103 protein-coding genes (1 of these 103 cut by a window edge) are annotated in these 110,959 nt (G+C 67.8%); 47 read left to right on the top strand and 56 right to left on the bottom strand.

What is annotated here, in order from left to right:
* From ABIB58_RS12940 to ffh, 4 genes are all read right to left on the bottom strand, one after another.
* Positions 1 to 621, bottom strand: the 5' portion of a protein-coding gene (locus ABIB58_RS12940; protein ID WP_354041328.1) for a glutathione S-transferase N-terminal domain-containing protein. Its footprint begins 96 nt before the window's first position; 621 of the gene's 717 nt are visible here — the first part of the coding sequence; the start codon lies at positions 619 to 621; its stop codon lies off the left edge, out of view.
* Positions 622 to 704: 83 nt separating this feature from the next.
* Positions 705 to 1,232, bottom strand: coding sequence for a ribosome maturation factor RimM (gene rimM / locus ABIB58_RS12935; RefSeq protein WP_045809533.1), 528 nt, complete (start codon positions 1,230 to 1,232; stop codon positions 705 to 707).
* Positions 1,233 to 1,301: 69 nt separating this feature from the next.
* Entirely contained in the window at positions 1,302 to 1,823 is a 522-nt protein-coding gene (rpsP, locus tag ABIB58_RS12930; RefSeq protein WP_017506628.1) for a 30S ribosomal protein S16, read from the bottom strand.
* 24 nt (positions 1,824 to 1,847) lie between these two features.
* On the bottom strand, positions 1,848 to 3,383 hold the full coding sequence (gene ffh, locus ABIB58_RS12925; protein WP_295209055.1) for a signal recognition particle protein: 1,536 nt from the start codon (positions 3,381 to 3,383) through the stop codon (positions 1,848 to 1,850).
* A gap of 314 nt (positions 3,384 to 3,697) precedes the next feature.
* On the opposite strand from ffh, the gene ABIB58_RS12920 reads away from it, so the two are divergent.
* Both ABIB58_RS12920 and ABIB58_RS12915 read left to right on the top strand, forming a co-directional pair.
* On the top strand, positions 3,698 to 4,903 hold the full coding sequence (locus ABIB58_RS12920) for a saccharopine dehydrogenase family protein (RefSeq protein WP_137720283.1): 1,206 nt from the start codon (positions 3,698 to 3,700) through the stop codon (positions 4,901 to 4,903).
* A gap of 13 nt (positions 4,904 to 4,916) precedes the next feature.
* The gene (locus ABIB58_RS12915) at positions 4,917 to 6,089 is read left to right on the top strand and encodes a carboxynorspermidine decarboxylase (protein WP_354041324.1); all 1,173 of its coding nucleotides are present in this window, start codon (positions 4,917 to 4,919) and stop codon (positions 6,087 to 6,089) included.
* A gap of 39 nt (positions 6,090 to 6,128) precedes the next feature.
* On the opposite strand, the gene ABIB58_RS12910 is transcribed toward ABIB58_RS12915, so the two are convergent.
* The 7 genes from ABIB58_RS12910 to ABIB58_RS12880 form a co-directional block, all read right to left on the bottom strand.
* Entirely contained in the window at positions 6,129 to 7,505 is a 1,377-nt protein-coding gene (locus ABIB58_RS12910; RefSeq protein WP_354041322.1) for a S41 family peptidase, read from the bottom strand.
* A gap of 139 nt (positions 7,506 to 7,644) precedes the next feature.
* A complete protein-coding gene (locus tag ABIB58_RS12905) occupies positions 7,645 to 8,724 on the bottom strand; it encodes a murein hydrolase activator EnvC family protein (protein ID WP_354041320.1) in 1,080 nt (359 codons plus the stop codon).
* Position 8,725: 1 nt separating this feature from the next.
* Positions 8,726 to 9,190: a 23S rRNA (pseudouridine(1915)-N(3))-methyltransferase RlmH gene (rlmH, locus tag ABIB58_RS12900; protein ID WP_039245830.1), complete on the bottom strand. Its 465-nt coding sequence runs from the start codon at positions 9,188 to 9,190 to the stop codon at positions 8,726 to 8,728.
* 4 nt (positions 9,191 to 9,194) lie between these two features.
* Entirely contained in the window at positions 9,195 to 9,629 is a 435-nt protein-coding gene (gene rsfS / locus ABIB58_RS12895; RefSeq protein ID WP_082064315.1) for a ribosome silencing factor, read from the bottom strand.
* Between the two features lie 144 nt (positions 9,630 to 9,773).
* Positions 9,774 to 10,439 carry a nicotinate-nucleotide adenylyltransferase gene (locus tag ABIB58_RS12890; protein WP_269220049.1) on the bottom strand — a complete coding sequence of 222 codons (666 nt, stop codon included), beginning with the start codon at positions 10,437 to 10,439 and terminating at the stop codon, positions 9,774 to 9,776.
* Between the two features lie 79 nt (positions 10,440 to 10,518).
* Complete coding sequence (locus tag ABIB58_RS12885; RefSeq protein ID WP_354041389.1) at positions 10,519 to 11,409, bottom strand: alpha/beta fold hydrolase; 891 nt, start codon at positions 11,407 to 11,409, stop codon at positions 10,519 to 10,521.
* Positions 11,410 to 11,411: 2 nt separating this feature from the next.
* Complete coding sequence (locus ABIB58_RS12880) at positions 11,412 to 11,900, bottom strand: Fur family transcriptional regulator (RefSeq protein ID WP_017505514.1); 489 nt, start codon at positions 11,898 to 11,900, stop codon at positions 11,412 to 11,414.
* 117 nt (positions 11,901 to 12,017) lie between these two features.
* Between ABIB58_RS12880 and ABIB58_RS12875 the strand changes: the two genes are divergently transcribed.
* Positions 12,018 to 12,800: a SapC family protein gene (locus ABIB58_RS12875; RefSeq protein WP_045809526.1), complete on the top strand. Its 783-nt coding sequence runs from the start codon at positions 12,018 to 12,020 to the stop codon at positions 12,798 to 12,800.
* Positions 12,801 to 12,861: 61 nt separating this feature from the next.
* Here ABIB58_RS12875 and ABIB58_RS12870 read toward each other — a convergent pair whose 3' ends face one another.
* The 3 genes from ABIB58_RS12870 to phyR all read right to left on the bottom strand — a co-directional run bounded on the left by ABIB58_RS12870 (position 12,862) and on the right by phyR (position 15,448).
* The gene (locus ABIB58_RS12870; RefSeq protein ID WP_017505512.1) at positions 12,862 to 13,269 is read right to left on the bottom strand and encodes a hotdog family protein; all 408 of its coding nucleotides are present in this window, start codon (positions 13,267 to 13,269) and stop codon (positions 12,862 to 12,864) included.
* Between the two features lie 15 nt (positions 13,270 to 13,284).
* A complete protein-coding gene (locus ABIB58_RS12865) occupies positions 13,285 to 14,316 on the bottom strand; it encodes an NADP-dependent oxidoreductase (protein ID WP_354041315.1) in 1,032 nt (343 codons plus the stop codon).
* 337 nt (positions 14,317 to 14,653) lie between these two features.
* Entirely contained in the window at positions 14,654 to 15,448 is a 795-nt protein-coding gene (gene phyR / locus ABIB58_RS12860; protein WP_026108480.1) for an anti-anti sigma factor/receiver protein PhyR, read from the bottom strand.
* A gap of 200 nt (positions 15,449 to 15,648) precedes the next feature.
* Here phyR and nepR point away from each other — a divergent pair, with 200 nt between their 5' ends.
* The 6 genes from nepR (at position 15,649) to obgE (ending at position 21,088) form a co-directional block, all read left to right on the top strand.
* The gene (gene nepR / locus ABIB58_RS12855; RefSeq protein ID WP_045809524.1) at positions 15,649 to 15,849 is read left to right on the top strand and encodes an anti-sigma T factor NepR; all 201 of its coding nucleotides are present in this window, start codon (positions 15,649 to 15,651) and stop codon (positions 15,847 to 15,849) included.
* Positions 15,846 to 16,457 (top strand): sigma-70 family RNA polymerase sigma factor, encoded by a 612-nt coding sequence (locus ABIB58_RS12850; RefSeq protein WP_017505508.1) that lies wholly within the window; start codon positions 15,846 to 15,848, stop codon positions 16,455 to 16,457. The genes nepR and ABIB58_RS12850 overlap by 4 nt, the downstream gene beginning before the upstream one ends.
* A gap of 102 nt (positions 16,458 to 16,559) precedes the next feature.
* On the top strand, positions 16,560 to 18,254 hold the full coding sequence (gene phyK / locus ABIB58_RS12845) for a sensor histidine kinase PhyK (RefSeq protein ID WP_045809523.1): 1,695 nt from the start codon (positions 16,560 to 16,562) through the stop codon (positions 18,252 to 18,254).
* Positions 18,255 to 18,303: 49 nt separating this feature from the next.
* Positions 18,304 to 18,441, top strand: a complete 138-nt coding sequence (locus ABIB58_RS12840) for an entericidin A/B family lipoprotein (RefSeq protein WP_017505506.1) — start codon at positions 18,304 to 18,306, stop codon at positions 18,439 to 18,441.
* Between the two features lie 93 nt (positions 18,442 to 18,534).
* On the top strand, positions 18,535 to 19,989 hold the full coding sequence (locus tag ABIB58_RS12835; protein ID WP_354041311.1) for an NAD-dependent succinate-semialdehyde dehydrogenase: 1,455 nt from the start codon (positions 18,535 to 18,537) through the stop codon (positions 19,987 to 19,989).
* 52 nt (positions 19,990 to 20,041) lie between these two features.
* Complete coding sequence (obgE, locus tag ABIB58_RS12830; protein ID WP_055808874.1) at positions 20,042 to 21,088, top strand: GTPase ObgE; 1,047 nt, start codon at positions 20,042 to 20,044, stop codon at positions 21,086 to 21,088.
* On the opposite strand, the gene ABIB58_RS12825 is transcribed toward obgE, so the two are convergent.
* Complete coding sequence (locus tag ABIB58_RS12825; protein WP_185224384.1) at positions 21,089 to 22,222, bottom strand: AI-2E family transporter; 1,134 nt, start codon at positions 22,220 to 22,222, stop codon at positions 21,089 to 21,091.
* A 98-nt stretch (positions 22,223 to 22,320) separates the two neighbouring features.
* Here ABIB58_RS12825 and ABIB58_RS12820 point away from each other — a divergent pair, with 98 nt between their 5' ends.
* Genes ABIB58_RS12820 through ABIB58_RS12775 form a run of 10 tightly spaced genes read left to right on the top strand, consistent with a single transcriptional unit; the run spans position 22,321 to position 31,160 of the window.
* The gene (locus ABIB58_RS12820; RefSeq protein WP_185224383.1) at positions 22,321 to 23,895 is read left to right on the top strand and encodes a helicase HerA-like domain-containing protein; all 1,575 of its coding nucleotides are present in this window, start codon (positions 22,321 to 22,323) and stop codon (positions 23,893 to 23,895) included.
* Positions 23,896 to 23,944: 49 nt separating this feature from the next.
* Positions 23,945 to 24,505, top strand: coding sequence for a NifU family protein (locus tag ABIB58_RS12815; RefSeq protein ID WP_354041308.1), 561 nt, complete (start codon positions 23,945 to 23,947; stop codon positions 24,503 to 24,505).
* A 46-nt stretch (positions 24,506 to 24,551) separates the two neighbouring features.
* On the top strand, positions 24,552 to 25,232 hold the full coding sequence (tsaB, locus tag ABIB58_RS12810; protein WP_354041306.1) for a tRNA (adenosine(37)-N6)-threonylcarbamoyltransferase complex dimerization subunit type 1 TsaB: 681 nt from the start codon (positions 24,552 to 24,554) through the stop codon (positions 25,230 to 25,232).
* Positions 25,229 to 25,672: a GNAT family N-acetyltransferase gene (locus tag ABIB58_RS12805; protein WP_354041304.1), complete on the top strand. Its 444-nt coding sequence runs from the start codon at positions 25,229 to 25,231 to the stop codon at positions 25,670 to 25,672. The genes tsaB and ABIB58_RS12805 overlap by 4 nt, the downstream gene beginning before the upstream one ends.
* A 27-nt stretch (positions 25,673 to 25,699) precedes the next feature.
* Positions 25,700 to 26,185: a Fur family transcriptional regulator gene (locus ABIB58_RS12800; RefSeq protein WP_017505496.1), complete on the top strand. Its 486-nt coding sequence runs from the start codon at positions 25,700 to 25,702 to the stop codon at positions 26,183 to 26,185.
* A gap of 43 nt (positions 26,186 to 26,228) precedes the next feature.
* The gene (gene miaB / locus ABIB58_RS12795; RefSeq protein WP_354041302.1) at positions 26,229 to 27,665 is read left to right on the top strand and encodes a tRNA (N6-isopentenyl adenosine(37)-C2)-methylthiotransferase MiaB; all 1,437 of its coding nucleotides are present in this window, start codon (positions 26,229 to 26,231) and stop codon (positions 27,663 to 27,665) included.
* The gene (locus ABIB58_RS12790) at positions 27,665 to 28,651 is read left to right on the top strand and encodes a PhoH family protein (protein ID WP_354041300.1); all 987 of its coding nucleotides are present in this window, start codon (positions 27,665 to 27,667) and stop codon (positions 28,649 to 28,651) included. Before miaB ends, ABIB58_RS12790 begins: the two co-directional genes overlap by 1 nt.
* Positions 28,648 to 29,094, top strand: a complete 447-nt coding sequence (gene ybeY, locus ABIB58_RS12785) for an rRNA maturation RNase YbeY (protein WP_354041298.1) — start codon at positions 28,648 to 28,650, stop codon at positions 29,092 to 29,094. Before ABIB58_RS12790 ends, ybeY begins: the two co-directional genes overlap by 4 nt.
* A gap of 4 nt (positions 29,095 to 29,098) precedes the next feature.
* Positions 29,099 to 30,736, top strand: coding sequence for an apolipoprotein N-acyltransferase (gene lnt, locus ABIB58_RS12780; protein ID WP_354041296.1), 1,638 nt, complete (start codon positions 29,099 to 29,101; stop codon positions 30,734 to 30,736).
* Positions 30,737 to 30,752: 16 nt separating this feature from the next.
* Positions 30,753 to 31,160, top strand: a complete 408-nt coding sequence (locus tag ABIB58_RS12775; protein ID WP_017505491.1) for a helix-turn-helix domain-containing protein — start codon at positions 30,753 to 30,755, stop codon at positions 31,158 to 31,160.
* Between the two features lie 3 nt (positions 31,161 to 31,163).
* Here ABIB58_RS12775 and greA read toward each other — a convergent pair whose 3' ends face one another.
* A complete protein-coding gene (gene greA, locus ABIB58_RS12770; protein WP_295215526.1) occupies positions 31,164 to 31,643 on the bottom strand; it encodes a transcription elongation factor GreA in 480 nt (159 codons plus the stop codon).
* Positions 31,644 to 31,707: 64 nt separating this feature from the next.
* Here greA and ABIB58_RS12765 point away from each other — a divergent pair, with 64 nt between their 5' ends.
* Positions 31,708 to 32,922: a TIGR03862 family flavoprotein gene (locus ABIB58_RS12765; protein ID WP_354041293.1), complete on the top strand. Its 1,215-nt coding sequence runs from the start codon at positions 31,708 to 31,710 to the stop codon at positions 32,920 to 32,922.
* A 37-nt stretch (positions 32,923 to 32,959) separates the two neighbouring features.
* Positions 32,960 to 34,606 carry a M28 family metallopeptidase gene (locus ABIB58_RS12760; RefSeq protein WP_045809511.1) on the top strand — a complete coding sequence of 549 codons (1,647 nt, stop codon included), beginning with the start codon at positions 32,960 to 32,962 and terminating at the stop codon, positions 34,604 to 34,606.
* Here the strand turns inward: ABIB58_RS12760 and ABIB58_RS12755 are convergent.
* A complete protein-coding gene (locus tag ABIB58_RS12755) occupies positions 34,603 to 36,924 on the bottom strand; it encodes a sensor histidine kinase (RefSeq protein WP_354041291.1) in 2,322 nt (773 codons plus the stop codon). The genes ABIB58_RS12760 and ABIB58_RS12755 overlap by 4 nt on opposite strands.
* A 130-nt stretch (positions 36,925 to 37,054) precedes the next feature.
* Here ABIB58_RS12755 and ABIB58_RS12750 point away from each other — a divergent pair, with 130 nt between their 5' ends.
* Positions 37,055 to 37,453, top strand: a complete 399-nt coding sequence (locus ABIB58_RS12750; RefSeq protein WP_292076215.1) for a metallopeptidase family protein — start codon at positions 37,055 to 37,057, stop codon at positions 37,451 to 37,453.
* Between the two features lie 4 nt (positions 37,454 to 37,457).
* Here ABIB58_RS12750 and ABIB58_RS12745 read toward each other — a convergent pair whose 3' ends face one another.
* Entirely contained in the window at positions 37,458 to 38,153 is a 696-nt protein-coding gene (locus ABIB58_RS12745; RefSeq protein WP_017505485.1) for a MarC family protein, read from the bottom strand.
* 83 nt (positions 38,154 to 38,236) lie between these two features.
* Between ABIB58_RS12745 and pyrF the strand changes: the two genes are divergently transcribed.
* The gene (gene pyrF / locus ABIB58_RS12740) at positions 38,237 to 38,965 is read left to right on the top strand and encodes an orotidine-5'-phosphate decarboxylase (RefSeq protein WP_185224375.1); all 729 of its coding nucleotides are present in this window, start codon (positions 38,237 to 38,239) and stop codon (positions 38,963 to 38,965) included.
* Between the two features lie 48 nt (positions 38,966 to 39,013).
* Here the strand turns inward: pyrF and ABIB58_RS12735 are convergent, their stop codons facing one another.
* Together ABIB58_RS12735 and ABIB58_RS12730 are read right to left on the bottom strand one after the other, a co-directional pair.
* Positions 39,014 to 40,189, bottom strand: coding sequence for a ribosomal eL19 family protein (locus ABIB58_RS12735; protein WP_354041287.1), 1,176 nt, complete (start codon positions 40,187 to 40,189; stop codon positions 39,014 to 39,016).
* Positions 40,190 to 40,287: 98 nt separating this feature from the next.
* The gene (locus tag ABIB58_RS12730; RefSeq protein WP_185224373.1) at positions 40,288 to 40,545 is read right to left on the bottom strand and encodes a DUF1674 domain-containing protein; all 258 of its coding nucleotides are present in this window, start codon (positions 40,543 to 40,545) and stop codon (positions 40,288 to 40,290) included.
* A gap of 86 nt (positions 40,546 to 40,631) precedes the next feature.
* On the opposite strand from ABIB58_RS12730, the gene htpX reads away from it, so the two are divergent.
* Both htpX and ABIB58_RS12720 read left to right on the top strand, forming a co-directional pair.
* The gene (gene htpX / locus ABIB58_RS12725; RefSeq protein WP_185224372.1) at positions 40,632 to 41,597 is read left to right on the top strand and encodes a zinc metalloprotease HtpX; all 966 of its coding nucleotides are present in this window, start codon (positions 40,632 to 40,634) and stop codon (positions 41,595 to 41,597) included.
* Positions 41,598 to 41,717: 120 nt separating this feature from the next.
* On the top strand, positions 41,718 to 43,322 hold the full coding sequence (locus ABIB58_RS12720; protein WP_185224371.1) for a M20/M25/M40 family metallo-hydrolase: 1,605 nt from the start codon (positions 41,718 to 41,720) through the stop codon (positions 43,320 to 43,322).
* Positions 43,323 to 43,490: 168 nt separating this feature from the next.
* On the opposite strand, the gene ABIB58_RS12715 is transcribed toward ABIB58_RS12720, so the two are convergent.
* Positions 43,491 to 44,666, bottom strand: a complete 1,176-nt coding sequence (locus ABIB58_RS12715; RefSeq protein WP_185224370.1) for an acetyl-CoA C-acetyltransferase — start codon at positions 44,664 to 44,666, stop codon at positions 43,491 to 43,493.
* 160 nt (positions 44,667 to 44,826) lie between these two features.
* Between ABIB58_RS12715 and trhA the strand changes: the two genes are divergently transcribed.
* The 3 genes from trhA (at position 44,827) to ABIB58_RS12700 (ending at position 46,611) form a co-directional block, all read left to right on the top strand.
* A complete protein-coding gene (gene trhA, locus ABIB58_RS12710) occupies positions 44,827 to 45,540 on the top strand; it encodes a PAQR family membrane homeostasis protein TrhA (protein ID WP_066625308.1) in 714 nt (237 codons plus the stop codon).
* 91 nt (positions 45,541 to 45,631) lie between these two features.
* Positions 45,632 to 46,261 carry a polyhydroxyalkanoate synthesis repressor PhaR gene (phaR, locus tag ABIB58_RS12705; protein WP_185224369.1) on the top strand — a complete coding sequence of 210 codons (630 nt, stop codon included), beginning with the start codon at positions 45,632 to 45,634 and terminating at the stop codon, positions 46,259 to 46,261.
* Complete coding sequence (locus ABIB58_RS12700) at positions 46,258 to 46,611, top strand: hypothetical protein (protein WP_185224368.1); 354 nt, start codon at positions 46,258 to 46,260, stop codon at positions 46,609 to 46,611. The genes phaR and ABIB58_RS12700 overlap by 4 nt, the downstream gene beginning before the upstream one ends.
* Positions 46,612 to 46,851: 240 nt before the next feature.
* Here the strand turns inward: ABIB58_RS12700 and ABIB58_RS12695 are convergent, their stop codons facing one another.
* The 3 genes from ABIB58_RS12695 to ABIB58_RS12685 form a co-directional block, all read right to left on the bottom strand.
* Positions 46,852 to 47,277 carry a hypothetical protein gene (locus ABIB58_RS12695; RefSeq protein WP_066553946.1) on the bottom strand — a complete coding sequence of 142 codons (426 nt, stop codon included), beginning with the start codon at positions 47,275 to 47,277 and terminating at the stop codon, positions 46,852 to 46,854.
* A gap of 84 nt (positions 47,278 to 47,361) precedes the next feature.
* On the bottom strand, positions 47,362 to 48,276 hold the full coding sequence (locus tag ABIB58_RS12690) for a hydroxymethylglutaryl-CoA lyase (protein ID WP_354041282.1): 915 nt from the start codon (positions 48,274 to 48,276) through the stop codon (positions 47,362 to 47,364).
* Positions 48,276 to 49,964: an ArnT family glycosyltransferase gene (locus ABIB58_RS12685; protein ID WP_354041280.1), complete on the bottom strand. Its 1,689-nt coding sequence runs from the start codon at positions 49,962 to 49,964 to the stop codon at positions 48,276 to 48,278. Before ABIB58_RS12685 ends, ABIB58_RS12690 begins: the two co-directional genes overlap by 1 nt.
* A 76-nt stretch (positions 49,965 to 50,040) precedes the next feature.
* Between ABIB58_RS12685 and ABIB58_RS12680 the strand changes: the two genes are divergently transcribed.
* The gene (locus ABIB58_RS12680) at positions 50,041 to 50,769 is read left to right on the top strand and encodes a glycosyltransferase family 2 protein (RefSeq protein ID WP_039245802.1); all 729 of its coding nucleotides are present in this window, start codon (positions 50,041 to 50,043) and stop codon (positions 50,767 to 50,769) included.
* 268 nt (positions 50,770 to 51,037) lie between these two features.
* On the opposite strand, the gene groL is transcribed toward ABIB58_RS12680, so the two are convergent.
* Positions 51,038 to 52,684 carry a chaperonin GroEL gene (gene groL, locus ABIB58_RS12675; protein ID WP_354041278.1) on the bottom strand — a complete coding sequence of 549 codons (1,647 nt, stop codon included), beginning with the start codon at positions 52,682 to 52,684 and terminating at the stop codon, positions 51,038 to 51,040.
* Positions 52,685 to 52,737: 53 nt separating this feature from the next.
* Positions 52,738 to 53,025: a co-chaperone GroES gene (groES, locus tag ABIB58_RS12670; RefSeq protein ID WP_017505470.1), complete on the bottom strand. Its 288-nt coding sequence runs from the start codon at positions 53,023 to 53,025 to the stop codon at positions 52,738 to 52,740.
* 298 nt (positions 53,026 to 53,323) lie between these two features.
* Between groES and ABIB58_RS12665 the strand changes: the two genes are divergently transcribed.
* Entirely contained in the window at positions 53,324 to 53,746 is a 423-nt protein-coding gene (locus ABIB58_RS12665; RefSeq protein ID WP_039245800.1) for a YMGG-like glycine zipper-containing protein, read from the top strand.
* 58 nt (positions 53,747 to 53,804) lie between these two features.
* On the opposite strand, the gene pgi is transcribed toward ABIB58_RS12665, so the two are convergent.
* Positions 53,805 to 55,412 carry a glucose-6-phosphate isomerase gene (gene pgi, locus ABIB58_RS12660; RefSeq protein ID WP_354041275.1) on the bottom strand — a complete coding sequence of 536 codons (1,608 nt, stop codon included), beginning with the start codon at positions 55,410 to 55,412 and terminating at the stop codon, positions 53,805 to 53,807.
* A gap of 99 nt (positions 55,413 to 55,511) precedes the next feature.
* On the opposite strand from pgi, the gene ABIB58_RS12655 reads away from it, so the two are divergent.
* Positions 55,512 to 55,988: a hypothetical protein gene (locus ABIB58_RS12655; RefSeq protein WP_039245799.1), complete on the top strand. Its 477-nt coding sequence runs from the start codon at positions 55,512 to 55,514 to the stop codon at positions 55,986 to 55,988.
* A 6-nt stretch (positions 55,989 to 55,994) separates the two neighbouring features.
* On the opposite strand, the gene recQ is transcribed toward ABIB58_RS12655, so the two are convergent.
* Together recQ and ABIB58_RS12645 are read right to left on the bottom strand one after the other, a co-directional pair.
* Complete coding sequence (gene recQ / locus ABIB58_RS12650) at positions 55,995 to 57,872, bottom strand: DNA helicase RecQ (protein WP_045809497.1); 1,878 nt, start codon at positions 57,870 to 57,872, stop codon at positions 55,995 to 55,997.
* A gap of 85 nt (positions 57,873 to 57,957) precedes the next feature.
* Positions 57,958 to 58,935, bottom strand: a complete 978-nt coding sequence (locus ABIB58_RS12645; protein WP_045809496.1) for a complex I NDUFA9 subunit family protein — start codon at positions 58,933 to 58,935, stop codon at positions 57,958 to 57,960.
* 115 nt (positions 58,936 to 59,050) lie between these two features.
* Here ABIB58_RS12645 and ABIB58_RS12640 point away from each other — a divergent pair, with 115 nt between their 5' ends.
* Complete coding sequence (locus ABIB58_RS12640; protein WP_295173707.1) at positions 59,051 to 59,482, top strand: DUF488 domain-containing protein; 432 nt, start codon at positions 59,051 to 59,053, stop codon at positions 59,480 to 59,482.
* A 2-nt stretch (positions 59,483 to 59,484) separates the two neighbouring features.
* Here ABIB58_RS12640 and ABIB58_RS12635 read toward each other — a convergent pair whose 3' ends face one another.
* Positions 59,485 to 61,437 carry a M1 family metallopeptidase gene (locus ABIB58_RS12635; RefSeq protein WP_354041271.1) on the bottom strand — a complete coding sequence of 651 codons (1,953 nt, stop codon included), beginning with the start codon at positions 61,435 to 61,437 and terminating at the stop codon, positions 59,485 to 59,487.
* A 62-nt stretch (positions 61,438 to 61,499) separates the two neighbouring features.
* On the bottom strand, positions 61,500 to 62,750 hold the full coding sequence (locus ABIB58_RS12630; RefSeq protein ID WP_354041269.1) for a multidrug effflux MFS transporter: 1,251 nt from the start codon (positions 62,748 to 62,750) through the stop codon (positions 61,500 to 61,502).
* 128 nt (positions 62,751 to 62,878) lie between these two features.
* Here ABIB58_RS12630 and ABIB58_RS12625 point away from each other — a divergent pair, with 128 nt between their 5' ends.
* The gene (locus ABIB58_RS12625; RefSeq protein WP_017505461.1) at positions 62,879 to 64,324 is read left to right on the top strand and encodes an AMP nucleosidase; all 1,446 of its coding nucleotides are present in this window, start codon (positions 62,879 to 62,881) and stop codon (positions 64,322 to 64,324) included.
* Between the two features lie 164 nt (positions 64,325 to 64,488).
* Here ABIB58_RS12625 and ABIB58_RS12620 read toward each other — a convergent pair whose 3' ends face one another.
* Both ABIB58_RS12620 and ABIB58_RS12615 read right to left on the bottom strand, forming a co-directional pair.
* Positions 64,489 to 65,340, bottom strand: coding sequence for a metallophosphoesterase family protein (locus ABIB58_RS12620; protein ID WP_185224356.1), 852 nt, complete (start codon positions 65,338 to 65,340; stop codon positions 64,489 to 64,491).
* Positions 65,340 to 66,275, bottom strand: coding sequence for a diacylglycerol/lipid kinase family protein (locus ABIB58_RS12615; RefSeq protein WP_265149984.1), 936 nt, complete (start codon positions 66,273 to 66,275; stop codon positions 65,340 to 65,342). The genes ABIB58_RS12620 and ABIB58_RS12615 overlap by 1 nt, the downstream gene beginning before the upstream one ends.
* Positions 66,276 to 66,417: 142 nt before the next feature.
* Here ABIB58_RS12615 and ABIB58_RS12610 point away from each other — a divergent pair, with 142 nt between their 5' ends.
* The 3 genes from ABIB58_RS12610 (at position 66,418) to ABIB58_RS12600 (ending at position 69,576) form a co-directional block, all read left to right on the top strand.
* Positions 66,418 to 66,768 (top strand): YMGG-like glycine zipper-containing protein, encoded by a 351-nt coding sequence (locus tag ABIB58_RS12610; RefSeq protein WP_265149985.1) that lies wholly within the window; start codon positions 66,418 to 66,420, stop codon positions 66,766 to 66,768.
* Between the two features lie 119 nt (positions 66,769 to 66,887).
* Positions 66,888 to 67,328, top strand: a complete 441-nt coding sequence (locus ABIB58_RS12605; RefSeq protein ID WP_205196069.1) for an OmpA family protein — start codon at positions 66,888 to 66,890, stop codon at positions 67,326 to 67,328.
* A gap of 85 nt (positions 67,329 to 67,413) precedes the next feature.
* Entirely contained in the window at positions 67,414 to 69,576 is a 2,163-nt protein-coding gene (locus ABIB58_RS12600) for a protein-disulfide reductase DsbD family protein (protein WP_354041265.1), read from the top strand.
* A 3-nt stretch (positions 69,577 to 69,579) separates the two neighbouring features.
* Here ABIB58_RS12600 and ABIB58_RS12595 read toward each other — a convergent pair whose 3' ends face one another.
* Genes ABIB58_RS12595 through mutM form a run of 5 tightly spaced genes read right to left on the bottom strand, consistent with a single transcriptional unit; the run spans position 69,580 to position 73,230 of the window.
* A complete protein-coding gene (locus ABIB58_RS12595) occupies positions 69,580 to 70,476 on the bottom strand; it encodes an alpha/beta fold hydrolase (RefSeq protein ID WP_354041263.1) in 897 nt (298 codons plus the stop codon).
* Positions 70,477 to 70,527: 51 nt separating this feature from the next.
* Positions 70,528 to 71,316 carry an enoyl-CoA hydratase-related protein gene (locus ABIB58_RS12590; RefSeq protein ID WP_045809489.1) on the bottom strand — a complete coding sequence of 263 codons (789 nt, stop codon included), beginning with the start codon at positions 71,314 to 71,316 and terminating at the stop codon, positions 70,528 to 70,530.
* A gap of 59 nt (positions 71,317 to 71,375) precedes the next feature.
* Positions 71,376 to 71,819, bottom strand: a complete 444-nt coding sequence (locus ABIB58_RS12585) for a hypothetical protein (protein WP_045809488.1) — start codon at positions 71,817 to 71,819, stop codon at positions 71,376 to 71,378.
* A 3-nt stretch (positions 71,820 to 71,822) separates the two neighbouring features.
* Positions 71,823 to 72,362, bottom strand: a complete 540-nt coding sequence (locus ABIB58_RS12580; RefSeq protein WP_045809487.1) for a DUF1697 domain-containing protein — start codon at positions 72,360 to 72,362, stop codon at positions 71,823 to 71,825.
* Positions 72,363 to 72,366: 4 nt separating this feature from the next.
* A complete protein-coding gene (gene mutM, locus ABIB58_RS12575; protein ID WP_045809486.1) occupies positions 72,367 to 73,230 on the bottom strand; it encodes a bifunctional DNA-formamidopyrimidine glycosylase/DNA-(apurinic or apyrimidinic site) lyase in 864 nt (287 codons plus the stop codon).
* A 121-nt stretch (positions 73,231 to 73,351) separates the two neighbouring features.
* Between mutM and ABIB58_RS12570 the strand changes: the two genes are divergently transcribed.
* Positions 73,352 to 75,403, top strand: coding sequence for an OPT family oligopeptide transporter (locus tag ABIB58_RS12570; protein ID WP_354041259.1), 2,052 nt, complete (start codon positions 73,352 to 73,354; stop codon positions 75,401 to 75,403).
* A gap of 57 nt (positions 75,404 to 75,460) precedes the next feature.
* On the opposite strand, the gene ubiG is transcribed toward ABIB58_RS12570, so the two are convergent.
* Positions 75,461 to 76,282 (bottom strand): bifunctional 2-polyprenyl-6-hydroxyphenol methylase/3-demethylubiquinol 3-O-methyltransferase UbiG, encoded by an 822-nt coding sequence (ubiG, locus tag ABIB58_RS12565; protein ID WP_354041257.1) that lies wholly within the window; start codon positions 76,280 to 76,282, stop codon positions 75,461 to 75,463.
* 56 nt (positions 76,283 to 76,338) lie between these two features.
* On the opposite strand from ubiG, the gene ABIB58_RS12560 reads away from it, so the two are divergent.
* The 4 genes from ABIB58_RS12560 (at position 76,339) to ispG (ending at position 82,329) form a co-directional block, all read left to right on the top strand.
* Positions 76,339 to 77,613 carry an aspartate kinase gene (locus ABIB58_RS12560; RefSeq protein WP_354041255.1) on the top strand — a complete coding sequence of 425 codons (1,275 nt, stop codon included), beginning with the start codon at positions 76,339 to 76,341 and terminating at the stop codon, positions 77,611 to 77,613.
* A 62-nt stretch (positions 77,614 to 77,675) separates the two neighbouring features.
* Entirely contained in the window at positions 77,676 to 79,934 is a 2,259-nt protein-coding gene (gene ptsP, locus ABIB58_RS12555) for a phosphoenolpyruvate--protein phosphotransferase (RefSeq protein WP_371275846.1), read from the top strand.
* Between the two features lie 112 nt (positions 79,935 to 80,046).
* Entirely contained in the window at positions 80,047 to 81,144 is a 1,098-nt protein-coding gene (locus ABIB58_RS12550) for a helix-turn-helix domain-containing protein (protein ID WP_197070947.1), read from the top strand.
* 48 nt (positions 81,145 to 81,192) lie between these two features.
* Positions 81,193 to 82,329, top strand: a complete 1,137-nt coding sequence (gene ispG / locus ABIB58_RS12545; RefSeq protein ID WP_354041253.1) for a flavodoxin-dependent (E)-4-hydroxy-3-methylbut-2-enyl-diphosphate synthase — start codon at positions 81,193 to 81,195, stop codon at positions 82,327 to 82,329.
* 102 nt (positions 82,330 to 82,431) lie between these two features.
* On the opposite strand, the gene ABIB58_RS12540 is transcribed toward ispG, so the two are convergent.
* From ABIB58_RS12540 to ABIB58_RS12530, 3 genes are read right to left on the bottom strand one after another with little or no spacing between them, the layout of a single operon-like run.
* Positions 82,432 to 83,208 carry a sulfite exporter TauE/SafE family protein gene (locus ABIB58_RS12540; protein WP_137720337.1) on the bottom strand — a complete coding sequence of 259 codons (777 nt, stop codon included), beginning with the start codon at positions 83,206 to 83,208 and terminating at the stop codon, positions 82,432 to 82,434.
* Positions 83,209 to 83,242: 34 nt separating this feature from the next.
* Positions 83,243 to 83,683: an RrF2 family transcriptional regulator gene (locus tag ABIB58_RS12535; RefSeq protein ID WP_055808795.1), complete on the bottom strand. Its 441-nt coding sequence runs from the start codon at positions 83,681 to 83,683 to the stop codon at positions 83,243 to 83,245.
* 57 nt (positions 83,684 to 83,740) lie between these two features.
* The gene (locus ABIB58_RS12530) at positions 83,741 to 84,346 is read right to left on the bottom strand and encodes a response regulator (RefSeq protein ID WP_354041250.1); all 606 of its coding nucleotides are present in this window, start codon (positions 84,344 to 84,346) and stop codon (positions 83,741 to 83,743) included.
* Between the two features lie 204 nt (positions 84,347 to 84,550).
* On the opposite strand from ABIB58_RS12530, the gene prfA reads away from it, so the two are divergent.
* Positions 84,551 to 85,618 carry a peptide chain release factor 1 gene (prfA, locus tag ABIB58_RS12525; RefSeq protein ID WP_017505440.1) on the top strand — a complete coding sequence of 356 codons (1,068 nt, stop codon included), beginning with the start codon at positions 84,551 to 84,553 and terminating at the stop codon, positions 85,616 to 85,618.
* On the opposite strand, the gene ABIB58_RS12520 is transcribed toward prfA, so the two are convergent.
* The 8 genes from ABIB58_RS12520 to ABIB58_RS12485 all read right to left on the bottom strand — a co-directional run bounded on the left by ABIB58_RS12520 (position 85,619) and on the right by ABIB58_RS12485 (position 97,825).
* Positions 85,619 to 85,981, bottom strand: coding sequence for a hypothetical protein (locus tag ABIB58_RS12520; RefSeq protein ID WP_295215620.1), 363 nt, complete (start codon positions 85,979 to 85,981; stop codon positions 85,619 to 85,621). It abuts the gene before it with no gap.
* Positions 85,982 to 86,122: 141 nt separating this feature from the next.
* A complete protein-coding gene (locus ABIB58_RS12515) occupies positions 86,123 to 86,734 on the bottom strand; it encodes a glutathione S-transferase family protein (RefSeq protein ID WP_354041248.1) in 612 nt (203 codons plus the stop codon).
* A 56-nt stretch (positions 86,735 to 86,790) separates the two neighbouring features.
* Positions 86,791 to 88,329 carry a 2-oxoglutarate dehydrogenase complex dihydrolipoyllysine-residue succinyltransferase gene (gene odhB / locus ABIB58_RS12510; protein WP_354041246.1) on the bottom strand — a complete coding sequence of 513 codons (1,539 nt, stop codon included), beginning with the start codon at positions 88,327 to 88,329 and terminating at the stop codon, positions 86,791 to 86,793.
* 41 nt (positions 88,330 to 88,370) lie between these two features.
* The gene (locus tag ABIB58_RS12505; RefSeq protein ID WP_354041244.1) at positions 88,371 to 91,385 is read right to left on the bottom strand and encodes a 2-oxoglutarate dehydrogenase E1 component; all 3,015 of its coding nucleotides are present in this window, start codon (positions 91,383 to 91,385) and stop codon (positions 88,371 to 88,373) included.
* Positions 91,386 to 91,649: 264 nt separating this feature from the next.
* Entirely contained in the window at positions 91,650 to 92,552 is a 903-nt protein-coding gene (gene sucD / locus ABIB58_RS12500; RefSeq protein WP_045809475.1) for a succinate--CoA ligase subunit alpha, read from the bottom strand.
* A gap of 57 nt (positions 92,553 to 92,609) precedes the next feature.
* The gene (sucC, locus tag ABIB58_RS12495; RefSeq protein ID WP_045809474.1) at positions 92,610 to 93,800 is read right to left on the bottom strand and encodes an ADP-forming succinate--CoA ligase subunit beta; all 1,191 of its coding nucleotides are present in this window, start codon (positions 93,798 to 93,800) and stop codon (positions 92,610 to 92,612) included.
* Between the two features lie 127 nt (positions 93,801 to 93,927).
* Complete coding sequence (locus tag ABIB58_RS12490) at positions 93,928 to 95,454, bottom strand: spinster family MFS transporter (protein ID WP_045809473.1); 1,527 nt, start codon at positions 95,452 to 95,454, stop codon at positions 93,928 to 93,930.
* A gap of 142 nt (positions 95,455 to 95,596) precedes the next feature.
* A complete protein-coding gene (locus ABIB58_RS12485) occupies positions 95,597 to 97,825 on the bottom strand; it encodes a TonB-dependent receptor (protein ID WP_045809472.1) in 2,229 nt (742 codons plus the stop codon).
* A gap of 177 nt (positions 97,826 to 98,002) precedes the next feature.
* Here ABIB58_RS12485 and ABIB58_RS12480 point away from each other — a divergent pair, with 177 nt between their 5' ends.
* Both ABIB58_RS12480 and ABIB58_RS12475 read left to right on the top strand, forming a co-directional pair.
* Positions 98,003 to 98,755 (top strand): TetR/AcrR family transcriptional regulator, encoded by a 753-nt coding sequence (locus ABIB58_RS12480; RefSeq protein ID WP_354041240.1) that lies wholly within the window; start codon positions 98,003 to 98,005, stop codon positions 98,753 to 98,755.
* 91 nt (positions 98,756 to 98,846) lie between these two features.
* Complete coding sequence (locus ABIB58_RS12475; protein WP_045809470.1) at positions 98,847 to 99,611, top strand: LytTR family DNA-binding domain-containing protein; 765 nt, start codon at positions 98,847 to 98,849, stop codon at positions 99,609 to 99,611.
* A 71-nt stretch (positions 99,612 to 99,682) separates the two neighbouring features.
* Here ABIB58_RS12475 and ABIB58_RS12470 read toward each other — a convergent pair whose 3' ends face one another.
* Entirely contained in the window at positions 99,683 to 100,159 is a 477-nt protein-coding gene (locus tag ABIB58_RS12470) for a COG3650 family protein (protein ID WP_045809469.1), read from the bottom strand.
* 79 nt (positions 100,160 to 100,238) lie between these two features.
* On the opposite strand from ABIB58_RS12470, the gene ABIB58_RS12465 reads away from it, so the two are divergent.
* A complete protein-coding gene (locus ABIB58_RS12465; protein ID WP_045809468.1) occupies positions 100,239 to 101,369 on the top strand; it encodes a DNA cytosine methyltransferase in 1,131 nt (376 codons plus the stop codon).
* 393 nt (positions 101,370 to 101,762) lie between these two features.
* On the opposite strand, the gene ABIB58_RS12460 is transcribed toward ABIB58_RS12465, so the two are convergent.
* The 3 genes from ABIB58_RS12460 to ABIB58_RS12450 all read right to left on the bottom strand — a co-directional run bounded on the left by ABIB58_RS12460 (position 101,763) and on the right by ABIB58_RS12450 (position 105,652).
* Positions 101,763 to 102,122 carry a DUF1318 domain-containing protein gene (locus ABIB58_RS12460; protein ID WP_045809467.1) on the bottom strand — a complete coding sequence of 120 codons (360 nt, stop codon included), beginning with the start codon at positions 102,120 to 102,122 and terminating at the stop codon, positions 101,763 to 101,765.
* Positions 102,123 to 102,155: 33 nt separating this feature from the next.
* A complete protein-coding gene (locus tag ABIB58_RS12455; RefSeq protein ID WP_045809466.1) occupies positions 102,156 to 102,344 on the bottom strand; it encodes a YnbE family lipoprotein in 189 nt (62 codons plus the stop codon).
* A gap of 77 nt (positions 102,345 to 102,421) precedes the next feature.
* On the bottom strand, positions 102,422 to 105,652 hold the full coding sequence (locus ABIB58_RS12450) for an intermembrane phospholipid transport protein YdbH family protein (protein ID WP_354041236.1): 3,231 nt from the start codon (positions 105,650 to 105,652) through the stop codon (positions 102,422 to 102,424).
* Between the two features lie 317 nt (positions 105,653 to 105,969).
* On the opposite strand from ABIB58_RS12450, the gene ABIB58_RS12445 reads away from it, so the two are divergent.
* Entirely contained in the window at positions 105,970 to 107,325 is a 1,356-nt protein-coding gene (locus ABIB58_RS12445) for a M23 family metallopeptidase (protein ID WP_039245764.1), read from the top strand.
* Between the two features lie 3 nt (positions 107,326 to 107,328).
* Here ABIB58_RS12445 and ABIB58_RS12440 read toward each other — a convergent pair whose 3' ends face one another.
* Together ABIB58_RS12440 and ABIB58_RS12435 are read right to left on the bottom strand one after the other, a co-directional pair.
* Positions 107,329 to 109,005: a TadG family pilus assembly protein gene (locus ABIB58_RS12440; protein ID WP_354041233.1), complete on the bottom strand. Its 1,677-nt coding sequence runs from the start codon at positions 109,003 to 109,005 to the stop codon at positions 107,329 to 107,331.
* Positions 109,005 to 109,379 carry a hypothetical protein gene (locus ABIB58_RS12435; protein ID WP_354041231.1) on the bottom strand — a complete coding sequence of 125 codons (375 nt, stop codon included), beginning with the start codon at positions 109,377 to 109,379 and terminating at the stop codon, positions 109,005 to 109,007. The genes ABIB58_RS12440 and ABIB58_RS12435 overlap by 1 nt, the downstream gene beginning before the upstream one ends.
* A gap of 47 nt (positions 109,380 to 109,426) precedes the next feature.
* Between ABIB58_RS12435 and ABIB58_RS12430 the strand changes: the two genes are divergently transcribed.
* A complete protein-coding gene (locus ABIB58_RS12430) occupies positions 109,427 to 110,869 on the top strand; it encodes a fimbria/pilus outer membrane usher protein (RefSeq protein ID WP_354041229.1) in 1,443 nt (480 codons plus the stop codon).
* Positions 110,870 to 110,959: the final 90 nt, after the last annotated feature.

The following is a 110,959-nucleotide window of genomic DNA, read 5'->3' as shown; positions in this document are numbered from 1 at the left end:
GACGATCTCGCCCGCTTCGTAAAAGCCGATCAGGTTGCGGACCCAGCCCAAGGTGGCGACATCGGCGATGGAATAGTCGCCGACAAGCCAGTCGCGCGGCTCTCCCCCGTAATTGGCAAGCCGTGTTTCCAGCACGCCGAGCAGGCGGCGGCTTTCGGCGACGTAGCGGTCGCGCGGGCGCTTGTCCTCGTAGTCCTTGCCGGCGAAGCGGTGGAAGAAGCCCAGCTGGCCGAACATCGGGCCGATCGCGCCCATCTGGAACATGACCCACTGGATCGTCTCATAGCGGGTCGCCGGATCGGCCGAGAGCAGTTTGCCGGTCTTCTCCGCCAGATAGATCAGGATGGCGCCGGATTCGAACAGGGCCAGCGGCTGTCCGTTCGGGCCGTTCGGATCGAGGATGGCGGGGATCTTGCCGTTGGGGTTCAGCGACAGAAACTCCGGCCCCCAGGTCTCGTTCTTGGTGATGTCGATCAGGTGCGGCTCATAGGCCAGGCCGACCTCCTCCAGCATGATCGAAACCTTCACCCCATTGGGCGTCGGCAGGGAGTAGAGCTGGATGCGATCGGGATGCTGGGCCGGCCAGCGTTGCGTGATCGGGAAGGCGGACAGGTCGGTCATGGGTGCGGCCTCGGCTATTGCGATAGCCCTATGTCGGCGCCGCCCAGCCCATCCGCAACACCGACGGGAGCGGTGACGAAACTTCAGTCGGGCTCGCGCTCGCCCACCTCGGTCGGCGGCACGGCCAATAGCCAACCGTCGGCCAGGTGCAGTTCCGGCGTCGCTTCCTTGGTGAAGGGCAGATACCAGGTCGGGCCGCCGGCGGCGGGCGCGATCTCCAGCATGTCGTCCGCGCCGAAGTTCTGGACCGATTTCACCGTGCCCATGACGCCGCCCGCTGTGTCACGGACCTGAACGCCCAGCAGATCGGCGAGGTAGAATTCGTCCTCGTCCGGCTCGGGGAACCGGTCGCGGGGGACGTGCAGCTTCAGGCCGCGCAGGGCGTCGGCCTGTTCCTTGGTGGTGATCTCCTTGGCCCGGCCGACGACGCCGTTTTTGTCGGGCCGCGTCGAGGTCAGGGTCAGGGCCACAGTCCCATCCGCGCGCAGCAGAGGGCCGTAGGCGGTCAGGGCCAGGGGGTCGGCGGTGAAGGCGGTCACCCGCACCTCGCCCCGCACGCCGAAGCCGCCGCCGACCTGGCCGACGAGGATCAATCTGCTGTCCGTGGTCATGCGTGTTCTTAACCCATGAAAAAGGCGGCGTCGAAAGACGCCGCCCTGATCATCGTCAAACCGAAAGGCTCAGCCTTCAGCCTTTTCCTCGGTCGCTTCAGCAGCCGGGGCCTCTTCGGCAGGCGCTTCTTCAGCAGCGGGAGCGTTCTTGGCGGCTTCGGCGGCGGCGGCGGCCTCTTCCTTGGCGCGGGCGGCGGCTTCAGCGGCCTCGACCTTGGCGGCGGCTTCGGCTTCCAGGCGGTCGGCTTCGCGCTGGGCGCGCTCGGCGGCGCGTTCCTGGGCCTTCTTGCCCGGAGCGCCCTTGTTCGGGTTGTTCGACTGGGTCCACTTGACCTTCTGGCCCAGGGTCTCGTCCTGCGACAGGAAGCGGGCGACGCGGTCGGTCGGCTGGGCGCCCTTGCCAAGCCATTCGGCGATGCGCTCGACCTTCAGGGCGACGCGCGGGGTGGCGCCGTCCTTGGGCAGCATCGGGTTGTAGCTGCCGACCTTCTCGATGAACTTGCCGTCGCGCGGCGAGTGCGAGTCGGCGATGACGATGTGGTAGTAGGGGCGCTTCTTGGCGCCGCCGCGGGCCAGACGAATCTTCAGCATTTCAGGTCTCTTTCTAGGAAGTCGTTATTTCTTGGGAGGGAAGCCCGGTAAGCCCGGAAGGCCTCCCGGAAGTTGTCCGCCGCCCAGTCCGGCGAGCCGGTCCTGGATGGCTTTCAGATCGTCGGCGGAGGGTTCGGCCATCTTGCCGCCGCCCAACGCCTTGAGGCGGGCCATGTCGGGGCCGGCGCCGCCCATTCCGGGCATGCCGCCGCCAAGGCCGCCCAGCATGGCGGCCATCTGCTGCATCTTCTTGGGTCCGCCGCGCGCCATCGACTTGACCACATCGGCCATCTGGCGGTGCTGTTTCAGAACCCGGTTCACGTCCTGCACATCGACGCCGGCGCCGGCGGCGATGCGCTTCTTGCGGCTGGCGTTCAGCAGGTCGGGCTTCTTGCGCTCGGCCTTGGTCATCGAGGAGATGATGGCTTCCTGACGCAGGATCATGCGGTCGTCGATGCCGCTCTCGGCCATCTGACCCTTCATCTTGGCCACGCCGGGCAGCATGCCCATGATGCCCTGAAGCCCGCCCATCCGCTTCATCTGCTGAAGCTGACCGGCCAGGTCGTCCAGATCGAACTGACCCTTGGCCAGTTTGCGGGCCATCTTCTCGGCCTTGGCCTGGTCCAGATCCTGGCTGGCCTTTTCGACCAGGGCGACGATATCGCCCTGACCCAGGATGCGGCCGGCGACGCGACGGGCGTCGAACACGTCCAGCGCATCGACCTTTTCGCCGGCGCCCAGATATTTGATCGGCAGGCCGGTGACGGCGCGCATCGACAGCATGGCGCCGCCGCGACCGTCGCCGTCGGCGCGGGTCAAGACGAGGCCGGTCAGGGGCAGGCGCTCGTGGAAGGCCTTGGCGGTGCGCACCGCGTCCTGGCCGGTCAGGCTGTCGGCGACCAGCAGGGTCTCGACGGGCTTGGCGATGTCGGCGACCTCGGCCACCTCGTTCATCAGCCCTTCGTCCAGCGTGATGCGGCCGGCTGTGTCGAGGATCAGGACGTCGAAGCCCTGGAGTTTCGCCGATTGCAGCGCCCGGCGCGTGATCTGGACGGCGCTTTCGCCCGCCACGATCGGCAGGGTGGCGACCTCGATCTGCTTGCCCAGGGTCGCCAGCTGTTCCATCGCGGCCGGACGACGCGTGTCCAGCGAGGCCATCATGACCTTCTTGCGATCGAACTTGGTCAGGCGCAGCGCCAGCTTGGCCGAGGTCGTGGTCTTGCCCGAGCCCTGAAGGCCGGCCATCAGCACCACGGCGGGCGGGTTGGCGTTGGTGTTCAGCGGGACCGGCTCTTCGCCGCCCAGCATCTCGATCAGGCCGTCATAGACGATCTTGACCACCTGATCGGCCGGCTTGACCGAACGGATGACCTCTTCGCCCGTCGCGCGCTCGGTGGCGAAGGCGATGAATTCCTTGACGACCGGCAGGGCGACGTCGGCCTCGAGCAGGGCCACGCGCACTTCGCGCATCGCCTCGGCGACATCCTTTTCGGACAGGGCGCCGCGCCCGGTGATCCGGTCGAAGACGCCTGTCAGCCGCTCGTTCAGAGCCTCGAACATTCACTACCTCATGGCGACGGGTGAAACGGCTCCATACGACAACGGCCCCCGGCGACGATCACGTCGGCGGAGGGTTCTCGCCGGGCTCGTCTCATCGAAATGAGGGTCGTCCCGGTGGAGACGCAGGTTCACTTGCGTCGGAAGCGGCGGCTTATGGCGGAAAAACCGCACAAAGGCAACCGGAGCGATCCGGTCACGCTATAAGAGCCAATATCGGCGCAGGGATTTAGCGGATTGTCATCATCGTGCTAAGAGCCGCGCCCTTTATAGGGGCGGCGCTGTCGCCAGGGTTTCAGACTTCGGGAGAAGCACAGATGAGCAAGGTGCTGGTTATCGGCGCAGGCGGCGTCAGTTCGGTGGCCGTCCACAAGATGGCGATGAACGCGGACATCTTCTCGCATATCACCCTGGCGAGCCGGACCAAGTCCAAGTGCGATGCGATCGCCCAGTCCGTGAAGTCGCGCTTCGGCGTCGACATCGACACGGCCGCCATCGACGCCGACGACGTGGCGGCGACCACGGCGCTGATCCAGAAGGTGCAGCCCGAACTGGTCGTGAACCTGGCCCTGCCCTATCAGGACCTGTCGATCATGGACGCCTGCCTGGCCGCCGGCGTCGACTATCTGGACACCGCCAACTACGAGCCGCGCGACGAAGCCAAGTTCGAATACAAGTGGCAGTGGGCCTATCAGGACCGCTTCAAGGACGCCGGTCTGATGGCGTTGCTGGGTTCGGGCTTCGATCCCGGCGTGACCTCGGTCTTCACCACCTACATCAAGAAGCACCTGCTGGATTCCATCGAGACGCTGGACATCCTGGACTGCAACGGCGGCGATACCGGCCTGCCCTTCGCGACCAACTTCAACCCCGAGATCAACCTGCGCGAAGTGACGGCGAACTCGCGTCACTGGGAGAACGGCCAGTGGGTCGAAGGCCCGGCGCTGAGCCACAAACAGACCTTCGACTTCGAAGGCGTGGGTCCCAAGAACATGTATCTCATGTACCATGAGGAGCTGGAATCGCTGGCGAAATTCTATCCCGAGATCAAGCGCATCCGCTTCTGGATGACGTTCGGCGACAGCTATCTTAAGCACCTCGAAGTGCTGGAAAACATCGGCATGACCTCGATCGAGCCGATGCAATTCCAGGGCCGCGAGATCATTCCGATCGAGTTCCTGAAGGCCCTGCTGCCCGAGCCGGCCTCGCTGGGTCCGATCACCAAGGGCAAGACCAACATCGGCGTCATCGCCACCGGCCTGAAGGACGGGGTCAAGAAGACGGTCTACGTCAACAACATCTGCGACCACGAAGAGGCCTATGCCGAGACCGGCAACCAGGCCGTCAGCTACACCACCGGCGTGCCAGCCATGATCGGCGCGGCCCTGATGGTGACGGGCCAGTGGAAGGGCGACGGCGTGTTCAACATGGAGCAGCTGGACCCCGATCCCTTCATGGACATGCTGAACAAGCACGGCCTGCCGTGGAAGGTTCAGGACCTGGACGCCCCTCTGGACTTCTGATCGGACCGACTGAATGCAGACCCAGGCCGGCGATCCGGGCGCCTTTGCGCATTTCGACCTGAACCGCGTCGCCTCGCCCGCCTTCGTGGTGGACGAGGCGGCCATCCGTCGCAATCTGTCCGTCCTGAAGGGCGTGCGGGACGGAGCGGAGGCGCGCGTGCTTCTGGCGCTGAAGGCGTTTTCGATGTGGTCGCTGGCCGATGTGGTCGGCGAATACCTCGACGGGGTCTGCGCCTCGGGCCTGTGGGAGGCGCGGCTGGCCCGCGAGTTCTACAAGGGCGAGCTGACCACCTATTCGCCGGCCTATACGGCGCAGGACCTGCCCGAAATCCTGCGTCTGTCGGACCACGTCATCTTCAACAACCCGGCCCAGATCGCCCGCTTCGCCGACGTGATCGCGAAGGCGCGGGCTGACGGGCAGGTGTTCGAGATCGGCCTGCGGCTGAACCCCGAACATTCCGAAGGCGAGGTCGCCAAATACGACCCGGCCCAGCCCTGTTCGCGCCTGGGCTTTCCGGTGTCGCAACTGACGGCCGACCATCTGATCGGCGTCGATGGTCTGCACATCCATGCGCTGTGCGAGCAGGATTTCCAGCCGCTGTCGCGCATCTGGGCGGCGGTGGAGCCGAAGCTGGCGCCGCTGCTGGGCGGGATCAAATGGCTGAACCTGGGCGGGGGGCACCACATCACCCGCGCCGACTATCAGACCGAGGATCTGATCGCCTTCGTGCGCGATCTGCAGGCCTGGCACGGGGTTCAGGTCTATCTGGAGCCAGGCGAGGCCGTGGCGCTGGACGCCGGCATCCTGATCGGCGAGGTGCTGGACGTGTTCGACAACGGCATGCCCATCGGCATCACCGACATCTCGGCGACCTGCCATATGCCCGATGTGATCGAGGCGCCCTATCGCCCCGCGCTGCTGAAAGAGCCCGAACATGGGGTTACGGTGCGGCTGGGCGGACCGTCGTGCCTGGCCGGCGACATCATCGGCGACTACGTCTTCGCCGAGCGGCCGACGCCGGGAACGCGCATCGCGTTTCTGGACCAGGCCCACTATTCGATGGTGAAGACCAACACCTTTAACGGCGTACCGCTGCCGTCCATCATGCTGTGGAACTCCCAGACGGATGCGCTGACGACGGTGCGCGACTTCGACTATTCGGCCTTCCGCGACCGCCTGTCGTAGGCGCAAGAAAAAGGGCGGCTCGCGCCGCCCCTCCCCGTCCTATTCTTCCTTCGGTTCGTCCGCCGCCGGTTCGGCGTCGGGCTTGGGCGTCGAGCCCGGTTCGGTGACGACGATGCCTTCGGGCGGGGCCGACAGTTTCGATAGGTCGCCGCCGGCGCGCAGGACGTCCAGCGCGCGCTGAAGCTGATAGTCCTTTTCCTTGTCGAACTTGTCGCCCGGAGCTTCGCGGGGGGTGTGCGGACCCTTGCGCTCGGCGCCGATGGAGGCGTCCAGGGCCGTGGCGTAGGCGGCCTCGGAATAGATGAAGCTGGAGCGCGAGACGATGCGGGCCTCTGCCTCCGAACGCGCGACTTCCAGATCCGGCTCGATGCCGATCTTCTGGATCGAGGCGCCCGAGGGGGTGTAGTAGCGCGCGGTCGTGATCGACAAGGCGCCGTCCTGGCCCTGACGCAGCGGGATCACGGTCTGGACCGAACCCTTGCCGAAGCTGGTCAGGCCCACGATGGTCGCGCGCTGGTGATCCTTCAGGGCGCCGGCGACGATTTCCGACGCCGAGGCCGAGCCATAGTTGACCAGGACGACCAGCGGAAGGCCGCCGGTGACGTCGCCGGGCTTGGCGGAATAGCGCTGAATCTGCTCGGGCTTGCGGCCCCGCTGGCTGACGATCTCGCCGCGTTCCAGGAAGGCGTCGGAGACGTCGATGGCGGCGTTCAGCAGGCCGCCGCCGTTGTTGCGCAGGTCCAGGACATAGCCCTTCACGCCCGGCTTCTCGGCTTTGATCTTGGCGATGGCCTCGTTCAGCTCGCGGCCGGTGTTCTCGTTGAAGGTCGAGACGCGCAAGTAACCGAAGTCGCCCTCGACCCGGCCGGTGACCGACTGAACCTTGATGACCTCGCGAGTCAGGGTCACTTCCAGCGGGTCTGAACCGTCGCGCAGGAAGGTCACCTTGACGCTGGTGCCCACGGCGCCGCGCAGCTTTTCGGACACCTGGCTGACCGTCAGGCCCGCCGCGTTCTGGCCCTCGATCGAGGAGATCACGTCGCCCGCCTGGACCCCGGCCCTGGCGGCGGGGCTGTCGTCCATCGGCGAGATGACCTTCACCATGCCGCCGTCGGCGCTGATGGTCAGGCCGACGCCCGAATACTGGCCTTCGGTGCGCTCGCGCAGGTCGTCGTAGTTGGAGGGCGGCAGATAGTTGGAGTGCGGGTCCAGCGCCGTCATCATACCGGCCAGCGCGGCCTCGATCAGCTTCTTGTTGTCGACCGGGACGACGTAGGCCTGCTCGACGATGCCCACCACGTCGCCGAACAGCTCCAGCATGCGGAAGGTTTCGTTTCGCGGGGTCTGGCTGCTGACAGCAGCGGCGGATCCGCCGAGCACCAGAGCGGCGCAGCCGACGAGGAGCAGTTTACGCATTCGGTCTCTTTCGGTCGGGCCGATCACTGTGGGCGCCCGTGGGAAGGTTAAGGCCCCGTCCTCACGACCAAATCGTGGCGACGCGGCGTCCCGCCGATAAAATCAGCGTCAGACAAGAATGCAAAGGACTATTGCGGGTTCACCGCAACCACGGTCCCGGATCGATCGGCCGTTCGTCGCGGCGCAGTTCGAAATAGACGTCGCCGTCCGGGCCGCTGCGCCCCAGGGTCTGGCCGTCCGAGACCCGGGCGTCCGGGCCGACATCGACGCTTTCCAACCCGGCGATGACGGCGCGCCAGCCGGGGCCGAGGTCCAGCACCACCACATTGCCCCATCCCGTCAGCGGCCCGGCGTAGGCGACCTTGGCGTCGGCGGGGGCGGTGACGGCCGCGCGGTCGGCCCGCCAGCGCCAGCCGGAGGTTCCAGCGCCCCAGGTCTGGCTGGGCGCACCGGCGACGGGCGAACTGAGACGGCCGCGTCCGGCCGGAAGGCGGGCGGTCGGCGTCTCTTCGGCCTGGGGGGTCGGGACCGCGCCGCCCAGTTCGCGGATGCGGCGTTCCAGCACGGCGGCGGCGCGTTCGGCGGCGCGGGCCTCGGCGTTCAGGACAGCGGTCAGGGCGGTCTTGCGCGCCGTCAGCCCCTCGATCTCGCCGCGCCGGTCGCCCTGCTCGCTCTCGGTCGTCAGCAGTCGCTCCGAGGACAGGACGGCGAGGCGGCGGATGCGCATGATCTCGGCCTGGCGGGCGGCCAGCACCTTGGCGCGGCTTTCCAGATCCGGCGTCATGGCCTTGAGCAGAATGGAGGCGCGCACCGTGTCGATGGCCTTATCGGCAGGCACCAGCAGGGGCGGCGGCGGCCGGCGGCTCATCATCTGCAGCGCGCTGAGCAGACGGCCCTGGGCGCCGCGCTCACGCGCCAGGTCCGTGACCAGTTCGGCCTCGCGTTCGGTCAGTTGCTGGAGGCGGGCGCGCTGATCGTCGATCTGACGGTCGCCGGTTCGTTCGTCGGCCCGCAGCGAGGCCAGGCGGCGCTCCAATTGGGCCAGTTCGGTCTTGGCGGCGTCGGCGTCGGCGCGCAGACGACGGGCGCGCACAGTCTCGTCGCGGTATTCGGCCTGGATGCGCGACAGTTCGCTCTCGGGCGCCTGGTTGCTCATCGCCGGGGCGGCGCAGACGAAACCCGTCAGCAGGGCCAGCGATAAGGGTATGGCGCGACGCATGTCAGTCGCGATGATAGGGCGATCCGGCCAGGATGGTCACGGCCCGATACAGTTGTTCGGCCAGCATGGCGCGCGCCAGGGCGTGGGGCCAGGTCTGGGGGCCGAAGGCCAGGGTCGAGGATGCGGCCTCGCGCACGCTGGCGTCCAGCCCATCCGCCCCGCCGATGGCGAAGACCAGCCGACGCTCGCCCTGGTCCCGCAGTTTGGCGATGTGGTCGGCGAAGGCGCGCGAGGAATAGGTCTTGCCGCGTTCGTCGCAGGCGATCAGGTGCGATCCTTCCGCCGCCGCTAGGATCAACTCGGCCTCCGGCGCCTTGCCGGGTCTGCGGGCTTCCAGATCGATCAGTTCGAGGGGACCGAGGCCAAGCGCGCGCCCCGACAGGGTGGCGCGCTTGGCGTAGTCGTCGGCGAGCGTCGCTTCAGGCCCCCGGCCCGGTCGGCCGATGGCGACGATGCTCAGCTTCATGGTGTCAGTCGCGGACCATGCGGTGAGCGGAATCGACCGCCCAGATCTTTTCGATGTTGTAGAAGGTGCGCACTTCCGGGCGGAACAGGTGCACGATCACATCGCCGGCGTCGATCAGAACCCAGTCGCAGTGCGGCAGGCCCTCGACCTTGGCCTTGCCCAGCCCCTGTTCCTTGAGCGTGCGCAGCAGGTGGTCGGCGATGGCGCCGACGTGACGGTGCGAACGGCCGGACGCCACGATCATGGTGTCGGCCATGGCGCTTTTGCCCTTCAGGTCGATCAGGACCATGTCCTGGGCCTTGTCCTCGTCGAGGCGGCTCAGCAGGGCTTCTTCCAGCGGCGTGGAGCCGACGGGGCGGGGAGCGGAATCGTCGAAGCCGCGCGGGGAGGCGTCGGATTCAAAGCCGTCTTCGGAATGGAGAGGTTCGATAGGGTCCATCTCGTGCGCCGTATTCGAGACGGCGGCGTCTTGCGTATCATACGCGGGCGAGGGGGTCAGCGGAGGGCTCCGGGAGCGTTGACTAAAGAAGCCCTCTAGCACGGATGGGCCGCAACGTGAACCGCTGCCCGAATCATCCGGCGATCACGAGGTCGCGCGCACGCCCTTGCCGGTCCTGATCGCCGTGGACGACAGGGGGTTGAGTGGCGCCGTCAGATAGGTCCAGGCGGGCGCCTGAAGCGTAGGCAGAAGCCCCGCCTGCTGGGCGGGAATGCGGAAACCGGCGAAGCGGGCGGCGGCCGGCGCCGTGCGGCTGTCCAGCAGCGAACCCGGCCGGGCGATGACGGCCACCGGCATCAGCCGCATGATGTCGGTCCAGCCTCGCCAGCGGTGGAAGCTGGCCAGATTGTCCGACCCCATCAGCCAGACGAAATGCACGCCCGGATGCCGCGCGACCAGAAGGCGCAGGGTGTCCACGGTCCAGGCGACGCCGGCCCGGCTCTCGAAATCCGAGACGATCATCGACGGACCACGCGCGTGCCGGCGCGCCGAGGACATGCGGTCTTCCAGCGGCGCGCTGTGGCGGGCATCTTTCAAAGGGTTCTGCGGCGAGACCAGCCAGACGACGCGGTCGAGATCCAGACGCCGCATGGCGGTCTCGGCGACATGGGCGTGACCGTCGTGGGCGGGATTGAAGGAGCCGCCGAACAGGCCGACCTTCATGCCTGGAGCGAGGATCAAGCCGTCGCGCAGCGCCCCTGAGCGGGGGCCGGCGCCTTTGGGCGCGGGACCGGCGTGGAAGAAGGACAAGCGGCGTCTCGGGCGGCGGGCGTTATGCTCAGCGGCGCCCTTATAGCGCGCGCCCATGCTCCGCCTACAGAATTCGTTCTCAGACGGCGGCGTCGAACAGGGCGTCGCGCGCCACGTCGGCATGGGTCATGGGGAACAGGTGCCCGCCGCCGGACACGACCTCGACCGAGACATTGGGCAGGCCACGGGGCTGGACCGGCACATGGGTCAGGGCGCCGTGTTCGGCCTTCAGGATGCGAACCGGTCCGGGATAGCGTTTCATGGCCCGCCACGGATCGTGCGCCTGGGCTGCGTAGTTGGCCGCCTCCCAGGCCGGCGCGGCGGTCAGGCTGAACCCGCCGTCGCCTTCGTTCAAACCTTCGGAAAGATAGTCGGCCAGGACCATATCGGGCCAACCCTTGAACGCGCCGCGCCCGCGATAGGCGGCCATGGCCTGTTCGCGGCTGTCGAACTGGCTGCGACGGCGCAGGGTGGCCTTGGCGATAGGGATCGCCTTCATCAGCTTGTGGGCGAAGGGCAGGTTGAAGGCGAAGACCGCCGAGCGTTTCCAGATCACCGGATCGAACAGCACCAGGCTGGACACCCGATCCGGCCGGACGGCGGCCGCCAGAAGCGAGGCCGTGCCGCCCATCGAATGGCCGGCCATGACCACGGGCGGGCCGTCGATGGCCTCCAGCAGCGCCAGCAGGTCGTCGCGGTGGTCCAGCCAGCTGGTCTTGGGTCGCGCGAAGGTCGGCAGCGCAGACCGACCATGGCCGCGCAGATCCGGCGCCCAGATCCGCAAGGACGCCGACAGCGGCGATAACAGGCTGCGATAGGTGGCGGCATTGAAGCCGTTGGCGTGAGAGAAGATCAGATCGACCGGCCGGTTCGGATCGCCGAAATCCAGCACGGCCATCTCGCCGGCGCCCCAGCGATTGTCGATCGGCACGGACAGGCGACGCGGTGAGGACATCAACGCCGCATCCATGGTCATGCGACGTCGCGACAGGCGGCGCAGCGACCGTGCGCCTCGATCGTCGTGCGGGCGATGGCGTAACCGGCGGCCGAGGCGGCGGCGTTCATGGCGCTCTGATCCGGTCCGCTGACCTCGCGCGTCGCGCCGCAGCAGTCGCAGATCAAAAAGGCGGCCGCGTGGGCGGCCTCGCCATCGTCGGTGCAGGCGACATAGGCGCTGATGGAGGCGATGCGATGCACCATGCCCAGCCGCTCCAGAAACTCCAGCGCGCGATAGACGGTCGGCGGCTTGGCGGCCTGACCGTCTTCGCCGAAGCGTGCGATCAGATCGTAGGCCTTCACCGGCTCGCCGCTTTCCAGCAGCAGGGCCAGGACGCGCCGGCGCTGGGCGGTCATCCGCTCGCCCTGCTGGACCGCGCGCGCCTCGGCCGCCGCCAGGGCGCGGTCCAGCGCCCCGCCGTTCAGGCCGGAGTGGTCATGGTCGTGATCGCAGGCGGAACCCATACGCCACAGCTAATGGCTGGCGACCCCCACTGCAACCGACGCATCGCGGGTTTGCCGGTTGCGCGGCGTTGGGCTAGAAGGCGCGCCTCCGATCTTTAACCAGAGCGTCCTCGCTTCATGACCGACACGAACAATTCGCCGCTTGAAGGCAACGTCCTCTTCTACACCAACCCCGAACCGCTGGATCAGAGCGTCCACGGCGGCTTGGGCGTGAACCCGAGCGACAAGCCCTACGCCTTCGTGGCCCAGACCAATATCGTGCCGCTGACGGTCACTGAATTCTCGGCCGCCGCCCTGTCCTATCCGATCATCTTCACCGGCGAGAACCGCCAGCCGGTCGCCGTGATGGGCCTGAGCTCCAACGAAAACCTGTTCGTCGCGCCCGACGGCGAGTTCCGCGCCGACGCCTATGTGCCGGCCTATGTGCGCCGCTATCCGTTCGTCTTCGCCGACGACAAGCAGAACCAGCGCCTGATCCTGTGCATCGACCGCGGCGCCTCGATCGTCGCCGAAGGCGGCCAGAACCCGCTGTTCGTCGACGGCCAGCCCAGCGACTACACGAACATGGCGATGGAGTTCTGCAACAACTTCGAACAGGAGCGCCAGCGCACCGAGGGCTTCGTCGCCCTGGTCAAGGATCTGGACCTGCTGGACATCCGCGAAGCCCACTTCACGCCGCGCAATCCCGACGGCACGCCGGGTCAGCCGCAGAAGCTGGCCGAATACTATGCGGTGTCGGAAGACAAGCTGCGCGCCCTGCCCGCCGAGAAGCTGGTCGAGCTGCGCGACAACGGCGCCCTGGGCCAGATCTACGCCCACCTGGTGTCGCTGGTCGGTTGGGATCGCCTGATCGCCATGGCCGTGATGCGCCAGGCCCAGGCCCCGACCTCGGTCAACTAAGACCCGGTCTGTCGAAGATCGATCAACGCCCCGCCGGTTCGCCGGCGGGGCGTTTTTCGTTTCAGCGGCGCGAGAACAGCGCCCGCGTCAGGCAGGAAAAGACCAGACGTCCGGCCTCGTCCAGCAGGTCATGCGAGGCGATGACAATGCCCTTGTCGTCTCCGACCGGATCCTTGCCCATCACCGTCATGCGGCCCCGCAGCAGTTCGCCCGCCGGGGGATTGCGCATGTAACGCAGCCCATCGACGGCCAGGACCTTCGTCTGGGCCCAGCCGCCGGACTTGTCGGCCGCCAGTCGACTCCACAGCACATAGACCATGGCGTCCGGTGCGCCGTAGGCCACGTCCCAGCCCGGCGAGAACCGCTCGATGAAGACGTCCAGCGCCCCCTGATCGACCGCACAGGCGCCCAGCGGCACAACCTGCCCCACCTCCAGGTCTTCGAAATGGACGTGCAGCGGATCGCTCATGCGCAGACCTTGGGTTCAGGCGGGTTCTTCGGAAACGCGAACCAGCAGCTTGCCGTCGTGATCGCCGGTGAACAAGCGATTCAACGACTCCACCGCGCCTTCCAGCCCGTCGTCGACGTGAACCTTCCACTTCAAACGGCTATCCGCCAGCCATGGGCCCATCTCAGCCACCATCTCACGAGCGCGCGGGGCGTAGTCCAGGACCAGGAAGCCCTGGACGTGCAGACGATGGGTGATGATGCGCGCGAAGTTCGGCGAAGGCGGCGCCTTGGTCGCATTGTAGGAGGACACCAGGCCGCAGACCGCCATCCGGCCATGGACCTTCAGACGGTTGAACACCGCGATCATGATGTCGCCGCCGACATTCTCGAAGTTCAGATCGACGCCGTCCGGGGCCAGGCGGTCCAGCGCCTCGCCGACATCCTCATTCTTGTAATCGATGGCTGCGTCGAAGCCGAGTTCGTCGGTCAGCCAGGCGCACTTCTGCGGGCCGCCCGCGATGCCGATGACGCGGCAGCCGCGCTGTTTGGCGATCTGCCCCGCGATGGAGCCGACCGCGCCGGCCGCCGCCGAGATGACGATGGTCTCGCCTTCCTTGGCCTTCAACACGTCGGTGACGCCGAAATAGGCGGTCAGGCCGGTCATGCCGAGCACCGACATATTGGCGGTCAGCGGCAAACCGGGCGCACGATGCACCGGGCGCAGGCCGCCTTCCGGCACGACCGCATAGTCGGCCCAGCCGCCCGAGGTCGGCATGACGACATCGCCTGTTTTGAAGCGGCTGGATCGCGAGGCTTCGACCACCCCCAGCGTCAGGCCGCGCATGACCTCGCCCAGGCCGACCGGCGGCAGATAACCCTCGGAATCGTTCATCCAGGTGCGATTGGTCGGGTCCAGCGACAGATAGACGGTGCGGACCAGCACCTCGTTCTCCTTCAGATCAGGGATGGCCGTCTCGACCAGTTCCAGATCGCCGGGCTGGATCAGGCCCTTGGGGCGCTGGCGCAGCACCCATTGACGGTTCGTCTTGCCGCTTGTCGAAGCCATTGGCGTCTCTCCGTGCGTTTTCTTTGACCACCATCTTGGCCGCGACGGCGGCTTCGGTCGAGGTGCGCGCCAAGAAAAAAGCGACCCTTTCGGATCGCTTTGAAGTGGCATCATCGAGAATGAGGCGCGGAGGCGGCATGATCAGCTTTCGCAGATCAAGTCGGGGGGCGTCGCCGCCTCCACAGACCGATAACGACGGCGCCCGAAGCCGGTTCCCGACCTCGATCGCTTTTTTTGCGCTTTCGTACTTTGTCCCATCAACGCCGGCGCACACTAAAGAAAAGGCCTCGATCCCGAAGGACCGAGGCCAATCTTGTCGTCAGCGAAAGATCGCGTTTTAAGCGGCTTCCTTCTGGCGCGACGGGTGGAAGAACAGCGCCTGGCTGATCGCCGCCTTCACCGTTTCCGGCTGGAAGGGCTTGGTGATCAGGAAGGTCGGCTCGGGACGCTCGCCGGTCAGCAGGCGTTCCGGGAAGGCAGTGATGAAGATCACCGGCACGTCCATGGTCTTCAGGATATCCTTGACCGCATCGATGCCCGACGAGCCGTCGGCCAGCTGGATGTCGGCCAGCACCAGACCCGGCTTGTGGCGGGCGACGGCGTCGATCGCCTCGTCGTGCGTCGTGGCGGTGCCGGTGACGCGGTGACCCAGTTCGGTCACCAGGCTCTGGATGTCGGCCGAAATGATGGCCTCGTCCTCGATGACCAGAACATCGGTAGCCAGTTCGGCGTCAATGTCGGCCTGGGCGTCAGCGATCAGACGCTCCACGTCGCGGGGGTCGGCGGACAGGATTTGCGCGGCCTCCGAAGGGGTGAAGCCTTCCAGGGCGGTCAGCAGGAAGGCCTGACGCGAGCGCGGCGCGATGCGGAGCAGACGCTGCGAGGCGTCGCTGCCCGTGGTTTCCAGCGTGCCGGTTTCCAGCTGCGCGCCGGTCGAGGACCAGATGGCGTGGAAGACATGATAAAGAGCGACGCGCGGCGTCATGTCAGCCGACAGCTGCTGCTCGCCGGCGGCCAAGGCCTCCAGAGCGACGCGGACATAGTTGTCGCCGGTGGATTGATCGCCGGTCAGGGCGCGTGCGTAACGGCGCACATAAGGAAGGTGCGGCGCGAGTCTGGCCAGAAGGCTCATTCAGATAGTCCCCGACAAATCACAGCCCGGCCGGCAAGGCGGGGCGTTACATCAGCCTAAACGTCACATTCGCATCACGGTTCCGCCGTGGCAAACAAGCTTTAGCATTAAAAGACGTCCATGCAGGAACCCGGCTGGTCTGATGACGTTTGAGACCGACATCTCTTCGCGATGACAGTTGGGTGGGCTTGGCTCTGTCTATGATCGATTCTCCGGACTCCTCTCGTCCCAAAGGCGACCAGAAGGGGGAGGCAGGGCTTGAAGAAGCTCGCCTTCGCCAGCAGGCCATTGGCGTTAAGCTGCGGCACATGTTCGACGAGGTCGTCAACGAACCCGTGCCCGATGAGTTTCTCGATATTCTGAAACGCGCCGACGCCAAGTCTTCGGACAGCGCCGCATGAGCACCTCACGCCTGGGCGCCGCCCCCAAACCCGCGTCGGCCGACGACGAGGGCTTCAAGCGCGAACTGGTCCTGCTGATCCCGCATCTGCGCGCCTTCGCCCGGACATTGACCGGCGACCCGACCGCCGCCGACGACCTGGCGCAGGACGCCATGATGAAGGCCTGGGATGCGCGCGCCAGCTATCAGATGGGCACGAACATGAAGGCCTGGACCTTCATGATCCTGCGCAACCAGTTCTATTCCGAAAAGCGCCGCTCGTGGCGTCAGTCCCAGTTGGATCAGGAAGCCGCCGAGCGGACCCTGGTCGCCGTGGACGATCCCGAGGCGCCCGTTGCTCTGGACGAACTGCGTCAGGCTCTAAAGACCCTGCCCGAAGAGCAGCGCGAAGCCTTGATCCTGGTCGGCGCCGGCGGCTTCGCCTATGAAGAAGCAGCCGAGATTTGCGGCTGCGCGGTGGGCACGGTGAAGAGCCGCGTCAGCCGCGCACGCCGGGCCTTGCAAGCCACGCTGGAGCGGGGCGGTTACGGCCGCGACGGTGAAGCGGCCGGCGACGCCATGCGCACGATCCTGGGCGAGGCCGACAGGCTGGCCGGCGCCCGGAGCTAAGCGGCGGTGAACGAGACGAGCAGGGAGGCCTCCAGGTCGCGGCTCGGTCGCACGTGGAAATCGGATCGCTTTCAGGGCATCCGGTTTCGACTGGGCGCGGCCATGGCCATGGCCCTGCTGCCGATCTTCGTTCTCAGCCTGATCCAGACCCAGGCGGACTTCCAAAGACAGGCCGACGACCGGCAGGTGGACCTTCAACTGGCGGCCGAACGCAGCGCCTCCAGCGCCAAGGCCAAGCTGGACAGCGCCCAGGTGCTGTTGCGCGCGCTCAGCCCCGATGCGGTCGGTCCCTATTGCGCACCGCGCCTGACGGCGCTGGTCGGACGTCTGGAAGGTTACGAGGGTCTGTATCGCATCAGCCCCACGGGCGAGGCGGTGTGCGCCTCGGGCCGGGCGGACGGCGTGAGATCCGGCGTGGCGCCCGCCGCCCAGGCGACCTGGTTCCAGCGGTTGCGCAATGGCGAAGAACTGGTCGTCATGCGTGCGCCCGATGGCGCAGGCTATGAGGGCGCGCTGATCGTGGCCACCCGCGCCGAGCGGCCGATGGGCCGGTTCGACGGCGCCATGGTCGCCGTGATCCCCTTCTCCGCCCTGCAACCCGATGTGGCCGACCCCGCCCTGCCCTCGGACGCAGAAGCGGCATTGACCGACGGCGCCGGCCGCATTCTGACGGCCAGCGATCCCGACGTCTTCAAACTGTCGGCTGGCGACGATATCGCGGGCTGGGTCGGCCGAGCGCGTGATCAGGGCTCTGCGGTGTTCGAGGCCAAGGATGCGCAGAATCAGCGCCGCGACTATGCGGGCGCGGCCCTGGCCGGCGGCGATCTTTACGCCCTGCTGTCGGCCCCCGCGCCGGGATGGCTGTCGTGGGCGCGGCTCAATCCGATCGGCACCCTGTTGCTGCCGCTGGGCGCTTGGTTGACGGCGTTCGCGGCGGTGATGCTGCTGTCCGAACGCATCTTCATTCGCTGGCTGGATTATCTGGAGCGGGTCGCGGCCATCTACGCCAAGGGCCGGTTCTCGGTGCGTCCGCTGCAGGCGATGAACGCCCCGTCGGAAATCCGCACCATGGCGCGCACCCTGGACGAGATGGCCGAGGCCATCACTCTGCGCGACCGCGAGCTGACGGACGCCTTGATGGAAAAGGACGCGCTGATGCGTGAAATCCATCACCGGGTGAAGAACAATCTTCAGATCATCTCGTCGCTGCTGTCGATGCAGCAGCGCGCCCTGACCGATGCGCCGGCCAAGGCGGCTCTGGGCGATACGCGCCAGCGCATCTCGGCCTTGGCCCTGATCTACCGCACCCTTTACCAGAGCAACGACATCCGCCATGCCGATGCGCGCGAGTTTCTGAACGAACTGGTGGGCCAACTGATCGCCAGCGAAGCCGGACGCGGACCGGTGGTCATCAGCTCGGTGGACGCCGATTCCCTGCACGTCGATCCGGACAAGCTGGCGCCCCTGGCGCTGTGGCTGGTCGAAGCGGTCAGCAATGCGCAGAAACACGCCTTCGCCCACAGCGGCGGCGAGCTGAAGGTGCGCTTCCGCGTCCAGGGCGAGACATCGGTTCTGGAAGTCGAGGACAATGGCCCGGGCGCCCAGGTCGGCGCCGAGGTCGGGGTGGGCCGCACCCTGATGAGCGCCTTCGCCAAACAGCTGCGCGGCGAGACCGAGTTCGACACTCCTGCCGGCGGCGGCACCATCGCCCGCATGATCTTCGCCACCCCCGAAGCGCTCGCGCCCGTCGATCCGGCGGACAAGACGCCCGGAACCGCAGCGGTGGCGTCGCGTTGATGAGCCGAGACCGGCGGAGTTCACCCCGGCCAACCCTGGAGCTTCCCCTATGCGCAAGATTTTCGTTCTGGTCGCCGCCGCCGCCGCCCTGACCACCGCCGCCTGCAACACCGTCGAAGGCGTGGGCCGCGACACCCAGGCCGCCGGCCAGGCCGTGACCGGCGCCGCCCAAGACGCCAAGAACTAATCGACGGCCGCAGCCCAGGCTGCAGCATTCGACCGGCAAGGCCCCGCATCGTCGGGGCCTTGTTCGTTTCACGACCGCGACAGGAGCCATCCCGTGAACTACACCGCCCGCGACGCCGGCCTTAAACTCCTGCGCCAGCACGCCCTGATCGGCGGCAAGGCCGTTCCGGCCAACGGCGGCGGCATCGCCGTCGATGATCCGGCGACCGGCGATGTGATCGGCCATGTCCCCGATCTGGGCGCCGCCGAAACCGAACAGGCCATTGCGGCGGCAAGCGAGACGTTCAAGACCTGGTCGCGATCCGATCCGCACGCGCGCGCGGCCTTCCTGCGCAATTGGGCCGCGCTGATCGACGACAATCTGGAGGGTCTGGGCGCCCTTATGGCGCTGGAGAACGGCAAGCCGTTCGAGGAGGCCAAGGGCGAGGTCACCTACGCCAACGGCTTCCTGAAATGGTTCGCGGGCCAGGCCGAGCGGCTGATCGGCGAGACCCAGGACAGTCCGCTGGGCCATCTGATTCTGACCTATCGCGAGGCGGTCGGGCCCTGCGCCCTGATCACGCCCTGGAACTTCCCCGCCGCAATGCTGACGCGAAAGCTGGGGCCGGCGTTCGCGGCAGGCTGCACCGCCGTGGTCAAGCCGGCCAGTCAGACGCCCTTCACCGCCATCGCCCTGGCCGAACTGGCCTATGAAGCCGGCCTGCCGAAAGGCGCCCTGTCGATCGTCACCGGGGACGCCGCCACCATCGGCAAGGCGCTGACCGACAGCCCGGACATTCGCAAACTCTCCTTCACCGGTTCGACCGGCGTGGGCCGCAAACTGGCCGAGCAATGCGCGGGAACGCTGAAGCGGGTATCGATGGAGCTGGGCGGCGCGGCGCCGCTGATCGTCTTCGCCGACGCCGATCTCGATCTGGCGGTGGCCGAAACCATCAAGGGCAAGTTCAGGAACTCGGGCCAGACCTGCGTCTGTCCCAACCGCGTCTATGTCGAGCGGTCGGTCGCCGAGGCCTATGCCGAGAAACTGGCCGCCGAGGTGGCCAAGATAGTGGTCGGTCCCGCCTTCGACGACGGCGTGAAGGTCGGCCCGCTGATCGAGAACAAGGCCATCGACAAGGTCGAAAAGCATGTGGCGGCGATCAAGGCCGACGGCGGCCGGGTCCTGACCGGCGGGGCGCGCCACGATCTGGGCGGACGCTTCTTCCAGCCGACCGTGACCCTGGGCGGCGACGACGCCCTGTTCCGCGAGGAAGAGACGTTCGGCCCCATGATCCCCGTCTTCGCCTTCGACACCGAGGAGGAGGCGCTGGAGAAGGCCAACGCCAGCGACTATGGCCTGGCCTCCTATCTGTTCACCCGCGACCTGGATCGCGCCATGCGATTCAGCCGGCGGATCGAGGCGGGCATGTGCGGGGTCAACACCGGACTGATATACACCGCCGTCGCGCCGTTCGGCGGGGTCAAGCAGTCGGGCTATGGCCGCGAAGGCTCGATCCACGGCATCGACGAATATGTGGACGTCAAGACGGTGACGCTGGCGCTGAAATAGCGCCGGGTCGCCGGGCCTGTAATTCGCCGCGCTTCTGCGGCATAAGCCCGCGATGAAGTTCCTCGACCAGGCCAAGATCTATATCCGCTCCGGCAACGGCGGCGCGGGCTCCGTGTCGTTTCGACGCGAGAAATTCATCCCGAACGGCGGTCCCGACGGCGGCGACGGCGGCAAGGGCGGGGATGTCTGGATCGAGGCGGTCGAGGGTCTGAACACCCTGATCGACTATCGCTATCAGCAGCATTTCAAGGCCCAGACCGGCCACCACGGCCAGGGGCGCCAGATGCATGGCGGCAAGGGCGAGGACGTGCATCTGAAGGTGCCCGTCGGCACCCAGGTGCTGGACGAGGACAAGGAAACGGTCCTGCTGGACATGGACACGCCCGGCAAGGTGGAGCTGCTGCTGAAGGGCGGCAACGGCGGCTGGGGCAATGTGCGCTTCAAGGGGCCGACCAATCAGGCGCCGACCTACGCCAACCCTGGTCAGGAAGGGCAGGAACGCTGGATCTGGCTGCGGCTGAAGCTGATCGCCGACATCGGTCTGGCGGGCCTGCCCAACGCGGGTAAATCGACTTTCCTATCCGCCGCCAGCGCCGCCAAGCCCAAGATCGCCGACTATCCGTTCACGACCCTGGCGCCGAACCTGGGGATGGTGGACCTGTCGCCGTCAGAGCGGTTCGTCATCGCCGACATTCCCGGCCTGATCGAGGGCGCCAGCGAGGGCGCGGGCCTGGGCACGCGGTTTCTGGGTCACGTCGAACGCTCGGCCAGCCTGATTCACCTGATCGACGGCACCCAGGACGATGTGGTCGAGGCCTACCGCATCATTCGAGGCGAACTGGAAGCCTATGGCGAGGGTCTGGCGGACAAGGCCGAGATCCTGGCCCTGAACAAGATCGACGCCCTGACGCCCGAGGCGCGCGAGGAGAAGGCCGCCGAGCTGGAGGCCGTCGCCGGTCGCCGTCCCATGCTGGTGTCCGGCGTGTCGGGCGAGGGCGTGCCTGCCCTGCTGCGCGCGGCCTGGGCCGAGGTGAAGAAGACGCGCGGTGCCCTGGCCGGCGACAGCGACGCGGACCAGATCAGCGGCTGGCAGCCCTGATCAGGCCTCCGCTGCGGGTTCCGGTTTGGGTTTGCGGCGGGTCGATTTCGGCTTGTCGGTCGTCTTGCCCTCGTTCGCATAGGGCTCGCCGTCGCCCGACAGCAGGATCGCCATCCAGCGCGAGCCCTTGAACTCGGCCAGGATGGCCATGGCCATGACCGCAAGCGGCGTGGACAGGAACATGCCGACCACGCCCCACAGCTTACCCCAGAAGGCCAGGGCCAGCAGCACCACGACCGGGTCGATGTTCTGATTGTCGCCCTGCATGCGCGGCTGGATGAAGTTGCCGACGACGAACAGGATCACCTGCAAACCGACCAGCAGGATGGCGGCGGGCCAATAGCTTTCGAACTGGACCAGGGCGAACAGCGGCGGGGCCAGACCGGCGACCGCCCCGCCCAGCACGGGGATGAAGCCGACGATGAAGATCACGAAGGTCCAGAACTCGGCGTTCTGAAGCCCGACCGCCCGCATCAGGATCCAGGCGACGACGCAGATCATCGCGCCGGTCACCGACTGCACCCAGATATAGCCCTCGACCCCGCCGCGCACGCGCTGGAACACCGCGACCGCCTCGTCGCGCTGGGCTTCTGACGGGAACATGGCGACGATCTTGCGCCGGAAGCCGACCTGGGAGGCCAGCAGAAAGCCCAGATAGATCAGGACGAAAAAGGCGCCCGAGGCTATGCCCTGCACCTGGAACGCCATGGAGGTCAGCCAGCCGCGCACATCGACGCCGTTGATCAGGTCCTGCGCCGTGGGCGGATTGGCCAGACGCACCAGCCCATAGGCGTCGCGAATGATCTGATCGATGCGCGGGCCGATGTTGGCCGACACGCCGGACGCCTCGCCGAAGAAGCCCGCCGCCCCGTTCACGATGATGGCGATGGAGGCGAAGAAGGCCAGCACCACCAGCGTCAGGGCCGCGATCCCGGCCATGCGGCTGTTCAACGGCGTGCGCGCCTCGACCGACCGCTTCACCCCGTCGATCATGATCAAGAGGAAGATGGCCATCGCCAGCGGCGTCAGGATATCCCGCAGCCAGTAGATCGCCGCCCCGGCCGCGACCGTGGCGATGACGCCCAGGGCGTTGCGAGCGGCGACCGAAGACGGCGTGGCGATGGGGTTTTTCATGACCGTGTTGTCGAACCGCCCGCCGTCGCCGTCAATCGCTGTTCCGAGCGCGAGGGGAACGCGCTAGACCTTTGCCGGAGACGCCATCGGAGACCCCAATGCCCGACGCCCTGCCCGGCCTGTTCCTCGGCCAGTCCGACGCCGCCCAGCCGGAAAATCTGCTGTTCAACCGCGCCAACCGTCACGGCGTCGTCGCCGGCGCGACCGGCACCGGCAAGACGGTCACGTTGCAGATCATGGCCCAGGGCTTTTCCGACGCCGGGGTGCCGGTCTTCTGCGCCGATGTGAAGGGCGACCTGTCGGGCATCTCTCAGGTCGGCGCGCCGAACGAGAAGCTGATCGCCCGCGCAGCCGAGATGGGCCTGACCCTGACGCCGCGCGCCGCCCCCACCGTCTTCTGGGACCTGTATGGCCAGAAGGGACATCCGATCCGCACCACCGTGTCCGAGATCGGCCCGGTGCTGATGGCCCGGATGCTGAACCTGAACGAGGTGCAGGAGGGCGTGCTGACCGTCGTCTTCCACGTCGCGGACAAGGAAGGTCTGCTGCTGCTGGACCTCGACGATCTGAGGAGCCTGCTGGTCTATGTCGGCGAGAACGCCGAGCGGATCGGGCGCGAGGTCGGCAACGTCGCCCCCGCCTCCATCGCCGCCATCCAGCGCGCGCTGTTGCAGGTCGAGCAGCAGGGCGGCGACGCCTTCTTCGGCGAGCCGGCGCTGAAGCTGGAAGACATGATCCGCGTCGGCCTGGACGGCCGGGGCCAGGTCAATGTGCTGGACGCGACCCGGCTGATGAACAGTCCGCGCCTGTATGCGGCCTTCCTGCTGTGGCTGCTGTCGGAGCTGTTCGAACAGCTGCCCGAGGTGGGCGATCCGGAAAAGCCGCGCCTGGTCTTCTTCTTCGACGAGGCGCACCTGCTGTTCAACGACGCCCCGCGCGCCCTGCTGGAAAAGGTCGAACAGGTCGTGCGCCTGATCCGATCCAAGGGGGTCGGGGTCTATTTCGTGACGCAAAACCCGGCCGATATTCCCGACAGCGTCCTGGCCCAGCTGGGCAACCGCATTCAGCATGCGCTTCGCGCCTATACGCCGTCCGAACAGAAGGGGCTGAAAGCCGCCTCGCAGAGCTTCCGCGCCAACGCCGCCTTCGACACGGCCGAGGCCATTCAGGCTCTGGGCGTGGGCGAGGCCCTGGTGTCGGTGCTGGACGAAAAGGGCGCCCCGACCATCGTGGCCCGCACCAAGATCCGCCCGCCGGCTTCGCGCTTGGGTCCCGCCACCGATACCGAGCGCGCCGCCGTCATGGCCGCCAGCCCGGTGCGGGGCCTTTACGAGCAGGTGCTGAACCGCGAATCCGCCGCCGAAATCCTGGCCAATCGCCACAGCGCCGCCGATCAGGCTGAAATCCAGGCCCAAATTCAGGCCAAGGCGCAGGCAGAGGCCGACAAGGCCGCCGCCGCTCAGGCCAAGGCCGATCAGAAGGCCGCCGAAGCCCGGGCCAAGGCTCAAGCTCAGGCCGAGGCGCGGGCGGCGCGCGAAGCCGCAAAGCCTGCGCGTCGGTCCACCCGCGAAACGCCGGTCGAGGCGCTGACCAAGTCGGTGCTGCGCACCGCCGGATCGACCCTGACCCGCGAGCTGATGCGCGGTCTGCTGGGCGGGCTGAAGCGGCGCTAGGTTCCGCTCGGGTCTTGCAACGGGGCGGGGGCGAGCGCATCTCCCGCCCATGTTCATCCAGACCGAACCCACGCCCAATCCGAACGTGCTGAAATTCCTGCCCGGCCGCGACGTGTCGCCGACCGCCGCGCTGGAATACCGCACCATCGACGAGGCGACGGCATCTCCGCTGGCGGAGGCCTTGTTCGAACTGGAAGGCGTCGACGGCGTCTTCTTCGGAGCCGACTATGTGTCGGTGACCCGCCAGCCCCAGGGTCCGGAATGGTCGGAGATGAAGGCGCCGATCCTGGGCGTCGTCATGGATCACTTCGTCTGGGGTCAGGCGCTGACGCGCGGCGCCGGCGGCGAAACCGACGGCCATACCGAGGACGACAGCGAGATCGTCGCCGAGATCAAGGCCCTGCTGGACAGCCGCATTCGCCCCGCCGTGGCCCAGGACGGCGGCGACATCCTGTTCGATTCCTTCGACGAGGCGACCGGCGTGCTGAACCTGCGGATGCGCGGCGCCTGCGCCGGCTGTCCGTCGTCGTCGGCGACCTTGAAGGCCGGGGTCGAGCAGATGATGCGCCACTATGTGCCCGAGGTGACGCGGGTCGAGCAGACCCTCTGATCCGGACGCGGTGGCGGTTCTGCGACGCGCCGCCTAGAAGACGCCCATGAGACTTCTGGTGATCGATACGGCGCTCGGCGCCTGCACGGCGGCGGTGTTCGAGGACGATCGCGCGCTCGCCATGCGTTTTGAGCCGATGACCAAGGGACATCAGGAACGGATCGGCGGCCTGGTGCGCGACGTCATGGCCGAGGCGGGCGGCGGTTTCGACAGCCTGGACCGGATCGGCGTCACGGTCGGACCGGGCTCGTTCACTGGTCTGCGCGTCGGTCTGGCCTTTGCTCAGGGTCTGGGCGCGGCGCTGGATCGGCCGGTCGTCGGTCTATCGGCGCTGGATGCCCTCGCTGCCTCGCTCACCGATCAAGACGGCCCCATCGCAGCCCTGATCGATGCGCGACGCGGTCAGGTCTATGCGCGCCTCTTCGCCGACGGGGCGCCGCTTGGCCCCGATGAAGCGTTGTCGGTGGAAGAGGCCGCGCGGCGGATCGCCGACACCGGACCGGGCGTCGCCCTGGTCGGCAATGGCGCGGCGGTCGTGACCCAGGCCTTTCCCGATCTGCCTTTCGCGCATAGAGACGACCGGGTCGCGCCGTCGCCGGAGGCGCTGGCGCGACTGGCCGCCGCCGCTGATCCGGCGACCCAGCCGCCCCGTCCGCTCTATCTGCGCGCGCCCGACGCCACGCCGCCCAGCCGCCTGCCGGGCCAGCCGCGCCAGCCCGCGTCATGACGGCGGCGGACCCCGCCTCTCTCGCCGCCCTGCACGCCCAGGCCTTTGCCGCGCCGTGGAGCGCCGACACCTTCGCCGATCTGCTGTCGCAGCCGGGCGTGCTGGCGGTCAGCGAGCCCGACGGCTTCATCCTGATCCGGACCGTCGTGGACGAGGCGGAAATCCTGACCCTGGCCGTGGTCCCGCCCGCGCGCCGCCACGGACTGGGGCGACGTCTGGTCGAGGCGGGGGCCGTCGCTGCGGTCCAGGCCGGCGCGACGCGGCTGTTCCTGGAGGTCGCCGACGACAACATGGCCGCGCGCAGCCTGTATGAGGGCGCCGGGTTCGACCCGATCGGCCGCCGCAAAGCCTATTATGCGGGCGCCGACGGATCGCGGACCGATGCGGTGGTGATGAGCCGCGACCTCTGTGCGCCTGACGCCAACCTGACGCTTCCCTGATGCGATCCAAGCCCCTATTCTAGGCGCATGGACCGGATCGAAAAACTCTGCGCCGAGCGCGGCATGCGTATGACCGAACAGCGCCGGGTGATCGCCCGGGTGCTGTCAAATGCCGCAGACCACCCGGATGTGGAAGAGCTGTATCGCCGCGCCTCGGCCATCGATCCGCATATCTCCATCGCCACCGTCTATCGCACCGTGCGCCTGTTCGAAGAGGCGGGCGTGGTCGAAAAGCACGACTTCGGCGACGGCCGCAGCCGCTATGAAGAGGCCGGCGACGATCACCACGACCACCTGATCGACACCAAGTCGGGCGAGGTGATCGAATTCTTCGACGCGGAGATCGAGCGGCTGAAGAACGAGATCGCGGAACGGCTGGGCTTCCAGCTGATCGGCCACAAGCTGGAGCTCTATGGCGTTGCGATCGAGGGCGCCGAGCCGTCCAAGCGCGAAGGTCTGATCTTCACCCGCCATGCGGCGCGGGTCGATCCCGCCGATGTGGATGCGGGCTGACGCTCGGCTTGTCGCGACGCTTGCGGGCGATCATAAGCCCACGATGACCGAGACCCTGGTTCCTCAAGTCGAGACGGCGCCCGAAAAGCGTCTGTTCATCAAGACCTACGGCTGTCAGATGAACATCTATGACTCCGAGCGCATGGCCGATGTGCTGCGCCCGCTGGGTTATGGCGTCACCGACGACGTGAAGGCCGCCGACTTCGTCATCCTGAACACCTGCCACATCCGCGAAAAGGCGGCCGAGAAGATCTATTCCGAGCTCGGCAAGCTCCGCGAGATGCGCGACATCCGGCGCGAGACCGGCGGGGATCTGACCATCGCCGTCGCCGGCTGCGTCGCCCAGGCCGAGGGCGAGGAGATCATGCGGCGCCAGCCGGCGGTCGATATCGTCGTCGGCCCCCAGGCCTATCACCAGCTGCCCGAGCTTCTGACCCGCACGGCGCGGGCGCGAGGCGAGCGGATCGGCGCCGACTTCGCTCCTGACGACAAGTTCGACGCCCTGCCCGCAGCCCGCTTCACCGAGGGGCCGACCGCCTTCCTGACGGTGCAGGAGGGTTGCGACAAGTTCTGCACCTTCTGCGTCGTGCCCTATACCCGCGGCGCCGAATGGTCGCGGCCGATGGCGGCGGTGCTGGAAGAGGCGCGGCAGTTGGCGGATCGGGGCGTGCGCGAGGTCACCCTGCTGGGCCAGAACGTCAACGCCTATGACGGCGAGCGGCCGGACGGACGCAAGGCGACCCTGGCCGAACTGGCCTATGCCCTGGCCGAGATCCCCGGCCTGGACCGCATCCGCTATACGACCAGCCATCCCAACGACATGGCCGATGAGTTGATCGCCGCGCATGGCGATCTGGACGCCCTGATGCCCTATCTGCACCTTCCGGTTCAGGCGGGGTCCGATCGGATCCTGCGGGCGATGAACCGCAAGCACGGGCGTCAGAAATATTTCGACCTGATCGACCGGATCCGCGCCGCACGGCCCGATATCGCCATCGCGGGCGACTTCATCGTCGGCTTCCCCGGTGAGACGGATCGGGAGTTCGAGGACACGCTGGATCTGGTGCGCCGCGTGAACTACGCCGGGGCCTTCGCCTTCGCCTATTCGCCGCGACCGGGCACGCCGGCGGCGGGCATGGGCAAACAGGTCGAGCCGGAAATCGTCAAGGACCGACTGCATCGCCTGATCGCCCTGCTGACGGAACAGCAGACCGCCTTTAACGCGGCGCAGGCAGGCCGGACGCTGAATGTGCTGTTCGACAAGCCGGGACGGCACGGCCACCGTCGCCAAGCGATCGGTCGATCCCCATATCTTCAATCGGTCCACGTCGATGACGCGGATCATCTGATCGGGCAGATCGTTCCGGTCGAGATCATCGCCGGCCAGCAGAACAGTCTGTCGGGCCGGCTCATAGCAGACGGGCTCAAGCAGCCGGGTCCCGCAGGCTCGGCGACAGCCCAAAAAGAAAAGGCCGCTTGATGGCGCGTGAGTCTGAGTTCGTCCCCTTGAACGATGCCGAGCTGCGGGCGGTCATCGGGCCGAACAGTCGCCACGTCGCCCTGATCGAGGACGCCTTCAAGGTGCTGGTCGAGGCGCCGGGCGGCGGGGTCTCCGTCAACGGCGGCGCACGCGACCGCACGGACGCCCGCCAAGTAATTGAGGATCTAGCCAAGCGCGCGGCCCTGGGCGCCGAAGTCACCGAGGCCGACGTGCGCGCAGCCCTGGGACAGGCGCGCGGCGGTCGCGGCACGCCGGGCATGGCGGCGGCGGGCGTGTCGCTGCCGGGCGGCAAGCGCGGCGCCATCGTGCCCAAGACCAAGGCGCAGGCCGCCTATCTGGACATGCTGGGCCGGTGCGAACTGAGCTTCGGCGTCGGCCCGGCGGGCACCGGCAAGACCTTTTTGGCGGCGGCCTATGGCGCGTCGCTGTTGCGGCGGGGACAGGTGGACCGGCTGGTCATCACCCGCCCGGCGGTCGAGGCGGGCGAGAAGCTGGGCTTTCTGCCGGGCGATCTGAACGAAAAGGTCGACCCCTATCTGGCGCCGATCTGGGAGGCGCTGAATGACATTCTGGGCGCCGAGGACGTGCAGCGGCGTCGCGACAAGGGCGAGATCGAAGCCGCCCCGATCGCCTTCATGCGCGGCCGCACGCTCAGCCACGCCTTCGTCATCGTCGATGAAGCTCAGAACACCAGTCGCCTGCAGATGAAGATGGTGCTGACGCGCCTGGGCGAGGGCGCACGGATGGTGGTCACGGGCGACCCGTCGCAGATCGACCTGCTGAACCCGCGCGACTCCGGTCTGGCTCACGCCCTGCGGATCCTGGACGGGGTTCAGGGCGTCGGCATCCTGAAGTTCGAGGCTTCCGACGTGGTGCGTCACGCCATGGTCGAGCGGATCGTGCGCGCCTATGACGCCGACGCCGCGCGCGGACGCCCCGCCCCGGACCTCGAAGACCTCGCATGATCGAGATTGAAATCGAGGCCGAGGCCTGGACCGCCGCCCTACCGGACACCGAGGCCGTCGTCGAACGCGCGGCGCAGGCCGCGCTGGGCGCCGTGAAGGGCGACATCGTCGTCCTGCTGACCGACGACGCCGCCATGCGCGAGTTGAACGGGCGGTTTCGCGACAAGGACAAGCCGACCAATGTCCTGTCCTTCCCGGCGCCGGAAAACGCGTTTCCGCATCTGGGCGACATCGTCCTGGCTTATGGCGTCTGTGCGACCGAGGCCGAAGCGCAGGGCAAGACCCTGGCCGATCATCTGAGCCATCTGGTCGTCCACGGCGTGCTGCACCTCTTGGGCCGCGACCACGAAGACGACGCCGAGGCCGAGGAGATGGAGGCTGAGGAGCGCGAAATCCTAGCCCAGATCGGCGTCGCGGACCCCTATCTCGCCAAGCAGGACTGATCCGATGTTCCCCGACGCCCTGCTGGACCGTTTCGCGGCCCCGATCCGCGCCCTCCCAGACAGGAAACGCGCCCTGACGTGGCGGCTGATCCGCATCGTTCTGGCGCTGCTGGCCGGCGCCGGGACGGCCTTCGCTCATCCGCCGTTCGGAGTGCTGATCGGGCTTCTGGGTTATCCGCTGCTGATGATCCTGTCAGAGCGGTCCGACACGGCACGCGGCGCGTTCTGGATGGGCTGGCTGGCGGGGTTCGCCTACTTCTTCGTCGGCTGCTGGTGGGTGGCCGAAGCGTTTTTCGTCAATCCTGAACAGGCGTGGATGGCGCCGTTCGCGGCCAGCCTGCTGCCGGCAGGCCTGGGGCTTTTCTGGGGGACGGCCTGCGCCCTCTATCGTCGGTTCGCGCCGCTGGGGGCCGTGCGGGCGCTGCTGTTCGCCGCCCTGTTCTGCGCCGCCGAATGGTTGCGGGGTCATGTGCTGACGGGCTTTCCGTGGAACCCGGCCGGCGCGACCTGGCGCGCGGGCGGCGGAATGTCTCAATTCGCCTCGGTCGTCGGCGTCTATGGGCTGAGCCTGGTGACGGTCGCGGCCACGGCGGCTTTCGCGCCCCTGATCGGACCTGGCGACAAGCGCAGCCGCCTGATCTCTGCGGGCTTGGGCGCCCTGGCCCTGCTCGCCGTCGGCGGCTTCGGCGCCGTCAGATTGACGCAGTCGGATCTTCAGTTCACCGACACGGTCGTCCGTCTGGTTCAGGCCGATGTGAAGCAGGAAACCAAATGGTCGCCCGAGGCCTATCGTTCCATCGTAGATCGCTATGTCGCCCTGACCGGTCAGGCGGCGGCGCGGACGCCCAATGTCGTGGTCTGGCCTGAAGGCGCCCTGCCCGCCTCGGCCAACGACGTCTTCGCCTCCGCCGACGCCCAGGCCATCGCGGGCGCCCTGCGACCCGGACAGACCTTGCTGATGGGCCTGGCGCGCGGCGAGCCGGACCTGACCGCGCCCGAGGGCGCGCGCTATTACAACAGCCTGTTCGCCCTGGCCGACGAAGGCGGAGCGGGCCTGAGGGTCGCCGCCGTTTATGACAAGCACCGGCTGGTGCCGTTCGGCGAGTACCTGCCTCTAGGGTCGATCATGACCTCCATCGGCCTGCGCAGCCTGGTGCACATGCCCAGCGACTTTTCCGCCGGACCGACACCGGCGCCGATCTCTGTTCCCGGCGCCCCGCCGGCGCAGGTGCTGATCTGCTACGAGAGCCTGTATCCCGGCTTCACCCCGGGCGCAGCCGGGCGGCCCGAGTGGATCGTCAATGCGTCCAACGACGCCTGGTTCGGCGCGACCTCGGGCCCGCGCCAGCATCTGAACCTGGCCAGCTATCGCGCCATAGAGACCGGCCTGCCCATCGCGCGGGCCACCCCGACCGGCATTTCGGCCATGATCGACCCGTGGGGCCGAATCGTCGAGGGCCAACGGCTCGAGCCGGGCGTCATGGGCGTCATCGACGCCCCCCTGCCCCGTCCGACGGGCGTCACGCCCTACGGTCGATTTGGCGATTTCCTGTTCTTTTTCTCGATGCTAACAGCGTTCATCCTGTCCTTGTGGCCGTCGATACGGCGATCTAGGGTCCAGGGGAATCAAGCAGCGATCTAGGTGAAGGGTGACGGCGATGGCGCGTGAAAAGGACGAGGATCCGCATCCCGTCGATCGCCATGTCGGCCGTCGCGTTCAGGAAAAGCGTCTCGACCTTGGCCTGACCCAGACCGCCCTCGCCAAAGCCGTCGGCGTCAGCTTCCAGCAGGTACAGAAGTACGAAAAGGGCACGAACCGCGTCTCGGCCTCGAAACTCTTCGAAATGGCCGAGTTCATGAAGGTCGGCATCCCCTTCTTCTTCGACGGCTACAGCAGCGCGACGGTCGGCGTCGCCGAAGAGGCGCCCGCCTTCGACCACGAACACCGCCCGACCAAGACCAGCGTCGAGATCACGCGCCTGGCGCCGCGCCTGCCCGCGCGTAAGCAGAAGCTGATCCTGGACATGATGCGGGATATGCTGGGCGACGACGACACTCAGAACTGAGGTCTAGCCGACCGCGACGATCTCGGCCGACTGACCGGCCACCGTCACCTCGTCGCCGACCCTTTTGCCCATGACGGCGCGGGCGAGGGGCGAGACATGGCTGACCGAGCCTGCGGCCGGATCGGCCTCGTCTTCGCCGACGATGCGCCAGGTCTGGGCGCGTCCATCCTCGCGCTCGATGGAGACCGAACCCCCGAACCGCACGGCCCCGTCGTCTTCACTGGGCTCGACCAACTGGGCCGAGGCGCGCCGGGCGGACCAGTAGCGCAAGTCCCGCGTCGCGCGGGCCATGGCGGTGCGGTCGCTCTCGATCGAGCCTTGCACCTGGGCGGCGGTATAGGCGGCGCGGGCCGAGGCCAGTTCGGCCTCGATCGCGGCCAAGCCCTCGGGCGTGACCAGATTGGGATGGGGCGAGATCGGGCGGTCCGCCAGGTCGGCGGCGGTGGCTTCCAGATCTTCTTCGCGGGTGAAGGCAACGCTCATGGTCGGGAACATAGCGATGACGGCGCCTATAGCCAGCGCGACAGCAACCGGGCAAAGCGGGCCGATGATGAAATCGCCCCGTCAGGTTCATGTGATCGGCGCCGGTCCCGCAGGACTGATGGCGGCCGAACGGCTGGCGCAGGCGGGGGCGACGGTCGTGGTGCACGACCGGATGCCGTCCGTGGCCCGCAAGCTGCTGATGGCCGGGCGCGGCGGGCTGAACCTGACCCATTCGGAACCGCTGGACCGGTTCATGACCCGCTATGGTCCCGCCCAGCCTACGGCCGCCGCCTGGATCGACCGGTTCACGCCTGCAGACCTGACCGCCTGGGTCGAGGCCTTGGGGCAGGAGACCTTCGTCGGCTCCAGCGGGCGGGTGTTCCCGAAGGCCATGAAGGCGTCGCCCTTGGTGCGAGCCTGGCTGGCGCGGCTGGAGGCGCAGGGCGTCGAGATCCGCACGCGCTCGCGCTGGACCGGCTGGCGCGACGGCGCGTTGGCGTTCGAGACGCCGGACGGCGAGCGGCTCGAACGACCCGACGCCGTGGTCCTGGCGCTGGGCGGCGCCAGCTGGCCGCGTCTGGGTTCAGACGGGGCCTGGGCGCCGTGGCTGCAAGCGCAGGGCGCCGCCGTGTCGCCGTTCCGACCGGCCAATGTGGGCTTCGATGTGGCCTGGTCGGCGCTGTTCCGTGATCGGTTCGCGGGCCAGCCGCTAAAAGGCGTCGCTGCCACCCATGGCGAGCGGACGGCGCGGGGCGAGGCGATGATCGCCTGCTACGGCATCGAGGGCGGGGTCATCTATGCGCTGTCCGCGGCGCTGAGGACGACGGTCGAAATGGCGGGGCGCGCCGAGATCCAGATCGATCTAAAGCCCGATGTAGCGATCGGAAAACTGACCGACCGTCTGTCCAAGCCGCGCGGCAAGGCCAGCCTGTCCAACCATCTGCGCAAGGTGGCCGGGTTGGAGTCGGCCGCCGTCGCCCTGCTGTATGAAGCCGGCCCCCTGCCCGCCTCGCCTCGGGCCTTGGCCGAACGGATCAAGGCCATGCCGCTGACCCTGACTGGCGTTCAGGGACTGGAGCGGGCGATTTCCTCGGCGGGCGGCGTCAAACTGGACGGCGTGGACGAACGGCTGATGCTGGTCGCGCGGCCGGGCGTTTTCGTCGCCGGCGAGATGCTGGATTGGGAGGCGCCGACCGGCGGCTATCTGCTTCAGGCCAGCTTCGCCTCCGCCGTCGTCGCGGCCGAGGGCGTCATCGACTGGCTCGACAGCCGGGACTGAGAAAGGCAGGGTCGCGCGGTTCGATCAGGAGTATCCGATGCGCCACGCCCTCCCCGCTGTTTCCATCCTGGCCCTGATGATGGCCTGCTCGCCGGCCCTGGCGCAGGAGACGACGCCGAACATCGACGCCGCGCGGATGAATGAGTCGGTTCGGGTTCTGGCGTCGGACGATTTCGAAGGCCGCGCGCCCGCCTCGGCCGGTGAGGAAAAGACCGTCGCCTGGTTGGTCGAACAGTTCAAGGCGGCGGGGGCCGAGGGCGGCGGGCCGGACGGCGCCTTTGTTCAGGTCGCCCATCTGTCGCGCACCCGCCAGGACGGTCCGGCCACCGTCGCCGCGACCGTCGGCGGCAAGACCATCAGCCTGGAGCGCGGTCCCGACGTTCTGGTGTCCAGCGACCGGCCCACCGACCACATCACAGTGACCGACGCGCCCGTGGTCTTCGTCGGCTACGGCGCGACGGCGCCCGAGCGCCAGTGGGACGATTTCAAGGACGTGGACGTGCGCGGCAAGGTCATCGTCGTCCTGGTCAACGATCCCGACTTCCAGGCGCCCGACGGCGATCCGGTCGCGGGCAAGTTCGACGGAAACGCCATGACCTTCTATGGCCGCTGGACCTACAAGTTCCAGGAGGCGGGTCGTCGCGGCGCGGCGGGCGTGCTGGTGGTGCATGAAACGGCCGGCGCGGGCTATCCCTGGTCCACGCTGCAGAACTCATCGGCCGCGCCCAAGTTCGACATCGTGCGCGCCAACCCCGACGCCGAACGCGCGGCGTTCCAGGGCTGGATCCAGCGCGCCAAGGCGGAAGAACTGTTCACCGCCGCCGGCCTGGATTTCGCCGCCCTGAAGGACAGCGCGCGCAGCGCCGATTTCAAGCCGGTCGTCCTGCCCGGCTTGACCCTGAGCGTCGATTTCGGCCAGATCGCCGACAAGGTGGAGACCAAGAACGTCATCGCCCGCATTCCCGGTTCGGAACGCCCGGACGAGACCGTCATGTACGGCGCCCACTGGGACGGCTACGGCGTCGGCACGCCGAACGCCCAGGGCGACAAGATCTATAATGCGGCGGTGGATAATGCGACCGGCGTCGCGGCCCTGCTGGAACTGGCCAACGCCTTCGCCGAGGGTCCGCGCCCCAAACGATCGGTCGTCTTCGCCGCCTGGTCGGGCGAGGAGGCGGGCCTCTTGGGCTCGACCTATTATGCCGCCAACCCGGTCTGGCCGCTGGAGACCACGGTCGTCAACATCAACGTCGACAGCCTGCTGCCGGGGACCGAGATCGACCCCAACGTGGTCGTCATCGGCAAGGGCAAGAATCAGCTGGACGACATTCTGGCGCGCCATGCGACCGAGACGGGTCGCACCCTGATCGCCGATCCGGCGCCCCAGGCCGGGGCCTTCTATCGCTCGGACCATTTCCCACTGGCCTTGAAGGGCGTGCCGGCCCTGTTCCCGGCGGCGGGCTTTACCGGCGCCAGTGCGGCCAGCCGCGACTACGTCCAGAACCGCTATCATCAGCCCACGGACGAATGGGATTCGACCTGGACGATGGACGCCGCCGCCGCCGATGTGGCCCTGATCTACGCCGTCGGTCGCGAGCTGGCGGACGGGGACCAATGGCCGGAATGGAACGCCGGCGCCGAGTTCGGCCCGGCGCGTGACGCCTCGAAGGCGTCGCGGCGCTAGAGTTCCAGCTGAAGCTCGGGCGCGGCGGCGGTGGTCGCGGCGCCCAGCGGCAGATGCAGGATGAAGGCGGCGCCCTTGCCCGGCTCGCTTTCGACCTCGGCCCAGCCGCCGTGCAGTTCGACCAGGGCCTTGACGAGGGCCAGCCCCACGCCGGGACCGCCGCGCTCGCGCCGCACGAAGCGGTCGAAGACGTGGGCCTGCAGATGATAGGGAATGCCGCGCCCGGTGTCGGACACCGTCAGGCGGATTTCGGACGGGCCGGTCTCGGCCTTCAGCTCGACCGCCCCGCCTTCGGACACGGCGCGCGCCGCATTCTCCAGCAGATGATCCAGCGCCTGGCCGATGCGGTGCTCGTCGGCGCGGATGGGTTTGAGATCGGCGGGACAGGACACGGTCAGGGTGGCGCCGCGCCCCTCGACCCGCGCCCGGACCTTTTCGGCGGCCTGGCTCAGCAGGTCGCAGACCCTGAGGTCGCCCAGCGAAAGCTCCATCTCGCCGGCGTCGATCTGGGCCATGTCCAGCACGTCGTCGATGGAGCGGGCCAGCTGGCTGGCGGCGATGCGGATGGCGCCCGCGTGCTGGCGGCTGCGCTCGGGCAGGTCGCCCATCGTCTCCAGCAGTTCGGAATAGCCGACGATGGTCGTCAGCGGCGTGCGCAGCTCATAGGAGACGCTGCCCACGAACTCGCGCTTCAGCGCCTGGCTTTCGGCCAGGGCCTGTTCGCGCTGCACCAGCGCCTGCTCCAGCCCGCGCCGCGCGGTCACGTCCGAGAAGGCGACCAGGGTCGCGCCGTCCGGCAGAGGTCGGGTCTGCCACGCGGCGACGCGACCGTCCACGGTCCGGCCCTCGCCGGAGATGGCGACACGACTTTCGGGATCGGGATCGGCGACGCGCGCCTTCAGCCCCAGCCACAGGGCGGGATCGGGCAGCACGGCCTTGCACAGTTCGGCCAGGGCGTCGAAATCCGAGGCCGTCGCGATCTTGTCCGCTGACAGGTTCCAGAAGGTCTCGAACGCCTCATTGTGCAGCCGCAGTCGGCCGTCGGAGCCGAACACCGCGACCGCGTCGTTCAGCTTGTCCAGTGTCGCGCGCTGGACCTGGATCTGGGCGTTGAAGCGGCTGCGCAGCTTCAGCTCGTCGGTGATGTCCGAGAAGATCAGCAGAATGCCGCCCAGCGGGTGCGGCTGGCGCACGACGCGCAGGGTGCGCCCGTCAGGCAGGGACCAGCTGTCGTCCGGCGAAGCCTCCGACGCGCCGTAGAACTCCAGCTCGCGCGCCTTCCAGCCGGCGTAGTCGACCACCTCGGGCAGGCTGCGACGCTGGCGCAGACGGTCCAGCAGTTCGGCATGGGTCGGACGTTCGTCCAGCCAAGCCGCGTCGATGTCGAACAGGGTCTGGAAGGCGGTGTTATGGAAGGCCAGCCGCTTTTGCGGGCCGAAGATGGCGACGGCGTCGGCCAGGTGGTTCAGCGTCTCGTCATGGGCGTCGACGTGGCGGCGCAGGGTGTCGCGCGTCTCTTCCGCCTCGGTCACCTCAATGGCGAAGGCGGTGACGGCGCCGCCGCCCGCCGGCTCGGCGATGATGCGCCAGGCGCGCCGCGCGCCCCCGCCGGTCGTCCAGCGGAAGCCCTCCTGGCGCACGCCCAGCCGCGCGGCCTCGGCGACCAGGGCGTCGGCGCCGCGATCGAAGGACACGCCCTTTTCGACGGCGTCGTCGATGCTCTCGGCATTGGTCTCGTTCAGCCAGGCGCGGTTGGCCCAGGCCAGTTTGCCGGTCCCGTCCACGACCCAGGTCGGGGTGGGCGAGGCGTCGCCCAGCAGGGCCAGGCCGCTTTCCGTCGCATCCGCCCCGGTCAGGGTGAAGCGCGAGGCGGGCGACAGCCGCAGCCAGGCCGAACCGCCCGCGACCCGCCCCTCGATCCGCCAGGGCTCCACATCGTCCAGCGCGACCAGACCTTCGAACGCCTGACCTTCGTGAACCAGGGCGTCGATCAGCGCGCCGTGGGTGATCCGGAGTTTGTTCAGCACGGCGGCCCCGGCCTTGGCGTCCTCACCCGCCAGCCGCGCGATCAGTTCGGCCGAACCGATCGGCAGACCGGCCGCCTGCCCATCCGGCGTCAGGGCCAGGCTGACGTCGTCGAAGGCGCGCAGCATGGCGTCATGGCGGCTGAGGTCGGCCAGGGCCTCGACCCGCTCGCGCTCGGCGGCGACGGCGGTCTCGTGCAAACGCCCACGCAGCAGCAAGGCCCAGGCGCTGACGGCCATGGCCAATCCGGCTGCGCCCGCTGTGGCGACATAGGCGATGTCGGCCTCGGCCATTCGTGTCCCTGGAGAAGAGTCTCAGCCCCGATTCGCTAACCATACTCTAAGCGCGCGAAAAAGCGGCAGTCTCGTAATCGCGTCATCGCGCCCCGTTGCGGCAGAGCGTCGGGGCTGTGATATCGCGGACATGACCGACCCGATCGCCCCCTCCCTCGATGACTTCGCCCGCCTGGCGCAAGAGGCCTTCGACGCCCTGCCCGGACCATTCAAAGACGCGGCGGGCGAGGTGGTCATCCGCATCGACGACTTCGCCGACGAGGCGACGCTGGCGGAGATGGAGATCGAGGATCCGTTCGAGCTGACGGGCCTGTATCATGGCGTGGACATCGGCCGGCGCGACAGCCTGGGCCCGGCGGCCGAGCCGTCGCGGGTCTTCCTCTATCGCCGCCCCATCCTGGACGAATGGTGCGAGCGCGGCGACGTGGGGATCGGCGAACTGATCGCCCACGTCCTGATCCATGAGATCGGCCACCACCTGGGCCTGACCGACGATGACATCCACGCCATCGAGGACGACGCGGACTGACCCCTTATTTCGTCGCCGGATAGGGCGTCGTCACCGCGCCGGAGATCATGCCGGGGATGGCCTCGCCCAGGCCCAGCAGGATGAACTGGATCGCCAGAGCGCACAGGATCAGGCCCAGCACCTTGACGATGATCGCCATGCCGACCTCGCCCAACAGGCGGCTGAGCGACCCGGTCAGGGCGAAACAGACGAAGGAGACTGCGCAGGCCGCCGCGATCGCCACCAGCGACCCCATGGTCCCGGCATAGCCCAGCTTGGCGGCCTCGCCCGCCTGGATGATGACCGCCGAAATGGCACCGGGGCCGATCATCAGCGGAATGGCGAAGGGCACGACCAGGCGCTGGAACCGCCTGCGGGCATAGCCGCGCACGTCTTTGGAGTCCGCCAGCGCATCCTTGTCAGCGAACATGGCCAGGAAGTCGCCGCGCGCCATGTCCAGCCCCAGGAACAGCAGCAGTATGCCGCCCGCAATGCGGAACGCCGCCAGCGAAATGCCGAAGAACTGCAACAGGCCCAGGCCCGTGAACAGGAAGAAGGCCAGGAAAACGGCGGCGAAGGCGCAGATCAGGGCCGAGACCGAAATCCGCTGGCGCAGGGTCGCCCCGGCCGTCGCGGCGGCGAAGATCGGCAGATTGCCGATCGGGTCCAGCAGGGCGAACAGGGTCACGAACAGGTTGACACCCAAATCGACTGCGTTCATCGCCTGCCCTCGCCCTCAATCCATCACGCCGCCCTGCCGACGCGCCCTCGTGTCCGGCATAGCCGCTCAGCGCGAGTCCGTCGATGACCGATCCCCAAACCGCCTCCGATCGTGCGCCCGACGAGCGGATCATCTGCGCCCTTGACGTGCCGACGACGGCCGAGGCGGCCGCCCTGGCCGAGCGGATCGGCGATGCGATCGGCTTCTACAAGGTCGGACTGCAACTGTTCGCGGTCGACGGCATGGCGCTGGCGCGTGAGCTGAAGGCGCAGGGGCGAAAGATCTTCCTGGACTGGAAGCTGCACGACATCGGCGCGACGGTGGAGAAGGCGACGGCCAATCTGGCGGGCGCGGATTGCGACCTGTTGACGGTCCATGCGCGGCCCCAGGTCATGGCGGCGGCGGCGCGCGGCGCGGCGGGCTCGAAGATGAAGGTGCTGGGGGTCACGGTCCTAACCAGCCTGACGGCCGAGGATTTGGCCGCCGACGACCACAGCCTGTCGCCGGCCAGTCTGGTCGAACGGCGTGTGCGGCAGGCGCTGGAGGCCGGGATCGACGGCGTCGTCTCCAGCCCGCATGAGGCGGCGCGCGCCCGGGCTCTGGCGATCGAGGCGGGGCGGCCCGACTTCCTGATCGTCACACCCGGCGTGCGACCCGTCGGCGCCGCGCTGGACGATCAGGCGCGAGCGGCGACGCCACAGGCGGCGCTTGAAGCCGGCGCGACCCATCTGGTGATCGGCCGGCCGATCACGGCGGCGACCGATCCGCGCGCGGCGGCGCAAGCAATCGCACAGCAGATCGCCCTGATCTGAGACAGACCAGGGCGACCGTTCGTCTTCGGTTGTTTTCGAGAGTGGCGATCAGCCGCGCTCGCCCGGCTCCTGGGCGTAGCCGTGACGCGGCGGGGCGTGGGGCGCGGGCGCCTCGGGCGGCGGCAGGTCGCCGTAGTAGCCCGACGGCGGCGGCGGAGGAGGCGGCGGCGGCGGCGGGGCCGTGTTCACCTCCGGCGGCGCGACATAGACCTGGGCCGGGGCCACATTGACCGGCGCGGACTGCACATAGACCGGCGACTGATCGACATAGACCGGGCCGCCGACCTCGACCTGGGCGGGCGCGACATTGACCTCGGCCGGGGCGACCTGGATGTGTTGCGGGCCGATGTTGACGGGCGCCGATTGCACATAGACCGGGGCCTGATCGACATAGACGGGCGGGCCGACATCGACCTGGGCCGTAGCCAGGTTCACCTGCGACGGAGCCACCTGAACGCGTTGCGGCCCGATGTTCACCGGCGGCGCCTGCACATAGATGGGCGGCTGTTCGATATAGGTAGGCGGTCCCATCTCGATCTGGGGCGGCGCCAGGCTGACCTGAGAAGGCGCGACATAGATGCGCTGCGGCGCGATCTGGACGGGCGGCGCCTGGACATAGACCGGCGGCTGATCGACGTAGCCTTGCTCGTAACGCTGCTCATAGCGGTGTTCGTAGCGAACCGGCGGGCGAACGGGCGGGCGGCAGTTGCAGTCGACCGGACGACCCGGATATGGACGCCAGCCGATGTAGTCACGGCCGAACCCATAGACCGGATAGCCGACCGGCGCGCTGACCGGAGGACGGCCGACCAGGACCGAGGTCGCGCTGACGCCGCCGACATAGCCGCCGCCGTAATAGCCGTCCGAATAGCCGCCGCTTCCGACATAGGTCGTGCCGCCGCCGACATAGCCGCGCTGGAAGCTGGACGAACTGGAATAGGACCGGGCGCTGCTCGCCGAATAGCTGGAGGCGCTCGCATAGGCGTTGGCGTTGGCGTTGGCGTTGGCATTGGCGTAGGCGCCGCCGTTCACGTTCACATTGACGTTGTGGTTGGCGTTGTAGTTGCCGCCGCCGTAGTGACCGCCGCCGCCGCATCCCCCGCCGCAGCCGCCGCCGGGATGGCCGCCGCCATAACCCCCGTGACCGGGACCACCGGCCAGAGCGGGCGCTGCGGAGAGCAGCAGAGCCGCCGACGCGGCGGTAAGTATCGACTGTATCGTCACGGGACAGACTCCTCTGAGTTGTCTCGTGACTGGCAAGTCCGGCGCCTGTTTCTTAAGGCGTGGTTAACCTTTGCGCCCGTCGCAGCGGGCTCGGCAGATTAGAAATCGACCGCCAGACCCTTCTTTTCCCAATCACCGAAACGGGTCGGTTCGGGACCGGTCGGACCGCCGTATTCCGTGTCCGCCTGAACCGTCGTTTCCGCCGCGCGACGATCCGCCGCTTCCTGAAGCGCGCGGCGCGCGGCCTCGCTGAGCGGCCGTTCGGGCGTGGCGTGGGGCACGTCGGCGTTGAAGACAGGCGCCGCAGCCGGCGTTTCGTCGGCGTCATTCGGCGCGAGGGTGGGATGTTCGGTCACAGGGCGGCTCCCTTGAGGCTTGATGCGCCTTCTCTCAAATAGAGGTTCAAGCCCGGGACGCCAGACGGATCGGGAATGGAACCGCGATGAACCATCTGAAGACCTTCATTCTGTTGGCGGCGATGACGGCCCTGTTCGCAGGGGTCGGCTATCTGATCGGCGGCGCGACCGGCATGGCGATCGCCCTGCTTTTCGCGGGCGGGATGAATCTGTTCAACTACTGGAACGCCGACAAGATCGTGCTGAAGATGTACCGGGCCCAGCCGGTCGATGAGCAGCACCCCAACGCCGTGGTCAGGAACTACGTCGCCGACGTGCGTCAGATGGCCCGCGACGCCGGCCTGCCCCAGCCACAGGTCGCCATCATTCCCAATGATCAGCCCAACGCCTTCGCCACGGGCCGAAACCCCGAGAACGCCGCCGTCTGCGCCACCACCGGCCTGTTGGACATGCTGACGCGCGAGGAGGTGCGCGGGGTCATGGCGCACGAGCTGGCCCATGTGAAGAACCGCGACACCCTGATCATGACGGTGACGGCGACCATTGCCGGCGCCATCGCTGCGCTCGCCAACTTCGCCCTGTTCTTCGGCGGCAACGACCGCGAGCGGCCGGGCGGCGTTATCGGCACGATCGCCCTGATGCTGCTGGCGCCCATGGCCGCCGGTCTGGTGCAGATGGCCATCAGCCGGGGACGCGAGTATGAGGCCGACCGCGTCGGCGCCGAAATCGCCGGCGATCCCCAGGCCCTGGCTTCGGCCCTGCAGAGGATCGACGCCTACGCCAGGCGGATCACCAATCAGACGGCCGAGCGCAATCCGGCCTCGGGTCAGATGTTCATCATCAATCCGCTGGCGGGCCGCGGCGCGGACAATCTGTTTTCGACCCATCCGGCGACGGGAAACCGCGTCCGGGCCTTGATGGAGCTGGGCGCGAAGATGGGCATGCAGTCCCGCGCCCGAACGCCGGACCTGACCCAGCCGCGACCGGACGCCGGTTTCACGACCACCGGCGTCCCGACCACTCCGAACGAGCCGCGCGGCCCCTGGGGGTGACGATGCGGGTGAACATGGGGCTGATCGTCGCGGCCTGAACGCCGTTTGCGGTTTGCACTCCGCGACCGGATCACCTCAGATGCGCCCCTGTTCAGCCATCGGGCTTTCTTGGGGAAATCCATGTCGCGTCTGCTCGCCTTCGTCTCCGCCGCCGCTCTTCTCGCCACGCCGGTCGCCGCCCAGTCGGTGGACCGCGTCGCCGTCAACGGCATCATCGATCAGGGGCTGAACCACAGCCAGGTGATGCAGACCGCCGCCTATCTGACCGACCGGATCGGCGGGCGGATGACCAACTCGCCCCAGATGCGCGAGGCCGAACGCTGGGCGCAGCAGCAGTTCCGCGACTACGGTCTGTCCGACGTGCGCGCCGAAGGGTTCGAGTTCGGCCGGGGCTGGTCCATCGTCCGCTCCAGCGCGCGCATGACCGCGCCGCGCCCGCTGGATCTGCGCGCCATCCCGGTGGCCTGGACGCCCTCGACCAATGGCGTGATCAGCGGCGGCGTGATCGTGGCCCCGATCTCCAAGGTCGAGGACTTCGACAAATGGCGCGGCAAGCTGTCGGGCAAGATCGTCATGCTGTCCCAGCCGGGCACGGGATCCGAGCCGACCGAGCCGGCCTTCCGCCGCTGGACCAGTGCCGAGCTGGCCGAGCGCAACACCTATAATCAGCCCCAGCATTCGCCGGCCGCCATCGAACGCTCGCTGAAGACCGTCAACTTCGCCAATCAGCTGGACGCCTTCCTGGCCGAACAGGGCGCCCTGGCCTGGGTGCGGATTTCCCAGCGCGACGGCGGCCTGCTGCACGGCACGGGCTACACCTATCAGGTCGGGGCCACGCCCAAGCTGGCGGGGATGGAGCTGGCGGCCGAGGACTATCGCCGTCTGGCGCGCCTGGCCCTGACCGACGCGCCGCCGACGCTGGAGCTGATGAGCGAGGTCCGCTTCCACGACGAGGACGTCAACGCCTACAACATCTTGGCCGACATCCCCGGCACGGTGCGCGGCACCGAATACGTCATGGCCGGCGCCCACCTGGACAGCTGGGTCGCCTCGGACGGCGCGGTCGATAACGCCGCCGGCAGCGCTGTGGTGATGGAGGCCGCCCGCATCCTGAAGGCCCTGAACGTCAAGCCCAAACGCACCATTCGTTTCGCCCTGTGGAACGGCGAAGAGCAAGGCATCCTGGGCTCACTGGCCTATGTGGACCGGCATTTGGCGACGCGGGCTGCGTCGAACGATCCGGCGCTGGCGGGCCTGCCGGACAACCGCACCTGGCGCAGCCGCTGGCCGATCGAGCCGCGCGCCGGCTATCGCGATCTGGTCGCCTATTTCAATCTGGACAACGGCTCGGGCAAGATCCGCGGCATCAACGCCGAGGGCAATGTCGCCGCCGCCCCGATCTTCCAGGAATGGCTGGCCCCGTTCGCCAGCATGGGCGCAACGACCGTCTCGCTGCGCAATTCGGGCGGCACCGACCACGTCTACATGCAGACGGTGGGCGTGCCGGGGTATCAGTTCATTCAGGACCCGCTCGACTATTCCAGCCGCCTGCACCATACCAGCATCGACAGCTACGACCACCTGAAGGCCGAGGACCTGCGTCAGGCGGCCGTCATCCTGGCCAGCTTCCTGCTGAACGCCGCCAACCGCGACGAACCCCTGCCCCGCATGCCGCTGCCGACCCAGCCCACGCCGAGCGATCCGTTCGAATATCCGGCGGACTGAAAATGACGACCCTCTCCCCTTGTGAGAGGGCTTCAGCACACGGCGGCGTAGCCGTCGTCATTGTGCGAAAGGGTGAGGGTCGGCTGGTGCGATCTGGCCCACCATCCGACCCTCATCCGGCCGGGCTCCGCCCGGCCACTTCTCCCACCGGGAGAAGGGCTTAGAAAATCACACGCGCTCGACGCACAGGGCCACGCCCATGCCGCCGCCGATGCACAGGGTCGCCAGACCCTTCTTGGCGCCCGAGCGCTTCATCTCGAACAGAAGCGTCGTCAAAATGCGCGCGCCCGACGCGCCGATGGGGTGGCCGATGGCGATGGCGCCGCCGTTGACGTTGACCTTGGCCGGGTCGAGACCCAGTTCCTTGACCACGCAAAGGCTCTGGGCGGCGAAGGCCTCATTGGACTCGACCAGATCCAGATCGGAAACGTCCCAGCCGGCCTTTTCCAGCGCCTTTTTGGAAGCCGGGATCGGGCCGGTCCCCATGATCGACGGATCGACGCCGGCGGTGGCGTAGGAGGCGATGCGGGCCAGCGGCTCCAGCCCGCGCGCCTTGGCCTCGTCGGCGCTCATCAGCACCAAAGCAGCGGCGCCGTCGTTCAGCCCGGACGCGTTGGCGGCGGTGACGCTGCCGTCCTTGGTAAAGGCGGGTTTGAGTTTCTGCATCAGCTCCAGCGTCGCGCCGTGGCGGATGTATTCGTCCTTGTCGACCGTCACATCGCCCTTCTTGCCGGGGATGACGACCGGCGTGATCTCCTCATCGAACTTGCCGGCGCTCTGGGCCGCCTCGGCCTTGTGCTGGCTGGCCAGCCCGAATTCGTCCTGCGCCTCGCGGCTGATGGACCATTTTTCGGCGATGTTCTCGGCCGTCTGCCCCATGTGATAGCCGTTGAAGGCGTCCCACAGACCGTCCCTGACCATGGTGTCGACCAGGGCGACGTCACCCATCTTGTGCCCGTTGCGCAGCTGTTGGGCGTGCGGCGCCTGGCTCATGCTCTCCTGGCCGCCGGCGACGACGATCTTCGCATCGCCCAGAGCGATCTGCTGGGCGGCGATGGCGACGGCGCGAAGGCCCGAGCCGCAGATCTGATTCAGGCTCCAGGCGGCGGCTTCCTTTCGAACGCCCGCGCCCACGGCGGCCTGACGCGCAGGGCCCTGACCCGCAGCGGCCTGGAGCACATGACCCAGGATGACCTCATCGACCTCGTCGCCGGAGACGCCGGCCCGCTCCAGCGCCGCCTTGATGGCGATCTCGCCGAGCTTGGACGCGGGAAGGGACGACAGGGCGCCCAGGAAGGCGCCGACCGGGGTGCGCGCGGCGGAAACGATGACGACGTCGGTCATGGGATTTCACTCTCTGGAGAATAACTCGGCGTGACCGTTTTGCCGCATTGCAGCGCGTTCGTCACCTGCGACGACATGGACAGGGCGCGATTCAGCCAATCGTCACCCTGTCGGCGCATTGTCGCGGAACGATAGAGGCGATCGACGGATTGGAAGGTCCATGCTGCGCACGCTGAAACGTCTTGTCACCCACGTCTGCACGCCGGACGAGCTGGACATGATCGAGCACTATCCGACGCGCGCGGAAAAGCTGGCGGATCTGTGGGTGCACGTCGTCGGCCTGATGCTGGCGGCGGTCGGCGGCATCATTCTGGCGGGTCTGGCCGGGGTCTATGCGGGGATCGGCGGCGTGATGGCGACCGCAATCTACGCCCTGTGCCTCGTCGGCATGCTGACGGCCTCGACCGTCTATAACTGGACAAACCCCTGCGCCGCGCGGCCCGTGCTGCGGCGACTGGACGAGGCGGCGATCTTCCTGATGATCGCCGGCAGCTACACTCCCTTCACCACCCAGCGGTTCGAAGGTCTGTGGGCCATCGGTTTCACCACCCTGATCTGGACCCTGGCCTTCCTCGGCGCCGGGGTGAAGCTGTTCGCGCCGCGCATCTCGGACAAGTTCTGGAGCGGCGTCTATGTCGTCTTCGGCTGGCTGGCGGTCGCGGCGCTGAAGCCGATGGTCGAGACGGTGCATCCCGTCGCCCTGGCCCTGCTGGTCATCGGCGGCCTGATCTACACCGCAGGCGTCTTCGTCTTCATCAGCCCGCGCGTGAAGTTCCGCCGCGCCATCTGGCACGGCTTCGTCGTTACCGGAGCGACCGTGCATTGGACGGCCGTACTGGTCGGCGTCGTGCTGGCCCCGGCCATGAGCCACTGATTGACCGTCCGTTCACGGCGGTTTTCTGCCCCTCTGGCGCATCGCGTCGCAACGGAGGATAGTGACGCGTTGCAACATCGCGAGAACAAGCGTGGCTGACGAAAAGACCAAGGGTGGAAAGACCGGCGACAGCGCTCAGGTCGTCATCAAGAAGTATGCGAACCGCAGGCTCTACAACACGCGGACCAGCGCCTATGTGACGCTGGAAGATCTGGCGACCATGGTGCGCGAAGGGACGGAGTTCGTCGTCTATGACGCCAAGACCAACGACGACCTGACCCGCCAGATCCTGACCCAGATCATCTTCGAGGAAGAGAGCCGGGGCGAGGCCTTGCTGCCAGTTCAGTTCCTGCGCCAGTTGATCGGCTTCTACGGCGGTCAGATGCAGGGCGTCCTGCCCTCCTACCTGGAGATGTCGTTGGCCAACTTCGGTCGCCAGCAGGAGCAGTTCGCCAGTCAGATGGGCCGCGCCTTCGGCACCGGCGCGGGCGCGACCCTGATGGAGGACGCCGCGCGGGCCAATATGGCGATGTTCGAGCGCGCCATGCAGATGTTCCCGGCCTTCACCTATCCTCGCGGCGGGCCGACGCCGGCCGCGTCGGACGACAAGGCTGAACCCGCGCCGCCGCCCGAGGCGCCCGACGCCCTGGACGAAATGCGTCGCCAGATGGACGAGATGCGCCGTCAGATCGAGAAACTGGCGGGCGGCAAGGGCAAATGACCGACCGGATACAGGCCGTCGGCGGACCGGACCGCGTGGATCGCCGCGAAGGCGAACGCCGCGAGCGCGAGCGGCGCGCCCGATCCGCCTCGCGCGCCCTGGTCCCGGTCGATGCGCCGGACATGGTCGAGCCCCAATCGGCCCCGGCAAGAGCTGCCGTCCTGCCGACGCCCGAGCCCGGCGCCGCCGCCTTCGTGGCCCAGCAGATGGGCCAGAGCGGCCAGAAACGGGGCCTGCGCGGCGGCCCGCCGGTTCTGGATGCGGCCCGCTCCGCCTACCTCGGAGCCGAATATTCGGGTGCGGCCGAGCGTCGTCCGAAAACGGGCAAGACCGCCAAGACCGACATCTGAGCTGACGCCGCTCCCGCGGCACGGGGTTTGCTGGGGGCGAGGCAGAACGCTCTTTGCCGGACTCGCCCATGCCCGCCGTCTTCGCCCTCGCCGCCAAAGCCTTCGACGTCGCCGTCGTCGCCCTGATCTTCACGGCATTTTCGTAAGCGCTACCGCGCTTCGCGCTGCTTGAGCGCATGTTTCTTGGGGCCTACCGGCGCTTCGCGCTGCTTGAGGCCGTTATCGGGGGAGCCGTTGGGCTCATGCCCCGCCGAAATCGAAATCCTTGCGCGACGCGATGATGGTCACGATGAACCCGGCCAGCACGTCCAGCAGGATCATGATCACGATCAGGAAGAAGGTCGAGGTCGCGAACCCCGGCAGCAGCAGGAACTCAACCAGCACGCCGATGAACAGGATCATCGACAGGGCGTGATTGATGATGGCGATCCGCTGGCTGGAGGTCGACTTCACCAGCTCGAAGAACAGCAGGATCAGGCCGAGGAACAGAATCAGGTCGCCCGACCCGATCGTCCATTGCGCGCCCGAGGTCATGGTGACGGAAAACAGCGGATCGCGCAGCAGCACGTCCGCCTGCACCATCCCCGCCCCGCTCGGCGCGCCGAACAGCACCACGATATTATAGAGCACCACCGGGATCAGCAGCAGCGGAATGGCGAGCAGCATGGACGGTCCTCTCCGCAGCCGGTCCAAACGGCTACGCCTGTTCACCATGATTTAGCGCCGTTTGCGAAACGCCGCCACAAGGGTTCAGCGCTTGGGAAATCCGCCTGCCCGGCTGAGCGCCGACGGCGCCGGCCGGCCGATGGCCTCGCCGATCCAGCGCGCCGTCGCGATCAGGGCGTCCAGGTCATAGCCGGTCTCGAACCCGCCCCGCGCCAGCATATAGACCAGATCCTCGGTGGCGATGTTTCCCGTGGCGCCCGGCGCGAACGGACAGCCGCCGATGCCGCCGACCGAGGCGTCCAGCACGTCGATCCCCGCCTCGACGCCGGCATAGGCGTTGGCCAGGCCGGTATTGCGGGTGTCGTGGAAATGCAGGCGCAGGGTCGCATTCGGCGCGGCCGCCCTGGCCGCCTCGACCTTTTTCGTCACCGCCCAGGGATCGCCCGCGCCGATGGTGTCGGCCAGACCGATCTCGCCGACGCCCATCTCGGCGATGGCCCCGACCATGTCCGCGACCTGATCGACGGAAACCTCGCCGTCGAACGGACAGCCCCAGACGCAGGAAATCATGGCCGACAGCGACGGCGCGCCCTCGCTGGCCTCGGCGTTGTGGCGGCGGGCGACGATCTCGCCCAGCATGGCCAGTTGATCCTTCACCGCCAGGCCCTGGTTTTTCAGCCCGAAGCCGTCGGTGGCGGCGACCGAGACATTGACCTCGTCCACCCCGGTCGCCAGCGCCCGGTCATAGCCCTTGCCGTTCAAGACCAGGCCGATGCGGCTGCGGCCCGCCTCGTGCGGCAGGGCGGCCATGACCTCTTCGGCGCCCCCCATCTGCGGCACATATTTGGGATGGACGAAGGAGACGGCCTCGATCCGTTTCGCCCCCGCCTGCTCGAGCCGTCGCACCAGATCGGCGCGGACGGCGGGCTCAAGCACCGCCCTTTCGTTCTGCAGGCCATCGCGCGGCCCGACTTCGACGATCTGGATGAAGCGGCCCATCACTCGGCTCCCGCTGCGGCGGCGCCATTTCCGTTTCGGGGCGGCGGCGCATAGACGGTCAGGCTGACCGGATCGCCGGCCGAATAGTTGTAGCCGTTGACCGTCCCGACCGCGCGACCCGACACGCCCAGACGCGCCGCAGCGGCACGGAAGGCGTCGGCGTCGCGTCCCTCGACGATGGCGGGCCGCCCCTCCGCCAGGGCCTCGGCCGCGCCTTGGGCGTCGGTCAGGTCGGTGTCGCGCCCGGTCAGGAAGACGAAGCTGGGTTCATGGAAGCCGGTGATCGCCACAGGCCCCGGCGTGCGGCCCTGACGCGGATGCAGGTCGGCCGCCTCCAGCGCCTTTTCAAGCTGGGGCGCGATGGCCAGGGGCCGCAGCTGGCGGATCGTGCCCGACAGGGCCGCGTGCGCCACGATCCCGAACGCCAGCGACGCGACCAGGGCCGCAACCGGCGCGCGGTTCAGCAGCAGGAAGCCCCCCATCGCCCCCGCCGCCAGCGCCATGACCACCGTCAGCGCCGCCCAGGTCTGGGCCGTCGAGGTGCCATAGACCGTCAGCCCATAGACAGTGATGCCGATGATCAGCAGGGCCGCGAACGCGCCCAGCACCGCGCCGGTGATGCGCGAGACCTTGCCGATGGGCTGGGCCAGGGCGGCGGCGGCCAGCAGGGCCAGCGCCCCAAAGGTCGGCAGGGTGTAGTGCCACAGCTTGGTCGGCGCCAGTTCGAACATCAGCCAGCCCGGGACCAGCCAGCAGACCAGGAACCGGATCGCCGGCTCGGCGCGTCGACTCCATCCCGTCGAGACGGCAGCGGGCAACAGCAGGGTCGAAGGGAAGAACAGCAGGGGCGCCAGCAGCAGATACATGCCGGGGAAGCCCGAATGGCTTTCGTGCGCGCCGGCGATCTTGGGCGCCAAATCCCCGCCGATGGCCTCGCGCCAGAAGCCGCCGTCGGTGGCGATGGTGATGGCGATGGCCCACGGTCCGACCATCAGGGCGACCAAGGGCAGACCCCAACCCCAGCCGAGGCGATAGAGCCATTTGACGTCCCGATCCCAGATCGACAGGGCGATGACGGCCAGGGCGATGACCAGCAGTCCGATCGGTCCCTTGATCAGGATCGACAGGCCCAGCCCCAGCCAGAACAGCAGCTTGTGCGGTCGGATCGGGCGTTCGCCCGCCTTCGTCGCCATATAGATGCGCGCCAGCGCCGCCATGGCCAGGGTCGTCGCCCCACACAGCATGGCGTCGGTCTTGGCGATCCCCGCCTCGGTCGACAGCAGGAAGGTCGCCCCCATGATGGCCCCGCCGAAGAAGCCGACGCGACTGCCCAGCATGGCCGAGCCCGCCCAGGCCACGGCCCAGGCCGCCAGCATGGCGCCCAGCAGCGACGGAATGCGATAGGGGGCGATCTCGCGATCCTCGACATCCGAGGTCAGACCGACGGCGATCGCCTGCATCCAATAGATGCCGACCGGCTTCTTCCAGCGCGGCTCGTCCTGATAGCGGATATCGACATAGTCGCCGCTCTCCAGCATCTGGGACGTGGCCTGGGCGAACCGGCTCTCGTCGCGGTCCAGCGGCGGCAGCAGCAACAGGCCGGGCAGGCCGGCGATCAGCGTCAGCAGGGCCGCGAGAACCGGCCCGCGCCAGCCGGCGATGCGGCCATCCAGATCGAAAGTCTTCATTCCAGACTCCTTACACGCGGACCGCGCCGTCGTCAGCCGTCTCCCCTAAGCTCTCGTTATCCTCTATGGAGCGCCGATGACCCCCGAAACGCCCGAAATCTCCGTCGTCGTTCCCGTCCATGACGAGGCGGGCGCCGCCGTGCCCCTGGCGCGCGAGATCGCCGCCGCCTTCGCCGGCCGTTCGTACGAGATGATCTTCGTGGACGATGCGTCCAGGGACGCGACCCTGGCCGAGCTGAAGGCCGCCATGGCCGAACTGCCGGCGCTGCGCGTCCTGGCCCACGGGACCAATGCGGGCCAGAGCCGGGCGGTTCGAACCGGCGTCCTGGCCGCGCGCGCGCCGGTCGTGGTGACGATGGACGGCGATGGTCAGAACCCGCCTGCCGATGCGCCCCGCCTGGTCGACGCCTTGCTGGCCGCCCCCGGCGACGTCGGCCTGGTCGGGGGTCGTCGCGCCAAACGCCAGGACACCGAGGCCAAGCGCCAGGCCTCGATCTGGGCCAACCGCATCCGCCGCAAACTGCTGGGCGACGACGCCGACGACACCGGCTGCGGGCTGAAGGCCTTCCGCCGCGACGTCTTCCTGCGCCTGCCCTACTTCGATCACATCCACCGCTATCTGCCGGCGCTGATGATCCGCGAGGGGTTCAAGAACCAGTATCTCGACGTGGACCACCGCCACCGCGAGGTCGGCCGCTCGAAATACACCAACTGGGGCCGCTTGCGCGCCTCGGTCTCGGACCTCCTGGGCGTGATGTGGCTGAAGACGCGGTCCCGCAAGCCGGGCGCGATTTCGGAGTTCTAGAACGCTGTCTCCTCCCCACCTCGTGGGGAGGTGGCGCGACGCCTCTTGGCGTCGTGACGGAGGGGGTCTTTCTGCGTGCAGCAGACCGCCGGTGGGACTTCAAGAGCCCCTCCACCACGCTACGCGCGGTCCCCCTCCCCGCTTCGCAGGGAGGAGACATGAAAAAGGGCGGGACCTTGCGACCCCGCCCTTCTCCATTTCAGCGTCGGAAAGCCTGGACCCCGGCCTTCGCCGGGGCGTCCGGGCGGCCCGAAGGCCGCCCTTCCGCTTAGAAGTCCATGCCGCCCATGCCGCCCATGCCGCCCATGTCGGGAGCCGCAGCGCCGCCCGACTTCTTGGGGGCGTCGGCGACGGCGGCTTCCGTCGTGATCAGGATGCCGGCGACCGAAGCGGCGTCTTGCAGAGCCGTGCGGACGACCTTGGCCGGGTCGATGACGCCCATCTGCACCAGATCGCCGTACTCTTCGGTCTGGGCGTTGAAGCCGAACGAGGACTGGTCGTTTTCCAGCACCTTGCCGACGACGATCGAGCCTTCGACGCCTGCGTTTTCCGAGATCTGACGGATCGGAGCCTGCAGGGCGCGACGGATGATCGCGATGCCGGCGTTCTGGTCGGCGTTGTCGCCCTTGACGTCGGCCAGGATCTTGGAGGCCTTCAGCAGGGCGATGCCGCCGCCCGGAACGATGCCTTCGTCAGCTGCGGCGCGCGTGGCGTTCAGGGCGTCGTCGACGCGGTCCTTCTTTTCCTTCACTTCGACTTCGGTCGAACCGCCGACGCGCAGGACTGCAACGCCGCCGGCCAGCTTGGCCAGACGTTCCTGCAGCTTTTCCTTGTCGTAGTCCGAGGTCGTGTCTTCGATCTGGCGCTTGATCTGGGCCACGCGGGCTTCGATCTCGTCCTTGCCGCCGACGCCTTCGACGATGGTGGTGTCGTCCTTGGTGATCGAGACCTTCTTGGCCTTGCCGAGCATGTCGAGCGTGACGCTCTCAAGCTTGATGCCCAGGTCTTCCGAGATGACCTGGCCGCCCGTCAGGATGGCGATGTCTTCCAGCATGGCCTTGCGGCGGTCGCCGAAGCCCGGAGCCTTGACGGCCGCGACGCGCAGGCCGCCGCGCAGCTTGTTGACGACCAGGGTCGCCAGGGCTTCGCCTTCGATGTCCTCGGCGATGATCAGCAGCGGACGGCCCGACTGCACCACGGCTTCCAGGATCGGCAGCATGGCTTGCAGCGAGGTCAGCTTCTTCTCGAACAGCAGGATGAGCGGCTCTTCGAGGACAGCCTCCATCTTGTCTGCGTTAGTGATGAAGTAGGGCGACAGGTAGCCGCGGTCGAACTGCATGCCTTCGACGACGTCGACGGTGGTGTCGGCGGTCTTGGCTTCTTCGACGGTGATCACGCCCTCGTTGCCGACCTTGGCCATCGCCTGAGCGATCAGCTCACCGATTTCCGAGTCGCCGTTGGCCGAGATGGTGCCGACCTGCGCGATTTCCGAGTTGTTGGAGACCGGCTTGGAGTTCGACTTGATCTCTTCCAGCACCAGGCCGACAGCCTTGTCGATGCCGCGCTTCAGGTCCATCGGGTTCATGCCGGCGGCGACGGCCTTCAGGCCCTCTTGCACGATGGCCTGAGCCAGGACGGTTGCGGTGGTGGTGCCGTCGCCCGCCTTGTCGTTCGTCTTCGAAGCGACTTCGCGGATCATCTGGGCGCCCATGTTCTCGAAGGCGTCTTCCAGCTCGATCTCTTTGGCGACCGAAACGCCGTCCTTGGTCGAGCGCGGGGCGCCGAAGGACTTCTGGATCACGACGTTGCGGCCCTTGGGACCCAGGGTCACCTTGACGGCGTTGGCCAGGACGTTGACGCCGCGCAGCATCTTGTCACGCGCGTCGGTGTTGAACTGTACGATTTTAGCGGCCATGCGGGCAGCTCCTATCTATATGGATTGATTGAAGAACGTCGGACGTCGGGTGCTTAGGACAGCACGCCCAGGACGTCGGATTCCTTCATGATGATCAGGTCTTCGCCGTCGATCTTCACTTCCGTGCCCGACCACTTGCCGAACAGGATGCGGTCGCCGGCCTTCAGCTCCAGAGCATTGACCTTGCCTTGGTCGTCACGGGCGCCAGGGCCGACGGAGACGACTTCGCCTTCCTGAGGCTTTTCCTTGGCGGTGTCGGGGATGATGATGCCACCCTTGGTCTTGGATTCTTCTTCAACGCGCTTGACCAGCACGCGGTCGCCGAGCGGACGGAACGCCATCGGACTTCTCCCTGTAAAACCCCCGGATCGGGGCGTTTTTGAAACGGTGTGCGGCGCTCTCGCGATCGCCGTTTTGGCAGCCAACCAGCGAGAGTGCTAACGCGGGCGGGAGTTAGGCAGAGGCGCTGGCATCGTCAAGCGGCGCGTCTCTATCGCGGCGCGAATTCTCTGTGACAAATGAACCGAAAATGAATGCCGACCTCCGGGGTCGTTCAAACTGGGAGCGATAGAACAGCCTCAACGCTGGATGCCTTCCCCGCTCTGGAATGCAGTTCGGCAACGAAAGAAGGAGACCAAGATGTCCAAGCTGCTGAAGATCACTGCGGTCGCCGCCGCCCCCGTCGTGGCCCTGAGCCTGATGGCCGCTCCGGCTTCCGCCCAATCGCGCGATCGCGACAACACCGGCCGTAACGCCCTGATCGGCGCCGCCGTGGGCGGTCTGGCCGGCGCCATCTATGGCAACGGCGATGGCAGCTATATCGCGGGCGGCGCGCTTGCCGGTGCGGCTCTGGGTGCTGTGGCCTCCAACCGCGGCTCGGGCTGCGAATACTACCGCGGCGGCCGGTGCTACCGTAACCAGGGCCACTGGGAGCGCGAGCACGGCATCGATCGCAGCCGCTCGGGCTACGACTACCGCTACGACGGCCGCCGTTACGACTCGCGCTATGACCGCCGCGACTATCGCAACGATCGCGACTACCGTTACGACCGCCGCTGGTAAGCGTTTGACAGTCTAGGTGATCGGCAGGGCCCGTCCGCAAGGACGGGCCCTTATCGCGTCAGCCCATCAACCGCGTCATCAGGGTTGCCGTGGACGGATCCAGGTCCGCCGAGGGGCCGCCCGCGTCCACGTCCTTCAGGATCGCCTTGGCCAGGACCTTGCCCAGTTCGACGCCCCACTGGTCGAAGCTGTTGATGTCCCAGATCACGCCCTCGACGAAGGTCTTGTGCTCATACAGGGCCAGCAGCGCGCCCAGGGTCTCGGGCGTCAGTCGCTCCATGACGATCGATGTCGACGGACGGTTGCCGGTGAAGGTGCGGTGGGACGCCAGGCGCGTCGCCTCCTCTTCCGACAACCCTTGAGCCAAGCCCTCGACCTTGGCGGCCTCGGTCGTCTTGCCCAGCATCAGGGCCTGCCCCTGGGCGAGCGCGTTGGACCATAGCGGCGATTCCGGCGCGTCCGCATGCGTCTTGGCGACGATCACGAACTCGGCCGGCACGACCTCCGGCCCCTGATGGATCTGCTGGAAGAAGGCGTGCTGGCCGTTGGTGCCGGGCTCGCCGAAGACGACGGGACAGGTCTGGCGCGTCACCGGCGTACCGTCGCGATGCACCCGCTTGCCGTTCGACTCCATCTCCAGCTGCTGCAGGAAGGACGGCAGACGACGCAGGGCATGGGCGTAGGGGGCGACGGTGCGGGCGGGCCGGTTCAGGCCGTCGACGTTGAACACCTGGGCCAGGGCCAGCAGGATCGGCGCGTTCCGCTGCAGCGGCGCCGAGACGAAATGGGCGTCCATTTCTGCGGCGCCCGCCAGCATCCGTTCGAACACGTCCCAGCCCAGGGCGATGCCGCACGACAGGCTGACCGCCGACCACAGGGAATAGCGCCCGCCGACCCAGTCCCGGAAGGCGAAGGTCCGACCGCAGCCGAAGGCCGCCGCATTGTCCGGCGCCGCCGTCACCCCGATGAAGTGTCTGGTCATCCCCTCGGCCGGCAGCGACGCCGCCAGCCAGGCCTTGGCGGCCTCGGCGTTGGCCAGGGTTTCCTGCGTCGTGAACGTCTTGGACACGACCACCACCAGGGTGGTCTCGGGATCGAGACCCGTCAGCGCCTCGGCCATATCGCGCGGGTCGATATTGGCGACGAAGCGAAGGTCGATGGCCGGGTCCAGCGGGCGCAGCGCGTCCCAGACCACGCGCGGCCCCAGGTCCGACCCGCCGATGCCGACATGGACGATCGCCTCGAATGTCTTGCCCGTCGCGCCCGCCTCGGCGCCCGAGCGCACGGCGTCGGCATAGGCCTTCATGTCCGCCCGCACCGCGTCCACCTCGGCCGAGACCGGCTCGCCCAGGGCCTTGAAGTCGGCGCCCGGGGCGGCGCGCAGGGCCGGGTGCAGCACCGCCCGCCCTTCCGTCAGATTGACGACCTCGCCGGCGAACAGGGCCGCGCGACGTCCCTCGACGTCTGATGCCCTCGCCAGATCGAGGCAGGCGTCGAAGGCGGCCTTGGTCCAGCTCTGTTTCGACAGGTCCAGATAGAGCCCCGCCGCCTCGACCGACATCCGCGCCAGCCGGTCGGGATCGGCGGCGAACTGATCCACGATCCGCGCGGAGGCAGCCTCGGCGGCGGCTTGGTCGAAGGCGGTCCAGGCGGCGTCGCGGGTCATCGTCGTCTCCATCGGGAATGACAGGGTAAACACTCGTTTACGGCTGGGGCGTATTCAGGTTCAACGTCCCAGCGGACGCTGAAACAGGAAGTCACCTCCATGTCCTGCGGCCTTGCTCTCACGATCGCCCTGGCGATGTCCAATCCGTCCGTCGCCCTGGCCGCCGAACAGCCGGCCGCCGCGCCCGGCGCGCCGGTCTCGGTGGCGGGTGAGCCGCTGTTCGCCGACATCATCTCGCGCTCGGCCAGCCTGAAGGCCGTGGTCGATGGTTGGGCCGCCGCCAAGGCCGCCGACGACGCCGCCTTCTTCACCAGCCAGGCCTTCACCGGCTTCAAGGCCCAGGCCGAACAGTTGGCCGCCCTGGACATGCAGGGCCACCTGATCCTGAAGGAACGCGGCACCGACGGCGATCTGAAATGCATCCTGCGCGGCATTTCCGAGGACATGCCCAAGAAGGTTCAGGCCGTTCAGGCCGCCGCCAACCCGGCCGAACGCGCGGTCGCCCTGTCGGAACTGTCCTATCTGCTGAACGACAACGTCGAAGTCATCACCGCCCCGCCCAAGCCGGAAGTCTGACGCCTTCTAGAGGGCGGCCAGCGCCTCCAGCACGCCCTTGCCGTAGCGATCCAGCTTGGACTGACCGACGCCGGAAATGGCGCCCAGACTGTTCAGGTCGCCCGGCTCGGCGTGGGCGATCTCCAGCAACGTCCGGTCCTGGAAGATGACATAGGGCGGGACGTGCTGTTCCGAGGCGCGGTCGCGGCGCCAGGCGCGCAAGGCCTCGAACCGCGCGCGGACATCGGCGTCCATCGTCTCCAGCGCCGCATTGCGCCCCTCGCCCGATCGATCACGACGACGCGGGGCGGTATCGGCCCTCAGCGGCGCGCGACGCACCTCGATCTGGCGCTCGCCGCGATAGACGGCGCGCACCGCCTCGGGATCGCCCAGCCCGACCAGCGGCTTGCCGTCGTTGGGATCCTCGACCAGCAGACCTTCGAACAGCAGGTGATCGACGATCTCGCGCCAGCTGTTCAGCGAAATCTCGCGCCCGATGCCCCAGGTGGACAGTTGCTGCTCCCACGGCTGCACGTCCTTGGTGCGGGCGGTCAGGTGATCGACGACGCGGCCCCTCCCAAACCGGCCGCCCAGCCGCTGCACCGCCGCCAGCGCCTTCTGGGCCGGGACGGTCGCGTCATAAAGCTGGGGCGGGTCGCCGCAGATGTCGCAGACGCCGCAAGGCTGGGCGTCATGCTCGCCGAAGTATCGCCGCACGGCCTGGGCGCGACAGACGGCGCCGTCCAGCATGGCGAACAGCTGACGGGTTTTGCGCACCTGAACCGATTTGACCTCCTCGGCCATCGGGCGGCTGTCGAGACGACGCAGGGACCAGGCGATGTCGGAGGGGCCATACAGGGTGATGCCCTCGGCCGGTTCGCCGTCGCGACCGCCGCGCCCGATTTCCTGCCAATAGGCCTCCAGGCTGCCCGGCGGATCGGCGTGGATGACGAAGCGGACGTCGGCCTTGTCCACGCCCATGCCGAAGGCGATGGTGGCGACCATGACGGCGCCCTCCTCGGCCAGGAAGCGTTCCAGCCGGCGGTCGCGCTCCTTAGTGTCCATGCCGGCGTGATAGGCGATGGCGTTGGTCCCGGCGTCGCGCAGCGCCTGGGCGACGCGGTCGCAGCCGTCGCGGCTGCCGCAATAGACGACGCCCGACTTGCCCCGCCGTTCGCGCACCAGTTCGATGACCCGCGCATCGGTCTTGGCCCGAGACGCGCTCTCCTTGCGCTCGGCTGACAATTGCAGGTTCGGACGCGCGAAACTGTCGACGAAGACCGTCGCCTCTTCCAGCCGCAGCGAGCGCAGGATGTCGTCGCGGGTGCGGGCGTCGGCGGTGGCGGTGACGGCGATGCGCGGCACGTCGGGGAACCGCTCTGCCAGCAGACCCAGGTTGCGATAGTCGGGCCGGAAGTCGTGACCCCATTGCGAGACGCAGTGGGCCTCGTCGATGGCGATCAGGCTCAGCGGCAGTTCGGCCAGCCGGTCCATCATGGCGCCCGCCGCCAGGCCTTCGGGCGAGACATAGAGCAGGTCCAGCTCCCCCGACCGCGCCGCCGCCCAGATGGCCGAACGCTCGTCCAGCGACACCCCGGAATCCAGCCGCGCCGCCGCGACGCCCTGCTGCTTCAACGCCTCGACCTGATCGGTCATCAGGGCGATCAGCGGCGACACCACCAGCCCCAGTCCGGGGCGCAGGATGGCGGGGATCTGATAGCAGACGCTCTTGCCGCCGCCGGTCGGCAGGACCGCCAGCACATCACCGCCCGACAGGATTTGCTCGACAACCCGCCCTTGCAGTCCCCGGAAGTCGGCGTGCCCCCAGACGCGCGCCAGCAGCGCCCGCGCGTCGTTCAGGTCAGGCGTGTCGGTGGTGGAGAACGGGGGGCGCGTGGCCGGCATCCTTAAGCTGTGCACTCTTTGTTCCCAAACAGAAGACGCCGCCGGCCGCGAAGGCGACCAGCGGCGGCGTCAGAGGGAAGGGGTTTTAGTGGGCGGGCGCTTCGGCGAACTGGCCGCCGACGCGGTAGCGCCACAGATAGGACGGGGCGATCGCCGCCATGCCGGCCGGATGGTCGATGCCCAGATCGCTGAGGCCGAACGCATCGGCGGCGACCACATTGTCCTTCTCCAGCATCAACACCTGATCGCGCGTCAGCGGCGGGGTCAGGCCGACGAAGCGGCTCAGTTGCAGCAGCGAACCCAGGGGCTTGGCGACGATGAAGGGCACCGAAACCAGCATCCGGTCGCGGCCCGTCTCGCGACGCACCAGCTCCAGCACCTCGCGGAAGGTGTAGAGGCTCGGCCCGCCCAGTTCGTAGGTGCGGCCAGCGGCGTCCGCGCGGGTCACGCCGCGCGCGATGGCCTCGGCGACATCGCCGACATAGACCGGCTGGAACCGGGTCTCGCCGCCGCCGATCAGCGGCAGGGCCGGCGCCATCGTCGCCATGGCGGCGAAGCGATTGAGGAAGCTGTCGCCCGCGCCGAAGACCAGCGACGGACGCAGGATCACCGCATCCGGATAGACGGCGCGAACGGCCGCCTCGGCCTGGGCCTTGGTGCGACCATAGGCCGAGGGGCTGGCGGCGTCGGCGCCGATGGCGGAGATCTGGACCAGGCGCTCAACGCCCGCCGCCTTGGCGGCCTCGGCGATGGTCTTGGCCGCCTCGGTGTGAACGGCGTCGAAGCCGCGCTTGCCGCCTGCGTCATGCAGCACGCCGACCAGATTGACGACGGCGTCCGCGCCGCGCACGGCCTGCGCCACATCCGCCGGGTTGGTGATGTCGCAGCGCATGAACTGGATCTGTCCGGGATCGCCCAGCGGTTGGATCTCGATCGCCAGGACCGGGTTGCGCACCGCGACCCGAATGCGCCAGCCGCGACGCGCCAGGGCGCGCACCGCCTGCGACCCGATAAAGCCCGAACCTCCGAAGAGGGTCACGACGCCGGGGGCGAGGTCAGCCATGGGGAAAGCTCCAGTCGAAATCCGTTTCGGCGGGATAGACGATAGGGCGCCGCACCGCAACGCGGGCCTTCACGGTCACGCTGGCGTTCGACGCGCGGCCGCCCATCTGAGGCGGATGAAGCTTTTCACCATTGGCTACGAGGGCGCGACCCAGGCCGACGTCATCGCGCGGTTGAAGACGGCCGGCGTGCAAACCCTGGTCGATGTCCGCGCGGTCGCCGCATCCCGCCGCGCCGGCTTTTCCAAGACGATCCTGGGCGAGAGCCTGAAGGCCGAAGGGATCGACTATGTCCACCTGCGCGGGCTTGGCACGCCCAAGACGGGACGTGACGCGGCGCGCAAGGGCCGTGTCGACGAGATGCGCGCCATCTTCGCCGATCACCTGGCCGAACCCCAGGCGCAGATCGAGTACGAGCGACTGAAGGCGCTGGCGGCCGACAAACCCGTCGCCCTGCTCTGCTTCGAGGCCGACCACGCCGGCTGCCACCGCGCCGTCCTGGCGGAACGACTGTCGGAAGAAACCGGCGTGGCGGTCGTGGACCTCTAGGCTTACGGCCGTCCGACCAACTGATCGACCGAACCGCTGGTGACCGGGTGATACAGCGGCCGGGCCTCGGCGTAGATGCGTCGCGCATTGCCGCGCCCCCAGTCGCCCTCGTTCCAGAGGGTCTGGAACAGCGGCAGGACGAACTTGCGACGGCCCTGGCTGGTCAGGAACTTCTCGGCCGTGGCGACCGACGGCTGATAGCGATGCGCCAGGGCGATCTGCAGCCAGGCGAAGGTCAGTTCGGCGTTGCCTTCGTTCGCCAGGTTCAGCGTGCGCTCCAGATCGGCCAGCTGCGCATTCGTCAGCCAGTCGGCGCCCGTCCGCAGGCCCTCGGGACGCCAGCCCAGGAAGCGCTGCCGCTGCTGGGTGTTCCAGTCCGCCCACGGAATGGCCGAGGCCGGTCCCTTGTCCTTGAAGAAGGCGACGGCGGCCGCGTCCACCGGCTCGAAGGCGTGGGACACCGGCGCGACGGCGTTGGACGGCAGGCCGGGCTGATAGACCCAGGCGTCCATCTGCAGCTGGCTTTCCAGCGCCGCGTCGCCCTTGATCAGATTGTCGCGGATATCCTGAAGGAACATGGCCGTGGTCATCGGACGATAGGCGTTGCGGTCGAAATAGCCGCGCAGCCAGGCGTCGAACCGATCCCGTCCGACTGTGCGTTCGATGGTCCGCAGGAACAGGGCGCCCTTCTCATAGGCGATGTCGTTCATGCCGTCGTCGGGATCGCGGCCCTTCAGGTCCAGATGCAGCCGGGTGTCCGCCGCCGGCAGGGACTTCAGCGTGTCCTGAAGGCTGTCCCAACCGAGCACCTGCTCCTGCATGGCGCGGTCATGACCATAGACCGACTCCATGATCCGGTTCTCGAAATAGACGGTGAAGCCCTCGTTCAGCCAGAAGTCGTTCCAGGTCGCATTGGTGACCAGATTGCCCGACCAGGAGTGCGCCAGTTCGTGCGCGACCAGCGACACCAGCGAGCGATCGCCGGCGATAATCGTCGGGGTGGCGAAGGTCAGCTTCGGGTTCTCCATCCCGCCGAATGGGAAGGAGGGCGGCAGGACCAGAAGGTCGTAGCGGCCCCAGCGATACGGGCCGTACAGCTTCTCGGCCGCCGACACCATCTGGGCGGTCGGTTCCAGCTCCGATTGGGCGGCGCGCAGGCGGCTGGGCTCGGTCCAGACCCCGGTGCGGCCGTCGAACGGCGCAAAGGCGATGTCGCCGACGCCCAGCGCGATCAGATAGGGCGGGATCGGATTGTCCATCCGGAAGCGCCAGGTCTTCATCCCGTTCGCGGCCCGCTCGCCGTTTGGTGTCAGATGGTCGGCGCTCATGACCACCGTCAGGTCTTCGGGCGCGGTGATGCGGGCCGAATAGGTCTGGCGGATGCCGGGGCTGTCCTGGGTCGGCACCCAGGTGCGGGTCAGGATCGCCTGGCCCTGGCTGAACAGATAGGGCTTCTGTCCGCCCGCCGTCTGGCTGGGGTTCAGCCATTGCAGCGCCGCCGCGTTCGGGCGGGTGGAATAGCGGATGGTGATCTTGCGCCGCTCATCGGCGGCGAAGGCCGGGAAATAGACCGTCAGCGGCTGGCCCAGGATCGGGTCGTTGTCGCCGACGACATAGCGCAGCGGCTGGCCCGCCGCGTCGCGCACGTCCTGAATGTCCAGGTCGCGGATATCCAGCACGATCTCGTTGGCGCCCGGGATCGCCAGGATGTCCAGTGTCGCCGTGCCCGCCAGGGTCTTGGCGTTGAAGTCGGCGGTCAGGTCCAGGGCCACATCGACGACGCGGGCGATCTCGGGCCGGGCGTGGGTGTGGACGTCCACCGCTTCGGGACCGGGCGCCGGGGCGATGGCGGGCGGGGTCATGGCCGACCCTCCCGTCGTTGTGGAGCAGGCGCTCAGACCCATGGCGGCGGCCAGGGCGAAGGCGGAGACGAGACCGAGCGCTTTCAGCGTCATCGAGGTTTTCCTGGGCTGATCTTGACGATTGGCCCGGAGAACGCGCGGAAACGCGAAAAAGATCAAGCCTTGGCGGCGACCGGCGCGTGATGGGCCCGGAACAGCCGTCCCCGTTCGGCGAACAGCACCCAGCCCAGGGCGACCAAGCCGAAGACAGTGAAGCCGACCGACATCGGAATGGTGGTGCCGTTGAACTGTTGGCCCACCGCAAAGCCCAGCAGCGAGCCGACGATGGTGGAGACGAAACCCTGGATCGAGGCGGCGGTGCCCGCGATCTTGCCCATCGTCTCCATCGCCATCGATCCGAAATTGCCCGCGATCAGGCCGAAACAGAACATGGTCAGGGTCTGCAGCACCGCAAAGGTCCAGATCGATTCATGGCCGCTGATCGCCACCACCGCATGGATGGCCGCGATGCTGGTGAAGCCGATCAGGGCGGTGTGCGAAATCCTGCGCGAGCCCAGCTTGACCACCAGTCGCGCATTGACGATCGAGGCCACGGCGATGCCGCCCGCGATCAGGGCGAAGATGGCCGGAAACGCCGCCTCGGCGTGGAAGACGTCGGCGAAGATCTGCTGCGACGAGTTGATGAAGCCGAACAGGGCCCCGGTGATCGCCGTCATGGCCAGGGTGTAGCCGACGGCCGTGCGGTCGGTCAGGGCGATCCTGTACGCCGAGGTCAGCCGCTTGACCTGGATCGGCAGGCGATCCTCGGGCTTCAGCGTCTCGGGCAGACGCAACGACGCCCAGACGATCAGGCCGACCCCGATCAGGCCCAGCCCGGCGAAGATCCAGCGCCACGGCCCGACCAGCATGATCATCTGACCCAGCGACGGCGCCAGGATCGGCACGCCCAGAAAGACCAGGAAGCTGAACGACATGACCCGCGCCATGGTGCGCCCTTCGTAACGGTCGCGCACGATGGAGACGGCCAGCACGCGGGTGCAGGCGCTGCCCAGACCCTGGCCGACGCGAGCCATGATCAGCGTCTCGAAGGTCGGCGCCAGGGTCGCCAGCAGGCTGAAGATCACATAGACGCCGACGCCGAACAGCAGGACGGGCTTTCGGCCGAACCGATCCGCCAACGGACCGTAGAACAGCTGCGCCCCGCCGAAGCCCAGCAGATAGGCCGTCACCACCCACTGCCGGTCGTTGTCGGTCGCCACGTTCAGATCAGCGCCGATGTGCGGCAGGGCCGGAAGCATGGAATCGATCGCCAGCGCATTCAGCGCCATCATCAGGGCGATGAGACAGACGAACTCGACGAAGCCGAGCTCCTTCTTGGCGGGCGCTGACGCAAGGGAAGAAGACATCCGGGCCAGATGCGCCGTCACGCTCCGATCCGCAACCGCACGCGCGTCATAAATTGCTGCAATGCAGCGAAATCGGGTTTGAACGGGCGGCGCCTCGCCAAAGCCGCGAAGCTTCGCTAGAGGAAGTCATGACAGAACAGATGACAGCACAGGCGGCGCTGGACCGCCTCGAAACCCTCTACACCCAATCCGTGACCAACCTGCGCGACGCCGTGCGGGATTTCGTCAACACCGGCGCGCGACCCGATCCGGTCAAACGCGCCGAAGGGGTGTTCGCCTATCCCGAACTTCGCATCCGCTGGGACGGGGATCGCCCCCAGGACCTGGAGCCGCGCGCCTACGCCCGGCTGTCGAGACAGGGCAGCTATTCGACCACGGTCACGCGACCCGACCTGTTCCGCCCCTATCTGACCGAACAGCTGGGCCTGCTGGAGCAGGAATATAATGCGACCTTCGAGGTCGGAGTCTCGCGCCAGGAAATCCCCTTCCCCTATGTGACCGACGGGCTGGAGGTCGCGCTGGACCGGTCGATGACGGCGGCCCTGGCCCGCTGGTTCCCCACCACGGACCTGGCCCATATCGGCGACGAGATCGCCGACGGCCTGTTCGAAATGGGCGGCGACTTCCCCCTGTCGCACTTCGACGGCCTGAGGACCGACTTCTCGCTGGCGCGGCTGAAACACTACACCGGCACGCCGGTGGACGATGTTCAGTCCTATGTCCTGTTCACCAACTACAATCGTTACGTCGATGAGTTCGTGCGCTGGGCCATCGAGCAGCTTCGGACGCCCGGCTCGCCGTATCAGACCCTGTCCTGCGCCGGCGGCGTGGTGATCACCCGCGACACGCCCAACCCCGAGGCGGCGATCAGCGACACGGCCTGGAAGAAGCACCAGATGCCGGCCTATCACCTGACCGCGCCGGGTCATAAGGGCGTGACCCTGGTCAACATCGGCGTCGGCCCGTCCAACGCCAAGACGATCACGGATCACCTGGCCGTCACCCGCCCGCATGTCTGGCTGATGATCGGTCACTGCGGCGGTCTGCGCGCCAGCCAGACCATCGGCGACTATGTGCTGGCTCACGCCTATCTGCGCGACGATCACGTGCTGGACGCGGTGCTGCCGCCCGACATTCCGATCCCGTCGATCGCCGAGGTCCAGCGCGCGCTCTATGACGCCACCAAGTCGGTCAGCGGCATGCCCGGCGACGAGGTCAAGCTGCGCCTGCGCACCGGCACCGTCGTCACCACCGACGACCGGAACTGGGAGCTGCGCTACTCCAAATCGGCCCTGCGCTTCAACCAGTCCAGAGCCGTCGCCATCGACATGGAAAGCGCCACCATCGCGGCCCAGGGCTATCGCTTCCGCGTGCCCTACGGCACGCTGCTCTGCGTCTCGGACAAGCCGCTGCACGGCGAGATCAAATTGCCGGGTCAGGCCAACCGCTTCTACGAAGGTTCGATCTCCGAACACCTGCAGATCGGCATTCAGGCGGTGGACCTGATGCGCAGCGAAGGATCCAAGCTGCACTCACGCAAACTGCGCGCCTTCGACGAGCCGCCGTTCCGGTAGGCGAGAAAGTCTCCTCCCCACAGCGTGGGGAGGGGGACCGCGAAGCGGTGGAGGGGTTGTTGAAGTCCCACCGACGGCTGCGATGCGGGAAAGAATCCCTCCGTCTCTCCGCTACGCTTCGAGCCACCTCCCCGCTTCGCAGGGAGGAGACCGATCTGAGGTCTCTAGACCGCCGCCTTCTCCAAGGCGCCCGGCTCGACCGGGCTGGGCGCGGTGTTCGCCTTGCGGGTATCCTGACGGCGCGGCAGGCGCCAGACCTGGTGCGAGCGATAGCTGGTTCCATCCCAGGCCAGGGCCGTCACGGTGATGGTCTTGGCGTCCCAGTCGATCTGGTTGAAGCCGGGCGGCGCGCCGCGCTCGCGGTGCGACAGCGTCCCGCAGCCGACGGCGTAGGAGCAACGATCCGCCAGCGGGATCGGCATGGCGAACGGCACATGGACGTGGCCGGTCATGATCAGATCGACGCCCGCCTCGGCGAAGATCAGGGCCGCCTCGTCGCCGCGCTTGACGTCGCCGGTCATCGGCGTGCCCACCATCTCGATCAGCGGATGGTGGCAGGCCAGGATTCGCAGCGCGCCGATCGGCGCCTGACGCAGGGCCTCGGCCGCACGCCGCGTCTGATCCAGATCGATCACGCCCTTGGACCAGTTGGGCCGCGCCTGCCAGCCGCGCGCGGTGACGACGCCGCGCACCATGACCGCATCGCTGCAGAACTGGCCGTCGTGGGCCGGAAAGCCGGTCGCCGTCTCGAACGCCCGCCAGGGATGGAACACCCGCGCGATGGCGTCCCAATAGGGCACGTCGTGATTGCCGACGATGACGAAGCGCGGCTCGGGCATGGCCCGCATCCATTCGCCGGCGGCCTTGAACTCGTCGGGAAACCCCTTCTGGGTGATGTCGCCGGTGATCAGAACCAGATCGTTCGGCGTGGCGTGGGCGTATTCCAGAGCGGCGGCGCAGGCGCGTTTGTGCTCGCAGCCGAAATGGACGTCGGAGAACTGAAGAACGCGTCCCATCAGATGCTGTCCTCGGCCGAGGGCGGCTTGGGCGCCAGCGCCTTGAAAGCCTTGGGCACGAAACGGATCACGGCCTCGGGCTTGAGCAGCAGCGGCTCGCCGTCGATGACGGCCGGAATCTTGGAGCGGGCGCGGACGTCGATCCGTTTCGCCGGGCGGGTCGAGACGGCCGGGTCCTGACGCCAGTCGCTGAACAGCGCCGTCGCGGCCAGGCGGAAGGCCTGGGTCGTGTCGCTGGGGTCCATGGCCGCGGCCTCCAGTCCGATGGGATCCTCCATCGCCTTGGAGATCATCGGGCTGATCAGCACCAGCGCCTCGGTCCGGCGTTTCTCGCCGCCATCCAGGGTGAAGCGCAGGCGACCCGAGAAGGCGCGTTTCAGGGCGCGACGGCCATATTGCCAGGCCAGCTTGATCTTGCCGGTCCGCATCGCCTCGCGCGCCGGGGCCCACAGCGCGGGCGATCCCAGAATGGCGGCGCAATAGAAGTATTCGCCCTGAACCTCGCCGCCGGAAACGGCCTGAGGCTCGCCCTCCTCCAGCGCCCGCTTCAGCGCCAGCTTCCAGTCGGCGGTGCCGTAAAGCGCCTTGGGCAACATGTTCATCGTGCCGCCCGGCAGAGGCGCGATCATCGGACCGTCCGGCTTGGCCTTCGACGCGACCGAGCGCGCCGTGCCGTCGCCGGCCAGAACGAAGATCACGTCAGGCTTGGCGGCGAAGGCGTCGGCGATGATCTGGTCGAAGTTGCCCCCTTCGAACGATACGACCTCGGCCTTGAGATCATACTGCCCCAACAGGGCTTCGGCCTCGCCGGCGGCGCGTGGGCCCACGCTTCCGGACAGCGGATTGACCAGCATCACGGCGTGCCGGATCTGGGCGTGTGGCGTCAACGCAGTTTTGTCGTCTGCATCGCAGGGGGGTTGGGCGACGTCGGTCATGGCGGCCGAACGCCCCGCACGCGCCGTCGTTCCGCCCAAGCGTCACCATATTTGCCGATACGGTTTGCCGACGCGGAACCTATGCCGCGAGGACACGTTTGCTGCCCACAGGGGCCAACACCCAGGGACAAAGGAATTCACAATGAAAAAGGCGATTATCGCGATTGCCGGCGCCGGCCTGCTGGCTTCGGCCTGCGCCAGCGACCCGTACGGCTATAACAATGGCTCGAACGAAACCGTCCGCCAAGGCGCCGTCGGCGCCGGCCTGGGCGCCGTCGCCGGCGCCATCATCGGCAACAACGTCGGCGGCGGCAACGCTGCGACCGGCGCCCTGATTGGCGGCGCCCTGGGCGGCACGGCCGGCGCCATCCGCGGTTCCAACCAGGACCGCAACAACCAGCAGCGCTACCGCGACAGCCAAGGTCGCTACTACTACTGCTACGACAACCGTCAGGACGAGTGCTACTGGGACAACGGTCAACGCCGTTATTGATCAGTGATCAAATGCCGGTCGCGAAGGTCCGCGACCGGCGTTAGGTTGAAGAGGCGGCCTGTCGGACGACGGGCCGCCTCTTTTGCGTAATGGGCCGGCCGAGCCGGAGGAGGGCTGAAATGAAGCGATCGATGGGTCTGGCTGTGGCGGCCATGGGTGTGCTGGCGGCGTGCGCGCCGATGCCCAAGCGCGAGGCGCTGGTGGTGGGCGAATCGCTGTGCGCGCCGGGGCGGTTCGATATCTATTTCCTGGAAAACCAGGCGCGGCTGACCGAGCCGGCGGCGATGGTGCTGAAGGCGGCGGCGACCAAGGCGAAGGATTGCGACGTGCGCAAGGTGCGCGTGGTGGGCCTGGCCGACGCCACGGGAACGCCCGAAGCCAATCTGAACTTGTCGCAGCGGCGCGCGCGGACCGTGGTCGAGGCGCTGACTCAGGCGGGCATGCCCGCGCCGATCTTCGAGCTGAACGCCGCAGGCGATGCGGGCGCCACAACGGCAGCCGGCAATGACGAACCGCTGCGGCGCCGCGCGGAAGTGATCTACGAGGCCTATCCGCGCTGATCGACGCGGGGGCGGGCGAAGCGATGGCGCGGGGACGCGTGACGCATTAGGTTGCGGCGCTCCCCTCGCCTGCCGGAACACGCGTTTGCGCCTCTTCGCCCTTCTCCTCGGCCTGCTGTTCAGTTTGACGGGCGTTTCGGCGGCCGTCGCCCAGCCGGTGCAGGCCCAGCCCACGGGCGTCGTCGCCTTCGGGCCGCAGCGGACCGAGCGGATCGAGGCCGAACTGGTCCCGATGTCGCAATGGGTCGCGCCCGGTTCGACGACCGTTGTGGCGGTGCGCCAGAAGATCGCGCCCGGCTGGCACACCTATTGGCGCAATCCGGGCGACAGCGGCGGTGCGACCAGCCTGATCTGGACCCTGCCCGCCGGGGTGACCGCCGATCCGATCCTGTGGCCCCTGCCCAGCCGCCAGCGGCTGATGAGCCTGATGAATTACGGCTATTCGGGCGCGGTGCTCTTGCCCGTGCCGATCCATGTGCCGCCCACGGCGCGGCCGGGCGAAGTGCTGACCCTGACGACGGATGTGCTGTTCCTGGTGTGCAGCGACCAGATGTGCGTGCCCGAGCCGATGACCCTGTCGCTGGCCCTGCCGGTGCGCGAGGGCGCAGCGCCGCTGGCCAAACCCTGGGGTGAAGAGATCGAGCGGCTGGTCGAAACCGCGCCGCGCCCGGCCGGGATCGAGGCGCGCGTCACGCGTCAGGGCGGCCAACTGATTCTGACCGCCACCGGCGGGCCGCTGATTGGGGCCGACATCGGACAGGTCTATTTCTATCCTTTCGACGGCGGGCGCATCGACCATGCGGCGACCCAGTCGGGCCAGCGGGGACCGAACGGCCTGACCCTGACGCTGACGGCCGGCAAGGATGCCACGCAGACGGCGCTGAGCGGGGTCCTGGCCACCGACAAGGGCGCCTGGGAGGTCACGGCGGAGCCGGGCGCGCCTCTGGCGGGCGCCCAAGGCGGCGCGGCGCTGAAGCCGCTGGACGAGACCACGCCCACGCCGGCGAGAACCGGCGCTCTGGTCTTCCTTCAGACGCTGGGTCTGGCGCTGTTGGGCGGGCTGGTGCTGAACCTGATGCCGTGCGTCTTCCCGGTTCTGGCGATGAAGGCGGCGTCGCTGTCGGCGGCGGCGCATGATCCGGCGCGGGCGCGGCGCGACGGCCTGGCCTTCACCGCCGGGGTGCTGGTCAGCTTCCTGGTTCTGGCCGGCGCCCTGCTGGCGCTGAGGGCGGCGGGTCAGGCGATCGGCTGGGGTTTCCAGCTTCAGTCGCCGGGCGTGGTCGCGGCCCTGGCCCTGGTCATGCTGCTGGTCGGGCTGAACCTGTCGGGAGTCTTCCATGTGGGCGCCGGATTGCAGAACGCGGGGTCCGGCCCCCTGTCGCGCCTGCCCGGTGCGGTAGGCGCCTTCTTCACCGGAGTTCTGGCCGTGGTGGTCGCAGCGCCCTGCACCGCGCCCTTCATGGCCGCAGCGCTCGGGGCGGCCCTGGTCCTGCCCTGGCCGATGGCGCTGGCCGTGTTCCTGATGCTGGGGCTGGGTCTGGCCCTGCCCTATCTGGCGGTCAGCCTGTCGCCCGGCCTGCTGTCGCGCCTGCCGCGACCCGGCGTCTGGATGGAGCGGCTGAAGGGTCTTCTGGCCTTTCCCATGTATGGGGCGGCGCTGTGGCTGCTGTGGGTGTTCACGCGACAGGGCGGCGTCGACGCCCTGGGCCTGCTGCTGACGGCGGCGCTGCTGCTGGCCCTGGCGGCCTGGTTGACGGGTCTGGCGCAAGCGGCGCGCCAGCGTGATGAACGGTCGATGCTGACCACGATCTGCGCGATCGTCATCGGCGTTCTGGCGCTGGGCCTGGCAGGCGTTGCGGCCGGTGCGGCGCGAGATATGGACGCCACGCCGCAAGGCGACAGCGGCCCCTTGGCGACCCAGCCCTGGTCGGCGGCGGCGGTGAAGGCAGCGACCACGTCGGGACGCCCCGTGCTGGTCAATCTGACAGCCGACTGGTGCGTGACGTGCAAGATCAACGAACGCGCGGCCTTGTCTTCGCCCCGTGTCGCCAAGGCGATGCGCGAGGCGAACGCCGCCTATCTGGTCGGCGACTGGACCCGGCGCGACGACGCCATCACCCGCGAGCTTCAGGCGCATGGGCGTTCGGGCGTGCCGCTGTATCTGCTGTATCGACCGGGTCGAGCCGAGCCGGAAATCCTGCCGCAACTGCTGACCGAGGGCGTGGTCGTGGATGCGCTGAAGGATTGAGCGTCAGCTCAGGAACCGCTGCACCGCCGCTAGAAACCGCTGCGGCTGCTGCATCATCACCTGGTGTTCGGCGCCTTCGATCCGCTCGAACCGGGCCGTGCGCGGCAAGCCTTCGAAGCCGTAGCGATACAGGCCTTCCAGCCGGTTGCGCGGCGCGTCGGGATCGCGGGTCCAGCCATAGACGACGGTGACCGGGGCGGTGATCTCAGACAGGCGGGGACGCAGATCGACGGTCAGGGCTTCATACAGGCCTTGGGCCAGGACGCGCCGGTCGCCGCCCTGAAGTCCCAGCCCCTCGAACACCATGTCGCCGGCCAGACCCATGTCCACGCCGAAGGCCGCGACCTGGGAGTTCAGCGCCTGATCGCCGAACAGGAGCAGGGCCTGATAGCCCAGCCGGGCCAGGGGCTCGACCTGATCCGATGTGGTGCGCGCGTCGATCAGGGACGGGAAGAAGGGCGAGGAATCGACCACCATGACGCGCCCGATCCGGTCGCCCATATCGGCGGCGACGCGCAGGGCGATCTGGCCGCCCAGAGAATGGCCGATCACGGCGGGCCGGTCGATGCGCTGCTCGCGGATGTAGCGTTCGATCTCGCTGGCGGCGGGGCCGGCCAGACCGCCGCTGACATTGTCGCCGATCTGGGTCTCGCCGAAGCCGCGCAGGGTGACCAGATGCACCCGGTAGCGGTTATCGAGCCGATCCGCCGTCGAGCGCCAGGCCGAGCCGGTCGAACCCAGGCCGGGGATGAAGATGATGTCCGGCCCCCGCCCGCGCGTCTCGACGATGATGCGGTTGGAGCTGAAGGCCGGGGCGGCCTGTGACTGCACCTTGGCCTGGACGGCGACCGGGGCGAGGACGAACAGGGTTGCAAGCAGCGAGGCGAGAAGGCGGATCATCATCCGCCCCTAACGCCCGATCACGGCGATCGGTTGACGCGTGCGTGCGACCTATCGCCCCTTGAACTCGGGTTTGCGCTTTTCGACGAAGGCGGACATGCCTTCCTTCTGGTCCTCGAAGGCGAACAGGGAGTGGAACAGGCGGCGTTCGAACTGGACTCCTTGCGTCAAGGTCGTCTCCAGCGCGGCGTTGACCATCTCCTTATTGGCAATGATCGCCAGCGGGCTTTGCGAGGCGATTTTGGCGGCGATCTTGCGCGTTTCGTCCAGCAGGGTGTCGTGCGGGAAGACGCGCGAGGCCAGGCCGGCGCGTTCCGCTTCCGCCGCATCCATCATCCGGGCGGTCAGGACCATGTCCATGGCCTTGGACTTGCCCACCAGTCGGGTCAGGCGCTGGGACCCGCCGATGCCCGGCGCGACGCCCAGGTTGATCTCGGGCTGGCCGAACTTCGCCTTGTCCGAGGCGACGATGAAGTCGCACAGCATGGCCAGTTCGCAGCCGCCGCCCAGGGCGAAGCCGTTCACCGCGGCGATGATCGGCTTTCTGAACCGGGTGATGCGGTCGTGACCGAGGGCGAAATAGTTGCCCGTGTACATCTGGGCATAGGTCTGGTCCGCCATCTCCTTGATGTCGGCGCCGGCGGCGAAGGCCTTTTCGCCCGCGCCGGTCAGGATCAGGCAGCGCACGCTGTCGTCATGCTCGACGCTGTCCAGGAAGTCGGCCAGATCCTTGAACAGGGCCGCGTTCAGCGCGTTCAGAGCCTCGGGCCGGTTCAGGGTCACCACCGCATAGCCGTCGGCGTGGCGTTCGATCAGCAGGTTGGAATAGGCGTCGGCCATGGTTGGTCTCCTTTGACGGCGGTCATACAGGCGCGCGGCGGGGCCCGCTAGCGCAGGCGCTATCGTCGGGGCATCAGCGCCAAGGTCAGGGCGGCGCGGACCAGTTCGACCACGACGACCATGCCCAGCAGAAGATTGGCGGCGATCACCTGACCCCGCGCGCCCGACAGGTCCAGCGTCCAGCCGAAGACGGACGACAGGGCCAGGACCAGCGCCGAGATCAGGACCAGGCCCACCAGCAGCATCAGGGCGATATGGCCCGCCTTCAGCGCCGCCTGAAGCGTCGGCCCCTCGTCCAGCACGCGGGCGCGACGGCGCAACAGACGCGCGATCAGGCCGGTGGCGGCGGCCTCGGCGACGGCGGCGACGACCAGGGCGGCGACGAACCACCAGATCAGGTCGCCGAGATCGCCGGCGCGCAAACCCTGGACGAAGTGGACGAAATAGGCGCCCCAGACCAGGACGCCGACGATCAGACTGATCCACAGGTGGATTTTGCGCATCGTTCAGTCCTCCAGCCCGACCATGGCGGCCAGTTTCCGCACTGTGTTCCAGTTGCGGCCGGTGCCGACGCCGATCAGGCGCGGCTGGGCCTTTTCCGCCATCTTCGAGCGGCCCAGGCCGTCGGGGTGCCAGAAAAACAGGTCTCCGCCGACCGGCTCGACTCGCTCGGCGCCGGCCGCGAAGCCGCGCAGGGCCTCGACCGCCCCGTCCTTGATCCCGGCCTTCATCACCATGACCAGCAGTTTGGAGCTGTCGATCCTGGCCTGATCCGCGAACGGATTGGCGGCCATCAGCGCCGCCCATTGCGGCGGCGTGCGCACGATCACCTCGATGGGGCGACCGAAGTGGGCGGCGATGCCTTCTTCCAGCTGAGCCTCGACATCGGTTGGGTCGGCGTCGCTCTCGATCACCAGATTGCCGCTGGCCAGCAGGGTGCGCGGGTTGGCGAAACCGGCCTCGACGGCGATGGCCTTCAGCTCGGCCATCGGGACCTTAACCCCGCCCACATTGACGCCGCGCAACAGGCAGATGCGTTCGCTCATGGGCCTATCGTTTCTGGCAGGAGGGGCAGTAGAAGGTGGAGCGGCCGCCCTGGACGATGCGGGCGACCACGCCGGTGCATTTCTCACCACGGCAAGGCTCGCCCTCGCGGCTATAGACGTCGAAGCGGTGCTGGAAATAGCCCTGGCCGCCCTCGGCGTTGGCGAAGTCGCGCAGGGTCGAGCCGCCCGCCTCGATGGCGTCGTTCAGCACATTGCGGACCTCGGTCGCCAGACGCTCCAGCCGGGCCTTCGACACCGATCCGGCCGCGACCAGGGGCGAGATGCGGGCGCGGTACAGGGCCTCGCACACATAGATATTGCCCAGACCGGCGACGATCCGCTGATCCAGCAGACTGACCTTGATGTTCTGCTTCTTGCCGGCGAAGGCCTCGACCAGATGGGCGCCGGAAAAGCCGTTGCCCAGCGGCTCTGGCCCCAGGCCGGCGAACCAGGGATGGGTCTCGATCTGATCGGTGGAGATCAGGCCCATGAAGCCGAACCGGCGCGCGTCGGCGTACCCGATGCGGGTCGCCGCCCTATCGCGGATGGCGCAGCCGCTGAAATGTTCGTGCTTGCCGGCGATCGGCGCGGCCTCCTCGAACTCGCCCAGCAGGGTGCCGTCCAGAGTGAACCGGCCGGTCATGCCCAGGTGGGTGATCCAGGTCTCGCCGGTCGAGAGCGGCATGAGCAGATATTTGGCCCGCCGGTCCACCCGCAGGACCGTCGCCCCCTCCAGTCGTTCGACGAACCGCGCGGGGAAGGGAAATCGCAGGTCGGGCCGGTTGATCCGGACCCGCGAGAGCCGCGCGCTCTCCAGCACCGGCGTCAGGCCGCGTCGGACGGTTTCGACCTCGGGAAGTTCGGGCATGGGCCGGTCCTAGCCCGTCAGGGTCGCGGGGCCAAGCGGCGGGGGCGCTCGCATCTGACCGCGACCAGTTGCCGCCTGCGACAGAATGCGCTTACGTCCGCGCAAACGTGGGACCGCGCATATGACAGACGCCGCCGCCGCCCCGAAGGGCCGGCTAGAACTTACGCTCCGCGCCCTGGTGCTGGGCTGCCTGCTGGCGGTGATCTTCACCGCCGCCAACACCTATCTGGGCCTGCTGGTCGGCCTGACCTTCGCCTCGGCCATTCCGGCGGCGGTGATCTCGATGGCGGTGCTGCGGGCGTTCCGCACCTCGACCATCTGGGAGAATATGACCGTCCAGACCGTGGCCTCGGTCGGCGGGGCCATGAGCTCGATCATCTTCGTCCTGCCGGGCCTGGTGATGATCGGCTGGTGGCTGGAGTTTCCGTTCTGGCAGTCGGTGGCGATCTGCATCCTGGGCGGCGTGCTGGGCGTGACCTTCTCGATCCCGCTGCGCCGGGCGCTGGTCACGGGCGGCGGCCTGCCCTACCCCGAAGGCGTCGCCGCCGCCGAGGTGCTGAAGGTCGGCTCGCGCGGGGCCGAACAGACCGAAAGCGCGGTGCGCGAGAACAAGTCGGGCCTGTGGGTCGTGGTCGCCGGCGCCGTGGTGTCGGCCGGTTACGCCCTGCTGGTCGCGGGTCGGGTCTTTGCGGGCGAGGCGGCCAAGTTCTTCAAGCTGCCGGCCGCGCTGGGCGGCGGGGCCACGGGCATGGGCTTTGGCATGCAGTTCGCCCTGCTGGGCGCCGGTCACCTGATCGGCCTGACGGTCGGTCTGGCTCAGCTGTTCGGCCTGGTGCTGGCCTGGGCCATCGCCGTGCCAATCCTGACCAGCCCGGACACCGTCGCCTGGCTGACGGCGCACGGCATCCCGTCGATCGCCTCGACCCTGCCCGCCGGCGTAGGCGCAGAGGAGCTGGCGACCACCGTCTGGGCGCGCGAGGTGCGGTTCATGGGCGCGGGCGTCATCGGCGTCGCAGCCATCTGGACCCTGATCAAACTGGCCGGTCCGCTGATCGGCGGCCTGACCTCGGCGCTGGCCGCCAACGCCAAACGCGCCCACGGCGAAGTGCTTGAGCGCACCGAACAGGACCTGCCCATCAAATTGATGGGCGGCGTTTCGGTCGCCTGCCTGGTCGGCATCGCCGGCCTTCTGGCTTGGTTCGCCCAGAGCGCCCCGGCCTTGGCGGGCTCGACGCCGCTTCTGGTGATCGGCGGCCTGGTCTATGTGGTGCTGATCGGTTTCGCCGTGGCGGCCATCTGCGGGTACATGGCCGGTCTGATCGGTTCGTCGAACAGCCCCGTGTCGGGCGTCGGCATTCTGGCCATCGTCATCGCCTCGCTGCTGATGCTGGGCGTCATGGCCGTCGCCGGCGTGCCGGCCGATCCGTCGATCATCGCCTTCGCCCTGATCGTGACGGCGGTGGTCTTCGCCGTCGCCGTCATCGCCAATGACAACCTTCAGGACCTGAAGACCGGCCAGCTGGTCGAGGCAACGCCGTGGCGCCAGCAGGTGGCGCTGATCGTCGGCGTCGGCGCCGGCGCCCTGGTGATCCCCTTCATCCTGAACCTGCTGAACCAGGCCTTCGGCTTCGAAGGCGGCCCGCCCGCCATCGTGGAAGGCGCCAAGACCCTTGCCGCCCCGCAAGCCACCCTGATCTCGGCCCTGGCGCGCGGCGTCATCGGCGGCGATCTGCGCTGGGACCTGATCGGTCTGGGTGCCGCGATCGGCGTGGTCATCATCGTGCTGGACGCGGTCGTGTCGAAGGCGACCAAGGGCAAGGTCAAGCTGCCGCCGCTGGCCGTCGGCATCGGCTTCTATCTGCCGGCTGCGGTGACGACCATGCTGGTCATCGGCGCCGTCGCCGGCTGGATCTACGACAAGGCGGTCTCGTCCACCCGCTATGCCGACGTGGCGCGTCGGATGGGCGTGCTGCTGGCCTCGGGCCTGATCGTGGGTGAAAGCCTGTTCGGCGTCTTCACCGCCGGGGTGATCGTGGCGACCCGGGACGACGCGCCCTTCGCCATGCTGCCCGAGGGTTCCGCCTGGCCGGCCATGCTGGCAGGCATCGTCAGCTTCGCCGTCGCGGTGTTCGGCCTGTACGCCTGGACGCGCGGCCGGGCTTCGAAGGTCTAGGGGCAAAGCCTAATCAGAAAGAAAGAAAGGCCGCCCTTCGGGGCGGCCTTTTGCATGTCAGGCGGCGCTGCGCGTGGCGACCATCATGTAGTTGATGCCCGCATCGTCGGTCTGGCGCCATCGGTCCTGAAGCGGGTCGTAGTTCAGGCCGTAGGGCCCCTCGACCGTCACTGGTTCGGCGGCCAGCATCGTGCGGATTTCCTCGGGCTTCAGGAACTGGCGCCAGTCGTGGGTGCCGGCCGGAACCCAGCGCAGGATGTATTCCGCCGCCACCTTGCCCAGGGCCAGCGACTTCAGCGTGCGGTTCAGGGTGGCGACCATCATCACCCCGCCCGGCCGGACCAGGCGCGAACAGGCGCGCACGAAGCCCTCGGGATCGGCGACGTGTTCGATCACCTCCATCGTCAGGACCACGTCGAACGGCCCCGCCCCTTCCGCCTCGATCTGTTCGACCGTGGCGGCGCGATAGGCGATATCCAGGCCGACCATGTCGGCGTGGGCGCGGGCCGTGCCGATGTTCTCGGACGAGGCGTCGATGGCGGTGACGTCAAAGCCCATCCGCCGCATCGGCTCGGCGATCAGTCCGCCGCCGCACCCCACGTCCAGCAGTGTCAGACCTTCGAAGGGCGCCCGCGCCTTGGGGTCGCGGCCCAGCCGCGTGCAAAGCTGTTCGCGGATCAAGGCCAACCGCGCCGGGTTGAAGCGGTGCAGCGGCGCGAACGGCCCGTGCGCGTCCCACCATTCGGCCGCCTGGGCCGAGAAGCGCGCCACGTCGGCGGGGTCGATCGATGCGCCGAACGCCGTTTCGGGCGAATTTTGCGAAAAACCATGCCCCTGTTGGGGTAGGCGAGACGGAGCGGCGCCGTTAGAAGCGGTCATGACGCGAGGGATGAACCTTCGCGCCCTTTCACGCAAGCAGGGGGCGGAACGCCACGATGACGCGGCCCGATACGACACGACTGGTGATGAAGTTCGGCGGCACCTCAATGGGCGACCTCGAACGCATTCGCCGTGCGGCGCGGATCGTCGCGGCCGAAGTGTCGGCGGGCAAACAGGTCGCCGTCGTCGTCTCCGCCATGGCGGGCAAGACCAACGAACTGGTCGCCTGGACCGACGGCGCCGGACCGGCCGCTGCGGGTCTGCCGCTCAGCGACGACGAATACGACGTGGTGGTCGCCTCGGGCGAACAGGTGACCTCGGGCCTGCTGGCCGCGACGCTGCGCAACATGGGCTTCAACGCGCGCTCGTGGATGGGCTGGCAGGTGCCGATCCTGACCGACGACGCCCACGCCCGCGCCCGCATCATCGACATTCCTGGCGAAAAACTGGGCGCCGCGGTCGACGCCGGCGAGATCGCCATCGTGCCCGGCTTCCAGGGCGTGACGTCGGACGGCAAGATCACGACCCTGGGGCGCGGCGGTTCGGACACCTCAGCGGTCGCCGTGGCGGCGGCCCTGGGCTGCCCCTGCGACATCTATACCGACGTGGACGGCGTCTATACGACCGATCCGCGCATCGAGAACCGTGCGCGCCGTCTGGCCAAGGTGTCCTACGAAGAGATGCTGGAAATGGCGTCCCTGGGCGCCAAGGTGCTGCAGACCCGCTCGGTCGAGCTGGCCATGGCCAAACAGATCCCGGTCCGCGTCCTTTCAAGCTTTATCGAACCCGACGCGAATGGCGTCATGCCCGACAAGGGTGGAACCCTGATCTGCGACGAGGAGGAGATCGTGGAAAAACGTATCGTGTCCGGTGTGACCATGAGCCGTGACGAGGCCCGCATCACCCTGCTGGGCCTGTCCGACCGGGTGGACGCCCCCGCCGACGTCTTCACGCGCCTGGCCGAGGCCAACGTCAACGTCGACATGATCGTGCAGAGTCAGTCGCGCACCGCCGGAACCGTCAACCTGACCTTCACGACCGGCCGTCGCGACGCCGTGCGCGCCGCCGACCTGATGACCGCCGCCAAGGAGCAGCTCGGCTTCGAGGAAATCCGCGTCGACGAGGACGTGGCCAAGGTTTCGGTCGTCGGCGTGGGCATGCGCAGCCATGCGGGCGTCGCCCAGACCATGTTCAAGGCCTTGGCCGACAAGGGCGTGAAGTTCCAGGCGATCTCGACCTCCGAGATCAAGATCAGCGTGCTGATCGACGCCGCCTATGCCGAGCTGGCCGTTCGCGCCCTGCATTCGGCATATGGGCTGGACGCGGTATAGGGTGATTTCAGAAGGCGCCTAGGCGCCGGGGCGCGGGAGACATGATGCCGGCAGGCGGCGCGATGACCAGAGGACCCCGGATCCTCCTGCGCCAGATCCGCGAGGCTCTGGGCGGGGCCGGCGCGGGCGTGACGCCGGCGCAGGACCGGCTGAACATGGTCGTCAAGATCATCGCCCGGTCCATGGTCGCCGAAGTCTGCTCCATCTATCTGCGTCGCGCGTCGGGCGAGCTCGAGCTGTTCGCCACCGAGGGTCTGAATCCCGACGCCGTGCACAACACCCGGCTGCGGCCCGGCGAGGGCTTGGTCGGCGAGGTGGCGCGGATGGCCCAGCCCATCAGCCTGTCGGACGCCCCGTCGCATCCCTCCTTCTCCTATCGTCCCGAGACGGGCGAAGACCCCTATCACGCCTTCCTAGGCGCCCCCCTACTGCGCGGCGGCCGGGCCATCGGCGTCCTCGTCGTTCAGAACCGCACCGAGCGGCGCTATGACGAGGAAGAGGTCGAGGACATTCAGACCATCGCCATGGTCCTGTCCGAAACGGTGTCTTCCGGCGAGCTGCTGGCGCTGGACGAGCTGCGCGACGTGGAGCTGGCGCCGCACCGGCCCGAACGGCTGAAGGGCCAGAAGTTCGCCGACGGCCTGGCCTTCGGCCATGTGGTTCTGCACGAGGCGCCGCTGGCGCCCGAACGCCTGCTGTCCGACGACCCGGCGATGGAGGAGGCGCGGCTGAAGCTGGCGCTGGCCACGCTGAAGAGCGGTCTGGACGTCATGCTGGACAAGGGTCAGGGTCTGGCCGGTCCGTCGTTCGAGGTGCTGGAAACCTATCGGATGTTCGCCGACGACCGGGGCTGGAACCGGTCGCTGGAAGAGGCGGTGCGGAACGGTCTGACGGCCGAGGCGGCGGTGGACCGGGTCAGGAATGAACACCGCGCCCGCTTCGCCCAGGCGCGCGACCCCTATATCCGCGAGCGGCTGCACGACTTCGAGGACCTGGCCAACCGGCTGCTGCGGGTGCTGGCGGGCGACAAGCCGGGCGAGCGCGAACTGCCCGACGACGCCATCCTGGTGGCGCGCAACCTGGGCCCCGCCGACCTTTTGGAATATCCGCGCGACAAGCTGAAGGGGCTGTTGCTGGAAGAGGGCTCGGCCGCCAGCCACGCCGCCATCGTCGCGCGCGCGCTGCAGATACCGTGCGTCGGCCGTCTGATGGGCCTGCGCGACAGGCTGTCGGAAGGCGACATGGTCATCGCCGACGGCGAGACCGGCGAGACCTATCTGCGTCCCCGCCCCGACATGCTTGAGGCGGTGCAGTCGCGCATGGCCGTGCGCGAACAGCGCCAAGCCGAGTTCGCCCAGCTGCGCGACGTGCCGGCCGTGACCCTGGACGGGCAGCGGATCACGGTCCTGACCAATGCCGGCCTAGCGGTCGATCTGGAAAACATGATCGAGACGGGCGCCGAGGGCATCGGCCTGTTCCGCACCGAGTTCCAGTTCATGGTCTCGGACGAACTGCCCCGGCTGGACGCCCAGACGGCGCTCTACAAGCTGGTGCTGGATGCGGCGGGCGACAAACCCGTCACCTTCCGCACCCTGGACATCGGCGGCGACAAGGTCCTGCCGTATCTGGAGGCCGAGCGCGAAGAGAACCCCGCGCTGGGCCGTCGCGCCATCCGTTTGGGTCTGGATCGGCCGTCGCTGTTGCGGATGCAGCTTCGGGCGCTGCTGGCGGCGGGGGCCGGGCGCGAGCTGCGCGTCATGTTCCCGATGATCGCGACGGTGGACGAGTTCCGGGCCGCGCGCGAGCTGGTGGATATCGAATGCGCCTGGGCGCGGCGTCGCGGGCGCGCCTTGCCCGCCCTGCTGCGCGTCGGGGCGATGGTCGAATGCCCGTCCTTGTTGTGGCATCTGGACGCCTTGCTGCCGCTGACGGATTTCGTCTCCATCGGCACCAACGACCTGTTCCAGTATATGTACGCGGCCGACCGGACCAATCCGCTGGTGTCGGACCGCTATGACCCGCTGTCGCCGCCGACCCTGCGGGCGCTCCAGACCATCCAGAAGGCCTGCGCCGACACCGGCACGCCGGTCTCGATCTGCGGCGAGCTGGCGGGGCGGCCGCTGGAGGCCTTCGCCCTGATCGTGCTGGGCTTCACCCGACTGTCGGCGCCGGCGGGCGGTGTCGGGCCGGTCAAGCGGATGATCCTGTCGGCGGACCTGAATGCGGCCCGGCGCGGCATGGCCAATCTGCTGAACCTGTCCACCGGCTCGGTCCGAAACGAGATCGAATCCCTGGCCCGCAAGCTGAACGTCGCCGTCTGATCGCAGGCGTCTGGACGAATAGGCGGCGTTGCTGGTCGGCGCGCAATCGTCTATCTCGGGCCCTGTAGACGGCGCGTCGGCGCTGTGTTTCCCGGACATGGGGTCAGGCGTCATGGCGCGGAATGCGGGGGTCGCCCCCGAGGCGATCGAAAGCCTTGCGGACCGGCCCGATCCGACGGCCGCCTTCGTCGACGCCGCGACCCTGGGCGACGGCTTTCGCGCCGCCCGCGAGCGGTCGGGCAAATCGCCGGCCGAGCTGGCCGCCGAGACCAAGGTGCATCGCCGGTTCCTGACCGCCCTGGAGCAGAACGACTGGTCGTCCCTGCCCTCGCGCGTCTTCGCCCTGGGCTATGTCCGGGCCTACGCCTCGGCTCTGGCGCTGGACGAACAGACCGCCGTCGAGCGGTTCAAGCGCGAGAGCCCGGACACCTCCGTGCCGCTGAAGGCGCCCATCGGCATCGCCTTCGAGGACGTTAAACGCCATTCGCCGCGCATCGTCGCCGGCATCGCCGCCGTTGTGGTCGCCGTCATCGGCTGGAACGTGTTCCAGCGCGCCAGCCTGCATCGGACCGCCCATCCGTCCGATATCGCCGCCGTGCCCACGGCCTGGACCGGGGCGGCCGATCCCGATCCGCAGGTCGCGCTCAGCGCGCCCATGTCCGCCCCGCCCGACCAGACGACGCCGGCGTTGTACATCACACCAGGGCTGGAAGCCGAACTGACCGGGGTCGATCCGACCGATCCGGCCGTGATCGCCGCCGCCGCCAATCCGGAGCCGGTGCAGAAGGCGTTCAACCCACGCGGGGCGGTCTATGGCGCCGCGGCCAACGCCTCGATGGTGGTGATCCAGGCCAAGACGGCCGGCGCCTTGGTCGTGCGGCTGGGCGACGGACAGGCCCTGTTCGCGCGCCAGATGGCGCCGGGCGAGGCCTGGCGCGCGCCCATCGGCGTGGCGGCGACGGTGGACGTGTCCGACCCGGCCGCCTTCGACGTCTTCCTGAACGGCGAATACGGCGGACCCCTGGCCGGCGTGCTGACGCCATTGGCCCAGTTGAACAGCCGCGCGGACCAGGCGGCCAAGGCTCTGGCCGCCACGCAAGCGCGCGCCCAGGCCCAGGCCGCCCAGGCCCGGACCCAGGCGACCGCGACGCCAGGGGCGACGCCCTCCCCCGCGCCAGCGCCCTCTTCACCCGCCCCAGCGCCGAACTGATGCGTCGGCCGTGGTCCCGCCGTCATCATCGGCCTATATGATGCTCCCATGAGCGACCACACCCACGTCCGACCCTGGCGCCACATCGAGCGTCGCAAGAGCCGCCAGATCCGCGTCGGCTCCGTCCTGGTGGGCGGCGACGCCCCGATCAGCGTCCAGTCGATGACCAATACGCCGACGACGGATGCGGCCGCGACCATCGATCAGATCCGTCAGCTGGAAGAGGCCGGCGCCGACATCGTGCGCGTCTCCTGCCCAGACGTGGAATCGACCGCCGCCTTCAAGACCATCGTGCGCGAGGCCAAGGTCCCCTTGGTCGCCGACATCCATTTCCACTACAAGCGCGGCATCGAGGCGGCCGAGGCGGGCGCCGCCTGCCTGCGCATCAATCCGGGCAACATCGGTTCGGCCGACCGCGTCCGCGACGTCATCCAGGCGGCCAAGGACAATGGCTGTTCGATGCGGATCGGCGTCAACGCCGGTTCGCTGGAAAAGGAACTGCTGGAAAAATACGGCGAGCCCTGCCCCGACGCCATGGTCGAGAGCGCGCTAAACCACGCGCGCATCCTGCAGGACCACGACTTCCACGAGTTCAAGATTTCGGTGAAGGCGTCCGACCCCTTCCTGACCGTCGCCGCCTATCAACAGTTGGCCGAGGCGATCGACTGCCCGCTCCATCTGGGCGTGACGGAGGCCGGGCCGCTGCGCACCGGCACCATCAAGTCCGCCATCGGCTTGGGGTCGATGCTGTGGGCCGGGATCGGCGACACCATCCGCGTCTCGCTTGCCGCCGATCCGGTCGAGGAGATCAAGGTCGGTTTCGACATCCTGAAGTCGCTGGGTCTGCGCCACCGCGGGGTCAACATCATCGCCTGCCCGTCCTGCGCGCGTCAGGGCTTCAACGTCATCGAGACGGTGGCGGTGCTGGAAGAGAAGCTGGCCCATATCTCGACGCCGATGAGCCTGTCGGTGATCGGCTGCGTCGTGAACGGACCGGGCGAGGCGCTCTATACCGACATCGGCTTCACCGGCGGCGGCAAGGGCGCGGGCATGATCTATCTGAACGGCAAGATCGCCCACAAACAGGCCAACGACGGCATGATCGACCACATCGTCGATCTGGTCGAACAGAAGGCCGCAGAACTGGACGCCGTACGTGCGGCGGCGCTTCAGGCGGCGGAGTAGGCTGCGGAAGCCGCATATGCAGGGTGGCGATGCCGACGGTATTCTTAAATCAAAGTCGAAATCGGATCGGCGGCGGGTGCGAGCCCGCCGCCGTTTTTCGTTTCAGATCACTTTGAACAGACGCAGGGCCTGATAGCCGGCGGACAGAAGCACCACGGCGCCGACGCCGTAGGTGAGAGCGCGGCGCGGGGCTATGCGGGCGATGACGCCGGCGAAGGGGGCGGCGATCAGGCCGCCGAGGATCAGACCCAGCACGGCCATGGCGTGGGTCGAGAAGCCCTCGGCCTCTTGCCAGTGTCCGGTCAGCAGGGCGACCAGGAAGGTGGCGGAAATGGCGGAGGTGACGAAGAACTCCGCCGTATTGGTGGTGCCGATGGATACGCGCGGATCCTGGCCCGTGCCGACCAGTGTGGTGGTGACCGTGGGTCCCCAGCCGCCGCCGCCGATGGCGTCGAAGAAGCCGCCGACCAGACCCAGGGGGCCGGCGAACTTGCGCGGGAAGATCCGCTCGCGCGTCTGACGCGTGGCGCGCCAGATGATCACCACGCCCATGATAGCCAAGTAGGTGGTGATGAAGGGCTTCAGCAGATCGCCGTCGATGCTGGTCAGGACGAAGGCGCCGAACCCCCCGCCGACGACGCCGCCGAGCGCCAGCGGCACGAACAGCTTCCAGTTCACATTCTTGTTGACCGTGTGCGACCCGGCCGAGGCCGCCGTGGTGAAGACCTCGGCGGCGTGGACGCTGGCGGACGCCGTCGCGGGCGGCACACCGAACGACAGCAGGACGGTGGAGGAGATCACGCCATAGGCCATGCCCAGCGCCCCATCCACGATCTGGGCCAGAAATCCGACGGCGAGGAAGAGCAGGAAATCTTGCATGACGGCCTCTGGAATAACGGGCGAACGGTGCGGGCTATTTCCCTAGTCGGTCAATAGGAGAAGAAGTGACGGCGGCTTGCAGAAGGGTTCGCGCCTCGAAGACGGCGGCGATCGCGTCGCGCCCGTCCTGAAGCACGGGCTGCAACGGACAGGTCTCCACATCCGGGCAGGTTTCGCACGGACCATAGGCGGTGCGCGAGGCGCAGGGCGCGAGGGCCAGCGGGCCCTCCAGCGCGCGGATGACGTCGGCGAAGCTGATGGCGTCGGCGGGCGCGCCCAGCGCATAACCGCCCGCCCTGCCCCGCTTCGAAGCCAGCAGACCCTGACGGCGCAAATCCAGCAGAATGGCCTCCAGGAACTTTCGCGGAGCCGCCGCCGCCTCGGCGATCTCGGCGATGGTCGCGGGACCACCGTCCGGCAGACCGGCCAGATGCACCATGGCGCGCAGGGCGTAGCGGGACCGGTTCGACAGCATGACCCGTGATCACCCGCCTGCGCCTTAGACGCAAGCTGGGGGATCTGGATCCGCCCCTCAGGCCAGGCGCGCCACGGCCTCCAGGATCTGCGCGCCGTTATAGGGTTTCAGCACCAGGGCCTCGGCCATGTCCGCATTCTTCGCGGCGGCGGCGACATCGCCGGAGATGAAGATGACCCGCACGGCCCAGCGGTCGGTCAGGACGCGGGCCAGTTCCACCCCGGTCATCTCGCCCGACAGGTTGATGTCCAGCAAGGCCGCATCGATGCTGTGCAGCGCAGCGGCGGCCTCGGCGGCGGCGGCGCTGTGGAACGGGCCGACGACATTGTGACCCGCCTCAGTCAGCAGTTCGGTCAGGGAGGCGGCGGCGTCGGGATCGTCCTCGACCACCAGCAGGGTCAAGGCCTCGATCTCGGCCGGCGCCGTGGCGTCAAGCGGCGCCTGGCGCGTGACCACGGCGCGAAGGTCGCGCCAGATCTCGGTCGAGGGGCGGTCGGTGTCCAGATCATAGATGGCGGCCATGGCCTTCAGTTCGCGGGCGTCCTCGGGCGACAGGTCGCCGCCGGTCTCGGCCAGACGGCTGTCGTACAGGAGGCACAGGCGATCGACGCTTTCGGCGACCTCGGCGGCGTCCGGCTGCGACGGGGGCGGGCGATCGAACATGGCGTCCTCCTTAAGGTTGTTCGATCTCAACTAATGGCTTTGAGCCGATTGCGTCACCGCGACTGACGTCATCGTGACCCGGTTGTCATCGCCGATCACAAGCGCGGCGCCGGCGCCGGCCCACGCCCCGACACGGCTGCAATCGACACGACGCCCCCTGGCGGGTAAGGACGGCGCTCCGCTTTTTCTCAGGACATTTCCCTCTTGCGACTGCCCCAGGCCCGTCTCGATCAGGTGCTCGACCGTTTCCACGAGGTGGAGGCGCGCATGGGTTCGGCGACCGACGGCGCCGAGATCGTGCGGCTGTCCAAGGAGCACGCCGAGCTAAAACCCGTCGTCGATGCGGTCCAGGGCCTGGCTCGCGCGCGCGCCGAAATGGCGGACCTGGAAGCCATGACGGCCGACCCGGAAATGGCGGCGATGGCCGAGGAGGAGCTGCGGGCGCTGACCGACAGGCTGCCCGAGCTGGAACGCGAGGTCGCCCTGCTGCTGGCCCCGCGCGACGCCGACGAGAACGCCTCGGCCGTTCTGGAAGTGCGCGCCGGCACCGGCGGGGACGAGGCGGCCCTGTTCGCAGGTGATCTGTTCCGCATGTATTCGCGCTACGCCTCAACGCGCGGCTGGCGGATCGAGCTGGATTCCGCGACCGAGGGCGACGCCGGCGGCTATAAGGAGATCATCGCCACGGTGACGGGCGAAGGCGTGTTCGGCCGGCTGAAGTTCGAGAGCGGCGTTCACCGGGTGCAGCGCGTGCCGACGACCGAGTCGCAGGGACGCATCCACACCTCTGCGGCGACGGTGGCGGTCCTGCCCGAGGTCGAGGACGTGGAGATCGAAATCCACGACAAGGACATCCGCATCGACACCTTCCGCGCGTCGGGCTCGGGCGGTCAGCACGTCAATACGACCGATTCCGCCGTGCGCATCACCCACCTGCCCACCGGCATCATGGTGACGTCGTCGGAGAAGTCCCAGCACGTCAATCGCGACAAGGCGATGAAGAACCTGCGCGTGCGCCTGTACGACATGCAGCGCCAGGCCAAGGACCTGGCCCGCTCGGACAGCCGCAAGTCCCAGGTCGGTTCGGGCGACCGGTCGGAGCGGATCCGCACCTACAACTATCCGCAAGGGCGGGTCAGCGATCACCGCATCAACCTGACCCTGCACAGCCTGCCCCAGATCATGGAAGGCGACATCGATCCGCTGCTGAACGCCCTGATCGCCGAGGATCAGGCCGCACGTCTGGCCGATCTGGAGGCAGAGTTCGGCTGATCAGCCCAGGATGCCGGTCAGCGGCAGCCACAGCACCACGCCGGTGACGGCGGTATAGGCGGCGAAGGCATGCACCGACTTCAACCGGCCGCTGGCCAGGGGGCTGTCGAGATCGGCGCGGTTGACCCACAGCAGATAGGCGGCCTGGATCGCCCAACCGGCGAGGAAGGCGACCACGGCCCAGGCGCTGAGCGCCGCCAGCGCGACGCCCGACATCAGCACCACCACGCCGCCCAGGGCGATCACCCCGTCTGCGATCTGATCGTTAGCGGGAACGGCGATGACGCCGGCCAAGGCCCGTTGCAGACGCCAGTTGAGCCAGGCCTGATACAAAAGCATCAGTCCGCCCAAGACGTAGAACATCCCTATTGCGCGCGCCGCCCACTCCATGTCCGAAATAAGGCGCCATTTTGCGCGGTTGTAATCAGGGAAAATGCGACGCCGATTCGGATCGTTAACGACCGGCGCAAATTAGACACAACCGTTGGTCTGCGAGCGCGCCCGCTAAGCTTTGGCGGCCAGGGCGCGCTGGACCGCCGGACGCGCCTTCATGCGATCGAAATGCGCCTGGACGCGTGGGAACGCGGCGATGTCCACGCCGTCGCTTTCCAGCCAGCCGGCGAAGGTGAACAGATAGGGGTCCGCGACCGTATAGGCGTCGCCCATCGCCCATTCGCCGGTCAGATCCGCCTCGATCAGGGCGAAGCCGTCGCGCATGTTCTGCGTGACCTTGGCCGCCATCGACGCCTGGGCGGCGGCATCGTCGCTCCAGCGCGCGGCGCGACGACCGTGGGCGTGGGCGACGTGGATGGTGGTCGCCAGATAGAGGTTGAAGGCCTGCATCCGCGCAAAGGCGAAGGGATCGGTCGGCGCCAACAGGCCGGGCGGAGACAGGGCGGCGATGTGCGCCAGAATGGCCGGGCTCTCGGTCATGACGCCCTGGTCGGTCGCGAGCGCAGGAACGCGCCCCTTGGGATTGATCGCCAGATAGGCCGGCTCGCGTTGCTCGGCCTTGGCGAAGTCGACCAGACGAATCTCATAGGCCAGCCCCGACTCTTCCAGCGCGATATGGCTGGCCCGGCTGCAGGACCCGGTCGCGGCGTAGAGGGTCAGCATGGTCGCGCCTCGCAGCAAAGAAAAAGGCGGCGAGATCATCGCCGCCTTTCAGGAAATCAGAGGTCCAGCAGGGCCCGCGCCGGATCTTCCAGCAGTTCCTTGACCCGAACCAGGAAGGTCACGGCTTCCTTGCCGTCCACGATGCGGTGATCGTAGCTGAGGGCCAGATACATCATCGGGCGGATCTTGACCTCGCCGTTGATGGCCATCGGGCGCTGGACGATGTTGTGCATGCCCAGGATGCCCGACTGCGGCGCATTCAGGATCGGCGTCGACATCAGCGAGCCATAAGTGCCGCCGTTGGTGATGGTGAAGGTGCCGCCCTGCATCTGATCCATGGTCAGCGAGCCGTCACGCGCGGCCTTGCCCAGGGCGCCGATGCCCTTTTCGATGCCGGCGAGCGACAGGGTGTCGGCGTCCCGCAGGACCGGAACCACCAGACCCTTGTCGGTGCCGACGGCGACGCCGATGTCGTAGTGGTTCTTGTAGATGATGTCCGTGCCGTCGATCTCGGCGTTAACGGCCGGGATCTCATGCAGGGCCGCGACGACGGCCTTGGTGAAGAAGGACATGAAGCCCAGCTTCACGCCGTGGCGCTTTTCGAACACGTCCTTGTACTGGGCGCGCAGGGCCATGACGTTGGTCATGTCCACCTCGTTGAAGGTGGTCAGCTGGGCGGCCGTGTTCTGCGATTCTTTCAGGCGACGGGCGATGGTCTGACGCAGGCGCGTCATCTTCACCCGCTCTTCGCGCGGCTGATCGGCGCGCGGGGCGGCCGGAGCAGCGGCGGCGGCAGGGGCCTGAGCCGGAGCCTGGCCGATGGCGGCGATGGCGTCGGCCTTGGTGATGTTGCCCTTCGGTCCGGTGGCGGCGAGGGCCTTGGGATCCAGATTGTTCTCGCCGACCACGCGCTGGACGGCGGGCGACAGGGTTTCGTTCCTGGCGGCCGAGACCTGGGCCGAGCCGGTGTTGGCCGGGGCGGCGGCGGGCGCCGGAGCCGCGGCGGCCGGCGCGCTCGCAGCGCCCGAACCCGAGCCCGACCCTGAGATTGAGCCGATTTTCTGGCCTGGCGTGACGGTCGCGCCTTCGTCGGCGGCGATGGTCAGGACGCCGTCAGCCGGAGCCGACACCTCGACCGCGACCTTGTCGGTCTCGATCTCGACCAGCAGCTCGTCCTTCTTGACCGCGTCGCCGTTCTTCTTGACCCACTTGCCCATCGAGCCTTCGGCGACGCTCTCGCCCATGACCGGAACGGTGATGTCGATCGCGGCGGCGGCCGGAGCAGCGGCGGCCGGCGCGGCCTTGGCGTCAGCCTTGGCGGCCTTGGCAGGGGCAGCGGCCGGAGCAGCGTCAGCGGACGCCCCTTCCGTAACCGAACCCAGGACCGTGCCGGGAACGACATTTTCGCCCTCTGCCGCCTTGATGTCGCCCAGCACGCCGTCGGCGGGCGAGACGACTTCCAAGGATACCTTATCGGTCTCCAGCTCGACCAGCAGTTCGTCCTTCTTGACCGGATCACCGACCTTCTTGGTCCACTTTGCGATGGTGGCTTCGGTGACGGATTCACCGAGGGCGGGGGTCAGGATGTCGGCCATGTCAGGTCCAGCTCGTCTCTAGTCGGTCTTTTATACGTGTATCAGGCGAAGGCTTCGGTCGTGAAGGCTTCGAGTTCCTTCAAGTGGCGGCTCATCAGACCGGCGGCGGTCGAGGCCGAGCCGGGACGGCCGACGTAGCGGGCGCGCTTGGCTTTCACGTCCAGCTTGTCCAGCGTCAGCTCCAGCCACGGATCCACGAAGGTCCAGCCGCCCATGTTCTTCGGCTCTTCCTGGCACCAGACCAGTTCGGCGTTGGGGAAGCGGGCCAGTTCCTTGCGCAGCGACTGGATCGGCCACGGATAGAACTGTTCCAGACGCAGGATGTAGACGTCGTCCACCGCCTGGCCGTCCTTGGCCTTCTTCTCACGCGCGTCCAGCAGGTCGTAATAGACCTTGCCCGAGCACAGGATGACGCGGCGGATGTCCTTGTCCGCCTTGATCGTGATGCCGGCGACCTCGGGCCGCGTCTGGGCGTCGTCGTGCAGGACGCGGTGGAAGGACGAGCCTTCGGCCAGATCGGCCAGGCTGGATACCGCCTTCTTGTGGCGCAGCAGCGACTTGGGCGTCATCAGGATCAGCGGCTTGCGGAACGGCCGGTGCATCTGGCGACGCAGGATGTGGAAATAGTTGGCCGGGGTGGTGCAGTTGGCGACCTGCATATTGTCTTCGGCGCAGGCCTGCAGGAAGCGCTCCAGACGGGCCGAGGAGTGTTCCGGTCCCTGGCCTTCATAGCCGTGCGGCAGCAGCATGGTCAGGCCGCTCATGCGCAGCCACTTGCGTTCGCCCGAAGAGATGAACTGGTCGATCACCACCTGGGCGCCGTTCACGAAGTCGCCGAACTGGGCTTCCCACATGACCAGCGTATTGGGGTCGGCCAGCGAGTAGCCGTACTCGAAGCCCAGCACCGCCTCTTCGGACAGGGCCGAGTCGATGACTTCGAAATTGGCCTGGCCTTCGCGCAGGTTGTTCAGCGGGATGTAGCGCTCTTCGGTCGTCTGATCGATGATGCCCGAGTGACGCTGCGAGAAGGTGCCGCGCACCGAATCCTGACCCGACAGACGGATCGGGAAACCTTCATCGACCAGCGAGGCGAAGGCCAGGCTCTCGGCCGTGGCCCAGTCCAGGCCCTGGCCCGAGGTGACGGCTTCGCGGCGACCGTCGATGACGCGCTTCAGCGTCTTATGCATGTCGACGCTGTTGGGGATCGTGGTCAGGCGGTGGCCCAGGTCGGTCAGCTTGGCCAGCGGCACGGCGGTGTCGCCGCGCAGCTCGTCCTTGGGCGACTGGAAGCCCTGCCACTGGCCGTCCAGCCAGTCGGCCTTTTCGGCGGACCAGGTCTTGCCGGCCTCGAACTGCTCGTCGAGGAATTTCTCGAACCGCTCGACCTCGGCGTCCACCTCGGTCTGGCTGATCACGCCTTCGGCGACCAGACGCTGCGAATACAGTTCGCGCGTCGAGGGCTGGGCGCGGATCTTCGAATACATCAGCGGCTGGGTGAAGGTGGGATCGTCGCCTTCGTTGTGGCCGAAGCGGCGGTAGCAGAACATGTCCACCACCACGTCCTTGTGGAACTTCTGGCGGTATTCGGTGGCGACCTTAGACGCGAAGACCACCGCCTCGGGGTCGTCGCCGTTGACGTGGAAGATCGGCGCCTGGACCATCAGGGCCACATCCGACGGATAGGGCGACGAGCGCGAGTTGCGCGGGCTGGTGGTGAAGCCGATCTGGTTGTTGATGACGAAGTGCAGCGTGCCGCCGGTGCGGTAGCCCTTCAGCCCCATCAGGGCGAAACATTCGGCCACCACGCCCTGGCCGGCGAAGGCGGCGTCGCCGTGGATCAGCAGCGGCACGACCTTGGAACGGTCCAGCGCCCACTGCCCCTCGGGCACGCCCTCGTTGGCTTCGCGGATGTCGAACGCCTGTTTGGCGCGCGCCTTGCCCAGCACGACCGGGTTGACGATCTCGAGGTGGGACGGGTTGGCGGTCAGCGACAGGTGGACATGGTTGCCGTCGAACTCGCGGTTCGACGAAGCGCCCATGTGATATTTGACGTCGCCCGAGCCCTCGATGTCGCTCGGCACGGCCGAGCCGCCCTGGAACTCGTGGAAGATGACCTTGTAGGGCTTGCCCATCACGGCGGCGAGCACGTTCAGGCGGCCGCGGTGGGCCATGCCCAGCACGACCTCGTCGACGCCCAGCGAACCGCCGCGCTTGATGACCTGCTCCAGCGCCGGGACCATGGCCTCGCCGCCGTCCAGACCAAAGCGCTTGGTGCCGGGGAAGCGCTTGTGCAGGAAGCGTTCGAAGCCTTCGGCCTCGACCAGCTTGGACAGGATGGCCAGCTTGCCTTCCTTGGAGAAGGCGTTCTGCTCGAACTTGTCGGCGCCCTCGAACCGCTGCTGCAGCCAGGATTTCTCCTCGGGCTCAGCGATGTGCATGAACTGAATGCCGATATTGCCGCAGTAGGTGCGCTTCAGGATCTCCAGCACTTCGCGGATCGTGCCGGTATGAAGACCAAGCACGCCGTCCAGGAAGATCGGGCGGTCCATATCGGCGCCGCTGAAGCCGTAGAATTCGGGCGTCAGCTCGGGGTTCTCGACCGGCTGTTCGATGCCCAGCGGGTCCAGCTTGGCCTGAAGGTGGCCGCGCACGCGATAGCTGCGGATCAGCATCAGGGCGCGGATGGAGTCATGGGCGGCGGCGCGGATCGCATCGGCCGAGACGTCGGCGGACGCGGCCTTGGGCGCAGCAGCAGCCGGCGCAGCGCCGGGCTTTTTGGGATCAGGCTTGGGCGCCGGCCAGCGACCGTCGAAGACGCCGGTCTCTTCGGTCGGCTCGGTCGCTGTGCCGCGACCCCAGCTGCCGGCGCCGGCCGAGGCGGTCACCACGGCGGCGTTGTCGCGCAGCTGGTCGAAGAAGGCTTTCCATTCGGCGGAGACGGAGCCGGGGTCTTTCGCCCACTTCTCCTGAAGCTCCTCGACGTAGGCCGCATTGGACCCGTAAAGGAATGAGGTCTCGGCAAAGACCTGGTTCAGCCGACCGGCATCGTCCGCCATCGTTTCGCAATCCCTGGGCCCCGACGGACACATCTCCGTGAGGGGCGCGCCTGTCATATAGGCGTCGTTTCCTGACGGGTCATGACCGAAACGGGGCAATTTGATAGGAAATTGGTCGCAGGCCCAAGAAAAAACGCCCCCGGCCTGAGCCGAGGGCGTCCATCGATGCGTCACACGGCATTTTTGATGCCGAAAAGGCGCTCAAGCAGCGAGCCGCCGCGCGGCAAGCGATAGCGCCCGCGCGCAGCGCGCACTTGGAAAGGCTTAACCCTTCAGGACTTCGACCAAGGTCTTGCCGAGGCGCGCGGGCGATTCCGACATGCGGATGCCGGCGGCTTCCATCGCCGCGATCTTGGATTCCGCATCGCCCTTGCCGCCCGAGACGACGGCGCCGGCGTGGCCCATGGTGCGACCCTTGGGCGCCGTGCGGCCCGCGATGAAGCCGGCCATCGGCTTCTTGCGGCCCTTCTTGGCCTCGTCGATCAGGAACTGGGCGGCGTCTTCTTCCGCGCCGCCGCCGATTTCGCCGATCATGATGATCGAGGTGGTTTCCTCGTCGGCCAGGAACAGCTCAAGCACGTCGATGAATTCGGTGCCCTTGACCGGGTCGCCGCCGATGCCGACAGCCGTAGTCTGGCCCAGGCCTTCGTTGGTGGTCTGGAACACGGCTTCATAGGTCAGGGTGCCCGAACGCGACACGATGCCGACCGAGCCCTTCTTGAAGATGTTGCCCGGCATGATGCCGATCTTGCACTCGTCCGGCGTCAGGATGCCGGGGCAGTTCGGGCCCAGCAGGCGCGACTTGGAGCCTTCCAGGCGACGCTTGACCTTGACCATGTCCATCACCGGGATGCCCTCGGTGATGCAGGTGATGAAGGGGATTTCGGCGTCGATGGCTTCGATGATCGCGGCGGCCGCGCCCGACGGCGGGACGTAGATCACCGAGGCGTCGGCGCCCGTGGCGTCCTTGGCTTCGGCGACCGAGGCGTAGATCGGCAGGCTCTCACCGTGCGATCCGGTCCAGTTCGTGCCGCCCTTGGAGGGGTGCACGCCGGCGACCATCTGGGTGCCGTGATAGGCCAGCGCCTGTTCGGTGTGGAAGCCGCCGGTCTTGCCGGTCAGGCCCTGGACGATGATCTTGGTGTTCTTGTCGACGAGAATGGACATGGGTCTGTGCTCTGAATTCGATGTGTCAGCGGGGCGGTGGCGAGTAAGGCCGAAGCCTTAGCCGACCGCCGCGACGATCTTCTGGGCGGCGTCGTCGAGGTCGTCGGCGGCCTGGATGGTCAAGCCCGACTCGTTCAGGATTTTCTTGCCCAGTTCGGCGTTGGTGCCTTCCAGACGCACCACCAGCGGCACCTTCAGGCCCACTTCCTTCACGGCCGCGACCACACCCTCGGCGATGACGTCGCACTTCATGATGCCACCGAAGATGTTGACCAGGATGCCCTGGACGTTCGGGTCGGCGGTGATGATCTTGAAAGCCGCCGCGACCTTCTCCTTGCCGGCGCCGCCGCCGACGTCGCAAAAGTTGGCCGGCTCCTTGCCGTACAGCTTGATGATGTCCATCGTCGCCATGGCGAGCCCGGCGCCATTGACCATGCAGCCGATGTTGCCGTCCAGCGAGACGTAGGCGAGGTCCCACTTGGACGCTTCGATTTCCTTGGCGTCTTCTTCGGTTTCGTCGCGCAGTTCCTTGATGTCATCGTGGCGGAACAGGGCGTTGCCGTCGAAGCTGACCTTGGCGTCCAGAACGCGCAGGTGGCCGTCCTTCATCACGATCAGGGGGTTCACCTCCAGCATGTCCATGTCCTTCTCGACGAAGGCCTTGTACAGGGCGGGGAACAGCGACTTGGCGTCTTCGGCCGCGGCGCCGGTCAGGCCGTAGGCGGCGACGATGGCGGCGACGTCGGCGTCGGTTACGCCCGCGCTCGGGTCGATGACGATGTTCTGGATCTTCTCGGGCGTGTCGTGGGCGACGGTTTCGATGTCCATGCCGCCTTCGGTCGAGACGACGAAGGCGATGCGGCCATAGGCGCGGTCGACCAGCAGCGAGCAGTACAATTCACGCTCGATGTCGGCGCCGTCCTCGATGTAGAGGCGGTTGACCTGCTTGCCAGCGTCGCCCGTCTGGGCGGTGACCAGGGTGTTGCCCAGCATTTCCTTGGCGTGGGCGACGGCTTCCTCGGCCGAGAAGGCCAGGCGAACGCCGCCCTTGGCGTCGGCCGGCAGTTCCTTGAACTTGCCCTTGCCGCGGCCGCCGGCGTGGATTTGCGACTTCACGACATAGAGCGGGCCGGGCAGCGACTTGGCGGCCGCCTCGACCTGATCGACCGACGTCACCGCGACGCCTTCGGCGACCGGGGCACCGAAGCCTTTGAGGACCTGCTTGGCCTGATATTCGTGAATGTTCATGGGGGACCGTCGCAACCGCTGCTGGGAGAGTTGCGGGGCTTATAGGCCGCTCTTTTGCATTGCGCTACCGGCCTTCGGCCTGCTTGAGCGCTTCGCCTTCGCAGGTGCAAGCGTCCACAGCCCCCCTTTAGTCGACCCAGTCCTTCTTGAGGGTGCGCGACGCCCCGATCAGCAGGATCGCGGCCAGCACATAGAACCCCATGCCGGTATAGATGGCCCAGCGCAGGCTCTCCTCGCCGAAGCGCGGCGCCAGCAGGTCGCTCATCCAGCCGAAATAGTAGAAGCCGACCGCGATCCCGAGCAGATTGTTCAGCAGCAGGAACAGGGCCGAGGCCGTCGAGCGCATGGCCGCCGGCACCAGATGCTGGACCGCCGCCGTGATCGGGCCCAGCCAGGCTAGGTTCAATCCGGTCGGCAACAGGAAGATCAGGAAGGCCAGGGTCAGCTGCTGAACGTGGCTGCCGCCGCCGGGCAGAACCAGGCCGATCAGCCAGGGCGAGTTCATCGCCAGGATGAAGCACGGCGCCGAGATCAGGAAGGCGACGGCGGGCGTCAGCGGATAGGCGCCCTTGCCCTTCTTGGACAGCTTGTCGGCGATCATGCCGCCCAGCCAGATGCCCAGGATGCCGCCGATCAGGGCGATGCCGGAATAATAAATGCTGGTCTGTTTCAGGGTCAGGTCGAAGCTGCGCATGAAGAACAGCGGCAGCCAGCCGGCGACGCCATAGCCGCAGACCGACGATGAGGCCGCGCCCAGGCCCAGGAGCCAGAAACTGGGCTTCCTGATCACCACCGAAGCGGTGCGACGCGCGATCATCAGAGAAACGCCGATCACCACCGCCAGCAGGCCGCCGAACGCCAGCACCAGCGGATTGCCGAGCGACATGCCCATCAGCCAGCTCAAGGCGCCGAGGATCAGCAGACCGGCGCCGAGGCCCAGCATGATTTGGGCGGCGATCTTGCCGGCCCGGTCCGTGCCGACCGGCGCGGCTGTCAGGGCCGCGACCTGAGCCTCGGTCTTGATGGCGTCTGCGCCGCCCCGCCTGGGATCACGCACCGTCAGACGCAGCAGGGGCGCGACCAGCACGCCCAGCAGGCCGACGACGATGAAGGCGGTGCGCCAGCCGTAGGTCGCCGCCAGCAGGCCGCCGACCAGGGTTCCCGCCGCCATGCCCAGCGGAATGCCGAAGGCGAAGGCCGCCATGGCGCGCGCGCGCTGATGGGGCGGGAAGTAGTCGGCGATCAGCGAATAGGCCGGAGCCACGCCGCCCGCCTCGCCGATGCCCACGCCCATCCGGCACAGGAACAGTTGGCCGAACGAGCCGGCCATGCCGCACAGGGCGGTAAAGCCCGACCAGACGGCCAGGGCGCCGGTCATGATCCAGACCCGGCTGAACCGATCCGCCAGCCAGGCCAGGGGAATGGCCAATGTCGAATAGACCGAGGCGAAGGCGATGCCGCCCAACAGGCCGAACTGGCTGTCGGACATGCCGAACTCTTCCTTCAACGGCGCGGCCAGTATGCCGATGATCTGGCGATCCAGGAAGTTCAGCATGTAGATCAGGATCAGCACCGCCAGCACATAGTAGCGATAGCCGGGCCGCTCAGGCCGCTCGGGCCGCGCCTCCTGGACCGTCAGCGTCTCCGTCGTCATCGGCGTTTCCCCTCGGCGTCTTGTTGTTTGTTGAGGCGAGCCTAGCCGCAAGTCCGCCCTGTGCAAAATAGGCCTGGCGGAGCGAAAAGGGGCGGCGGCCCGGAGACCGCCGCCCCTCGTCGTCAGGCGTTAGGAATGGAGATCAGAAGCGATAGGTCAGGCGCGCCGAATAGGTGGTCGGCGGGCCGTAGAAGGCGCTGATCGAGTTGTTGTAGGTCGCGCCCGGGAAGCTGTAGCCGCCGACCTTGTAGCGAACGTCGGTCAGGTTGCGACCGAACAGGCCGACCTCCCAGCGCTTGCTCGGCGCCGTCCAGACCACGCTGGCGTCGGCCAGGACGTAACCCTTCTGATCCAGGATGGGATCGGGGGTGTCGAACAGGTGGTAGTCCGAACGGTAGGACAGCGACGGGGTGACGCGGATTTCACCACCCAGGATGTCGCCGCGCCAGGTCATGCCGTAATAGGCCGACCATTCCGGCGAGTTCTGCGGCTCGCGCGTGTTCGAGATATCGACCGGGGTGCCGGTGATGCGGGTGATGAACTCGTCGAACTCGTTCTTCAGATAGCCGACCGAGAAGTTGGCGGTGATGTCGCTGGTCAGATAGGCCGAGCCTTCCAGCTCGAAGCCGTAGATGGTCGAGGCGCCGGCGTTGTCGACGACCGAGGCGATGCCGACGGCGGGCGGCGTGGCCACCTGCTGGGTCGTGATCTGCTGGTCCTTGTAGTCCGAATAGAAGATCGCCGAGGCGAAGTTCATGCGGCGGTCGAAGGCCGAGCCCTTCAGGCCGACTTCATAGGTGGTGACCGTCTCGGGCTGATAGCCGTTGACCGTCTGGGGCACCAGGGCGGCGTCGCCGCGCATGTCCCAGCCGCCCGACTTGAAGCCCTGGCTGACGGAGGCGTAGCCGGTCATCTCGTCGCTGAAATCGTACGAGATGCTGGCGCGCGGCGTGAACTTCTCAAAGGTGTCCGAGGCCGTATAGTTGGTGCGGGTCGCAAAGACCGCGCGCGGCGTGCCGCCGGTCAGCGGGCTGCGCGTGGCGCCGAGATAGAACTGGCGCAGGACGGCGGCGTCCTTGTCGTCGCGGGTGTAACGGCCGCCCAGCGACAGGTGCAGACGATCGGTCAGATCATAGCTGAAGTCGCCAAAGATCGAGAAGGACTTGGTGTCCACCGATCCCGCCGCTGCAATCGACAGGCCCAGGTTGCCGGCGATGGTGTCGAAGACGCCTGACGACGTGCCGTCCAGATAATAGACGCCGGCCACGCCGGACCAGCGCTCGCCGGTGAATAGGGCCTGAAACTCCTGGCTGAACTGATGGTCGGCGTAGATAGCCGGCACATCCAGGGTCGGGTTCGGCGTCTGGTCGAAGTCGATGATGGTGGCCGTGTCGCCCGAACGATAGGCCGAGATCGACTTGAGGGTCAGCATGTCGTTGACCCGGTATTCGCCGGTCAGGGCCACGCCCTCGGTCACGACCTTCTGTTCGCCGGTGATGCCGGCGTAGGTGTCGTATTTGCCGGCCGGTGCGCGCCACAGGCCATCGGTCGAGGTGACCTCGCGGTGGCCGTGGCGGGGGCTGGAGTTGTCTTCGACCCGGTCCCAGGCCAGGCGGAAGAACAGTTTGTCGTTGGGCGTCCATTCCGCGCTGGCGCGATAGGCGGTGACGTCCTTGTCGTACTGGTCCTGACCCGTGTTCAGATTCTTGCCGTAGCCGTCGTGATTGTAGGTGGCGACGGCGCCGCCGATGGCGAAGGTCTGGCCAACCGGCACCGAGCCCGACAGCAGGAAGTTGTGCTCGTTATAGGCGCCGACCTCGGCGCGGGCGGTCAGGCTGGGGTCCTGCCCCAGACGTTTGGTGACGTACTTGATCGCGCCGCCGATGGTGTTGCGGCCGTACAGAGTGCCCTGCGGTCCGCGCAGCACCTCGATACGCGAGATGTCGAAGATGTCCAGTACCGCGCCCTGAGGACGGGCGACATAGACGTCGTCGACGTATAGACCCACGCCCGGCTCAAAGCCCCAGAGCGGATCCTGCTGGCCGACGCCGCGGATGAAGCTGATCAGGGTGGAGTTGGAGCCGCGCGCGATCTGGACCGTGGCGTTCGGCGTCTGCTGCTGCAGAGCCGTGATGTTGACGGCGCCCGTCTGTTCGAGCCGTTCAGCGCTGAGCGCCGAGACGGCGATCGGCACGTCCTTCAGCTGCTCGTCGCGCCGGCGGGCGGTGACGACGATGTCGTCGACGGTCGCCGCGCTCTGATCTGCATTCGCCGCCTGGGCTGCGGCCTCCGCGTCCTGGGCGACCGTGGCCCCCGCAAGCACGCCCCACGCCGCGCCGGCCAGCAGCGCGCACTTCACATGACGGTTCATGATCCTAGACCCCTTTGTCGTTTCCAGCCCGATGGACGCTTTTATTCAGCGTTCAATGATTTTCACGGAACCTACCCGGTTTCGGCCGTCTGTCAAACACTGGACTGACGCAGCGTCACTTGGCTCGCCGACCGTGGCGCCGTTGCACCGTCGCGGTCGTGCGCCTAGCCTTGCCGGATGAGCAAGCCGGACGCCGCCACCCTTCCCCGCCCCGTCGCCGCGCGCCGCAAGGCGGCGGGTGCTGCCCCGGCGCGGCGCGGCCGGCCGCCCAAGACCGAGGCCAAGGCGGCGGGCGAGACGCGTGATCTGATCCTGGATGCGGCCGAGGACCTGTTTTCCAAACACGGCTTCTACGGCGTCACCATCCGCGAGGTGGCGCGCGAGGCGGGCGTCGATACGGCCCTGGTTCACTACTATTTCGGGGCCAAGCGCGAGCTGTTCGACGCGGTCTTCCTGCGCCGGGCCGAGGTCTGGAACGACGACCGTGTCGCCGCCATTGATCGCTATGCCGAGACGGCGGGCGACGACATGACGCTGGAGGGCTTGCTGGAAGCCTTCCTGCGGCCGCCGTTCGAATGGTCGTTGAAGGGCGGACCGGGCTGGAAACACTATTCCGCCCTGGTGGCCCAGACCAACGCCAACCCCAGCTTCGGCGGCGAGACGATGGCGCGCTATTTCGACCCGGCCATCCACCGGCTGATCGAGCTGATCGCCAAGGTGCTGCCGGGCGCCAGCGAGGTCGATCTGTACTGGGGCTATCACAATCTGTCGGGCGCCCTGACCCTGACGCTGGGCGAGACGGGGCGGCTGGACCGGCTGTCGAACGGGCGGGCGCGGTCCGGCGATCTTGAGACGGCCGGCGACTATATGGTCCGGTTCGCGGCGGCCGGTTTCCGCGCCGTGGCGGGAATGACCCCGCGCCAGGGCTGATCGGTCACGCCGGGGCGCTATCGCGCGCCCGACTTTCGCCCGGCCGAAAATCGTGGTTTCAAGGCGCGATCTTCCGACCGTGAAAGCCCCGATGACCGCCCCTGCCGCCGACCGCCGCCGCACCTTTTTGCGCGGTCTCATCGTCGCCGTTTTGGCAGGCGTCTTTCTGGCGGTGACCGGCGCCTTCGGCAGCGCAGGCGCGTCGCTGCCCGTGCGGCTGGCCTATTGGGTGCTGGTCATGGTGCTGGGCGGACTGTGGGGGCATCTGTGCGGCGTCGTGGTCAGCCGATTTCTGGATTCGGACGAGCGGCCGTGGCTGAGCATCGCGGTCATGGTCGTAATCATCACCGGGCCGCTGTGCGTGCTGGTCTGGGCGGCGACGGGCCTGTTCTTCGCCCAGAGACTCTATCCGCTGGCGGTGCTGCCGGAACTGGTCGTGCCCGTCGTGGTCATCACGGCGGCGGTGACGACGTTGAACGTCTTTCTGGGGCGGGCCGTGCCGGTCCAGACCCATGCGGCGCCGCCCGAGACAGCGTCCCGCCCGGTTCGGTTTCTGGACCGTCTGCCGATCAAGCTGAAAGGCGCGACGATCCGAGCGGTGCAGGCCGAGGACCATTATCTGCGCATCCACACCGACCGGGGATCGGACCTGATCCTGATGCGGCTGTCCGACGCGGTGGAAGAGCTGGAGGGGCTGGAGGGCGCCCAGACGCACCGCAGCTGGTGGGTGGCGCGTGAGGCGGTGCGCGCCGTCGAACGCGGCGACGGGCGCGCGACCCTGACGCTGGACGGCGGCCTGTCGGCCCCGGTCAGCCGCCGCTACGCCCGGATGCTGCGCGACGCCGAATGGTGGTGACGCTCTCTTTGAGCGCATGATTCACGCTTCGGACGGGGCCGCGTTGCGCCCCGATCCGAAACGATCACGCGCTAGGGCGCGGGCTGGGTGGTCAGCATCGACGCGGGCGCCGCGCAGCCGGTCAGTTCGTCGTCGCCGATCTCGACCTTGGCCGTCAGCGGATAGGTTCGGTCGCTCATGCCATCCGAACATTCGGTGGCGATCAGCACGACGTTCAGCGCCTTGTTCAGATTGGTCGAGCTGGCGAAGGTTGCGACCGTGCCCTGGACCGTCGCGCCATGGTTCGGCGCGCGCTGGGTCGGCTGATCGACGCGGGTGTAGATCAGGGCGTCCGGCGTGATCTCCACGCCCCAGAAGGGTTCGGTCCCCAGCGCCCGCACCGGCTGGCCCAGATCGACGCCGCCCAGGGTGACGGCGGCCTGGGGCTGCGGCGCCGGCTTGGGCTTGGACTCCTCGCGGTCGTAACAGGCGCTGAGCGAGAGGCCGGCAAGGGCGATGACAATTGGGGCGATGGCGAACGGGGCGGCGGCGAGCGGAATGAGGCGCATGACGGCTCCTTTTGGTTCGGGCGCAGGTGAGGTCCCCGCCGCCCTCGGTCAAGGGGCGCGGCTGGGTTATGCTGATCCCATGTCGATTCGCCCCACCGCATTCGAGTTCTTCGCCGGGGGCGGTCTGGCGGGGCTGGGACTGTCCGCCGCCGGCATCGACACCGTCTTCGCCAACGACATGGACGCGGCCAAGGCGCGCGCCTTCAAAGCCAATCATCCGCATACCCCGTTTCGTCAGGGCGATGTCTGGAGCCTGACCGTCGACGATCTGCCGGGGCGGCCGGACATGGCCTGGGCCTCGTCGCCCTGTCAGGATGTCAGCTTGGCAGGCGCGCGCCGCGGGCTGGAGGCTGGGCGGTCCGGCGCCTTCTGGGGCTTCTGGCGGCTGATGCAGGGGCTGGCGGCCGAGGGACGCGGCCCGCGCGTGATCGTGCTGGAGAACGTCATCGGCCTGCTGACCTCAGGGCCCGGGACCGAAGTGGGGCGAGATTTCGCGGCCGTCTGCACGGCGATGGTCGAGGCGGGCTATACGGTCGGCGCGCTGGAGATGGACGCCGCCCATTGGCTGCCCCAGTCGCGCCCGCGTCTTTTCGTCGTGGCCAGTCAGGGCGAGGCCCCGCGCGCGGCCGGTCCGACCCAGCCCTTCCATTCAGCGCGTCTGGTCGCCGCCCACGCGCGGCTGCCCGAGGCGGTGAAGGCGGCCTGGGCGTGGTGGTCGCTGCCTGCGCCGTCGCAGCGCAATCTGGACCTGGCGGCCATGCTGGAGCCCGACGACGCCGTCTGCTGGCTAGATGATGCGGACGCCATCCTGGCCCTGACCGCGCCGCTGCACCGCGCCCGGATCGCGTCGGCCCTGGCGTCTGGCCAGCGCTGCGTCGGCGCCGCCTATCGCCGGGTGCGGACCGAGAACGGCCGCAAGGTCCAGCGGCTGGAAATCCGGTTCGATGGTCTGGCCGGATGCCTGAGGACGCCGGCCGGCGGCTCGTCGCGGCAATATGTGGTGGTGTGCGATCGGGGCTTGGCGCGGGTTCGGCGTCTGACCGGGCGCGAGGCCGCGCGGCTGATGGGCGTGTCTGACGACTATCGGTTGCCGTCGAGCGAAAGTGCGGCGCTGAAGCTGATGGGCGATGCGGTAGCCGTCCCGGTGGTCAGGGCGCTGGCGGAGGGGCTGTTGCTGCCCGCGCTGCTGGATCGGCGCGCGGCGGCCTAATCGGGCGACGGCGGCGGAATTGCACCCCGACGAAAAAGGGTGCAATGCGTGCAATCTCACGTCAGCATATTGTTTTTGATGGAATAAAACTCGGCGTTTAATTGCACCCCTATAAGAAAGTGCAATTCCCTCAGTGAAGTTGGACTCCGAAAAACAGCCCAACGAGTCCAAGTCGTGCGGATGGCGATTTCAAAGACCGGGCCGGCATCATAACCCGGTCTGGGGTCGCGCGAAGGAAGATGACGATCCAGCGGCCTAATGAACTGAAAAGGCCGCGTTTCTTTTCGCACAATAGGACGGGTGGGCTGTCCGAGAAGGCTTGAGGCCTCGCAGATCGTGCCTGACCCGCCGTGGACCCTCGGGACAAGCCCGAGGGTGACGGTCTTTTTTGCCTTAGCGCTGGACCCACTGGCCCTGGGCGTTGCGGTACCATTGGCCTGAGGAGATGCGGGGCAGCAACTGGGCCTCAAACATCCGGGCGCCGGCGACATCCGCCGAGGTGCCGGCGTCGGCGGCGCTGCGGGCGTAGGCGGCGCGGCGGCCGGAATTGGTGGCGTCCACGGCGGCGCGCAGGCTGGCGTCCGAGGTCGGGGTGCGGAAGCCCAGATAACCGTCGGCCTGTTCGCCCACGACGCCGGCGGCCTTGGCCTGGTCGATCTGCGCCTTCTGGGCGCTGGTCTGGGCGAGGGCGGCGCCCGCGACGCCCAGGGCCGCGAGGGCGGCGCCGATGACGAAGAGTTTGCGGAAGGTCATGTCAGCCTGTCCCTTTCAGAGAGAAGCGGGAAATCAGAAGAGGTTGGGGTTCTGCTGCAACAGCTGCTGCAGCTCCTGGTCCAGACGAACGCGCACGTCGGCGTTCAGCTTGGCGTAGATCTGGATCGGCGCGACCTCGAGACGGATGGTCGGGGCGCAGGCCGCGAGAGCGACGACGACGGCTCCCAAACCGAGGCCGGCCAGTTGGCGCTTGTGGATCATGACATGGGCTCCGGTTCGGCCGAGGGTGATGTCTCTAATAGCACGCCGCCCAATGAACGCGCGCTGAATGGTGAAGTTCAATCGCCAGACGCGGGAATGGGCGCCGGGACGGGCGCGGGCGTCGCCTCCTGCTGACCCTGACGGGCGCGATTGACGGCCAGCAGATCCGAGATCAGCTGGTTGGCGTTCAGGGTCGTGTCCAGCGTCAGGTCGATCTGGGTGTTGGACGGCAGCGGCAGTTTGCGGTTCAGGAACTGGCGGCTGATCAGTTCGCCGATCGTCAGGCGAAGCTCCTGGCGTTTGGGCGGATCGTGGCGGCCGCGAATATGGAACAGGACCGCCAGACGCCCGCCGTCCAGGCTGTTCACATCGGCGCTGAGCTGATCGAAGGACAGGTTTTCCATCGCCTGATAGGCCAGGTCCTCGACGACGTTTTCCGACACCTCGCCGCCCCCGCCGCTGGCGGCGACGTCGGTCAGGACGTCCCGCTTGATCGACAGGCGGCCCGGCTGCACGGCCTCCAGCTTGCCGGCGGTGATCTTGAGCCCGCGCTTGGGGTCCATGATGAAGGGCAGGCGGCCCGAGACGACGGCGTCCAGCTGAACCTTGTCGTCAAAGCCGGTGTCGGCGACAATATCGCCAAGCTGCACCCGGTCCAGCACGATCACGCCGCTGTAGGGCTGGGTCGCGTCCAGCGGGACGGTGAAGGGCTCGACTGAGACGGTCCCGCCGCCGGCGACGACCTGGGCGCCGTCGATCAGCACCCCGGCCTCATTGATCGAGAAGGTCACATCCAGCGCCGTGACCGCCGTGCCGACGGCCAGGCTGTCGGCCGTCAGCTTCTGGTTCGGGGCGGTGATCAGGGGTGTCAGGCTGCTGAAGACGATGTCGCCGCGCAGCCCCTTCACGGCCCCGACCGGACTGACGAAATCCAGGCCAGGCGTGACCAGATGGCCGCTGGAGGTCGGTTCGGCGTCCTTGGTCCAGTCGAAGCGGCCGTCGAAGCTGACGGCGCCCTCGACCGGCGACTGCAGGAAGTCGGCGGCGAGCGGGCTGAGCATCGCCGGCTGAAGCCCATGCTCGGCGAAGGTCACGTTCGGGGCAGTGATGACGATGCCGCCCGATCCGGTGCGACCGTCGTGCGCCAGGGTCAGTCGGCCGAGACCATAGGCGGCCGCCGCGCCCGTGCCCTTCAAATCGAAGGCGCCGCTCCACCGTTCGGCCGCCAGGGTCGCAGATCCTGTGGCCGAAAGCGGTTCGAACCGTTCCGGCGTCAGGGCGTCGATGACGCGGGCGGCGGCCACATTGGCGGTCAGGCCAATGCCCGCCTTGGTCCCGTCGACGGTGACACGGCCCGCGGCGTCGGCGAACCGCATTCCGAGGAAGGGCGCCTGGGCCGACACCTGACTGAACCCGCCCGCGCCGCGCCAGACGCCGTCCTTGGACGTCAATAGCGGACCGCCCTGGGGACACAGTTTGCCGGCGACCTGATGGACATCGTTCTCGTCAAGCTCCAGCCGCTCGACGGTCAGGTCGACGCAGTCTGATGTCGCATAGGTCAGCCGGCCGGCGTTCATGGCCAGGACGCCGCGCGTCCGGGCGTCGATGCCGCGCGCCAGGTCGAAATCCAGTCGGGCGCGACCGTCCAGCGTCGCTTCGAACCCGCCCTCGGTCAGGCGCCAGTTCGGCACCGCGACGGACATTTCCGGCAGGCCCTTGCCGCGCGTGGCGGTCAGGGTCAACGCCCCGCCGCCCAGCCGCCCCGGCTCGGCCTGATAGGCGCCCCCCTGACCCTGACCCTGACCTTGAGCCACCGTCAGGACGCCGCCGTTTGCGGGCGTCAGGGTCACAGGACGCGACAGGGCGACGGTCGTGCCGGCCGCGCCCGTGGCGAAGCGGATGGCGGGCGCGTTCAGGGCGAAGCGTCCCAGCGCGCGCTTCATCTCGGCCAGCTCGACGATGTCGTCAGGGCCGACCGCGCCGAACAGGGGCCAGGCCCCTTCGGCGGCGCGCAGCGATCCGTTCGCCGCGATCTGAACCCCGCCGTCGCTGACCACGTCCAGGTCCACATCGGCGCGACCGCGCTTCAGCGCCAGGTCGCCGAAACCGAAACGGTCGAAGGTCGCGCTCAACGGCCCAGTCGCCTCGAAGGCCGCGTCCTTGCCGCCCAAGGCCAGGTCGCGCGACGTCAACGACAGTCCGCCGATCGTCGTCTGACCCGTCCGTCCCGAACCGGCGGTCAGGGCCAGCGGCCCCTGCACGCGCCAGCGCACGGCGTCGTCGCGCGACACGGTCAGCTTGCCGCGCGTCGCCATCGCGGCGACATCGGCGATGCGCAGGTCTGCGCCCTCGACGGCCGCCGCCTTCAGCGCGGTGGTGACTTCGCCGTCCAGCCGGAAGGTTTCGATCCAGCCGGAGACGGCGCCGTCGAACCGCGCGGCGACATCGGCGCTGCGGGCGCTGAGCGTCGAGGTTCCCAGCTGCTCGCCCGTCAGGCGGGCGTCCAGAACCGCCCGGCCGTCGCCGCGCCGCGCCTTCAGATCCGGATAGGGCAGATCGCCGGTCAGCGTCAGCGCAGCCCCCTGCCCTCGGGCCGCCGGTGTGGTGAAGCTGTCGGCGGCGGCCGACAGCTTGATCGCCATCCGGTCGCCGGTTGTGGTCAGGTCCAGCAGGCCGGTCAGGCCCTGAGCCTGCGTCTCGCCGCTCTTCAGCGCGGCCTTCGGCAGCCGCGCCGCCAGCCGCATCAGCTTGCCGTCGTCGATCCGGGCGTCAGACAGCAGGTCGACCGGCCCGTATTCCGTATTCAACCGCCCGCGGCCGCTCTCGACGATGACCAGGGGCCCGCGTGAGTCCGGTCGCGGCGGCCCGCCGGTGAACTCCTTGATCAGCGGGTCCAGCGAGCCGAACGACAGCTTTCCACCCTTCCAGCTGGCCCGGACGACAGGTCGAACCAGGCGGATGCGGCTGGGGGTGACGCCCAGGCCCGACTTGGACCACGGCAGGGCGACGGCGTAATCGACCTCGGCCCGCTCGACCACGACATCGGGATTGTCGGGATCGCCGATGCGGATGCGACCGACGAAGCCGTCGATCTCGATCCGCTCCACCTCGACATCGGCCGGAATCCCGCGCTGGTCCAGCCAGCCCACCAGGACATTGCGCGCCACAGCGCGGCGATTGAGGTAGATCAGAGCCGCGACGACGCCTATCAGCAGCGCCAGGATCAGAACCCCGACGGCGACAGCGCGCAGGATGCGACGGGTCTTGGCCTGCGGCTTTGGCTTGGGCTTGGACGGTGTGTCGGTCAAACGGATCGATCGCGTGATTGAAACAGCGGGCCGTCCACCTTGGTCATCCTTGTCCCCAGCACAAGATCAAAGCATGACGGTCGGTCTTCGGCGCCCGTCTCCTGCCGGTCAAGCTGGGCCAGATAACGGCGAATCGGCCGGTCGGGATCCCTGCATCGTCGAGCTTTGGCTGACGCACGTTAACCGTTTGTAACGGTCTGCTTTCCAAAATGAGACAAGCGCGGTATAGGACCGCCTTCGCGCCACGGGCGATACGGCGCGATCTTCGAGAACGAGTAAGCTTTGGCGCCGAAGGCGTCGCAATACGACGGGGACCGATGGCTCAGTTCGACCCACGCCGCCAGCCGACGCGGCTCGCGCCGCACATGCTCACGGCGGCGGCTGCAATCTCGGTGGCGATGCTCGCTGGTCGAGCCTATCAACCCGCTCAGGCCGAAGAAGTTCCCGCCCTGACCTCGGCCCAGATGGCGGCCATGGAAGCCAAGGCCTTCGCCGCCGCCAACGCGCCCGCCGGCCTGACCGCGCCCGAGGCCGTCAACGTCCAGATCCGCCGCGGCGAAACCTTCGAGCAGGCCGTGCGCCGCACCGGCGTCGCCCCCGAAGAAGCCAGCGCCGTCGCCGCCACCGTCGCCAACGCCTTCGATCTGGCCGATCTGCGCGCCGGACTGAAGTTCGAAACCGCCATCGCCAAACCGCGCAACGGCCGGGGCGACGCCCGGCTGATCGGCCTGACCATGCGCACCGGCCCGGCGTCGCAGCTGACCGTATCGCGCAGCTTCGACGGCGCCCTGCGCCTGCGTTCGCTGGAAGAAAAAGTCACCCACGAGACCGTCGTCCTGAAGGGCGATGTCGAGCGCAGCCTGTCCGCCAGCGCGCGTGAACTGGGCGCCACCGCCTCCATCGTCCGCTCGGCCAGCCGTCTGTTCGCCACCAAGTTCGACATGCAGCGCGACATTCGCGCCTCCGACGAGTTCACCATGGTCTTCGACCGTGAAGTGACCGAGGCCGGCCGCACCGTGGACGTGGGCGACCTGATGTACGCCGAACTGCGCGGCGTGACCTTCTATCGCTTCAAGCCCGCCGGCGCGAAAGAGGCCCAGTTCTTCGATTCGAACGGCAAGAACCTGCGTTCCGCCATGATGCGCACGCCGCTGCAGAACTTCCGCCGTGTGTCCTCGGGCTTCGGTTTCCGCACCCACCCGATCTCGGGCTACAAGAAGATGCACCAGGGCATCGACTTCGCCGCCGGAACCGGCACGCCGGTCGTGGCTCCCGCTGACGGCGTGGTGGTCGAGGCGCGGCGCTGGGGAGGTTATGGCAACTGGCTGCGCATCCGCCACAACAACGGTCTGGAAAGCGGCTACGGACACCTGTCGCGTTACGGCTCGGGCATCCGCGCCGGCCAGCGGGTCAGCCAGGGTCAGATTGTCGCCTATGTCGGTTCGACCGGCGCCTCTACCGGTCCGCACCTTCACTATGAGCTGTGGCGTGGCGGCCAGCGGATCAATCCCGCCGGCGTGCGCACCCAGGAAGGCACCGAACTGGCCGGCGCCGACCTGACCGCCTTCCGCGCCGAAAAGGCCCGCATCGACCGCATCATCGCCTCGGGCGGTCAAAAGCGTCCGGCCATGCAGCAGGCCTCGGCCGAAGGCCTGCGGCCCGCCCGCGGCTAAGGGTCAGCCGACCAGACGCGGGGTCGCGCGCCCCGGCGTCGGGCAAGACAGGCTGTGGACCGTCACATCGGCCTCGCCCAGCTTCAGGCCCAACAGGTCCAGCACGGGATTGAGCGCGCCGTCCAGCACCGGCCCCAGCGGCTCCAGCAGCCGCCCTAGGGCCCTGGTCAGGTCGCCGATTCCCAGGCCCAGGCCGATCACGTTCACATCCACCTCCAGCCGCGCCAGCAGGCTGGCCACCGCCCCGCTGGCGAAGCCGCGTGAGGCCATGGTCTTGGTGCGCTGATCGTCGATGTCGCCCGCGTCGAACCTCAGCGGCCTGAAACCGGCGTCCGCCGCCTCGACATCCGCCTTGCCGGTGATGCTGACCAGACCCAAGACCGAAAGCAGGGTCGCGCGCTGGGGCGCCAGCGGGGTCTTGAAGTCGCCCAGCCTGGCCTCGTCCACCACACCGATCGACGCGCGCGCCAGGCCTGGCCGCACATCGACCTCGACCGCGTGCGCCGGATCGCAGGACAGCGACTTCAGCCGCGCCTCGGACGCCGCCAGTTCGATCAGGATCGGCAGTTCGACCCGCGCCAGACCCGACAGGGATTGCGCCATCCTGGCCCGCACATAGAGCCGGGCCTGGGCCGTGCGGATGATCGGCTGGCCGTCGGCAGTCACCGTCAGCCAGGGCGAGCGATTGGGCCGTTCGCCGATCGCCAGGCTGGTCTTCAGATCGGCCAGCCCTGCCGGCACGCCTAGGTTCAGCGCGACCTGGCGATCCCCGCCCCCGACCTCCAGCATGGCCATGACCAGATCCATGGCCGACACAGACGCGTCCAGCCCTTCGCGGATCCCGTCCGGTGATCGCGCCTCCAGTCCGATCAGGTCGCCCAGCCGGACCTTCGTGCCAACCGAGGCCGAGGCCAGCTTGCCCAGCGCCCCGCCGTCCTGGCCGCCCGCCACCCGCTCCAGCACCCTCAGCGCACGGCCGGCGTCGACCTGGGTCGCCAGAAGCCGGTCGTAGTCGCCGACCTCGACGCCCAGATCGGTCGCCAGGGCGTCGGTGAACCCCAGCAGATTGATGTCCAGATCGATCAGACGACGATAGTCCATGACGCTGAGCGACACCTTGGACCCGGTCAGGCCGCCGAGCACCTGATTGGCCACGCCGCCGTCCAGCCGCGCCAGGCGCGACCCGATCGAGATCATGGCCCTGGGCGTCGCGCCGCCCGTCGTCGCCGTGGCCCGGCGAGTGACCCGCACCTGATCGCGACCCAGCAACAGCGGCGTGAAGAACATCGGCGCGCGGCTGGTGATCTCGACCCGCGCGGCGTTCGGCTTCACGCCGCCCGTCATGAACCGGTCATTGCGCGCCTTGGCCGGATCGGGCGTGTAGACGCCCAGCGCCGTCGCCACCGTGACCGAGATGTCGGGCGCGACATTGGCCTCGACCGTCTCCTGGGCCGCGCGCGAGACTGCGCCCTCGCCCTGCGCCAGGTTTCGCACCGCCGACAGCGCCGCGAGATCCGCCGCCCCCTGAACCCGACGGGTGTGCAGCACCAGAACGCCCAGGTCGATCACCGCCGCCGTAAACAGGCACAACAGCCCCCCCGCGACCGCCGCGATCACCGCCACCGCCCCGCGCCGATCGGCGCCGAACCGGAGCCGCAGACAAGGCGCCCGGGCGCTCATCAGTAGTCGCCCACATGGATGACCGCCGAGCGCCGAATGACGGACGGCGGACGCGGCAGCATCCCGCCCAGCGCCATGATCAGGCTGTCCCTGGCGTCATAGACCACGACGACCCGCAGTCGCCCCGCGTCCTCCCTCACCTCGATGGTCGTGTGATCGGGGTTCAGCGCCACGCCCCGCACCACCTCGCTGACCTCGCGCCGCGCCAGACCGTCGCGCTCGGCCGCGTCCAGCCCTCCGATCGCCGCCCGGGCGCCCTCGGCTTGGTCCGCGCCAAAGGCAAACGCTGGATGTTTCTGCCGCTGCCCTCCGTGCCAGAAACGGGTGACCTGACGGTTACGGCCGACATCCCGCGCATCACACGAGGCTGACATGGCCATCCTGGGGGGGGAAAGGAGCGACGGCGATAACAACGATCGTGATGATCGCCATCGCCCCACATGTCAGCGCGTCCAACCTGTCGAACGTGCCCACCGAAGCGGTAGTGGTTTTGCATCCGCAGGATCGCGCCTCGCGGCAGCCTCAGATCGTCGAGTTGGTCGTGCCGGTCCGTGAACGCGGCCCATTGGGGCAGGTATCTGTACTCTTGGGCCCGGACAATTTGGTGCATGTGCGCGGCTCCGACCTCGTACCTCTGCTTTCACGCATGATAACGCCGGAGGCTGCGCAGGCCTTGACCGCCACGGCCGACAGCGACGGCTTCATCACGCCGGAAGCGGCGAGTACTGTCGGCTTTGAACTGACGTTCGACACCGGCCTGCTAGACTTGGCCGTGGCGATCCCGCTGGACGCACGGCGTCGTCAAAGCCTCACTCTAGGTTTCGATTCTGAGCAGTTTTCACCACCAGTTACAGACGAGCCGGCTCCTGTGGCGGCCTATCTGAACTATCGAGCTTCGCTTGACTATCTACATAAGGCCACCAGCGCGCGAGAACAGGGGTTTCAGGCTCCGCGCTTTGACCTGGAGTTCATGGGCACGGTCGGAAAAATCGCGTTTGAGAACTATGCAACGGTCGATCCAGACGCTGACCGATCGTTTCAACGCAACGCATCGCGCTTGATCTTTGATCAACCCGAAAAAGCGCTGCGCTGGACCGCAGGTGACCTTGTACCTGAGGGGGCGTCATTTCAGAGCGCCAGCGACATCGCGGGTGTCAGCGTGGCCCGCCTGTACAGTTTGACCGGTGGTGATCGCTTGGCCGTAACACGCTCATCGCGCACTATAACCATCCGCGAACCCTCGACTGTTGAAATCCGTATCAACGGCCTGACGGCGCGCACGCTGACGCTCAGCCCAGGCACCTATGACCTGCGTGACCTTCCGCTGACGCAGGGCGCAAACGCCGTTGAATTGGTGATAGAAGGACCTTCTGGCGCGCGCGAGATCATCAGTTTCGACTTCTTCAGCGACACCACATTGCTGGCGCCAGGGGTGGACGAATTCTACCTTTCCGCCGGCATTCGAGCGCCGCGCCAAGATGGTCGTATCGAATATCTTGAGGACGACCCCGTCGTTTCCGGGTTCTATCGCCGCGGCATTTCCGAGCAAATTACTATGGGCGGTAATATTCAGGCGACAAAGGACGCAGCCCTGATCGGCGCAGAGGCCCTGTACGGCAGCATCTGGGGGCTGACGGCCTTTGATCTTGCGGTCAGTCGGCGTGATCAAGGCGGCAGTGGTTTCGCGCTACGTGGCCAGCACAGAGCCTATCGGGAACTCCGGACATTCCCCGGCCGCGAAAGTCTGGATGTATCACTGGAGTATCGGAGCGAGAATTTCTCCTCCATTGAAAATCTCGGTCCAGCTTTGAACTACGCGTTCTTGGGAGCCGTGCGCTATTCACGCCCGCTGAACCCCAGATGACGTGCCCCTGAGAATTTCCTCCACGCGGAGCTAGAGTCCGGCCCTTGAAAGGACGGACGGAATGAAACGAGCGAGATTCACGGAAGAGCA

The sequence above is a fragment of the Brevundimonas sp. UYEF29 genome, assembly GCF_040546195.1.
Classification (GTDB): Bacteria; Pseudomonadota; Alphaproteobacteria; order Caulobacterales; family Caulobacteraceae; genus Brevundimonas; species Brevundimonas huaxiensis.
This window is presented reverse-complemented; position numbering and strand designations above follow the sequence as displayed.

Bases quoted from the DNA above. Each gene is read 5' to 3' on its own strand.
- ABIB58_RS12755 (WP_354041291.1), bottom strand. From the start codon at position 36,924: ATGGCCGAGGCCGACATCGCCTATGTCGCCACAGCGGGCGCAGCCGGA.
- ABIB58_RS12560 (WP_354041255.1), top strand. From the start codon at position 76,339: ATGACGCGGCCCGATACGACACGACTGGTGATGAAGTTCGGCGGCACC.
- ubiG (WP_354041257.1), bottom strand. From the start codon at position 76,282: ATGACCGCTTCTAACGGCGCCGCTCCGTCTCGCCTACCCCAACAGGGG.
- recQ (WP_045809497.1), bottom strand. From the start codon at position 57,872: ATGCCGGCCACGCGCCCCCCGTTCTCCACCACCGACACGCCTGACCTG.
- ABIB58_RS12595 (WP_354041263.1), bottom strand. From the start codon at position 70,476: ATGATCCGCCTTCTCGCCTCGCTGCTTGCAACCCTGTTCGTCCTCGCC.
- ABIB58_RS12800 (WP_017505496.1), top strand. From the start codon at position 25,700: ATGGACCGGATCGAAAAACTCTGCGCCGAGCGCGGCATGCGTATGACC.
- ABIB58_RS12645 (WP_045809496.1), bottom strand. From the start codon at position 58,935: ATGGCTGACCTCGCCCCCGGCGTCGTGACCCTCTTCGGAGGTTCGGGC.
- ABIB58_RS12825 (WP_185224384.1), bottom strand. From the start codon at position 22,222: ATGAAAAACCCCATCGCCACGCCGTCTTCGGTCGCCGCTCGCAACGCC.
- ABIB58_RS12760 (WP_045809511.1), top strand. From the start codon at position 32,960: ATGCGCCACGCCCTCCCCGCTGTTTCCATCCTGGCCCTGATGATGGCC.
- ABIB58_RS12470 (WP_045809469.1), bottom strand. From the start codon at position 100,159: ATGCGCCTCATTCCGCTCGCCGCCGCCCCGTTCGCCATCGCCCCAATT.
- ABIB58_RS12535 (WP_055808795.1), bottom strand. From the start codon at position 83,683: ATGCTGTCGAACCGGTCCCGCTACGCCCTGCGCGCCATGGTGCATCTG.
- ABIB58_RS12850 (WP_017505508.1), top strand. From the start codon at position 15,846: ATGAGCACCTCACGCCTGGGCGCCGCCCCCAAACCCGCGTCGGCCGAC.
- groES (WP_017505470.1), bottom strand. From the start codon at position 53,025: ATGGCGTTCCGTCCGCTCGGCGACCGCGTGCTGGTCAAGCGCGTTGAA.
- greA (WP_295215526.1), bottom strand. From the start codon at position 31,643: ATGAGCGTTGCCTTCACCCGCGAAGAAGATCTGGAAGCCACCGCCGCC.
- ABIB58_RS12685 (WP_354041280.1), bottom strand. From the start codon at position 49,964: ATGAAGACTTTCGATCTGGATGGCCGCATCGCCGGCTGGCGCGGGCCG.
- ABIB58_RS12445 (WP_039245764.1), top strand. From the start codon at position 105,970: ATGGCTCAGTTCGACCCACGCCGCCAGCCGACGCGGCTCGCGCCGCAC.
- ABIB58_RS12490 (WP_045809473.1), bottom strand. From the start codon at position 95,454: ATGACGACGGAGACGCTGACGGTCCAGGAGGCGCGGCCCGAGCGGCCT.
- ABIB58_RS12910 (WP_354041322.1), bottom strand. From the start codon at position 7,505: ATGCGTAAACTGCTCCTCGTCGGCTGCGCCGCTCTGGTGCTCGGCGGA.
- mutM (WP_045809486.1), bottom strand. From the start codon at position 73,230: ATGCCCGAACTTCCCGAGGTCGAAACCGTCCGACGCGGCCTGACGCCG.
- pyrF (WP_185224375.1), top strand. From the start codon at position 38,237: ATGACCGATCCCCAAACCGCCTCCGATCGTGCGCCCGACGAGCGGATC.
- rimM (WP_045809533.1), bottom strand. From the start codon at position 1,232: ATGACCACGGACAGCAGATTGATCCTCGTCGGCCAGGTCGGCGGCGGC.
- ABIB58_RS12915 (WP_354041324.1), top strand. From the start codon at position 4,917: ATGCAGACCCAGGCCGGCGATCCGGGCGCCTTTGCGCATTTCGACCTG.
- phyK (WP_045809523.1), top strand. From the start codon at position 16,560: ATGGCCATGGCCCTGCTGCCGATCTTCGTTCTCAGCCTGATCCAGACC.
- ABIB58_RS12625 (WP_017505461.1), top strand. From the start codon at position 62,879: ATGACAGAACAGATGACAGCACAGGCGGCGCTGGACCGCCTCGAAACC.
- ABIB58_RS12635 (WP_354041271.1), bottom strand. From the start codon at position 61,437: ATGACGCTGAAAGCGCTCGGTCTCGTCTCCGCCTTCGCCCTGGCCGCC.
- rlmH (WP_039245830.1), bottom strand. From the start codon at position 9,190: ATGAAGCTGAGCATCGTCGCCATCGGCCGACCGGGCCGGGGGCCTGAA.
- ABIB58_RS12765 (WP_354041293.1), top strand. From the start codon at position 31,708: ATGATGAAATCGCCCCGTCAGGTTCATGTGATCGGCGCCGGTCCCGCA.
- nepR (WP_045809524.1), top strand. From the start codon at position 15,649: ATGATCGATTCTCCGGACTCCTCTCGTCCCAAAGGCGACCAGAAGGGG.
- ABIB58_RS12530 (WP_354041250.1), bottom strand. From the start codon at position 84,346: ATGTTCGATCGCCCGCCCCCGTCGCAGCCGGACGCCGCCGAGGTCGCC.
- rsfS (WP_082064315.1), bottom strand. From the start codon at position 9,629: ATGGACCCTATCGAACCTCTCCATTCCGAAGACGGCTTTGAATCCGAC.
- trhA (WP_066625308.1), top strand. From the start codon at position 44,827: ATGCTGCGCACGCTGAAACGTCTTGTCACCCACGTCTGCACGCCGGAC.
- ABIB58_RS12700 (WP_185224368.1), top strand. From the start codon at position 46,258: ATGACCGACCGGATACAGGCCGTCGGCGGACCGGACCGCGTGGATCGC.
- ABIB58_RS12550 (WP_197070947.1), top strand. From the start codon at position 80,047: ATGGCGCGGAATGCGGGGGTCGCCCCCGAGGCGATCGAAAGCCTTGCG.
- ABIB58_RS12465 (WP_045809468.1), top strand. From the start codon at position 100,239: ATGTCGATTCGCCCCACCGCATTCGAGTTCTTCGCCGGGGGCGGTCTG.
- ABIB58_RS12475 (WP_045809470.1), top strand. From the start codon at position 98,847: ATGACCGCCCCTGCCGCCGACCGCCGCCGCACCTTTTTGCGCGGTCTC.
- ABIB58_RS12590 (WP_045809489.1), bottom strand. From the start codon at position 71,316: ATGGCCGACGCCTATTCCAACCTGCTGATCGAACGCCACGCCGACGGC.
- htpX (WP_185224372.1), top strand. From the start codon at position 40,632: ATGAACCATCTGAAGACCTTCATTCTGTTGGCGGCGATGACGGCCCTG.
- ABIB58_RS12680 (WP_039245802.1), top strand. From the start codon at position 50,041: ATGACCCCCGAAACGCCCGAAATCTCCGTCGTCGTTCCCGTCCATGAC.
- miaB (WP_354041302.1), top strand. From the start codon at position 26,229: ATGACCGAGACCCTGGTTCCTCAAGTCGAGACGGCGCCCGAAAAGCGT.
- ABIB58_RS12430 (WP_354041229.1), top strand. From the start codon at position 109,427: ATGATCGCCATCGCCCCACATGTCAGCGCGTCCAACCTGTCGAACGTG.
- ABIB58_RS12865 (WP_354041315.1), bottom strand. From the start codon at position 14,316: ATGGCTTCGACAAGCGGCAAGACGAACCGTCAATGGGTGCTGCGCCAG.
- ABIB58_RS12515 (WP_354041248.1), bottom strand. From the start codon at position 86,734: ATGCTGACCCTCTACGCCGCGACCGGGTCCTGCAGCCGGGCCAGCCAT.
- ABIB58_RS12880 (WP_017505514.1), bottom strand. From the start codon at position 11,900: ATGGGTTCCGCCTGCGATCACGACCATGACCACTCCGGCCTGAACGGC.
- pgi (WP_354041275.1), bottom strand. From the start codon at position 55,412: ATGACCCGCGACGCCGCCTGGACCGCCTTCGACCAAGCCGCCGCCGAG.
- ABIB58_RS12440 (WP_354041233.1), bottom strand. From the start codon at position 109,005: ATGAGCGCCCGGGCGCCTTGTCTGCGGCTCCGGTTCGGCGCCGATCGG.
- ABIB58_RS12460 (WP_045809467.1), bottom strand. From the start codon at position 102,122: ATGACCTTCCGCAAACTCTTCGTCATCGGCGCCGCCCTCGCGGCCCTG.
- ABIB58_RS12840 (WP_017505506.1), top strand. From the start codon at position 18,304: ATGCGCAAGATTTTCGTTCTGGTCGCCGCCGCCGCCGCCCTGACCACC.
- ABIB58_RS12605 (WP_205196069.1), top strand. From the start codon at position 66,888: ATGAAGCGATCGATGGGTCTGGCTGTGGCGGCCATGGGTGTGCTGGCG.
- odhB (WP_354041246.1), bottom strand. From the start codon at position 88,329: ATGGCCGACATCCTGACCCCCGCCCTCGGTGAATCCGTCACCGAAGCC.
- ABIB58_RS12540 (WP_137720337.1), bottom strand. From the start codon at position 83,208: ATGCAAGATTTCCTGCTCTTCCTCGCCGTCGGATTTCTGGCCCAGATC.
- ptsP (WP_371275846.1), top strand. From the start codon at position 77,676: ATGACCAGAGGACCCCGGATCCTCCTGCGCCAGATCCGCGAGGCTCTG.
- rpsP (WP_017506628.1), bottom strand. From the start codon at position 1,823: ATGCTGAAGATTCGTCTGGCCCGCGGCGGCGCCAAGAAGCGCCCCTAC.
- ABIB58_RS12665 (WP_039245800.1), top strand. From the start codon at position 53,324: ATGTCCAAGCTGCTGAAGATCACTGCGGTCGCCGCCGCCCCCGTCGTG.
- ybeY (WP_354041298.1), top strand. From the start codon at position 28,648: ATGATCGAGATTGAAATCGAGGCCGAGGCCTGGACCGCCGCCCTACCG.
- ABIB58_RS12885 (WP_354041389.1), bottom strand. From the start codon at position 11,409: ATGGATGCGGCGTTGATGTCCTCACCGCGTCGCCTGTCCGTGCCGATC.
- ABIB58_RS12805 (WP_354041304.1), top strand. From the start codon at position 25,229: ATGACGGCGGCGGACCCCGCCTCTCTCGCCGCCCTGCACGCCCAGGCC.
- tsaB (WP_354041306.1), top strand. From the start codon at position 24,552: ATGAGACTTCTGGTGATCGATACGGCGCTCGGCGCCTGCACGGCGGCG.
- ABIB58_RS12790 (WP_354041300.1), top strand. From the start codon at position 27,665: ATGGCGCGTGAGTCTGAGTTCGTCCCCTTGAACGATGCCGAGCTGCGG.
- groL (WP_354041278.1), bottom strand. From the start codon at position 52,684: ATGGCCGCTAAAATCGTACAGTTCAACACCGACGCGCGTGACAAGATG.
- ABIB58_RS12750 (WP_292076215.1), top strand. From the start codon at position 37,055: ATGACCGACCCGATCGCCCCCTCCCTCGATGACTTCGCCCGCCTGGCG.
- ABIB58_RS12585 (WP_045809488.1), bottom strand. From the start codon at position 71,819: ATGCGCAAAATCCACCTGTGGATCAGTCTGATCGTCGGCGTCCTGGTC.
- ffh (WP_295209055.1), bottom strand. From the start codon at position 3,383: ATGTTCGAGGCTCTGAACGAGCGGCTGACAGGCGTCTTCGACCGGATC.
- ispG (WP_354041253.1), top strand. From the start codon at position 81,193: ATGAGCGACCACACCCACGTCCGACCCTGGCGCCACATCGAGCGTCGC.
- sucC (WP_045809474.1), bottom strand. From the start codon at position 93,800: ATGAACATTCACGAATATCAGGCCAAGCAGGTCCTCAAAGGCTTCGGT.
- ABIB58_RS12480 (WP_354041240.1), top strand. From the start codon at position 98,003: ATGAGCAAGCCGGACGCCGCCACCCTTCCCCGCCCCGTCGCCGCGCGC.
- sucD (WP_045809475.1), bottom strand. From the start codon at position 92,552: ATGTCCATTCTCGTCGACAAGAACACCAAGATCATCGTCCAGGGCCTG.
- ABIB58_RS12870 (WP_017505512.1), bottom strand. From the start codon at position 13,269: ATGAGCGATCCGCTGCACGTCCATTTCGAAGACCTGGAGGTGGGGCAG.
- ABIB58_RS12695 (WP_066553946.1), bottom strand. From the start codon at position 47,277: ATGCTGCTCGCCATTCCGCTGCTGCTGATCCCGGTGGTGCTCTATAAT.
- ABIB58_RS12505 (WP_354041244.1), bottom strand. From the start codon at position 91,385: ATGGCGGACGATGCCGGTCGGCTGAACCAGGTCTTTGCCGAGACCTCA.
- ABIB58_RS12775 (WP_017505491.1), top strand. From the start codon at position 30,753: ATGGCGCGTGAAAAGGACGAGGATCCGCATCCCGTCGATCGCCATGTC.
- phyR (WP_026108480.1), bottom strand. From the start codon at position 15,448: ATGAGCCTTCTGGCCAGACTCGCGCCGCACCTTCCTTATGTGCGCCGT.
- ABIB58_RS12435 (WP_354041231.1), bottom strand. From the start codon at position 109,379: ATGTCAGCCTCGTGTGATGCGCGGGATGTCGGCCGTAACCGTCAGGTC.
- ABIB58_RS12690 (WP_354041282.1), bottom strand. From the start codon at position 48,276: ATGGGCCGCTTCATCCAGATCGTCGAAGTCGGGCCGCGCGATGGCCTG.
- ABIB58_RS12620 (WP_185224356.1), bottom strand. From the start codon at position 65,340: ATGGGACGCGTTCTTCAGTTCTCCGACGTCCATTTCGGCTGCGAGCAC.
- ABIB58_RS12820 (WP_185224383.1), top strand. From the start codon at position 22,321: ATGCCCGACGCCCTGCCCGGCCTGTTCCTCGGCCAGTCCGACGCCGCC.
- ABIB58_RS12485 (WP_045809472.1), bottom strand. From the start codon at position 97,825: ATGAACCGTCATGTGAAGTGCGCGCTGCTGGCCGGCGCGGCGTGGGGC.
- ABIB58_RS12520 (WP_295215620.1), bottom strand. From the start codon at position 85,981: ATGTTCTACGTCTTGGGCGGACTGATGCTTTTGTATCAGGCCTGGCTC.
- ABIB58_RS12905 (WP_354041320.1), bottom strand. From the start codon at position 8,724: ATGCGTCGCGCCATACCCTTATCGCTGGCCCTGCTGACGGGTTTCGTC.
- lnt (WP_354041296.1), top strand. From the start codon at position 29,099: ATGTTCCCCGACGCCCTGCTGGACCGTTTCGCGGCCCCGATCCGCGCC.
- ABIB58_RS12580 (WP_045809487.1), bottom strand. From the start codon at position 72,362: ATGAGCGAACGCATCTGCCTGTTGCGCGGCGTCAATGTGGGCGGGGTT.
- ABIB58_RS12920 (WP_137720283.1), top strand. From the start codon at position 3,698: ATGAGCAAGGTGCTGGTTATCGGCGCAGGCGGCGTCAGTTCGGTGGCC.
- ABIB58_RS12570 (WP_354041259.1), top strand. From the start codon at position 73,352: ATGACAGACGCCGCCGCCGCCCCGAAGGGCCGGCTAGAACTTACGCTC.
- ABIB58_RS12615 (WP_265149984.1), bottom strand. From the start codon at position 66,275: ATGACCGACGTCGCCCAACCCCCCTGCGATGCAGACGACAAAACTGCG.
- ABIB58_RS12640 (WP_295173707.1), top strand. From the start codon at position 59,051: ATGAAGCTTTTCACCATTGGCTACGAGGGCGCGACCCAGGCCGACGTC.
- ABIB58_RS12720 (WP_185224371.1), top strand. From the start codon at position 41,718: ATGTCGCGTCTGCTCGCCTTCGTCTCCGCCGCCGCTCTTCTCGCCACG.
- ABIB58_RS12610 (WP_265149985.1), top strand. From the start codon at position 66,418: ATGAAAAAGGCGATTATCGCGATTGCCGGCGCCGGCCTGCTGGCTTCG.
- ABIB58_RS12630 (WP_354041269.1), bottom strand. From the start codon at position 62,750: ATGTCTTCTTCCCTTGCGTCAGCGCCCGCCAAGAAGGAGCTCGGCTTC.
- ABIB58_RS12455 (WP_045809466.1), bottom strand. From the start codon at position 102,344: ATGATCCACAAGCGCCAACTGGCCGGCCTCGGTTTGGGAGCCGTCGTC.
- obgE (WP_055808874.1), top strand. From the start codon at position 20,042: ATGAAGTTCCTCGACCAGGCCAAGATCTATATCCGCTCCGGCAACGGC.
- ABIB58_RS12655 (WP_039245799.1), top strand. From the start codon at position 55,512: ATGTCCTGCGGCCTTGCTCTCACGATCGCCCTGGCGATGTCCAATCCG.
- ABIB58_RS12715 (WP_185224370.1), bottom strand. From the start codon at position 44,666: ATGACCGACGTCGTCATCGTTTCCGCCGCGCGCACCCCGGTCGGCGCC.
- ABIB58_RS12875 (WP_045809526.1), top strand. From the start codon at position 12,018: ATGACCGACACGAACAATTCGCCGCTTGAAGGCAACGTCCTCTTCTAC.
- ABIB58_RS12815 (WP_354041308.1), top strand. From the start codon at position 23,945: ATGTTCATCCAGACCGAACCCACGCCCAATCCGAACGTGCTGAAATTC.
- ABIB58_RS12745 (WP_017505485.1), bottom strand. From the start codon at position 38,153: ATGAACGCAGTCGATTTGGGTGTCAACCTGTTCGTGACCCTGTTCGCC.